Raw genomic sequence first — 113524 nt, 5'->3', positions numbered from 1 at the left:
TATGGCGGCATCAATGCTGTTAAAGGAATTGATCTGCATGTCAATCAATGCGAACTTGTTGCCTTGATTGGAGCGAATGGTGCAGGAAAAAGTTCAACCCTAAAAGCAATTTCTGGTTTACTAACTCCATCGGCTGGCGAGATTCATTTTGTGAACCAAGAAACTAAAAAGTTGCCTGCCTATGAATTGGTTCGCCTAGGTCTGGGTATGGTGCCGGAAGGGCGAGGTGTTTTTAAGCGCATGACGATTTTGGAGAATCTCCAGATGGGCGCCTATTTAAAGACAAACCCTAAAGATATCGAGCTCAAACTAGAAGAGGTGTACTCGTATTTTCCAAGACTCAAAGAGCGCTTATCTCAGTTGGCAGGCACGCTGTCTGGCGGTGAGCAGCAGATGGTAGCAATGGGCAGGGCAATGATGGCCGAGCCTCAGTTATTGCTGTTGGATGAGCCATCTATGGGCTTGTCACCCATCATGGTTGAGACGATTTTTGATGTTGTTCGTAGCCTATCTGCGAGCGGGATGACTATTTTGCTAGTAGAGCAAAATGCACGCTTAGCTCTTCAGATGGCAGACCGTGCTTATGTGATGGAGAGTGGTTTGATTACTCTCGATGGGTCTGGCAAGGAATTGCTAGAAGACTCAAGAGTAAAAACTGCCTACCTTGGTGAATAAATAGGCAGCTATATTACGGCTGGTTTTAAGCTACCTCTTTCAGTAACTCACGCAGCATATTGCACATCTGACGAATCTCATCATCAGGCACATTCAAAGCCGGCATAAAGCGTAATAAGTTAGGTCTTGGGGAGTTGATCAACAGACCTTCAGGGTTACGATCACGCGCAAGTTCAACTAGCTTTGGACCAATGTCTTTTCCAAGCATTAAGGCCCTTAATAATCCTTCACCACGCTCACCTTCCAGATTGAACTCGGTTACCAGCTTGAGCAATTCAGATTTAAGCAATTCACCTTTGGCTTTAACGCTATCCAAAAATCCTGGAGCTAAAAGTTGCTCAATGACACTAATCCCTACAGCGGTCATTAAGGGGTTGCCGTTATAGGTCCCGCCTTGATCGCCAGGTACAAAGCAAGCCACAGCATCGGTAGCCAATAAGGCTGCCAATGGAACGCCTCCACCAATACCTTTACCCAAAGTCATAATGTCTGGCTCGATACCATAGTGCTGGTAGGCAAAGAGGGTGCCAGTACGGCCACAGCCTGCTTGCACTTCATCAGCAATTAAAAGAATGTTGTTTTCTTTGGTAAACTTGCGCAGTTCGCGCATAAATTCTTTCGTAGCGGGAATGACGCCACCTTCACCCTGTACTGGCTCGAGCATGACTGCAACCGTTTTATCGGTTACCAGCTTTTTCACAGACTCCAAATCATTTAAATCTGCCTTTGGAAAGCCTGCGACCTGTGGCGCAAACATCGTATCCCAGTTTGGCTTACCGGAAGCGCTCATCGTCGCTAATGTGCGTCCGTGGAAACTATGATCAAAGGTGATGATTTCAAAGGCGCCAGCCTTATGAAGCTGACCCCACTTGCGAGCTAATTTAATAGCGCCTTCATTAGCCTCAGCTCCGCTATTAGCAAAGAATACTTTGTTAAAGCAACTATTTTCTGTAAGTAGGTTTGATAAACCAATCATGGGTTCGTTGTAGAACGCAGGACTTGGATTAATCAACTTCTTTGCTTGTGCATTCAGCGCCTCAATCATTCCTAGATTTCCATGGCCCAAGCAGTTCACCGCCCAACCTTGCAGGAAGTCCAAGTAGCGTTTGCCATTGTTGTCTGTTAGCCATGAGCCCTCACCTTCAACCATCACAACCTCTGGACGTGGGGTAATAAACATGACTGAGTGGGTATCAATAGTCTGAAGTGGCTTATTCATGCTGGTATTGGCGGAGAAGTTAATAAGGGTAAATAAGGTATCTATTATCCCGCTGATTTGACTTTGCGGTTCCTAAGCTGTTACTAAATCTGCTGCGCTAGTGAAGGAATCTGCGAAGAACTCTTCCTCAGGCAGTTGACACTTGGCTGAGAAGTCATTTCTGGCGGCATTGACCATGACTGGGGCGCCACAAGCATAGACTTGAAAGCCCTTCATATCGGGATGATCAGCCATCACAGCTTGATGTACAAAACCCGATCTACCTTGCCAGCCATCTTCTGCGAGTGCATCTGAAATTACCGGTATGTATTTAAAGTCGGTTGTCTCTTTTTCCCAGGATTGGCATAAGTCACTCAAATACAAATCACCAGGGCGACGTCCACCCCAGTAAAGATGAATTGGTCGATGAATCTTCTTGGCTCGCATTTGTTCGATGATGGATTTGATGGGCGCAAAGCCAGTGCCAGCAGCGACAAAGATGATGGGTTTCTTAGAGTCTTCTCTTAAAAAGAAACTTCCCAGGGGCCCTTCAAAGCGCAAGATATCTTTTTCTTTTAAAGCAGGCGTAGCGGCGCCAAATACAAAGTCAGTAAACAAACCGCCAGGTAAATGGCGAATATGCAACTCAAGCGGGCCCTCTTGTTCGGGTGCATTGGCAATAGAGTAAGCGCGACGCTGCCCATCTTTGAGAAGAAACTCAAGATACTGACCGGCTAGAAACTGAAAGCGTTCGGCGGCAGGTAACTGCAGCTTCAGAATGGCGACATCGTCGCTTGGTTTGCTAATGGTATTAACGCGACAAGGTACTTTACGAATAGCAATATCACCAGCCCCTTGAACTTCACGGGCTTCAATGAGGAGATCGGATTGAGGGTGGGAGCAGCAAAACAAAATCCCACCAGCGGTTTCGTCAGCCTTGCTAAGAGCACTTTCGCTATGCTGTCCGTGGGTCACTTGACCTTCTACGACTTTGCCTTTGCAGGAGCCACAGGCACCATTTTTACAGCCATAGGGTAAATTGATTCCTTGACGTAGAGCGGCCTCCAGGACATTCTCATCTGGATTGACGGTAAATTGTTTGCCGCTCGTTTTGAGCGTGACTTGATAAGACACTCTCATTCCTTTCAATAAATCGTTACGATGTCACTTATGCAATCTTTTGGTAAACCTTCAATCCTGATTATTGGCTGCGGAGATATTGGTCTTCGGGTAGCCAAGCAGCTCTCGCGAAGCCATCGTGTTTTTGCACTTACTTCTCAGCAGAGACGCTTTCAGGAGCTGAGGGAGGTGGGCGCGACTCCTATTTTGGGTAACCTGGATAAACCAGAGTCTTTATGGCGCCTGGCCGGTTTAGCGCAAACCGTGATTCATTTGGCACCACCTCAAAATAGTGGAAATCGCGATTGCCGAACCCGCAACCTAATTCGAATTTTAGCCCAAGGCTCTAATGCCGTCAGGCGCCTGATCTATATCAGTACTACCGGCGTCTATGGGGATCATCGGGGTGCTAAGGTGACTGAAATCACACCAGTAAACCCCCAAAGCGAGCGTGCCAAAAGAAGGGTGGATGCTGAGCAAGCAATTCGCTTGTGGGGACCTGCAAATGGTGTAGCGGTAACGATTTTGCGTGTCCCTGGTATTTATGCCGCTGATCGTTTGCCAATAGAGCGCTTGGAATCTCAAACTCCGGCGTTGCTCCCTGAGGAAGATGCTTACTCCAATCATATTCACAGTGATGATTTAGCCAGATTGGTTTGTGCGGCGGTGTATCACGGGAAACCTCAGCGCATCATTAATGCCTGCGATGGTGGCGAAACGAAGATGGGCGATTACTTTGATGAAGTCGCAGATGCATTTGGGCTAGAAAGACCGACTCGATTGCCTGGTAATGAATTGCAGAAAATTGTTAGTCCGATGCTGTGGTCATTTATGCGCGAATCTCGAAGGGTAACTAATGCTCGTTTGCCCGAGCTGAAAACTCCCCTACGCTATCCCAGCGTAAGAGATTTTTTGAAAACTATTTCCAAGAATCCTTAAGTCCAACTGTTCGGTTAAATACTGGTTTGCCGGGCAGAGAATCTTTTTGATCGGCAACAAAATATCCATGGCGCTCAAACTGAAAGCGATCTTCTGCTTTAGCATCCTTCATGCAGGGTTCTAAATAGGCGGCAATAGTTTGTTTGGAGTTTGAATTAATTGCATCCAAGAAATTCTTATCACCGCTGTCTGGATGAGGGTCGCTAAAGAGGTGGTCATATAGACGTACTTCTGCAGGTATAGCCTCGGCAGCGCTAATCCAATGGATATTGCCTTTGACCTTGTAATTATTGGAGCCTGGCGTCCCGCTCTTGCTGTCTGGGAAGTGGGTAACGTTTACTTGCGTCACATTACCTTGAGCATCAGTTTCAAAGCCTGTGCACTCAACTACAAAGCCATGGCGTAAGCGCACACGACTGCCAGGTTGATCGCCAATTGGTGGGTAGAGTCTGAAGAATCCCTTGATTGGTTCTTGCATAAAGTCATCTGCTTCAATCCACAACTCGCGTGTGAAATTAAACTCACGATTGCCCCATTCTGGATGATTGGGATGACGTGGTGCAGAGCATGCCTCTTTTGCTGAGGTATCAAAGTTTTCCACTACAAGCCTGAGTGGTTTCAGTACTGCAGTAGCGCGTGGCGCTCTGACTTCAAGATCATCGCGAAGCGCTTGATCAAGAGTGCTCATATCAATCCAGCTGTCTGCCTTAGAAACGCCAATGCGTTCACAGAACAAACGAATACTTTCTGGGGTGTAGCCGCGACGACGGATGCCTACGATGGTTGGCATACGCGGATCATCCCAGCCTTCAACATGCTTTTCTTCCACCAGTTGCAATAACTTGCGTTTGCTGGTGATGGTATAGGTCAGATTGAGGCGAGCGAATTCATACTGATGCGGTACTGGATCTTTAAATACGCCCAATTCTTTTAGGGAATTCACAATCCAGTCATACAGTGGGCGGTTGTTCTCGAACTCCAATGTGCATATGGAATGGGAGACATTTTCAAGTGCATCAGAGATGCAGTGAGTGAAGTCGTATAAAGGGTAGATGCACCATTTGTTGCCCGTACGATGGTGGTCGGTATGGCGAATGCGATAAACAACAGGATCGCGCATCACGATATTCGGATGCGTCATATCAATCTTTAGGCGCAGTACATGTTCACCGTCTTTAAATTTGCCATCGCGCATCTCGCGAAAGAGGACAAGATTTTCTTCTGGGCTACGATCGCGATAAGGGCTGTTTTTTCCTACTTGCCCAAAGTTGCCGCGATTGGTATGGATATCATCAGCGCTCTGGCTATCAACATACGCTTTGCCATTTTGAATCAAAATCTCAGCAAACTCATAGAGGCGATCAAAGTAATCGCTTGCATGATAAAGATGGGTTCCCCAATTAAAGCCTAACCACTTCACCGCATCCAAAATACTATCGGCGTACTCAACATCTTCTTTGACTGGATTGGTATCGTCCAGGCGCATATTGCAGCGCGCGCCACCAGCTTGATTGTTGTAATCAGCCGCTAAGCCAAAGTTCAAACAAATGCTTTTAGCGTGACCAATGTGTAAATAGCCATTCGGCTCAGGCGGAAAACGGGTAATGATCGATGGAATAGCTTCGCCCGCCAAATTAGTGCGCTGTGAAAAAGCTCCGCTTGCCAAATCATGATCAATGATCTGGCGTAAGAAATTAGACGGTTCGGCTATTACGCCGTTATTGGCTTTGGAGGGTTTGCTATCTTGGGACATAGCCACATTGTAGAGAAAACCCTTGGCCCATAAAGAAAAAGCCCGCAAATTGCTGCGGGCTTGTTTCTGGAGAGGTGGCGAGAATTAATCTTCCACGAATGCCTCTTCGCGAGTCTTCTTCACCGCTGGTAGAGCCACGATCACTACCAAAAGGGCAGCTGCAATCAGCAATCCCAAGGAAAGCGGGCGGGTTACGAAGGTTGTGAAGTCGCCGCGAGATAACAATAGGGCGCGACGGAAGTTCTCTTCCATCATTGGCCCGAGCACGAAGCCCAATAGCAATGGAGGAGGTTCGCAACCGAGCTTGAAGAACAAGTAACCAATCAAGCCAAAGCCCGCAGTTACATATACGTCAAACACAGTGTTATTCACGGTGTATACGCCGATACAGCAGAACACCAAAATCGCTGGGTAGAGGAAGCGATAAGGAATCTTCAAGAGCTTTACCCAGATACCAATCAAAGGTAAGTTCAAGAGAATCAACATCACGTTACCAATCCACATGGAGGCGATCAGACCCCAGAACAGCGCTGGGTTGCTGGTCATTACTTGTGGACCTGGTTGAATGTTATGAATGGTCATTGCGCCAACCATCAACGCCATCACAGCATTTGGTGGAATACCCAAAGTCAATAATGGAATGAATGAGGTTTGAGCAGCAGCATTGTTTGCTGCCTCAGGACCAGCAACACCCTCAATCGCGCCTTTGCCGAATTCATGGCTGTACTTGGATGATTTCTTCTCAACAGAGTAAGCGCCAAATGCTGCTAAAGCTGCGCCGCCGCCCGGCAGAATGCCCAAGATAGAACCAATAGTTGTACCGCGCAAGATAGAAGGAATCATGCGCTTCACATCATTCTTGGTGGGCACCATGCTGGTGAGTTTATTGAGGAAGCCTTCGTCGTCACCAGTCTTTTCAAGGTTACCCATGATCTCAGCAAAGCCGAATACACCCATCGCTACAGCTACGAAGCCGATACCATCGCTGAGCTCAGGAATGTCAAACGCATAACGTGATACACCTGAGTTCACGTCAGTGCCAATCAAGCCCATCAAGAGACCCAAGATGATCATGCCAATCGCTTTGATCAAAGAGCCGGATGCCAGTACCACCGCACCAATTAAGCCCAAGACCATTAACGAGAAGTATTCGGCGGGGCCAAACTTAAATGCGAGTTGAGATAGTGGTGCAGCAAAAGCAGCCAATACTAAAGTTGCTACGCAACCAGCGAAGAATGAACCCATGCCAGCGGTAAACAATGCAACACCAGCTCGGCCATTGCGGGCCATTTGGTAGCCATCGATCGCCGTCACCACCGACGACGTCTCCCCTGGAATGTTGAGTAAAATCGCTGTGGTGGAACCACCGTACTGTGAGCCGTAATAAATACCAGCCAACATAATCAAGGCAGCGATCGGAGGTAATGCATAGGTTGCTGGCAATAACATCGCAATTGTTGCGATTGGGCCAAGACCTGGCAATACTCCAATCAAGGTTCCCAAGATACAGCCGATTAGGCAGTACATTAGGTTTTGTAATGTGAACGCGGTATCGAAACCGAGAGCTAAGTTAGTGAATAAATCCATTTTTCAGAGTCCCGGTTCGTTATTGTTGTAGGAATACAGGCAGGAGTGGGAACTGAAGTTTCAGGCCCAACACAAACACTGAATAAGTAAATGTCACCAAGAAGGCTGCATTAATCGCAGTGCCCTTCCAGGTAAATTCTCTGCTGGCGCTAGCGGCAACAAAAACCAATACGACTATGGCAACCAAGAATCCCATGCGTGGAAGCAATAAGCCATAAAGCACTACTGCGCCAGTAATTTGCGCCATGATGCGCCAATTAAATTTAGGGATGGATTCAATCGCTGCTTTGGCACCAAAGGCCTTAACTGCCACTAAAAGGCCTAATAGGAACATTAAGATGCCTAAATAGAACGGGAAATAGCCTGGACCCATTTTGGCAGCAGTTCCCATTGGGTAGTTTGTGGCCATGATGGCGAAGAAGAGGCCAATGACCATATACATGATCCCGGCCCCAAAATCCCGTTGATTGCGAATTTTCAAGTTGCTCTCCTTGTTGTCGACTTAACTGCCGATTTTTATTGATGTTGTGGGATTGTAAGGCAGGTTTGGGGCTTCTTACCTAGCGTTTGCCCTAGGCTAGTGCCAATGCGATAATTATCGGCATGAAAGTCTCCCAAATTCGCCAGGCGTACCTGGATTTCTTCTCCCAAAAAGGCCACCAAATCGTCCCGTCCAGCCCGGTAGTGCCGGGGGATGACCCAACCCTGCTATTTACCAATGCGGGTATGAACCAGTTCAAGGACGTGTTTTTAGGGTTCGATAAGCGCCCTTATAACCGCGCTACGACTGCTCAAAAGTGCATCCGGGCAGGCGGTAAACATAATGACTTGGATAACGTGGGCTATACCGCCCGCCATCACACCTTTTTTGAAATGCTGGGAAATTTCTCATTTGGGGACTATTTCAAGAAGGAAGCCATTCAATTTGCCTGGGACTTATTGACCCAGACTTTTAAATTGCCCAAAGAAAAACTCTTGGTTACCGTCTACGCAGAAGACGATGAAGCTTTTGAGATTTGGAATAAGCAGATTGGCATTCCAGTCGATCGCATCATTCGCATTGGTGACAACAAGGGCGGGCGTTACGCATCAGATAATTTTTGGATGATGGGTGATACAGGCCCATGCGGACCATGCACTGAGATTTTTTACGATCACGGCGATCATATTGCTGGCGGCCCTCCTGGAAGCCCGGATGAAGATGGTGATCGTTATATCGAAATTTGGAATAACGTTTTCATGCAGTTCAACCGAGATGAAGCAGGCGTGATGCATCCGCTGCCTAAGCCAAGTGTTGATACGGGTATGGGTCTTGAGCGTATTGCTGCAGTGTTGCAGCATGTTCACTCCAATTATGAAATTGACCTCTTTGTCAATCTTCTCAAGGCTTCGAAGGAAGCGGTAGATGCTGCTGGCGGTGAAAATTGTGATGCAGACAGTCCTTCACTCAAAGTGATTGCTGACCATATTCGTGCGTGTAGCTTTATCGTGGTAGACGGTGTCATTCCTGGTAATGCAGGGCGCGGTTATGTCTTGCGTCGTATTGCGCGTCGGGCAATACGACATGGCTATAAGTTGGGCGCACGCAAACCATTCTTCTATCAATTAGTTCCTGCGCTTGTAAAAGAGATGGGTGATGCTTATCCAGAGTTGCGCGCTGCACAAGATAAAGTGAGTGAAGTTATCAAGCAAGAAGAAGAGCGCTTCTTCCAAACTATTGCTAACGGCATGGAAATTTTGGATGGTGCTCTAGCTGGCGGTGCAAAAGTGGTTGATGGTGAAACTGCATTCCGCTTGCATGATACTTTTGGTTTCCCATTGGACTTAACTGCTGACGTTTGTCGTGAGCGTGGTGTGACGGTGGATAGTGAGGGCTTTGAAGTAGCGATGCAAAAGCAGCGCGACCAAGCTAGAGCAGCCGGTAAGTTCAAGGTGGCTCAAGGCTTAGATTATAAAGGCACGCCAACCCAATTTCATGGTTACGACACCTTAAAACATGACGGCGCAAAAGTAACTGCCCTTTATGTGGATGGTTCAGCAGTGTCATCCGTTAAAGCGGGTGATGCAGCCGTGATTGTTTTAGATAACACTCCTTTTTACGCAGAATCTGGTGGTCAGGTTGGCGACAAAGGCGAACTCCGCAATGAAAGCATCCGTTTTGCCGTAGAAGATACTTTCAAGATTCAAGCGGATGTATTTGGTCATCAGGGCGAGGTACTGGAGGGCGAGCTCAAAGTGGGTGATGTACTCAATGCAATCGTGGATACCCAACACAGAACCGATACGATGCGCAATCACAGTGCGACACATATCTTGCATAAAGCATTACGTGAAGTATTGGGCGATCATGTTCAGCAAAAAGGTTCTTTGGTGGACGCCAATAAGACCCGTTTTGACTTTACGCACAACGCACCGATAACTGCAGAGCAAATCCGCCGCATTGAAGATATTGTTAACCAAGAGATTTTGGAAAATACAGCAACTTTAGGCAAGGTTATGTCTTTGGATGATGCGCAAAAGACAGGCGCCATGATGCTCTTTGGGGAGAAGTACGGTGATGAGGTGCGCGTGCTCGAGATCGGCTCTTCTAAAGAGCTCTGTGGTGGCACGCACGTATCACGTACCGGAGATATTGGTAGCTTAAAGATTGTTTCTGAAGGCGGTGTTGCTGCTGGCATTCGTCGCGTTGAGGCAGTGACTGGCAATAATGCATTGCAGTTCTTGCAAGGCTTGGAAGACAAAATTAATGAAGCTGCAGCGATTCTGAAAACCCATCCGGGTGATTTAGTGAATCGTGTGGCACAGCTCCAGGAAAGTCTGCGCCAAGCTGAGCGTGAGTTAGAAAAAGTGAACTCCAAACTAGCCGCAAGCCAGGGTGATGAGTTGGCTGGACAAGCAATTGACGTCAATGGCATCAAAGTGCTTGCTGCTCGTCTGGATGGCGCAGATGCGGGTGTGCTTCGTGAAACTATGGATGCTCTCAAAGCTAAGCTCAAGACCGCCGCCATTGTGTTGGCATCAGTTCAGGGCGATAAAGTGAGTTTGATTGCTGGTGTAACAGCTGATTCGATTGGCAAAGTGAAAGCAGGCGACCTCGTGAACTTTGTAGCTCAGCAAGTCGGTGGCAAGGGTGGCGGCAAGCCTGAGATGGCGATGGCCGGCGGTACTGATCCTAGTAAGTTAGGCGCTGCTTTGGCAGGCGTTAAAGATTGGGTAGCAAGTAAATGAGTGATGCTCTAAATATCGCCTTTAATGCAGAAGTAGATGCCATTGGTATGAACTGTCCATTGCCCATCCTGCGCACCAAGAAAGCTTTGGCAACCATGCAGTCTGGCGAAGTCTTAAAGATCAAGGCAACCGATGCTGGTGCTGCTCACGACTTTCCGGCTTTTGCTAAACAAACTGGAAACGAGCTAATTGCCAGTACTACTGAAGGTGATGTGTTGGTGTTTTTCATGAAGCGCAGGTAGTAGCTTTCAATCACAATAAAAAAGGCAGAGAGATCTCTGCCTTTTTTAATTCGGCCAAGAAAAATTTAAGTCAATGAACGGCTCTTAAGGTAAGCAGCAAAGTCAGCAGAGACTTCGGGGTGGCGCAGGGCAAACTCGACAGATGCTTTGAGGTAGCCCAGCTTGCTGCCGCAGTCATAGCGCACGCCATCGTATTCATAAGCAAATACTGGCTCTTCTTTGAGTAAAGAGGCAATCGCATCGGTCAGCTGAATCTCGCCACCTGCACCAGGCTTGAGATTGCGAATATGAGTAAAGATATCGGATGAGAGAACATAACGTCCTACTACTGCCAAATTAGAAGGCGCGTCCTTTGGTTGTGGCTTTTCCACAATGCCGTTCAGGCGATAGATGCCTTTGGCGACTTCGGCGCCAGAAACGATTCCATAAGAGCTGCTCTTGGCAGGATCAATCTTTTCAACCGCTACTACAGATCCATTTTGTTCTTCAAAAACTTTTAGCATTTGCTTGAGAACCGGAGGTTGACCATCTAACAAGTCGTCCGCCAAGATGATGGCAAATGGCTCATCACGCACCAACTTCTCTGCACACAAAACCGCATGACCCAATCCAAGCGCCTCAGGTTGGCGAACATATACGCAATCTACGTGGCTAGGCTTAACACTACGAACGATATCGAGAAGAGTCTGCTTATTTTTAGCCTCTAATTCAGCTTCGAGCTCATATGCTTTGTCAAAGTGATCTTCAATGGCACGTTTGCTGCGACCGGTCACGAAAATCATTTCAGTAATACCTGCAGCAATTGCCTCTTCCACGGCATATTGAATGAGGGGCTTATCCACCACATTCAACATTTCTTTCGGGCTAGCTTTCGTTGCTGGTAAAAAGCGGGTACCCAAGCCCGCAACAGGAAAGACTGCTTTGGTGACGGCTTTGGTGCTTAACGGCATATGGCTTCCAATCACTTTATTTAGCTGCTGATTATTTCAGACGCTCTAATTGTGCTACAAGTTTCTCGTGATTTTGCTCAAAACCAGCAAGACGTTGCTTTTCCTGAGCAACCACGTCAGCTGGTGCGCGAGCGACAAAGCTTTCGTTGGTTAGTTTGCCCTTGGCTTTGTTGATTTCATTCGCCAAGCGCTCGATCTCTTTACCAAGACGATTGCGTTCGGCAGCAATATCCACCTCAATCTTGAGAAGGAGCTTGATATCGCCCACTAGGGCAATAGGGGCGCCTGGAGCATCTTTTTCTAAAGCGGATTCATCGCTGTAGATCTTAACCTCAGTGAGCTTGGCAAGTGCCAAGAGGTAAGGCGTAGCCTTGGCTAAGAATGCTTCTGGACCATAAATCCAAAGTGGTACTTTTTGACCTGGCGGAACTTGCATTTCACCACGTAGATTTCTGCAGGCATCCACAATCGCTTTAATTTGTGCAACCCAAGCTTCGCTTTGCTCATCAATCTTCTCAGGCTGAGCAACAGGGTAGGGTTGGAGTGCAATGGTCTGCTTAGCTTGCTTGGCCAATTCTTTACCGGACTTCGGCCCAACGGTTTGCCAAAGTGTCTCGGTGATAAATGGGATCAATGGATGCGCCATGCGCAAGATCGTTTCCAGAACGCGCAACAGGGTGCGACGCGTAGCGCGCTGCTGAGCGGGCGTACCCGTTTGTAGCTGCACCTTGGCGAGTTCCAAATACCAATCGCAGTACTCATCCCATACGAATTGGTAAATGCTGCTCGCAATATTGTCAAAGCGATAGTTTTCAAAGCCCTTGGCTACATCAGCCTCAGTTCTTTGGAGTTGGGAAACAATCCATTTATCGGCGGCTGAAAAATCTAGATACCCCTCTGGGCCGCATTGGTTGTCACACGGCGCTAGACCATTGTCCTCATCATTGCCGGAGCAGTTCATGAGAACAAAGCGCGTGGCATTCCAAAGTTTGTTACAGAAATTGCGATAGCCTTCGCAACGCTTTTGATCGAAGTTGATATTTCGGCCCAGCGAGGCTAAAGAAGCAAATGTAAAGCGTAAGGCGTCTGTACCAAATGCCGGAATACCATCCGGAAATTCTTTCTTAGTCTTCTTGCTGATGCTCTCAGCTTGCTTAGGATTCATGAGTCCGGTAGTTCTCTTGCCTACCAACTCTTCAATCTGAATACCGTCAATCAAATCAATTGGATCCAAAGTATTGCCTTTGGACTTACTCATTTTCTGACCTTCAGCATCACGAACCAAGCCATGAACATAGACGGTATGGAACGGCACCTTTCCGGTGAAGTGGCAGGTCATCATGACCATGCGCGCCACCCAGAAGAAGATGATGTCAAAGCCGGTAACCAGGACAGATGAAGGTAGGAAGTGATTCAAAGCAGGTGTTTCATCGGGCCAGCCTAATGAGCTGAATGGCACAAGCGCAGAGCTAAACCAGGTATCCAGAACATCGGGATCGCGGCTCAGTTTGCCGGTGTAGCCCGCTGCTGCAGCCTTAGCCTTAGCTTCCTCCTCAGAACGTCCTACAAAAATCTGCCCGTCATCGCCATACCAAGCGGGGATTTGATGGCCCCACCAGAGTTGACGAGAGATACACCAGTCTTGAATATTAGCTAACCACTGGGTATAGGTATTAATCCAATTTTCTGGCACAAGTTTGATGTCGCCCTTAGTGACAGCATCTAAGGCTGCGCCAGCAATGGATGAGCCGGGTTGATATTTGTTGTCCGGACTTGGTTTGGACATTGCCACAAACCACTGGTCAGTCAACATTGGCTCAATGATGGTTTGGGTACGGTCACCACGTGGCACCATCAACTTATGCGGCTGCACTTTTTCTAATAAGCCAGCAGACTCCAAATCAGCAACTACTTGTTTGCGTGCTGCAAAACGTTCCATGCCTTGGTAAGCGGCAGGAGCATTCTCATTAATCTTCGCATCCAAAGTGAGGATGTTGATCATCGGCAATTGATGACGTTGACCTACTGCATAGTCATTAAAGTCGTGTGCAGGAGTCACCTTTACAACGCCAGTACCAAAGTTCAAATCAACGTAGTCATCTGCAATGATCGGAATTTCACGATCACACAATGGCAGGTTAACGGACTTGCCAATGAGGTGTTTATAACGCTCGTCTTCTGGGTTCACCATGACGGCAACGTCGCCCAGCAAGGTTTCAGGGCGAGTGGTAGCAACAGTGAGATGGCCTGAGCCGTCGGTCAATGGGTAGCGGATATGCCACATTGAGCCATCTTCTTCTTCGCTCACCACTTCCAGATCGGAAACTGCGGTGCCTAAAACTGGATCCCAGTTCACCAAACGTTTGCCGCGATAAATCAAGCCTTGTTCGTGTAGGCGGACAAATACCTCAACTACTGCCTTGGACATTTTGCTGTCCATTGTGAAATATTCTTTGCCCCAATCAATCGACGCCCCGAGACGACGAATTTGTCTAGTAATTGTATTGCCAGAAGTTTCTTTCCACTCCCATACTTTTTCTAAAAATTTCTCACGGCCTAAATCATGACGAGATACTTTTTGGGCATCGAGTTGGCGTTCAACAACAATTTGAGTGGCAATACCTGCATGATCAGTGCCTGGTACCCATAAAGTATTTTTGCCAGACATGCGTGCGTGGCGTACCAAGCCATCCATGATGGTTTGGTTAAAAGCGTGACCCATGTGCAGGGTGCCAGTGACGTTTGGCGGGGGTAGCTGAATCGAAAAATCACCCTTACCCTCATCCATCGTGGCATCGGCAATACCGCGACGCTCCCACTCTGGACCCCAGTAGGCCTCTATCGGGGCGGGTTCATAGGATTTAGCGAGCTCGTCCGCAGAGCTGGCCGCTGGTGAATTAGGGGTATTTGAGGCGTTTGGCATAAGAGGCAAATTATAATTGGGCTGATGTACTCAGACTTGCTCGCGAACCTCAATCCAGAACAGCGCGAGGCAGTGACCCTCCCGCCCGTAAATGAAAATGGCCAAGCCCAATCTGCCTTGATTTTGGCTGGGGCAGGGAGCGGTAAGACCCGCGTACTCACCACCCGTATAGCGTGGTTGATTCAGACCGGCCAGGTATCCCCTATTGGCGTCCTAGCGGTGACCTTTACCAATAAGGCTGCCAAAGAGATGATGTTGCGCTTAAGCGCCATGTTGCCGATTAATACCCGTGGCATGTGGATTGGCACCTTTCACGGCTTATGTAACCGATTATTGAGGGCTCATCACAAAGAAGCGGGTTTGCCATCCACTTTTCAGATTCTGGATACCCAGGATCAACTCTCTGCGATTAAGCGTCTTTTAAAGGGCTTAAAAGTCGATGATGAGAAGTATCCCGCTAAGCAGCTGCAATACTTTATTGCTCATGCCAAAGAGCGCGGTCAACGTGCAAAAGATTTATCAGTAGGCGATGACTTTCAAGCCAAGATGGCGCAACTCTATGCTGCTTACGATGAGCAATGCCAACGTGAAGGTGTAGTGGATTTTGCTGAACTCTTATTGCGTAGTTATGAATTGCTTAAACATAGTGAAGCTATTCGTACGCATTACCAAGAGCGCTTCCGTCATATTCTGATTGATGAGTTCCAAGATACCAATGCCTTGCAATATGCATGGCTTAAATTATTGTCAGGTCATGATACTAGCCGCATCAATGTGAGTGGTATGGGCAGCAGCTCCGTATTTGCTGTAGGTGATGATGATCAAAGTATTTATGCTTTCCGCGGCGCAGATGTAGAAAACATGCGCCTCTACGAAAAGCAATACCACCCGCTCATGGTGAAGCTAGAGCAGAACTATCGTTCACACGGCCATATTCTGGATACTGCAAATCATTTGATTGCTAACAACTCAGAGCGCCTTGGTAAAAACCTACGCACCGATGCTGGTCATGGCGAGCCGGTCCGAATTTATGAGGCTCCTAGTGATCATGCCGAGGCTGCTTGGTTGGTAGATGAGATCAAGGCTTTAGTAAATAGCGGCATTAAACGTACTGAAGTAGCTTTGCTCTATCGTAGTAACGCTCAGTCACGCATCATTGAGCACGCTTTATTTTCTGCGGGCATTCCGTATCGTGTGTATGGTGGTTTACGCTTCTTTGAGCGCGCTGAAATTAAACATGCGCTTGCCTATCTCCGTTTGCTTGAGAATCCAAATGACGATACCTCTTTCTCACGAGTGGTGAATTTCCCAACCCGTGGAATTGGTGCGCGCTCAATTGAGGCATTGCAAGATGCTGCCAGAGCGCAGCAATGCTCCTTGTACTTAGCAGCCTCCTCTCTAGAAGGTAAGGCGGGTGCAGCGCTTGGTGGTTTTGTACGCTTAGTGGATCACATGCGTGAAGCAACGCGTCACAATACCTTGCCAGAAACTGTTGAATTTGTGATTCAGCATAGCGGCTTGATTCAGCACTACCTCTCAGAGCGCGAAGGCCAAGACCGTGTAGAAAACTTACAGGAACTGATCAATGCAGCAACGGCATTTATTGCCGAAGAAGGCTATGGCCAAGATGCGGCTGCTGCAATGTTGCCAGGTGAGAATGCTCCTGGTGTTGTGGAGGTCTCTCCACTGGCTGCGTTCCTATCCCATGCCTCATTAGAGGCTGGGGATAACCAGGCTCAAGCAGGTCAGGATGCAGTCCAGCTGATGACAGTGCATTCGGCTAAAGGCTTAGAGTTCACCTCTGTCTTTATTACCGGCCTAGAAGAGGGTTTATTTCCCCACGAGAACAGCGTAAACGAACAAAATGGCTTAGAGGAAGAGCGTCGCTTGATGTATGTGGCGATTACCCGTGCCAAAGAGCGTCTGTACTTGTCACATACCCAATCACGTATGTTGCATGGGCAGGTTCGCTACAACATGCCTTCTCGCTTCCTTGAAGAGCTTCCTTCTGATTCATTGAAGTGGCTCACCCCTAAGGCAAGAGACGCTCGCTGGGGTGGAGGCAATTCCAGAACTGGATCTACTTGGCAAGATGGATATACCCGTCAACGCGAATACGAATCCAATGACTTCTTTGATTCTGGGTCTGAACGTCAGAGACCTGCTAAGCGTGTTGGCTCTGCTTCAATGGAAGTGAAAAGATTGGCCTCACCTCCGCGTGGAAATTACCCATTCACTATCGGACAAAATGTGTTCCACACTAAGTTTGGTGAGGGGCGTGTTACGGGCTTAGAAGGTGTTGATGCTGATGCAAGAGCGCAAGTGAATTTCAAGCGTCATGGCATTAAATGGCTACAGCTAAGTATTGCGAAGCTTGCTGCGATTGACTGAAAAGTCAGTTAGACAGGCATTACAACTTCATTGTCAGTGAAGCAAGCTTTCCAGGTCGCATAAAAAGAGCAGTGCATCACAGTGAGTCCCGCCATAGAGATGGGCGCAATGATGTACGAGGCTACTTGCCCCAAATTAATGGCATCAAATATCATGCCAATGGTTAGTGGAATAGCAATCAGAATTGCGCTCCAAATTGACAGGTACAAAAAGAATGCGGCTTTGTTAGACCAGCAGGCTAAGGCGCTTGAAAATAGAGCTTGAGGTACTGACATGTCTTCCCATGCAACCAATACTGGTGAAAACCACATTAGCATTGCCACTGGTACATATAGCATCGCGCCAAAGAAGAGTACTAAGTAAACCTGACGGAGTGCTTCTGGAGTAATGGGTTTATCAGTAGTCATCAGTGGAAGTAGCAGCTCAAAGTCAACTAGGAGACTTAAGATAAAGCTCAGTAAAACAATCATGGCCGCATACACTAAGCCTAGTTGCAAAATTCTTTTACGAATCATTTGCCCTGACTTTAAGGCGACTATGTAAACCGAAGGTTTAATGCGCTCTTTTTGAATGGCTTGGCGGCAAGCTGTCATGAATCCTACCGATAAGGTCGGCGTCAGCAGTAACACTGCAAACACACCAATGACTGGGATGATGACTGCCAGCTGAGCGGCGAATACATACATAAATACGAGCATTAAGAATCCCAAAGGGTTCTGTTTGAAAAGCCAAATACCCTGTCTAATCCAGGTATAGCCTTCTTTTGGAGCTACATAATTTAGTTTCATAGGGATCGACGACTTAAAAGAATGCGTTCAAAGTGCATGGGATCATGTGGTGTCAGCATTTGAGCGTCGCGAGGTAAATAGAAATCCCACAATCTAGAAACCCAGAAGCGTAATGCTGCTGCACGTAGCATGAGAGGCCAGCTCGTTTGCTCTTCCTTAGTCAGAGGGCGAACAGATTGGTAGGCCTTCATAAATGCATCTAAGCGTGCAGGATCCAAATCTTGTTTGTTGTCGGCAAGACACCAATCGTTGGCGGTGACGGCAATATCAAATAACCATTTATCAGTGCCAGCAAAGTAAAAATCAAAAAAGCCGCCCAATTGATCTTGAGATGCATTTGATCCCTTAGGATCAAAGAGAACATTGTCACGAAAGAGGTCGCAATGACTGGCGCCTTGTGGCAAACCATCATAGGCGCCTGAAGAAAAGAATTCTTCTTGAGTTTTGAGCTCATGAATAATCAATTCTTTTTGAGAAGTATTTAAATGGGGCAGTACTGAAGGGATGGTCTTTTGCCACCAAGCAAGACTACGAAGATTTTCTTGGCTCTTTGGAAAATCTTTTCCAGCGAGATGCATCTTTGCCAACATCTCACCTACTAGCGCGCAATGATTGGCTTCGGGGTGCAGTCTAGAAAGACCTGGAAGCTTGGTAACAATAGCTGCTGGCTTACCTTTTAAGGCAAAGAGGATGTTGCCCTGATTGTTTTCAATCGGCCTAGGAACCGGGACGTTTTTGTTTGCTAGGTGGCGCATGAGCTCCAAGTAAAAAGGAAGCTGCTCTGCTGACAATCTCTCAAAGATGGTTAAAACATATTCTTGCTTCTTACCATCTTTGGCGGTGTCTAGGAAAAAATTTGAGTTCTCAATACCGCCATGAATACCGCGTATTTCAGTGGCCTGGCCAATATCGAAATCTTGATCAATCCATTGAGAAATATCCTCAAGCGCGATTGGAGTAAATACGGCCATAAACTAGATTAATTAACTAAGCTAAATGATTTTTATTTAAGAGGGATGCTAATGCTTGGAACGCTAATCAGATCCGTTTCTTTTGGTGGGCCAGGCATTACTGAAGTAGGTGGGGCCATTTCATAGCTTGTAAATCGAGTTTTGACATCAACTTGGGTCGGGGCATTGACATCTTTATATTCGGTAACGGTGGTGCCGTTTGTATCCCTGTACTCAAAGTTGGGCTTGCGTTGCTCAGGAGAATTCAGAGCGCCAGCTGGGCTAACGGTTGGTGCAAGCGGTTGATTGTTGATGCGGTTTAATTCTGATGGGCTTAGTGCCTGGCTGTTATTCTGAGCTTGAGCTGAAGTGGTGCTAAAAATTCCAAAAACCACCAAAAAGCCTGCAGTTGCAATGGTTTGGCTCAAGGAGTGACTCACTAAGTTCGTTAAATAATGCATTTTTTCACCTTTTTAAGCCTACTCTCGGACGGTTCCCTAACCAGACCTGTAGGCATTTCACAACTAGATTGTACGATTGCGGTATGACTAAACATAGACTCTTGTTGGTAGACGGTTCTAGCTACCTCTATCGCGCCTTCCATGCTATGCCAGACCTTAGAAATGGGGCTGGAGAGCCTACTGGGGCTATATATGGCATGGTCAATATGATGCGCCGAGCCCGTTCTGAGCTCAAGGCTGACCATATAGCCTGTGTTTTTGATGCCAAGGGCAAAACTTTTCGCGATGAAATGTACTCCGAGTACAAGGCCCATCGCTCACCTATGCCGGAAGACTTGGTCAAGCAGATAGAGCCTATTCATGCCATGGTCAAAGCATTAGGTTGGCCCGTCCTCATGGTAAGCGGAGTCGAGGCGGATGACGTAATTGGTACGTTAGCTTGTCAAGCGACGCAAGCCGGCTGGGAAACTATTATTTCCACTGGAGATAAAGATTTAGCGCAATTGGTAAATCCTTCTGTCACTCTGATCAATACGATGACGAATGAAAAGTTGGATATTGATGGCGTTAAAGAAAAGTTTGGCGTTCCTCCTGAATTGATCGTTGATTATTTATCTATCATTGGCGATACCGTTGATAACGTACCAGGTGTGCCCAAAGCTGGTCCTAAAACAGCAAACAAATGGTTGTCAGAATTTGGTAATCTCGATAACTTGATGGCCAACGCTGATCAGGTGAAAGGCGTTGTTGGCGAAAATCTTCGCGCTTCACTCGATTGGTTGCCGCAAGCTCGTCAACTTATTACCGTAAAAACAGATTGTGATTTATCCCCTCACTTGCCTGGTCTAGATGATTTGCATGCGAAGTCTGAAGATGCGCCTTTGCTGCGGGAGTTATTTGAGCGCTATGCATTTAAGACTTGGTTGCGTGATGTAGAAAAGCAACTTACAAGCCCGGAAAATAAGGGCGATACAGTGACTTTTGATTTGGCAGGCAGCCCTATTTCTGCCCTAGAAAACGGAGCAGAGCAAGAAAAAAAGACACGCGTGATTGCGAGCGCACCAACCAAAGATTTGTCACAAGAAACTCGTGACTCGCAAGATGCAATCGAGCGCCATTATGAATGTATTGTCGATGAGGCGGGTTTAGAGAAGTGGTTAAAAAAGATTGAGTCTTCTGCATTGACTGCGGTGGACACAGAAACTACTAGTCTTGATGCGCTTGCAGCAGAGCTTGTGGGCATTTCTTTGTCAGTGAAGCCGGGGGAGGCTTGCTACATTCCGGTTGCACATCGCAATGGTGAGGTGCAACTCGATCGTGATTTGGTGTTAGCGCGCATGAAATCTTGGCTAGAAAGTGAGACTCATTTAAAGGTTGGGCAAAACCTCAAGTACGACGCTCATATCTTCGCTAATTACGGCATCACATTAAAAGGTGTTGCATTCGATACTTTGCTCGAATCATATGTACTCGAGTCCCATCTGCCACACAATATGGACAGCTTGGCTGAACGCCATCTGGGTATGAAGACTATTCGCTATGAAGAGGTTTGTGGCAAAGGCGTTCATCAGATTGGCTTTGATCAGGTAGATCTGAAGATTGCAACCGACTATGCGGCTGAAGATGCGGACATTACATTGCGTCTTCACCTGGAGCTCTGGCCTCAAATTCAGGAGAGCCAAGGCCTGCTCTACATTTATGAGAAGGTAGAGATGCCTGCCATGCGAGTGCTGGGCATCATGGAGCGCAATGGCATTCGGATTGACTCTGAGCTGCTTGCTAAGCAGGGCCAGCAGGTGGGTATACGTCTTTTGGAGCTTGAGGGAGAAATCCACAAGTTGGCAGGCCAACCTTTCAATATTCAGTCACCAAAACAAATTGCAGAAATTTTGTTTGGACAGCTTGAGCTGCCGGTGATTAAAAAGACTCCATCGGGCGCGCCATCAACCGACGAAGAAGTTCTGCAGAAGCTCGCAGAGGATTACCCTCTACCTGCACGCATCTTGGACTATCGTAGTTTGGCGAAGTTGATGTCGACCTATATTGAGAAGTTGCCTCGTATGGCAGATCCTAAGACGGGGCGCGTGCATACGAATTTTTCTCAAGCTACGGCCGTTACTGGCCGCTTGGCCTCAAGCGATCCAAACCTGCAAAACATTCCTGTTCGCACTGAAGAGGGTAGGCGTATTCGGGAAGCATTTATTCCTGCGGAAGGCTGCAAATTATTGTCAGCTGACTATTCTCAGATTGAGTTACGCATCATGGCGCACATTGCTGAAGATGAAAATCTTTTAGCCGCTTTTAGAGATGGTAAGGATGTGCACCAAGCTACTGCAGCAGAAATCTTTGGCGTTGCTTTGGGTGATGTGAATTCTGAGCAACGTCGCTATGCCAAGGTGATTAACTTTGGTCTGATTTATGGCATGAGTGCTTTTGGTTTGGCGGGTAATTTAGGTATTGAACGTTCTGCTGCGCAAAACTATATTGCCAAATACTTTGATCGCTATCCTGGAGTTGCTCAATACATGGAACGTACTCGTCTCGAGGCTAGAGAGAATGGATACGTTGAAACTGTCTTTGGGCGCCGTCTTTGGCTGCCTGAGATTAAGGGCTCCAATGGCCCCCGTCGCCAGGGTGCCGAACGCGCAGCTATTAATGCCCCAATGCAAGGTACTGCTGCAGACCTCATCAAGTTAGCCATGATTGCTGTAGAAGATTGGCTTGAAAAAGAGCAGTTAAAAACAAAAATGCTGCTTCAGGTACATGATGAATTGGTATTTGACGTACCTTTAGATGAGATTGACCTGCTGCAGGCCAAGTTACCCGATTTAATGTGTCATGTGGCTCAATTGAAGGTACCTTTGGTGGTTAGTATCGGGATTGGCGATAATTGGGAAGAAGCGCATTAAGAATCGTAATAAACATTCAAGCGAGGAGACAAAAAATGAGTAAAGAAATTCAAAATAGTCGACGCAATTTTATGAAGACATCAGCCATTGGAGCTACTGCAATCGGCGTAGGATTTGTGGCGGCATCTGAGCCAGTCATGGCAGCTGCCATTGAGACTGATTTCAAGGGGCTTAAAGTAGGCGAGCAGATGATTCCAGTGGGTAGCTTTCAAATGCCTGCCTATGTATCTCGTCCTGAAAATGCAAAGGGTGCTCTACCTATCGTGATCGTGGTGAGCGAGATTTTTGGTGTGCATGAGTATATTGCTGACGTCACAAGACGTTTTGCAAAAATGGGTTACCTTGCGATTGCCCCAGAATTTTTTACTCGCGCTGGTGATCCTAATACCTATGGAACAGTAGCGGAAATTCAGCAAAATATTGTTGCTAAAACTCCGGACTCACAGATTTTGAATGACTTGCAGGCCGCATTAGTTTGGGCGGGTAAAAATGGTGGTGATCTTAAGCGTGTTGGCGTGACTGGCTTCTGTTGGGGCGGCCGTATTACTTGGCTCTCAGCTACTTTGCCGCAGGTGCGTGCGGGTGTGGCCTGGTATGGTCGAGTGATTGGTGAGAAGACGGAAAATAGCCCACGTCATCCAGTAGACATTGCTGCCGACTTAAAGGCGCCAGTGCTTGGTTTATACGGCGGTGCTGATACTGGCATTTCCTTAGAGAGTGTTGAGCAAATGCGCGCCGCATTGGCACAAGCAGCACCAAAAAATCCCGCTGCCAAAGCATCAATGATTGAAGTGTATCCAGATGCTCCGCACGCTTTTCATGCAGACTATCGCGCTACCTATCGTGAAGGTCCAGCAAAAGATGGTTGGGAAAAGTGCCTTGCTTGGTTTAAGAAAAACGGAGTAGCTTAATTAGCATGTCAGTTTTACAAAGTATTCTCTTGGTTACTGCCTTAGCAGGAACAGCTAGCGTCTTGGTAGCCGCTAGCTGTTCTTTATCAATGTTGTCCAAGATGGTCAACAATATGGTGAGCTTGTCGGTAGGTATTTTATTGGCTACCGCTTTACTGCATTCATTACCAGAAGCTTTTAGTATGGAGGGCGTGAGCCCTCAGCTACTTTTCGCTACTTTGCTAGCGGGCTTATTAGGATTTTTCCTGCTCGAGAAAATTGCTTTATTGCGTCATGACCATCACCATGAAGGGGATGGTCACCACCACCACCATGGCCATGATGCCGAAAACGCTGGTCGTAGTGGCTGGATGATCTTAGTGGGCGATGGTATTCATAATTTTGTGGATGGCATCTTGATTGCTGCGGCTTTTATGGCGGATTATCAAGTCGGTATCTTTACTGCAATCGCCATCATTGCCCATGAGATTCCACAAGAGATTGGCGATTTCATCGTTTTGCTCAATGCCGGGTTCTCGCGAGCACGCGCTTTACTTTATAACTTTATTTGCGGCTTATCCGCAGTTGTTGGTGGTGTGTTGGCTTATTTCTTTTTGGAAAGAGCTCACGCGGCAATGCCATATTTATTGGTGATCGCTTCCAGTAGTTTTATTTATATTGCAGTCAGCGATCTCATTCCGCAAATGCACCGTCGTCCGCATTGGGCGGAATCTTTACGTCAGACGATTTTGATTGCCTGCGGCGTAGGTATTGTTGTCCTGCTCTCGCTGCTGCATTAACGAAAAATACGTTTAGAGCTCAACTGGCCTCTTGGGGTCAGCACACCATTCACTCCAACTGCCTGCGTAAAGGCGTGAACCTTTAAATCCTGCCAGTTCCATAGCTAGCAGATTATGGCAAGCAGTTACTCCAGATCCGCATTGGTGAATCACCTCAGAAGCTTTAATGGGGCCGAGACATTCTGAAAATTCTTTAAACAATTGTTCTGGGGTTTTAAATGCAGTCGCATTGAGATTGTTTTTAAAAAAACGATTCATTGCGCCAGGGATATGCCCACCAACTGGATCTAGTGTTTCGTTTTGACCGCGGAAACGATCCTCACCTCTGGCATCAATGATTTTGTTTTTCTTTGATTCCAGGTTGGCGATAACCTCATCGACTAAAACCAGCCCCGCATAGGGCATAGGCGCGATCGCTTGGGCGCAAGGAATGGGCTCTCTAGGAATCGATCCCATAGGGCCATTCCAGGCATCTAAGCCACCATCTAGTACGCGAACATTGGCGTGCCCTGTTGCTTTAAGCATCCACCATAAGCGGCTTGCATACACGGAGCCTTGTTTGTCATAGGCAACTACCAGTGTGTTTGGACTGATGCCCAGACGAGTTTTTGTTTGAGCCCAGGCTTCTGGACTAGGAAGGGGGTGGCGTCCATTACTACCAGTTTTATTCCCAGATAAATCTTTATCTAAATCGACATAGATTGCCCCTGGAATGTGACTTTCTTCGTACGATTTTTTGCCGATCAAAGGATCAACTAAATCAAAACGGCAATCACAGAGCAAGACATTCTCACCACTGTTAATGATTTCTTCTAACTGGTTAGCTGAGATCAGAGGAGTCATGATGCTTCCTATCTTTAGTGGCGAGAGTATTGGATGAAACTATAAAACCTGATTAGATTATGCGCCATCAAAATTCATGACGCGGCGATACCATTCATGAAAATGTTGCATGCCATCTTCCATTGGGCTTTGGTATGGACCCACTTCATTAATGCCGCGTGCATACAGTGCAGCGCGACCTTGATCCATGCGCTCACCAATTTCATCGTCTTCTACGCAGGTTTCCATATAGGCGGCACGTTCAGCTTCAACAAATTCGCGCTCAAACAGTGCAATTTCTTCTGGATAGTAGAACTCCACAATGTTGCGAGTTTTACCTGGCCCCATGGGGTGCAGTGTGGATACACATAGCACTCCTGGATACCACTCCACCATCACATTAGGATAGTAGGTAAGCCAGATAGCACCGTGGCGTGGGGCTTTGCCGTCAAATTGACGTAGTACTGCTTCGTGCCAATTGCGATAGGTTGGCGAGCCTGGCGTCTTAAGATCTTTGTGTATGCCAACAGTTTGTACGCTATGCCAATCGCCAAACTCCCAATGTAGATCTTCGCATGAAACAAACTTGCCTAAGCCTGGATGAAATGGCACAACGTGATAGTCCTCGAGATACACCTCGATGAAAGTTTTCCAGTTGTATTTGCAGTCATGCACTTCAATATGATCAAGCACATAGCCATCAAATTTGAGATCGTCAGCAACACCGAGTTTGGCAAGATCAGCTCGTACATCGCGTGGGCCCTCAAATAGTAAGCCTTGCCAATTTTGCAAAGGAGATTTGCCAAGATTTAAACAAGGCTTATCTTCAAAGTGTGGTGCGCCTAATAAGTTACCGTTTAAATCATAGGTCCAGCGATGCAAGGGGCAAACAATATTGTCTGCTTTGCCGCGACCATTAAGCATGAGTGCTTGACGATGACGGCAAACATTTGAAAGTAGTTCTACGCCAGCTTCATTGCGAACGAGGATGCGCCCCTCGTTTTCTGCGCTTAAAGTTTGATAGGAGCCAACTTCAGGCACCATGAGTTCGTGGCCAACATAGCCAGGACCCTGCTTGAAAAGCAGTTCAATTTCCCGCTGATACAAGTCAGCGTCAAAATATGCCGAAACCGGCAGTTGTAGATTGGACGGCGCAAGCTTCTGCGCGGTAGCCAGATTAGTCATTCTCCCCACCCCCGAAAACGTCAGCCGAAGCTAAGCGGAATAACCAATCCAACCATCGACGGATCGATATTGGAAAGGAAGGGGTGGATTATACCCATCTGAGGGGCTTCTCGCTTTAATATGTAGGGCTATCCGTGTGGGAAATACGAAGGAAACGAGCTTATGGCAACCAAGAAGTCTGAGAGTCAAAAACCCGGTCTAGAGGTCCAAGTTGACCCAGATCTGCGCTACGAGCAGGCAGTAAAAGAGCTCGAAAAGCTCATTTCTGACATGGAATCTGGAAAATTTTCTCTAGAAGAAACCTTGCTCGCTTATCAACGCGGCGCGGCTTTACTAAAACATTGTCAGACTATGTTGGCTCAAGTTGAGCAACAGGTGCGAGTGTTCGAGGCTTAATGAATACTGCTTTTCAATTTCAGGAGTGGGTCAGTTCGCACTCTAAGCGAGCTGAGTTAGCGTTAGATTGCTTACTTGATTCTGCTCAAACTACTCCTCATCGTTTGCATGAGGCAATGCGCTATGCGGCGCAAGGGGGCGGCAAACGTATTCGACCATTATTGGTTTATGCGGCGGGTCAACTGGGAAATCAGACGGATGACGCACACGCAGAGTCTTTGGATGCGGCTGCTGTTGCGATCGAATCTATTCATGCTTACTCATTAGTTCATGATGATTTACCTTGTATGGATGATGATGATTTGCGTCGTGGTCGTCCAACGGTTCACAAAGCTTTTGACGAAGCAACTGCATTATTAGTTGGGGATGCATTGCAAACCCGCGCTTTTGAAATCCTTGCTAATGCAAACTGCGATGCGCAGGTACGCCTAAAAATGATTGCCGCTTTAGCGGCTGCCAGTGGATCACGAGGTATGGCTGGTGGTCAGGCAATTGATTTGGAGAGCGTTGGTAGAAAGTTGGACCTCCCAGGTCTTAAGCAAATGCATGCCATGAAGACGGGCGCTTTGTTGTCATGCGCAGTGGAATTAGGGGGTATTTGTGCGTACCTCAGTCCCGAGCAAATGGCTCATCTAGCCAGTTATGCAAAAGCCCTGGGATTAGCATTTCAGATTGTGGATGATGTATTGGATGCCACTGCGGATAGTCAAACATTGGGCAAGACCGCTGGCAAAGACGCTGCGGCCAATAAGCCCACCTATGTGACCTTGATGGGTTTAGACTATGCGCAGACGCAGGCTAAAGAGCTACAAGAGGTAGCTATCGCCAGCTTAGATAGTTTTGGCGCATCAGCGCAGGCATTAAAAGATTTGGCTCTCTTGGTTGTCAATCGCGGCAAGTAAGAAAGAAACAATAGAAATACGAGAGAAATACATCGGTATAGATTATTTAGATTCAATGACTTTACATTCCATTAACTCACCTGACGATCTCAAAAAACTCTCACGCGAAGAGCTTCCCGCCTTGGCGGATGAGTTGCGTGAGTTTGTGTTGGATTCAGTATCAAAAACGGGGGGACATCTGTCCTCTAATTTGGGAACGGTAGAGCTATCAATTGCCTTGCATTACGTCTTTGATACACCAGAAGATCGCATTGTGTGGGATGTGGGTCATCAAAGCTATCCCCACAAAATCTTGACGGGCCGTCGTGAGCGTATGAACACCTTACGTCAGTACAAAGGTTTGTCGGGTTTCCCACATCGTGCTGAAAGTGAATTCGATGCTTTTGGTACCGGTCATTCATCTACTAGTATTTCTGCTGCGATGGGTATGGCACGCGCGTTTCAAACTAAAGGCGAAAGACATGTAGCTGTAGCCGTCATTGGTGATAGTGCGATGACAGGGGGCATGGCTTTCGAGGCGATGAACAATGCAGGTGTGTATGACGACCTACCCCTCGTCGTGATTTTGAATGACAACGATATGTCGATCTCTCCAGCTGTGGGTGCGCTTAACCGTCATCTAGCTAGAGTGCTCAGCGGAAATATTTATTCAGCGACTAAAAAAGGCATTGATAGTGTTTTATCTATTGCGCCACCTTTACGAGAGTTCGCTAAACGTCTTGAGGATCATGCTAAAGGCATGGTGTCTCCATCTACCATCTTTCAAGAGTTTGGTTTCAATTACTTTGGCCCAATTGATGGCCATGATTTGGATGCATTGATTCCAATGCTGCAGAACGTACGTCGTCTGGCGCTTGAAGGGCGCGGCCCTCAGTTCTTGCATGTAGTGACCAAAAAAGGTCAGGGCTATGAGTTGGCTGAGGCAGATCCAGTGTTGTATCACGGGCCAAGCAAATTCAATCCGGAAGAGGGTGTTAAAAAGCCTGCTGTCAGTAAGAAAACCTTTACCCAAGTATTTGGTGAATGGTTATGCGATATGGCGCATGCTGATCCATTATTGGTTGGTATTACTCCAGCGATGCGTGAAGGCTCTGGCTTAGTTGAATTTGAAAAGAATTTTCCGAAGCGCTACTACGACGTCGGCATTGCTGAACAGCATGCAGTAACTTTTGCAGCTGGCATGGCTTGTGAAGGCATGAAGCCAGTGGTGGCAATCTATTCGACATTCTTACAGCGCGCCTACGATCAGTTAATTCATGACGTCGCTTTACAGGATTTACCAGTGTTATTTGCACTGGATCGTGCGGGCTTAGTGGGTGCCGATGGCGCTACACATGCCGGTGCATACGACACTCCATTCTTGCGTTGCATCCCAAATATGTTGGTGATGACTCCAGCAGATGAGGCAGAGTGTCGTGATTTATTAACGACTGCTTTCCATCAGCCGCATCCAAGTGCAGTTCGTTACCCACGTGGATCAGGCATTGGCGCTATCCCATCTAAAGAGTTGCGCACCTTGCCGTTGGGTAAGGGTGAGATTCGTCGTAAATCTACTGCGCCATCCGGACAACGTTTAGCGATATTAGCTTTTGGCACATTGCTATACCCAGCCCTAGAGGTAGCAGAAGGTATTAATGCCACTGTTGCCAATATGCGTTTTGTAAAACCGCTAGATGTCGATTTGATTCAGTCCCTGGCGGCTGATCATGATTATTTCGTGACGATTGAAGATGGCGCGATTGCTGGCGGTGCTGGTAGTGCTTGTTTAGAAGCTTTATCAAATCTTGGTTTTCATAAGCCCCTCTTGCAATTAGGTCTTCCTGATGAGTTTATTGAGCATGGTGACTACAGTCTGCTAATGACCAAGTGTGGCCTAGATGTAGAGGGCATTGTTAACTCCATCAAACAGCGTTTTCCAGCGATATTGACCCAAAATTCTGCGCTTGTAGGCAAATAAGCCTGTTTTGCCTGAAAATAGAGCCATGAATGACATGAATCCTGCTTTTTTAAAGCCTAGCGCAATGCCTGACGTGCAATCCACTTTGGATGAGCGCGCTTTGCCAATTGAGCAGGTTGGTATTCGTGGTGTGCGTCATCCACTCAATATTCGCAGTAAGACTGGTAACTTTCCATCAGTGGGCACCTTTGAAATGGATGTCGCCTTACCTGCGCATGTGAAGGGCACCCATATGTCCCGTTTTATGGCCCTGTTACAAAAGCAAGAAATTGCTGTTGATAGCACTTCAGTCGTCGCAATGGTTCGTGAAATGTTGCCATTGCTTGATGCTAAAGAGGGGCATGTGCAATTTACTTACACTCACTTTGTAAAAAAAGCAGCGCCAGTATCCGGCGTTGAGAGTTTGATGGACTACGAAGTGACTTGGATGGCTACTGCCAAACAAAATTCCAAGGGCGGTACTGATGTGGAGTTGGGTTTGCGTGCTCAGGTCCCGGTGATGAGTTTGTGCCCTTGTTCAAAAGAGATTTCTGATTTCGGTGCACACAACCAACGTTCTCATGTAACGATGTCTGTAGTGCTCGATGCCGAAACAAAAATGACAGTAGAGGATTTGGTCACTGCTGCTGAGAGTGAGGCATCCAGCGAGTTATGGGGTCTGCTCAAGCGCCCTGACGAGAAGTGGGTCACTGAGCGTTCTTACAGTAATCCTAAATTTGTAGAAGACCTGGTGCGCGATGTGGCCGGTAATCTCAAGGCGGATCAGCGTATCCAGTCCTTTGTAGTAGAGGCTGAGAACTTTGAGTCTATTCACAATCACAGTGCTTTTGCCCGTATCAGCCATCAGAAATAAGTAGCAACTCAGCAGGCTAAATACTTAAGCCAAATTATTGCTTTGCAAATCCCAACGGGGTTTGATATCAAAGGCTCCAGATGTTGTGGAGCCATTATTTTTAGCTAACATTCGCAGTGCTCCAGCAAATGCAATCATCACGCCATTATCAGTACATAACTCTAGTGGCGGGTAGTGCACTTCAAAACCATTTCGCGCAGCTTTTTCATTTAACGCACTGCGCAGTTGCAAATTGGCGCCGACTCCACCAGCAAGCACTAGATGTTTGCAACCAGTTTGCTTTAGTGCTTTTTCAGATTTACTCACCAACACTGCAACAATCGCATCAACAAAAGATCTAGCGAGGTCCGCATGAAACTGCGCCACTTCAGATGTGTCGACAATCTTTTTATCCTCAAACTTTTTAACTTGATTGAGAACTGCAGTCTTTAATCCGGAAAAAGAAAAATCCAAATCACCTGAATGCAACATCGGCTTTGGTAAGTCAAAAATACCGGAGCGTCCTTGCTTGGCTAATTTAGAAATCGCAGCGCCACCTGGGTAGTCGAGTCCGAGTAATTTGGCGGTCTTATCAAAAGCTTCGCCTGCTGCATCATCTAAGGTTTCGCCCAGAAGCTCATATTGCCCAATGCCAGAGACTTTCATAAGTTGGGTATGGCCGCCGGAAACCAGAAGGGCAATAAAGGGAAATTGAGGGGCTGTTTGACCTAAAAGTGGTGAAAGCAGGTGTCCTTCCAGGTGATGAACCCCAATTGAAGGCAAATTGAGGCCTTGGGCCAGGGATTTGGCAAAAGCACTGCCCACGAGAAGGGCGCCTGCCAGCCCTGGACCTTGCGTAAAGGCAACGGCATCAATATCGGTCAGCTTGAGACCAGATTGGACTAAAGACTGGTCTAAAAGGGGTAAAACACGGCGAATATGGTCACGGGAGGCTAATTCTGGGACAACACCCCCATAGTCCCGGTGCATGGCGATCTGGGAGTGCAAACCCTGGCCCAGTATGCCTTGGAAGGCCGGTTTACCCTCCTCCCAAGGGGCGGTGTTGTATAAAGCCACCCCGGTCTCGTCACAAGAAGTTTCTATTCCTAAAACAATCATTTTTTCGCTTGGTCGTGCTAGAATCGCAATTCAGTTAATTTTTCGATATTTTTCGAGCATATACGAGTTAAACAAGTATGACTACAGTCCGCCTCCGCGAAAACGAACCATTTGAAGTGGCATTGCGCCGTTTCAAGCGCACCATTGAAAAGAATGGCCTTTTGACAGACTTGCGTGCACGCGAGTTCTACGAGAAGCCAACGGCTGAGCGTAAGCGTAAGAAGGCTGCAGCTGCTAAGCGCCATTACAAGCGTATTCGCAGCCAAATGTTGCCTAAGAAGCTTTACTAATAGAATTTAAAAGCTCTCTTCACCGAGAAGCTTTGAAACCCGCTGACGGTGAAACGCAGCGGGTTTTTGCTTTTTGAATTGCCAAAAGCTGTGCAGCAAAATATATTCAACACCCAGGAATAAAGCCATGACTCTAAAAGATCAAATTACCGAAGATATGAAAAATGCTATGCGCGCAAAAGAAGTTGAGCGCCTAGGAACCATTCGTCTTTTGTTGGCAGCCATTAAGCAACGTGAAGTAGACGAGCGTATCGTGGTTGATGATGCTGGCGTCATTGCTACCGTTGAAAAAATGATTAAGCAACGTAAAGACTCAATCTCGCAGTTTGAAAAAGCAGGGCGTGATGATTTGGTAGCGGTTGAGGCTGCTGAGATGGTGATCTTGCAGGCGTACTTGCCAGCGCAACTATCTGATGCTGAAGTAGAGGCTGCAGTAGTTGCTGCCGTTGCTTCTACTGGCGCTGCTGGCCCCCAGGATATGGGTAAGGTGATTGGCGTTCTCAAAGGCCAATTAGCGGGCAAAGCAGATATGGGTAAAGTTTCTGGCTTGGTAAAAGCCGCACTTGCCAAGTAAGTATCTAAATACGAGAAACAGTTTCATACTCGCCTTATGGCACTCATCCCACAATCCTTTATTGCCGATCTTTTAAATCGGGTAGACATCGTTGATGTGGTTGGGCAGCACGTAAAGCTAAAAAAAGCGGGTGCGAACTTTCAGGGTTTGTGCCCTTTTCATTCGGAAAAGTCTCCTTCATTTTCAGTATCATCAACCAAGCAGTTTTATCACTGCTTTGGCTGTGGCGCGCACGGATCTGCCATTAGCTTCTTAATGGAGTATTCCGGTCTTGGATATGTAGACGCTATTGAAGATCTAGCGCGTTCTGCTGGATTAGATGTTCCTCGAGAAGAGCGCACGGCAAATGACGTTGCTCGTCAGCAGCAAGCCATGGCGCTGAGTGAGGTGATGAGCGCTGCTGCAGATTGGTATCGCCAGCAACTTAAGGGCAACACTCGAGCCGTTGACTACCTCAAAGGTCGAGGTCTGACTGGTGAGATTGCTAAACGCTATGCCCTGGGATATGCACCTGATGGCTGGCAAGGTTTAGAGGCGGTCTTTGGAGCCTATTTCAATGATGAAGTGGCCAAAACTTTGTTGGAGGGCGGCCTACTGATTCAAGGCGAGCAATCTGAAGGCGGGAATGTAAAGCGCTATGACCGTTTCCGTGATCGCATCATGTTCCCTATTCGTAATCCAAAAGGCCAAACGATTGGCTTTGGTGGGCGCATCTTGGATCAGGGCGAGCCTAAATATTTAAATTCTCCTGAGACGCCGCTGTTTTCTAAAGGCAACACGCTTTATGGTTTGTTTGAGGCAAGACAAGCGATTCGTTCGCAAGAATATGTTCTTGTTTGTGAAGGCTATATGGATGTAGTGGCACTAGCGCAACTAGGGTTTCCAAATGCTGTTGCCACTTTAGGAACTGCCTGCACTGCTAATCACGTTCGTATGTTATTGCGTCAAACCGATAAGGTGGTGTTCTCATTCGATGGCGACTCTGCTGGTCAACGTGCAGCTCAGCGAGCACTCGAAGCTTGTTTGCCTTTAATGTCAGACGACAAAGAAATTCGTTTCTTATTTTTGCCGACAGAGCATGACCCAGATAGTTATGTGCGCGCTTATGGAGCACCAGCTTTTGAAAAGGTTATTAAAGAGGCTATGTCTATTTCTAGCTTCTTCTTTAAAGTGGTGAGCGAAGATCATGAGTTAACTACTCCGGAGGGTAGGGCCCATACTCATCATGCTGCCAAGCCCCTTTTATTGTCGATGCCGCCGATCGCATTGCGCACCCAAATTTTGCGTGAGCTAGCTATTCGCACCAACACCACTCCCGCTGAGCTTGAAGCATTTTGTGGTTTGACAGTAGCGCCTGCACCCGTGCGCCAAACTACTTACCAGCCGATGCAAGCAAGAACTCCAGGTGGTCAAGGCAATCAAAATAATCAGAATACTTTTTCAGGCAATGGCAATCGTCAAGGCGCACCTTGGCAAGCATCTAAGGGGTCTGCAAAACGTGTTGCCACTCAAAACATTGAGCCTCCAAAAGCACCAACGGATTTAGCGGAGCAAATGTTGCGTGTGATTATTCAGTTTCCACATTTGGGAAAAGCCTTAGATGCAAATAAACGCGCGCTTGCATTAAAGGCTGCTGAGCAGAGATCTGAAAAAGCCCATGCTTTGATGAAAGATCTTTTAGCGCAGTGTGACTTGGTTGAGTTGATTCCAGGTGAAGGTGGTAAACCAGCTACTGCAGGTGCGGGAGCATTTGCGATGTTCCAAGATCAACTTTCTCGAAGTGAGTTGGCCCCGCTGTATGAGGTACTCAGAAATCGTGTGATGGGCTCCGATCTAGAGCTCGATGGCGCTGCTGCAGATTTGGATGGAGCGTTCAAAAAACTGGAATTAACCCACCTCAAGCAAGAAATGACGGAAATTGCGCAAAAGATCGCCGGAAGTACCGCTACCGAGCAAGATCGGGCCCGATATCGGGAATTGGGCGAAAAGCTGAAATTCTCCTAAGAATTTCTGAAAACACCCCTAGAAATCCTCTGAAATTACCCCATATTTTTAGGTAAGAAGAGGGTCAAAAAGTCGCAATCGACTATAATCCTCTGTTCCCAAGAAAAAACCGATTTAATTCAGCCACTTGCGCTTTATTTTGATGAAATTTGGGGTAAGTGGGTAAGTGAGTAACGCGGGGCTGTGTTTCATCAGTCGATATCAACAACAGTAATGTGAGTAAGTGCTAATAAATGCCGAATACCAAGACCAAAAAACCAGCTCCAAAAGCGAAAACACCTGCTAAGCCAGTAAAGGTAGTTGCAAAACCTGCAGCTAAAGCAAAAGCTCCTGCTAAGCCAGTAAAGGCTGCTCCTAAACCTGCAGCTAAAGCAAAAGCTCCAGCTAAGCCAGTAAAGGCAGCTGCAAAGCCAGTTGCCAAAACAAAGACTCCAGCTAAGCCAGTTGCTAAAGTAAAAGCTCCAGCTAAGCCAGTAAAGGCAGCTGCAAAGCCAGTTGCCAAAACAAAGACTCCAGCTAAGCCAGTTGCTAAAGTAAAAGCTCCGACTAAGCCAGTAAAGGCAGCTGCAAAGCCAGCCGCTAAACCAGCAAAGGCCGCAGCAAAACCAGCTCCGGCTAAACCGGCTGTTAAAGCTCCTGCGAAATCCGCTAAAGCAGAAATCAAAGTTGAGCTGGCCAAAAAAGGTAAAGCAGTAGCAGCACCTAAGGCTGAGCCATTTAAAGAAACAAAAGCAGCAAAAGAAACTAAAGGCGCAAAAGAAGTCAAAGGCAAAAAAGCTAAGACTGCAGAACTAGAAGCACCTGTAGTTGTTGAAGAAGAAAAGAAGCGTGGCCGCAAAGCGAAAGCAGAAGCACCTGCGGATAATGCTGAGCCGGTATTAACGGATCGTCAAAAAGCGCGCGAGCGTAAGGCGAAAGAAAAGGCGCTCTTAAAAGAGTTTGCTGCTCAACAGTTAGGAACTGAAGAGCAACAAGAGTTACGTCGTGCTCGCTTGAAGACTTTGATCAAGATGGGTATGTCCAAGGGTTACTTAACCCATGGCGAGATGAATGACGTGATGTCTGATGAGTTATCTGATGCGGACGCATTGGAAACTTTGATTAGCTTGCTTAATGACATCGGTATTACTGTTTACGAACAAGCACCAGACGCAGAAACATTAATTCTTTCTGACAATACAGCTGCTGCAGCTTCTGAAGAAGAGGCTGAAGAAGAGGCTGAAGCCGCTTTATCTACTGTTGATTCCGAGTTCGGACGTACCACTGACCCAGTACGTATGTATATGCGTGAGATGGGTACGGTTGATTTGCTGACTCGCGAGGGCGAGATCGTCATTGCGAAGAAGATTGAAGCTGGTCTCAAAGACATGGTGATGGCTTTGGCTGCTTGTCCTGTAACCATTGCTGAGATTTTGACTAACGTTGACAAGATCGCTAGCGGTGAGATGGAGATTGACCAGTTTGTGGATGGTTTGGTCGATCCAAATGCGGAAGATATTAAGCTCGGACCTGAAGAGCCAGAGGTAGACCCAGATGCTGAAGAAGGCGAAGAGGGTGAAGAGGATGATGCTGGCGGCGGTGGCGGCGGTGCTGCAACGGCAAATGCTAAGCAATTAGAGGAGTTAAAGCAGATTTCTTTAGAGAAGTTTGCAATCGTTCGTACACAAGCTGACAAGATGCGTCGCGCGTTTGATAAAGACGGTTACAACTGTCCTGCATACGTGAAGGCGCAAGATGCCATTCGTGCTGAATTACTGGGTTTCCGTTTAACAGCGAAAAGTGTAGAGAAGTTATGCGACACCATGCGCTCACAAGTAGACCAAGTATGGAAGCTTGAGCGTGGCATCGTGAGCTTGTTGGTAGACAAAGTTGGCGTTAATCGTGGTGAAGTACTAAAAGATTTTCCTAAGATGTCTATGAACTTGACCTGGACTGACAAGTTGCTCAAAGAGAACAAGCCATACAGCGCACTCTTGCAGCGTAACGTTCCAGCAATTCAAGAATTGCAACAGAAGTTGATTGACATTCAGAAGAATGTTGTTATTCCACTTCCAGAATTAAAAGAAGTGAATAAGCAAATGATCGCCGGCGAGAAGCGTGCCCGCGAAGCGAAGCGTGAGATGACTGTAGCCAACTTACGTTTGGTAATCTCGATTGCTAAGAAATACACCAACCGTGGCTTGCAGTTCTTGGATCTGATTCAAGAAGGCAACATCGGTTTGATGAAGGCGGTGGATAAGTTTGAATACCGTCGTGGTTATAAGTTCTCTACTTATGCAACATGGTGGATTCGTCAGGCGATTACTCGTTCGATTGCTGACCAAGCACGTACGATCCGTATCCCAGTTCACATGATTGAGACGATCAACAAGATGAACCGTATCAGCCGTCAAATTTTGCAAGAGACTGGTCACGAGCCAGATGCTGCAACATTGGCACTGAAGATGGAGATTCCAGAAGACAAGATCCGTAAGATCATGAAGATTGCTAAAGAGCCTATCTCCATGGAGACACCAATTGGTGACGATGAAGATTCTCATTTAGGCGACTTCATTGAAGACGGCAATACCTTGGCTCCAGCAGAAGCAGCATTGCATGACTCTATGCGCGATGTTGTGAAAGACGTTCTCGATTCATTGACGCCACGCGAAGCAAAAGTATTGCGCATGCGCTTTGGTGTTGAGATGAGCACTGATCACACTCTTGAAGAGGTTGGCAAACAGTTTGACGTTACTCGTGAGCGTATTCGTCAGATTGAAGCTAAGGCTCTCCGCAAAATGCGTCATCCAAGCCGTAGCGACAAACTCAAGACCTTCCTCGAAGAAGATTGATACAAGACTAACGGGCCCATAGCTCAGTTGGTTAGAGCAGAGGACTCATAAGAGAGATAACCTCGTTGTATTTTGCTAAGAACCTAGTAAACATAAGGGTCTTAGCGTGGTAAGGGTAGATAAGTTTGCTTACACACCGCTTACACACCGAGGCAAGTTGTAAAGCAGTAGTTTTAGCCCAGTTTTATCGGGTTAAAAAGAGTAAGTTTAGGGCCCATAGCTCAGTTGGTTAGAGCAGAGGACTCATAGCGAAAGTTGTGCCTTATGCGTGGAAACTGCATAAGGGATGGTGTCAAATTCGGAGAAAGCTAAGTCTAGCAATAGATACGCTAACGCCGAGCCAAGCTTCAGTATGAAAGTGCTGTTGAAGGTGTAGAGACTAGACGGCACCCATCTAAGTAAGGATGTAAATCTTTATATGATGAAGGCATAGTCCAGGGAGTTAGGAAACTAACGCAAACCGGAATCCTTTGGTCCCAGGTTCAAGTCCTGGTGGGCCCACCAGAAAAGCAAACCCTCATCAGCAATGGTGGGGGTTTTGTCTTTTGAACGCTTCTTAAGGTGATACCGAGCAGTTCGATGTAAAAGTTTTTGCAAGCAAGGGTTTTCACTAGTTTGATTGGTGATACTTTGCTCATATTTACTAGTATCCTACTGAAATCCCAGTTGAACTTCATTAAGGAATGTATGAAAAAATTGCACGGAATTAAGGCTCTTGCGTTTGACGCTTATGGAACGGTGTTTGATGTTCATTCAGTTGTTACTTTGGCTGAAAAGATGTACCCAGGGAAAGGCAATCAATTAAGTCAGCTTTGGAGATCAAAACAAATTGAATACATGTTTTTGAGAACCATTATGGGTAGATACATACCCCATAACCAGAATACAGAAGCTGGTCTTAAATATGCATTGAAGTATTTAGGGTTGCCTGGAGGTACAAGCGAGAGAATGGCTTTGATGGATGCTTACGAAAAATTATCCCCTTTTGAGGATGCTAGGCAAACCCTTCCTAAATTGAATGGAGTTAAGAGGGCAATCCTATCTGTTGGAACCCCATCATTACTAACAAATTTAGTTGGTAACGCAGGAATTTCGGATCAATTTGACGCCTTATTAAGTGTGGATGAGGTCAAAGTTTATAAGCCGCATCCAAGAACTTATCAGTTGGCAACTGATAAGTTCGATCTCCAAAGACATGAAATTGGATTTGTCACATCAAATTATTTTGATGTAGCTGGTGCAAAAGCTTTTGGGTTTCAAGTTATTTGGATTAATCGTAATTCTGCTTTACCAGATGAATTGAGTCTATCGCCTGACATTGAGCTTAGCTCAATAGAGCAAATACCCGGGATTCTTGGTTAACTAAACTTGTGGAGTGTTCAAATGGCAACTACAAATGTAAGTGAAGTAAAAAATAATAAAAGATCAATTACCGAAGATGAGAGAAGAATTCTAATTGCATCATCTCTGGGTACTGTATTTGAGTGGTATGACTTCTTTTTATATGGATCTTTGGCGGCTGTAATAGCTAAGCAATTTTTTGCCAAGGCCGATCCAACAACAGGACTCATTTTCGCTTTATTGGCATTTGCGGCAGGCTTTATCGTTCGTCCATTTGGAGCCCTTGTGTTTGGTCGACTGGGGGACATGATCGGTCGCAAATATACCTTTTTAATGACCATCCTCATTATGGGCTTATCGACATTTGGTGTTGGTTTACTGCCTGCATATGAAAGTATAGGTATTGCAGCGCCGATTATTCTGATTTCGCTTAGGTTGTTGCAAGGTCTTGCACTTGGCGGAGAGTATGGTGGCGCAGCAGTTTATGTCGCAGAGCATGCACCTCATAATCAAAGAGGGCAATTTACGGCGTGGATACAGACAACCGCAACTTTAGGCCTGTTTCTATCTTTGTTGGTCATTTTATCAACAAGACTATTCTTGGGTGAGGCAGCTTTTGGTGATTGGGGTTGGCGCATTCCGTTTTTGGTATCCATCATTTTGCTAGGAATCTCTGTGTGGATTCGCATGTCTATGAGTGAGTCGCCAGTTTTTGCCAAAATGAAAGAGGAGGGAACCGAGTCTAAGGCTCCGCTCACTGAATCTTTTCTTCGTTGGAAAAATTTAAAAATTGTTCTAATTGCATTGTTTGGCATCACTGCTGGATTAGGATGCGTTTGGTATGCGGGTCAATTTTACGTACTGCTTTTCTTGACGCAAACACTTAAGGTAGATAGCTTTACTGCGAATTTAATTGTAGCTGGCGCGCTTTTACTCGCTACCCCATTCTTTTTGATATTTGGCACGCTATCAGATCGAATTGGAAGAAAGAAAATTATTCTTACTGGAATGGCGCTAGCTGTGCTTACCTATTTCCCAATATTTAAAGGTCTGACACATTATGCGAACCCTGCTCTAGAGATGGCATTAAAAAATTCCCCTGTAGTGGTGGTTGCAGATCCAGGGGATTGTCAATTTCAATTTAATCCTACTGGAACTAAGAAGTTTACTTCTTCATGCGATATAGCTAAGGCAAAACTAGTAGCTGCGTCAGTTAACTATCGTGTTGAAAATGCTATACCGGGTACAGTTGCTAGTGTGAAGGTTGGCGATAAGACTATTAATTCATTTGATTCCGTAGGTCTATCAAAAGAAGACGCTACCTTAAAAATGAATAATTTTGCAAAAGAATTAAGCGCAACTATTGCAGAGGCAGGCTATCCTCCTAAAGCTAATCCTGATGAGATTAATAAGCTAATGGTTTTCCTTTTGGTTTTTTTGCTAGTAATCTATGTAACCATGGCTTACGGACCTACTGCAGCGGCATTGGTTGAGCTTTTTCCAACTAAAATTCGTTATTCTTCGCTCTCCTTGCCATACCATATCGGTACAGGTTGGTTTGGCGGCCTAATGCCTACTACAGCTTTTGCTCTAGTGGCCTTAGAGGGTGATATTTACTATGGACTCTGGTACCCAGTAATTATTGCGGCAGTAACTGTAATTTTTGGGGCGATATTTCTGCCAGAGACAAAAAATGTAGATATAAAGCTATAAAAAGCCTAGTTTCAGCGAAAATAGTGAGGTTTAATACCCTCACTATTTTCAATACCTAAATCCTGCTGTGAAATTAAAAAATACTGAATTAAAAAATACTGGAAAGAATGGGCGATTAGCCCTACAAAAGACTGACAACATCAGCTTGGCGGATAAGGTATACGCTGAGCTTGAAGAAATGATCGTCACTCTTCAATTTAAGCCAGGGCAGATGCTTTCTGAGTCAGAGTTGGGTGAGATGCTTCAAGTCAGCAGAACGCCGATTGGAGAGGCTCTTCAACGATTATCTAGAGAGGGATTGGTTAACATCCTTCCGCGTCGGGGAATTGTTGTCTCCGAAATCAATATTGCTGATCAGCTAAAGCTTTTGGAATTTAGAAGTGTAGTATCTCGATTTGCCGCCGGATCTGCTGCCAGACGTTCGAGTGATGAAGAGCGTAAGCAAATGCAAGCAATTGCTGATCAGCTTTTGGGTGCAGTTAAAACAAAAGACGGTCATGCACTTTTGCAGGCCGATAAAGCTTTTCATGATCATTTTTCCATTTGTGTAAGAAATGAATTTGCATCGAGAGCATTGGATTCTTTGGATTCTTTATCAAGGAGATTTTGGTTTGTTTATCATCAAAGCCAGGATGATGCTGAATCTGGAAAACTGCACGCAAACCTAGCTTTGGCAATCGCTAAAGGGGACTCTAAAGCCGCTGAAACAGCTTCGGATGAGTTATTTGAGAGTCTGGAAAAGTTTGTCCATCAAACGCTAAGAAGATAGTTTGAAGGCATATTCTAGGGGGTAATGAAAATTACATAAACCGGAATCCATTGGTCCCAGATTCAATTCCCAGCGTGTCCACCAGGATTGAAAATACCAACCTTTGGGTTGGTATTTTTTAAGCGTTACTTAAAGCCTGTCTTAACTTTTGATTTATATTAGGCCTAATATCTATATCCTGAAAACTCCCAATGCCCAGTGTCCCAAAAAGCGGTCTTAAACAAATTAATAAGGATACCCTTTGGGATAAAGCATATTTTTCCCTGAAAAGTGCATTGTTGGCGGGCAAATTTGCACCAGGCGAGCGAATTATTTTGAGGAAGGTCGCTCAAGATCTGGGCATTAGCCTCACCCCCGTTCGTGATGCCATTAATCGTTTGGCAGCTGAAAATGTTCTTGAGAGAGGCGGGGTTGGGCAAGGTGGTGGAGCTTCGGTGCCACTATTGAATGCTCACGAATTTGATCAATTGATGTCTATACGAAGTAGTTTGGAACCGTTGGCAGCTGAGGCTGCGGCTAATAATGCAACCAAAACTGAAATATCTGAAATTTCAAAACTATTGGATCAGATGAGGGATTTGGCCAATACTGGAAATCTGGCTTCTTACCTGGACGCCCACTACAAATTTCATTTTGGGATTTACAAGCTGGCCGATCAGTCAATACTGCTTCAGGCAATTGAAGGTGCTTGGCTTCGCTGTGGGCCAACTTTAAATCTTGCTCTGCCAGCATATAAACCAGGCCAAAAAAGGCATAAATATCATTTGGCTGCGCTCAATGCCTTGAAAAAAGGGGATGGTATTGGCGTTGCTCGGGCTATACGTGCTGATATTGATAGTGCTCGATCAGATATCTGTAATTTGTTGGAATAAGACTCAATAGTAGTTTAGGAATAACAAACCCTTCACCAAATGAATGTTATTTGTTATAACATTGGTATACTTTGCTGCTATAGGAGGAGATATGAACATGTATAAAAAGACTATTTGTGCAATTACAACTTATATTTTGGCAATTCTCATGGCGCTAGATCCTGCGCTGGCTGCAGATTTTCCTACCAAGGAGATAAAGTTAATTGTGCCCTGGAATGTGGGTGGGTCAAATGATATTTCTGCCCGTTTGATTTCAAAAATACTTGCTGACGAAGGAATTACAGTTGTTGTGGATAACGTCGCTGGAGCAACCGGAACTATTGGCATGACTAAGGTTGCTAATGCAGAACCCGATGGTTACACGATTGGAATGGGCACTAGCTCTACCTTGGCGATGATTGCCCAGGGATTAACACCTCTAAAAAATGAACAATTTGCTCCCATAGCACGCGTTACTACAGATCAATTGTTGTTGCTTGTTCCAAAGGATGGTCCGGCCAAAGATTTGAATAGCTTTGAGGCAATGGTTAAAAAAAATCCAGGAAAAATATCTATTGGCACTCCTGGTAGTAATAATCTTAATCATATTTTTGCCGTGATGACCGGCAATGTGGTTGATTCATCGATCATTACGGTTCCTTATACCGGTGGATCAAAAGTGATTATTGATCTTGCAGGTAAGCAGATAGATGCCGCAGTATTGAAGCCATCTGAAAGTAAGGCCCAAATCGACTCCAATATGGTGATGCCTTTGGGTGTATTTGCAAATGAACGCATCAAATCAATGCCCAATATTCCTACATTTAAAGAGAAGGGGTACAACGTATTTCCATATGGCCCTTTAGTGCAAATGGCATATCTTGCCGCTCCTGCTAAAACTCCTCCAGAGATCCAAGAAAAACTGATTGCGATTTTTAATAAGGCTATTCAAGATCCACGCTTTAAAGCTGCGTCTGAAGATGGTGGCGCAAAAGTAGATAGCTTGACAGGAAAGGCCTTGGGCAACGAAATCGTAGCAGTGACAAACACCCTGGCTGTAGTTGGTAAAAAAGTATTTACTGAGAAAAAATAAACATCCGAAATTGAAAGAAGATTAATGAGTCAAATTAAAAAAGTAACGTGTCACGTAGTTTCTGCTCCTGTACAAAAGCCATTCACTTCATCCAGAGGTTGGATTTATAAAACCAGAGGTTCTTGTATTGTTGAAATTGAAACAAACGATGGAATAGTAGGTTGGGGCGAGTGTTATGGCCCATCGACTGTAGCAAAAGCATTTATTGATACTCAATTCGGCCCTCGGGTTATTGGTAGAGACCCATTTGATGTAGAGGTAATTTGGGAGGATCTATATAACCGCATTAAGGACTACGGCACTACAGGCATGGCAATCTCCGCCATTAGTGGAATTGATATCGCCTTATGGGACATTATCGGCAAATCTTGCGGCAAACCAATTCACAAATTAATCGGCGGATCTTATCGAGATGAGGTAACGCCTTATGCGACAGGCCTATATTTTATTGATATGGATCGCTTAATCGAGGAAGCGGTAGAGGAGGCGATTGAATTTAAGCAAAATGGCTTTACTGCCATCAAGATGAAGATTGGCCTAGGCGATTTAAAGTTGGATATTAAACGGGTGGAGGCAGTTAGAAAAGCGGTGGGGGGTGACATGCGACTGATGGTAGACGCTAATCATTGTTTTACCGTTCCCCAGGCAATAAAGATTGGACGAGAGCTCGAGAAGTTAGATATTGAGTGGTTTGAAGAGCCAATTTCTCCTGAGGATTTAGATGGCTATGTTGAGGTGACTCGGGCTTTAGATATGGCTGTAGCTGGTGGCGAGAACGAATTTACTCGCTGGGGCTTTAGAGATATTGTGGTACGCAAGGCGATGGACATTGTTCAGCCAGACGTTTGTGCGGCCGGGGGCATTAGCGAATGTCGCAAGATTGCAACCCTTGCTAGTGCTCATGGCGTAGAGTGTGTTCCGCATGCGTGGGGATCAGTTATAGGTGTTGCTGCCACTTTACATTTCTTGGCAGCGCTTCCAGACCAGCCGCCAAGCTTTAAAGGCAACCCTCCTTTATTCGAATTTGAGCAATGCGAGAATCCATTCCGCGATTTGTTATCAGTTGATCCTATTGTTCAGAGTAATGGCAAGATAAGCGTTCCAAAAGGGCCAGGTCTTGGTATTGAGATAAACCGCCATATTCTTGATCAATATCGAGTCGCGTAGACCCTACTAATGCGATATTTAACTTTTACAGAAAATGGCCAACCGCCTAAAGTAGGCGTGTTATTAAGTGACTCCTTGCATGTGCTCGATCTCTCTCATGAAAGCTTAAGTGACATTGTGGGAAATCAATGCCCAAGCTTGCTTGAGATGGTAAAAACAGGCTTACCCTCGCTGACCAAGTCAATTACAAGCAAGCTTGAGAGTGGTCAGTATGATCAGGGTGCGGTTGTGAGTATCCAGACCATTTCAATATGCTCTCCGATTCCTAATCCCGGAAAGGTTGTTGGTGCTGCATACAATTTTACAGATGCCTTGGATGAACGTTCAATGCCTTATCCAGCTGAGCCAGTTATTTTCATTCGATCTGGAAATACGGTTATAGGGCCTAATGATCCTATCCTTATTCCACCAGATGTGGGTAACGTGGGTTACGAAGCTGAGTTAGCTGTAATTATTGGCAAGCGGGCACTGTATATAGAGCCCAAAGATGCCATGGACTACATTGTGGGTTATACGGTGCATAACGATGTCAGTGGTAGCGGCATGATTAAGCAAGATAACGGTAATTTTGTCCGTGGAAAAAATATGCCAGCTTCTGCGCCTTTCGGACCTTTTCTGGTGACCGCTGATGAAGTGGTCAACCCATACAACATTGAAATTAAATTGGATGTAGACGGCAGGGTATTGCAGGATGGTACAACGGGCACAATGCTTTTTAAGATTGCAGAGTTAATTTCCTATATTTCCAAAAAAATGCCGCTTGAGCCTGGGGATATTATTGCAACAGGCACTCCGGCGGGATTGGCAATGATGCATCAGCCAACAGCATGGTTGGAGCCTGGACAAACGGTGCGCGTTGAGCTTGAAGGGTTGGGAATACTGAATAACCCAATTGAAAAGGGAGTGCCATTTCTTGAGTAAAAGATTTAAAGTGCTTTTAACAAATCCCATACATCCGGATTGCCATAAAGCATTAATAAAAGAGTGCGACGTAGTTGTTGCCCCAGATATAAAGCCTGAGACTTTAAAGGGGCTAATTTCAGACTGTGATGGGTTAATTGTTCGTTGTCAGTTGTCTCCAGATATTTTTGATCAGGTTCAACAACTAAAGGCGGTAGTGCGTCATGGCGTGGGATTGGATTTTATTCCAGTCGATGCTGCTACCAAAAAAGGAATCCCTGTAGCAAACCTACCTGGATCAAATACTAATGCTGTTGTTGAATATTGCTTAGCCGCTATTTTTTATTTCCGTCGCCGTTTAGATTTGATTGATTCACGACTAAGAAGCGAGGGCTGGGCAAAAGCGCGTCCGTTAGCAGACCCATCGGCAGAGATAGCTAACACGACTTTAGGAATTATTGGGTTTGGCGCAATTGGTAGTAAATTGGCGCAGGCTGCAGTAGGCTTGCAAATGAAAACTATTGCGCTGACTAGGCGACCAGAGGCTCTGGCGAGTGGAGTACGGGCGGTTACTAAGATAGAGCTCTTTTCTCAATCAGATGTGATTGTCATCTGCTGTCCTTTAAACGAGGAAACACGGGGTTTGGTGGATCAAGCGGCGATTTCTGCAATGAAGCCCAACGCCATTTTAATTAATATCGCTCGCGGACCTGTGGTGGATACGCAAGCAGTTATAAAAGCACTTAAGTCAGGTGCAATAGCTGGTGCAGCAATGGACGTGTATGATCAACAGCCACTGTCTGGCCAGGAGGCGGTTTTTGATTGCCCAAATTTATTGCTAACGCCCCATATCGCCTCTATCACAGCTAGCAGCATGAAAGGCATGAGCGAAGGATCTGTAGCAACAATACTCGCTATCCTAAATGGTAATCGTCCCAAAAATATTGTTAACCCAGAAGTGTTTCTTTAATTGAGTAAAACATGACCAGTAATCCAATGCGTATCGTGAAGTTAGAGGCGGTTCCTATTTCCTTTCCCGTTCCTGAGAACAAGTCGGTTCGTCTAGGGATTGGAAAGTGCGTAAAACGTGACTCGGTATTAGTTCGCATTGAAACGGAAGATGGTCATGTTGGCTGGGGTGAAGCACACCATGGGCGCGCTCCAGGTGCAATTGCAAAGTTAATTGATACAACCATGCGGGAGCTTGTACTCAATAGTGATGCAATGGATATCAACGGCATTTGGGCGCGCGTTTATAAGATGCAAATCTCTAGCCATGGTATGGGCGCAGCAGCAGTTTTGGCTTTAAGTGGAATTGATATTGCATTATGGGATATACGTGCTCAAATCATGCAACAACCTTTATATCGGATGCTAGGTGGTGCCTCTAAAAAGATTAAGGCTTACGCAGGTGGAATCGCTTTAGGGTGGCAAGAGCCAGCATCATTAGCTAAAGAAGCGCAAGAGCATGTAGCAACAGGATATCGAGCATTGAAGTTGCGCGTGGGAGATACTGCTGAGAAAGATATCGTCAGGGTGCATGCAGTTCGTAAGGCGGTAGGCGATGAAATTGATATATTGGTTGACGCCAACACTAACTACACCTTAGCAGATGTGCGTAAGGTAATGCCTGCATTTGATGAGGCTGGTGTGAGTTGGTTGGAGGAGCCATTCCCGCCCCAAGATCGAAAGGCATATCGTATGGCACGCAGTTTGGGTCGGGTTCCATTTGCAGCCGGTGAAAATCACTATACCCGCTATGATTTCTCAATGCTCTTAGATGATGGAGATGTGCAGTTTATTCAGCCGGATTTATCAAAGACTGGCGGTGTGACTGAGTCCATGAGAATTGCTGCTATGGCCGGCGCTAATAAATTAACAATTAATCCCCACACCTCTGCTACCGCAATTAATATGGGGACAACAATCCATTTCCTTTCTGCCATTGATAATCCGGGTTATTTTGAAGGGGACGTTACTTCTTTGAATCCCTTTAGGGATGAGATGATGGATAAATCTGCCTATGAACTCGATTCAGAGGGTTATGTGAAACCTTATGATGGCGTAGGAATTGGGATGAAAATTAATTTAGATTTTGTAAAGGATCACCCTCTAATTGATGGCCCATGTTATGTTTAGGGGAAATCCTTTGGTCCCAGCTTCAAGTCCTGGTGGGCCCACCAGAAATGAAATGACTTAGGAAGAAATTCCTAAGTCATTTTTATTTATAACTCTTAATCCTAAGGGTTTTCTTTGGCTGTCTGCTCTCATACACCGTAACCTAACCCTGTATCAACGCGAGCATTTGCCGTGTGGCAATGTCGCTATAAGGTGGATAACAAGTGGATACGAGCTACTGCTAAAGAGACTCAGTTTGACTAGGCGGTGGATAAGGCTTAAATGGGCCCCAGAGTGCTCATGAGCACTATTTATCTATAGTTTCTTGTCAATCATTGATCAAAAACTTTACAATAATTTATAAAAACTTTACAATAATCTTGTAAAACTTTACAAAAATAGACATGAAATTTGCCAATACAAAGCGCTCTCAAGAAATACGTCAATACTTGGTGGATGGGGTTAAGGCTAATAGGCCTGACTTAGCTCATGCTGCAATAGAAAAGTTTGGCCTGACAAGGCAGGCTATTCATGCGCATTTTGCTGCTTTAGTTAAAGATGGATTTTTGGCGTCAAGTGGTAGCACCAAGGCTCGCACCTATCAATTGGGTGCAAAGCGATTTCATGATGGCCTATTTAAGCTAAAGGGATTGGAGGAGTCTGAAGTTTACTCTCGTGACTTTAGTGAAATATTTAGTGGTTTGCCCAAGGAAATTGCCAACATTTGTCATTACGGCTTTACTGAAATACTGAACAATGCCATTGACCACTCGGAAGGTACTGAGGTTTATATACATGTGGAGAGGACGCCGGATTTTGTTTCAATTTCAATTATCGATAATGGTGAGGGTATTTTTAACCATATCGCCAGATTATTAAAGTTGCAGGATCCGCGTGAATCCATTTTAGAGTTGAGTAAAGGAAAGTTGACCACTGATCCAAGTAATCACAGTGGACAGGGGATCTTTTTCTCATCTCGTGCTTTTGATGAATTCTTTATTTTTTCTGGAGATTTAGTTTTCACACATGCCGATGGCTCGGATATGGACTTCTTACTTCATAACGAAAAGAGCCATAAAGGCACGCGGGTAGTCATGAAAATCGCACTCAACTCCCAAAGAATACTACGTGAAGTATTTGATAGTTTTAGCGGAACGGAAGAGGAGGATTACGCGTTTAATAAAACAATTGTTCCAGTTAAGCTAGCTCTGTACGAAGGCGGGCAGCTTATTTCGCGTTCGCAAGCGAAAAGAATTCTAAATCGCGTAGATCGTTTTAAGACAGTGTTATTGGACTTTAAGGGTGTTGAGTCAATTGGTCAGGCATTCGCAGATGAAGTATTTCGAGTTTTTGTAAAACAAAATCCTCAAATTACTATTCATTCTATTAATGAGGGTCTAGAGGTCAAAAAAATGATTAAGGCTGCTCAAAGTAATTTAGGATAAAAACTGGACGCCCCACCTAAGTCGAGCAATCGATATGGTGAAGGCATAGTCCAGGGAGTAGTGAAAGCTACACAAACCGGAATCCTTTGGTCCCAGGTTCAAGTCCTGGTGGGCCCACCAGAAATAAAAAGCCACTCTTCGGAGTGGCTTTTTATTTGAGCGTTACTTTAAGTAACGGTTGGGAAAATAGTGCTATTCGCTAAATTTGATTTTTCCAGATTTTGCAATTGATGTGTATCTGGCACGTTCTTCGCCCAAAAATTTATTCAAGTCTGCCCCTGTAAGTCCTACACCGTCTACGCCTGCTTCCTCAAGCTTTTTCTTAATATCAGGTTCAGACAAGACCTTGTTGGTATCTTGAGCAATCTTATTAACAATTGTATTTGGAGTGCCTGCTGGCGCTAGTAGCAACATCCAGTTTGAAAAGCGATAACCTTTCAAACCAGGTATTTCAGCAATTGAAGGAGCATCAGGGAATGCTGGACTACGCTTCATTGTTGTCACCGCCAATAATTTCATATTGCCAGCTTTAATATGTGCGACTGTAGGTGGCAGCCCAACAATAGCCATATTTACTTGATTCCCAAGTACATCATTTACTGCGGGTGCCGCGCCACGATAAGGAATGTGATTTAAAGGTGTATTTGTACCTTCTTGAATTGCTTCCCCTGCAAAGTGCATGCTGCTCCCATTGCCGGGAGTGCCGTAGCTTAACTCTTTCCCACTTTTCTTTGAATTTGCTAATGCCTCTCCTAAATTTGAGCCGGCGATAGATGGGTGGGCAACAACCCCAAGCGGCGTTTCCCCAACTAGCACAACTGGGATTAAATCTTTTTGTGGGTCGTAAGAAGTCTTTTGGCCGGCAATTGGTCCAACCAGTACTTCAGCGGGTGATGCAAGAACTAGAGTTAGCCCATCTGGTTTTGATTTTGCGACATAGTCTGCCCCAATAGACCCACTGGCTCCAGATTTGTTCTCAATGGTTACCGGTTGCCCCCAAATCTCACTAAGGCGCTGGCTAACAGTGCGGCCCACAAAATCAACCCCACCTCCTGCTGGGTATGGAACAATAATTTTGACCATATTGTTTGGGTATGCCTGAGCCTGCGCAAGACTTGGTGCAATCCATGGAAGGCCTAGGAGTATGGTGCTGATAATAAGTTTTTGTAACATGATTGTCTCCTCTAAATTAGCATTACTTAAAGTCAGCCGCTACTCCAGGTGCCGGCGTGAAGCCTAAATCACCTCTAGCTATAACCGCTTCTCTACCGCCATTAGCATCTAAAAGCTCTTTTTGTCTTGCGCGAGCGCGTTTATCTACTTCCATTGGATCTAATAAGTCATGCAAGCGTTTCTTGCACTCTTCTAGTACCGCAGACATCGAGGAATCATTTGCTAGATCATTGATTTCATCTGGGTCAGCTTCGAGGTCAAAGAGTTGGGGGGCATACTTGGAGTAGTGAATGTATTTGTATTTGCCCACGCGGATCATATAGGCTGCTGAGGTTGAGCCCATTCCGTGATATTCACTAATTACTGTTCTTTCTGGGGTGGCACCCTCAGAAAGATCGATGAGTGATACGCCAGGATGATCATCTTGTACTTCATCAAATGATTCGCCTACGATATCCATCACGGTAGGGCATACATCTACGTGGCTAACAGGAGTGTTAATCACTTTGCCTTTTGGAAAGCTAGGACCAGCACAAATCAAAGGTACACCAGCGATTTCGTCATACATAGTTGACTTACCCCATAGACCTCTTGAACCAAGATTATCGCCATGATCACTTGTGTAAATGATGTCTGTAGATCCTTCTAGGCCCATGTCTTGAAGGGTTTTCATGATCTTCCCAAGGTGTTCATCGAAGAAGCTAACAAGGCCAAAGTATCCAGACAATGCTTTATGCACATCCTGCTCTGACTCAAAGTAGTCGTCATAGCAAAAACTATTGCGATAGTCTTCAATGTAAGGATGGTTTGGACGATGCTCCCTTGCATATAACTTTGGCATCGGTAACTTTTGATTGAAGTAACGATAGTAGTGTTCGGGGGGTGCTGTTAAAGGGAAGTGCGGAGCTACAAAGGAAACAAATAACACCCAAGGTTTATCTTGGTGTTTATCAGCGTTTTCGCGTAACCATACTTGTGCGCGAGCGGCAATGTCACGGTCGTACAAAGTGTAGCTTGACTCACCAGGGCCAGCCATTCCAATCATTTTCTTTGCGCCACCACGTTTAGGTAGATCATCACGTACTAAGCCCATTAGGTCGCCCTTGCCATGAAGAATATGCATAGGAATGATCTCTTCTGTAAATCCATGATCTTCTTCGGCTGTATGAAAGTGCAATTTGCCGACAGAGACAACTTTGTGACCTCTATTGCGTATGTGGTGATGCCAAGTTGGAATAGAACCGTCATATGCGTCAGCGTTATCCCAAAAACCGATTTGATGAATATATTTGCCAATCGCGAACGCAGCGCGGGCAGGTACACAAACTGGGCTTGTTGTATATGCAGAAGTAAAGCGTGTTCCGCGAGCGGCTAATGCATCTAGGTTTGGGGTTGAGATCACTGGATGCCCAGCGCAACCCATTACCTTTGGATTGTGCTCGTCGGACATGATGACGATGAGGTTGTTAGGTTTTGGCATTTTTATCTCCGATTCTATTAAAACTATATAGTTATATAGTAACATAGCATAAAATAGCTTGGGATAATAAAAATTTGTATAGAAAGCTAGGGTAAAAGTGGGGTCAATGATTACAGAGCCAGTTTCAGCGAAAGAGATTGGGCGAATGCTTGATAAGTTTTCTCGACCTGGGTTGCCAAAATACACGGCACTACGAGATGCAGTGGTTCATGCTGTAGCTTCTGGAAAATTTGCTCCTGGGGATCGTTTGCCTAATGAGCAAGAATTGGCTGAAGCTCTTCCTATTAGCTTGGGTACTATTCAGCGAGGTTTAAGGCAATTGGTGGATGAAGGGGTGTTGCAACGACGCCATGGCCAAGGTTCATTTATTGCAGGCAGGACAACAAATGATGAAATGTCACATCCATTTCATTGTCGATTTATAGATGATTCTGGTGCAAATTACCTCAAGGTTTATCCCAAAACTACAGGGCGTAAACAGTTAAGCGATAAAGGTTTGTGGTCTGCTGCTTTAAGTGCTGCCAAAGGGGTGGAGATTACTCGCGTTATCTCTATTGGCAAAGAATTTAGTGTTTACAGCTCTTTTGTGGTTGATGCTTTACGTTTGCCAATATTCTCTGAATTATCTTTGCGGGAATTAGATGGTGAGAACTTTAAGGACCTTATATTTAGAGCGTCTGGGCAGTTAATAAAGCGAGTTGATTTATTTTTGCGACAAGCAGAAGCGCCAAAGGATGCGTTAAAAGCTTTAGGTCTATCAGAAGGAGCGCAATGCTTGTGTTTAAAGGCTATTGCTTACCTTACTGAGGGTGATGCTGTGTACTATCAGAATATTTATATACCACCCACCAACCGTGAGCTACATGTCATTGCAGATGCTCGAGCGTCTGGCTTTGAATGAATTCAGTGGTAAAGCTTGGGCGCCCTATCTAAGCTCCCGGAAACAGGTTCAAGCCCTAGTGGGTCCACCAGAAAAGCAATCCCTCATCAGAAATGGTGGGGGTTTGTCTTTTGGGCGTTACTTTAAGTAACGCTTAAAGTAAAAATCAATTGCTAATGTGCGATCCATTTTTGGATTAATTTTCATAATTTTTATCTCAAAAATGAGTGTATTTGTGTAGTCCAGATAAAACCCACCTAAATAGCACCTAACATGCCTCAATACATCTTAATACAGGCATGGGGGCGTTGGTGAATAGTCAGGACGAGTTTGACTACGTAATTGTTGGTGCTGGAACTGCAGGCTGCGTGTTAGCTAATCGACTAAGCGAATCGGGCAAATACAGTGTCTTATTGTTGGAGGCTGGTCCACGTGATTTATCACCATGGATCCATATCCCAATTGGCTATGGCAAGACCATGTTTAATCCAAAGTACAACTGGGGGTTCTACACAGAGCCAGAGAAAGAGCTAAACGGCAGAAGAATCTACCAGCCACGAGGTAAGGTTCTAGGCGGCTCTAGTTCTATCAATGGATTAATTTACATCCGTGGTCAGGCTGAAGATTATGATTTATGGGAGGGATTGGGTAATCAAGGGTGGGGTTGGAAAAATGTTTTACCGCTATTCCGAAAGATTGAAAACAATGAACGTGGATGTGACGAATATCACGGTGGCGGAGGACCTCTAGGTATTTCAAATATTCATGAGCGCCCAGAATTGATGGAAGCCATCATCAAGGCTGGAAATCAAGTTGGACTCCCATCTAACGATGACTTCAACGGCAAGACTCAGGAGGGCATTGGGTACTTCCAGTTATTAACTAAAAATGGTTTTAGGTCTTCGACGGCGGTTAGTTACTTAAACCCAGCCAAGAATAGACCAAACCTGTCTATCCTGACGGAAGCTCAAGTCCAAAAAATCTTATTCAAGAAAACTATGGCGATTGGTGTGCAGTTTAAACATCAGGGCGCCTTGAAAACTGTTCATGCCAATAAAGAAATTATTTTGGCTGCGGGCGCTATTCAATCTCCGCAATTATTGGAATTGTCTGGCATTGGTTCTTCTAAAGTTTTACAACCTCTGGGCATTGATGTCTTTCATGAATTGCCGGGTGTAGGTGAAAACCTGCAAGACCATTTGCAATTCCGTCTTATGTATCGTTGCAAAAAACCAATCACAACCAATGACACATTGCGTTCATGGACAGGCATGATGGGTATGGGTTTGAAGTATATGTTTAACAGAACAGGCCCAATGGCTGTTGGTATTAATCACGTCGGTGCTTTTGCAAAAGTTCTACCAGAATCAAAGACGCCTGATATTCAGTTCCATGTGGCAGCATTAACTGCAGATAAGGTGGCTGATAAGCCACATCCATGGCCCGGATTTACTTTAAGCGTGTGCCAATTGCGACCAGAATCCCGTGGATCTATACATATTCAATCCACAAAGGCTGCTGATGCACCGCTTATTAAGGCCAACTACTTAACTACGGACGGTGATTGGCGTTGCGCAATAGCAGCAGTTAAGTATGCGCAAGAGTTAGCGTATGCGCCAGCGATGAAAGATTACACAGAGTCTTCATACCGCCCAGCCTCTAAGGTGTCAACGGACGAAGAAATTCGTGAATTCTGTCGTGAATACAGCGCGACCATCTTCCATCCAGTAGGTACTTGCAAGATGGGATCGGACGAAATGTCCGTAGTTGACTCAAACCTACGAGTTCATGGCATTGAAAATCTTAGGGTCGCTGATGCATCAATCATGCCTTTGCTGGTATCTGGAAATACCAGTATCCCGTCGACCATGATTGGCGAAAAGGCTGCTCAATTAATTCTTGGAGAAAGTAGATGAACGTAGAGAAGCAAAGTGAAGTCACAGGTGAAAGTATTGCGGACTCTCTTGAGGGTGTGGGTGTTTCGCATATTGTGACTGTTCCAGATTGGGTTCAGCTTCCACTGCACCGTGCTTTTGAAGAGAGGAAGGATCGAGTTCGCACAATTAATTGCTGCACTGAGCACGAGGCATTTATGGTTGCAGGCGGTCTTTATTGCGGTGGCAAGAAATCTGCAATTGTTATCCAAAACCAAGGTCTTTACGCTGGATTGAATGCCTTACGTGGCATTGGCTTGGATGCGAAATTGCCCTTGGTGATGCTCATTGGGCAGTTTGGTCGTGAACAAGAAAACCGTGGGAGCGATACCAAGGGGTCCCGTCGCAGAATAGTTCGGATGTTGGACCCTCTATTGGATTTACTAGAAATCCCTTATTGGTACATCGACAGTAACGAGGACATTGGCAATATTAAAAAAGCGTATGAAACAGCAGAAGCAAAGATGACACCTGTCGCAATAGTATTCAATCGCAATATGCAGTGGAGCAAATAAATATGAAGAGCCAACAAGCCGTAGAGGCTATTGTTCAAAAGAGAAGTAGTGCAGTTATCGTCTCAACAATGACTGCAATTAAGTGGTTAGATACATACGACAAAGATGGACTCAACGTTGCTTGTGTGCCATTGATGGGTGGAGCATCAGCCCTTGGTGTAGGAATTGCTATTGCTCGCCCAGAGCGAAATGTTATTGCATTAGATGGGGACGGTAGCTTATTAATGCAGCTCCCATCACTTGTTATGGCGGCAGATGTGGCTCCACGCAACTTTATTCATGTTGTTTTCAATAACGGCGTTTGGTTTGAGAACTTAGCCAATCTACCAATTCCGGGCGCTACCAATGTGGATTTCCCAACTCTTGCTAAGGGCGCTGGGTATAAGCGTGTCTACAGCTTAGCTACTGTTGAACAGTTACAGAATTCTCTGGATGAAATCCTCAATGGATCAGGGCCTGTTTTCGTTGAATTGATTATCGAGCCGGAAAGTCAGGGTGTGTGGAAGAAGGGCAATGAGCAGCCAGATTTACCGGAGTTTCACTTCACTAGATTAGGTGATGAAGTGCGTCAAGTTAGGGCAAGGTTGTTAGGTAATTAAGTAAGAAGTTTAATTTGTAGTAAAAAAAGGGGGCAAAGTGAGTACAAATCAAAAGACGTTAAATCAAACCGTCATATCCAGTCTGATCGGAGCAACGATTGAATGGTATGACTTCTTTTTATTCGGTGTGATGGCCGGCGTGGTATTGAATAAGTTGTATTTTCCATCCGATGACCCAACAGTTTCGTTGATGTTGTCATACGCTACTTTTGCTGTAGGCTTCGTTACCAGACCGCTTGGGGGCATTGTATTTGGCCACCTAGGTGATAAGGTTGGGCGCAAAAGTGTTTTGGTTGCTACATTGATGATTATGGGTGTCTCAACATTCTTGGTAGGTTGTATACCGACATATCAGGAAATCGGGCTTTGGGCTCCAGCCTTGCTGTTATTAATTCGAGTGCTGCAAGGTATTGGTCTAGGCGGTGAATGGGGTGGTGCTGTATTAATGGCATACGAAACTGCACCAGAAGCAAAGCGTGGTTTTTACACCAGCATTCCGCAAATGGGACTGTCAATTGGCATCCTATTGGCTTCCGGTTCTTTGGCATTACTTTCAGCAAGCATGTCAAATGAGAGCTTTATGGCATGGGGCTGGCGTGTATGCTTCTTGGCATCTTTTGTATTAGTGTTGTTTGGTATGTTTATTCGTACCAGATTGCATGAGACACCTGAGTTTGCCCAAGTTAAAGAAACTCATAAAGAAGCTAAGTTGCCGATTGTTGAAATGTTCAAAGGTAATACCTCAAACGTATTGTTGGGGTTAGGTGCTCGTCACGTTGATGGCGTTTTCTTCAACATTTTCTCGGTTTTCTCAATTAGCTATTTGGTATCGACAATTGGTATATCAAGAGGAGACGCCTTATCTGCAGTGATGGTTGGTGCAGCAGTATTAACAATCTGTATTCCAATTGCTGGACACCTGTCTGACAAAATTTCCCGTGCAAAGCTATATGCATTCGGGACGTTTATTACAACAGCAAGCGTGTTCCCAGCGTTTTATGCACTCAAGCACTCTGCTGGCAACCCAACATTGATGTGGATTGCAATCATTGTTCCTTATGGAATTTTGTATTCACTTGTGTATGGCAACGTGGCAGCCCTTCAATGCGATTTGTTCACGGCAAAAGTGCGTTACACAGGCATTTCATTCGTGTATCAGATGACAAGCGTTGTTGCAGGCATGACTGCTTTGATTGCTACAGCATTAGTGAAGATGAATGATGGTGACCCATGGCTTGTATGCTGGTATGTTGTTGGATCAGGAACTTTATCCGCCCTGTGTGCTTGGGGTATTGCGAAGCGTAATGCAAATAAATATGCGCTAGCATAAAAATGTGCAAGCCGTAGTTGTGGCAAGGGTGGATACTATCTACTCTTGCCATTTTTTTTGAGATAAGTATGAACAGCCCAGATAATTCTGTAAGAAATAAGACAACAAACCCCAAAGAACCTAAGTGGCGACTTGAGGGAGAGGACCCTGATTATCGATTTTCGCTGGCCAATGAACGAACATTTTTGGCTTGGATGAGAACTGCATTGGCTATATTGGCGGCGGGCGTTTTGCTTGACCAGTTCTCTGTAAAACTGGGCTCACAAGTATTTGTGGTTCTAGTATCAGCGGGTCTATGTTTGGTGGCCGCAATACTTTCGGTGCTCTCATATATCAAATGGAGAGACTATGAAGTAGCCATGCGACATAAACGAGCGCTGCCCATGTCAAAGGCGATCATCTTTTTAGTGGGTGTAGTTTTGCTGCTAGGAATTTTATTAACTGCACTCATCCTTATTCCGCATTAATTTATGAGTCGAGCCTATGATCCGGGTTTGCAGCCTGAAAGGACTGCGCTTGCTTGGACTCGCACAGCGGTAGTTCTATTGTTAGATTCGCTATTGATGTTGCGGATTGGCCTCCATGATGGGTCAGTTGCTGTTATAGCAATTTCGCTTTCGCTATTCGCCGCCTGTCTCTTTACCTTTGGGTTTGCCAAATTCAGGGAGTCAAAGTTGACTAGAGGAATTCATTCGCTGGTACCCCCCGCTTTTGTTATGCGTTTTGTGGCATTTGTAACGGTGCTGGCATCGCTAACGGCGTTTTTTGCGCTTCTAACCCCGTATTTTTCGTAATTTTAGCGATTTCTAATACAACTTAGTTGTTTATAATACAATCTAATACAAGATGAAATCCAAAGTAAAAACACCTCCATTGGGAAAGACTGGGTTAGATGGCGCTAGCCCGGACCCCTTGTATCAGCAATTAGCCGACAGACTGGTACAGGCTATTACTAATGGCACGTTGGTGGCCGGCCAACAAGTTCCCTCCGAGTCTGAGTTAACTGAGACTTACGGCATTAGTCGGGTAACGGTACGTCAAGCACTTCAGCTGCTGGTGAAGTCTGGGCAGTTGGTTGCAAAAAGAGGTAAGGGTACGTTCGTTGCAAGAACAACATTGCAACAAGATCTTTCGAGTTTGCAGGGGTTCCATGAAGCACTTAAATCTCAAGGCGTGGAGCCCCAAACTGAGTTATTGAATTTTGATGCAACAGGTGGATTGAGCTCTAAGCAGTTGCCAGAGGGTGCAGACCTTCCGCTTCTGTTAAGGCGTAAGTATTCCGTTGATGGAGAAGCGTTTGCAGTTGTTGAGGCCTTTCTACCTAGTAAGGCGGCTGAAATAGGTAAGAAGCTGGCAGAGAAAATGGTGGTGTATGACATCCTTCAAAAATATTTAGGCGTGAGGATTGGTAAGGCCGATGTGGCGATCGAGTGCTCACATCCAACCCCGCAAATTGCAAAAGAACTCAAGTTATCAAAAAACGGTCACGTACTGTTAATGCGTCGTACCTCTTATTCCACTAGTGGTGAGATTTGCGAACACATGAGAATTTCTATTGTTCCCGACCGATACACATTCAATATGAGTGTTTCGGGTCCTATGCAGTTAGCAAGAGCAGTTGTTCCTAGCTTAAGTACGTAGCTTAATGAAAGGTTCGGTGTATTGAAGATGAATAGACGATTTACTTTGAAATTCCTATCTAGCCTCGTAGCTGGTGGGATTGTTTCGCCCATGCATGTATTTGGGCAGAGCGCTTACCCAAATAAAGCAATCAAAATGATTGTGCCTTTTCCTGCTGGTGGACCCACAGATATTGTGGCAAGGCCATTGGCTAAATTAATGGGCGACCAACTTGGGCAACAAGTCTTTATAGATAACAAAGGCGGCGCTGGAGGATCGGTTGGTGTCGTGGCAGTAGCTTCTAGTCCTCCAGACGGGTACACCTTACTGATGGGAACGGTTGGTACAAGCGCAATCAATCCACATCTGTATAAATCATTGGCCTACGATCCAATCAATAGCTTGACTCCGATTGCAACAGTGGCTAGTGCGCCAGTAGCCGTAGTGGTTAACCCATCATCAGGCATTACATCATTAGCAGACTTAATAGCCAAAGCTAAAGCCAACCCTGACCAATATACGTATGGCACAGCGGGCAACGGAGCACCGGGACATTTAACGGGAGCCATGTTTTGCGCAGCTACCGATATTAAGCTAAGACATATTGCCTATAAAGGCAGCGCACCTGCTGTTACTGATTTGTTAGGCGGTCAGATAGATATTATGTTCGACCCATTACAGTCGGTTTTACCTCATATTAAGTCAGGCAAGTTAAGAGTATTGGGTGTGACAAGTGCAAGCAGGACAAAAGTTTTGCCGGATGTACCAACAGTTAGCGAGCTTGTTCCAAACTTTACGATGACTGCGTGGTGGGCTGTTTATGGTCCGGCGGGGATGCCTAAGGACGTGGTTGCTAAATTGAAAGCCGCGATTAGCAAATCAATTGCATCACCAGAGTTTGATGCCAATTTGTCAGCCTTAGGGGTTCAGCCCTTAGAAACGCCATTGGCTGATTTACAGAAAAAAGAACTCGCTAAGTGGGGCGCAGCAGTGCGCTCTGCTGGCATAACCATGGAGTAATGATGAGACTAAATGACGAAGAAAAGGCAATGCTTGCTGGTGAGGCTGGATTTGTAGCTAAAACAGCAATTGAACATCAAATTAAAGTAGGTAAGTTTTTTGGTGCTGAAGATTTTGTACCTGTAACACAAGCCCACATCATGGCTGATACCGAGAGCTTAGGTCAGGCAGGTGTAATGTGGCTTGAAAAATTGGCTGATGCTAACGAAGGCGGTGTTCGTATTCCAACGATTACTGACCCACGTGGCACCGACTTTAAGCATTCAACTTTATTGGGTCAGGCAGACTGGATGGTTGAGCTTGAGCATAGAGCCATAGACGCGTTTGTTCGTTTAGGCGTCAGCATGACCGATACCTGTATTAATTACCAAACAGTTGTAGCGGCCACTAGAGGTGAGCACGTTGCATTTGGGGATACAGGTGTTGTGATTTACTCCAACTCGATTGGTGGTGCTCGTTCAAACTTTGAAGGCGGACCTTCTGCTTTATCAGCGGGCATCACTGGCCGCACTCCAAGATATGGATATCACCTTGACCGCCATAGACAAGCAACCAAAAGAATTCTTGTGAACTGGACCCCGAAGACCTTGGATGATTGGGGTTCGTTGGGTGGCGTGGTTGGTAAATTGTGCGGCAATTACTGGGAAGTTCCTGTTTTAGAGGGGCTGGAGGGCGCACCAACTTCTGATGAGTTAAAGCACTTTGGCGCAGCTATGGCTAGCTTTGGTTCAACAGCTTTATTCCATTTAGTAGGCATTACTCCAGAGGCTTATAGCCTTGCTGCAGTTGGTGGCGACAAACTGGAAGTGGCACACAAGATCACTAATGAAGAGATTGCAGCATTGAAGCGTGGATATGCTGTTGATACGAGCGTGGATGTGGTGGTTTTCTCTGCGCCACAACTTAGTATTTTTGAGTTAAGGGATATTGCAGCACTGTGTGAAGGTAAATCTCTTAAGAAGCCACTTTTAGCTGTGACTAGCCCTCAAGTGAAGCCAGATTGTGATCGTTTTGGGTATACCGAAAAGATTGAGAAAGCAGGTGGAACTGTGTTGTCTGGCATGTGCTTCTATCAATCCTATGCACGTGAAATGAGTGTGGCAAAGGGTTGGAAGAGGCTGGCAACTAATAGCGCCAAGTTAGTGAATATTTTAGGTGGTTATGGTTATGTGCCAATGATTGCCTCAATGGAAGCATGCGTAAAAGCAGCGGAAACTGGAGAATTGAAATGAGCACAGCATATAAATCACGCCATGCAATGGGTAATAAGGTAATCGGTCAGGCATTAGTGGCGCACGATGGCTTTTCTGCTAGGTACGACTTAGAGCGTCTTAAGGGCGTCTTCTCTAGACCATCTCACAAACTTGTTGGACAGTCTTACGTTGACAAGATTTTGGTGTTAGATACCGCTAAGGGTGGTGTGGCTACAGCATGGATGCTGCATGAAATGCGCTCAAGGAATATGTGCCCATCTGCAATAGTATTCAATACCGTGAATACTATTTTGGCCCAAGGTGCAGCATTAGGTGATGTAACGATGTTGGCGGGATTTGATACTGACATCACCTCGAAAATTCCTCATGGCGCTATGGTTGAGGTTGACCCAGAAGCGCATACGATTCGAGTATTGGAGCCTGGTGAATATGCTGAATCAGCATCTTTAGCTGGCGACTTGAAAAAGGTGCATGGACCTAGTTGATTGGTTGGTGGCGATATGGATTCACAAAACGATATAAATGAGAGTGCTCGCTTGTTAAGAACAATGCGAGTGATTGAGTGCGTTAGTGAATCCATCCTTCCCGTTTCTGTTGCGCAGTTATCTCAGCGAACTGATATACCCAAGGCAACGCTAGCCAGAATTATTGGCCCATTAATCAGCTCGGGTTACTTGGCGCTACTGCCTGGTGGGAAGAGTTTAGTGCCGGGCCCTAAGTCTGCACAAATGGCTCTGAGAATTTTAGGCAATGGCCAATTCAGAAGAGAGTGTCAAAATGTTCTTCGGGAGGCGGTTCACCATCTTGGAGAAACTTGTAATCTGACTGCGCGAGATGGCGATTGCGTAATGTATATTGAGCGCATTGAAACCATCGAGCCATTGCGCATGCATTTGGAGCCGGGCACACGAGCTCCTTTACACTGCACTGCTGGTGGAAAAATGTTCCTTTCTCAAATGGGGCGTGATGAGCTGGAAAGATTTATGTCAACTCTTACGCTAAAGAAATGTACAAATGCCACGATTATTAGTCCAAAAGAGTTGTCCTTGGAACTTGCTAGACTCAATAAGTTGGGTATTGGTTTGGACAATGAGGAGTTCATAGCTGGAATGGTTGGGGTAGCCGTTCCAATTCGTATAAAGCGAAGCGAACAGCCAGTTGCAGCTTTGGTTTGTCACGCAGCCTCGGCAAGACTTCCTTTGATTGAGTTGCAAAAGAAAATTCCAGTATTAGAGGCTTATGCAAAGAAGATTGAGGGCTTGCTGGGATCTAGGCCTACTACATAAATTAGTTAACAATCACGGAATCCTTTGGTCCCAGGTTCAAGTCCTGGTGGGCCCACCAGAAATGAAAATGCCAACCTTCGGGTTGGTATTTTTTTGTTCAGCTAAAGTATCAATATATGCCAAACCATAAAACCGATGTGATCACTGAAACCACCTTCTTAGTTCCGGCTATGGATTGTCCATCTGAAGAACAGATGATTCGCATGGCCTTGAGTTCATTAATAACTCATTCAATGAGTTTTGATATTCCCAATCGGAAAGTGGTGATTTGTCACTCTGAGGATCCCAGTGAAGTGCTGGCTAAATTAATCCCATTAAATTTTGGGGCGGTTATACAGAGCAATAAAGCTATAGACCAATCGATACTAGTCTCGGCCGTTTCCGATCCCGCCGAGCAAAGCAAAGAACGCCAAGTCTTAATTTGGCTATTAGTGCTCAACGGTGCCATGTTCTTTCTCGAGATCATTATGGGTTGGCTGGCTCAATCAGCTGGATTAATGGCTGATGCCCTAGATATGTTTGCCGATGCGGCTGTATATGGCGTTGCTTTATATGCTGTTGGCAAAGTGGCATCTCATAAACTGAAGGTCGCAAAGCTGGCTGGTGTTGTTGAATTATTTTTAGCGGCTGGTGCTCTTTGGCGAGCTAGCTATCAAATCTATGTTGGAGCACAGCCTGAAGCCAATACGATGATTTGGATTTCAGTATTAGCTTTAGCGGTCAATGTGACCTGCTTATTTTTAATATCTAAACGCAAGAATGATGGGGTTCATATGCGAGCAAGCTACATCTTTTCTGCCAATGATGTCTTGGCTAATTTAGGTGTGATTATTGCTGGTGTATTAGTCGCTTGGTTCAGTAGCCCAATTCCAGATTGGATTATTGGACTTCTCATTGGCTTCTTGGTACTTAGTGGGGCTATCCGAATATTAAGGTTGAGGTAAAGGCACCTAGTGTTGAATATTTCTGAAGGGATGTTGATATGAAAATCATGCCAATAGTTTGGTATCGACTTGTAAAAGCAGGCGAGACTTGTGTTCGTTGCGGGGAAACCCATCAAGAGCTTGAAAAGGCGGTAGTCAAATTGAAATCTTCACTCCTGCCATTGGGTGTTGAGGTCACATTTGAGACTAAAGAGTTAACCGAAGAAGAATTCAAAATCAATCCATCAAAATCAAACGAAGTATGGATTGCCGACAAGCCAGTAGAAGAGTGGCTGGGTGCCCAAGTTGGTATGACCCCTTGCTCTTCGGTTTGCACGGGGTCTAGTTGCCGCACGCTTGAAGTTGACGGAAATACCCATGAAACTATCCCTGAAGAATTATTCGTAAAGGCGGGCTTGAAGGCGGCAAGCGAATTGCTAACTTCTGAGTCTAGCTTTGCCTCTAAATCTTGCTGTGGCGGTTCTTGTAATTAATTTAAGCGGTCCATTGGAAGTATTGGGTTTTAAGTTTTCAACCGTTACTTAAAGTAACGCTCACACCTTCCATTCATCCCCACAAACTCCCCATTAATCCCCACTCTTAGTCACAAGTTCTTTTGGCTAAATTGCCCCCAGTAATTCATCCAATTAGGTTGCCCTAGCTTAGCTCTGCAAGCCATTAACAAACTCGATTTGAATTGATTGTTTATCCGAAAAGTAGGTCAAAACGCCTATCGTACGTATATGGGTTATCGATATTGATAGCTCCATATATACGGGAGGAGCAAATGGATCAAAGCAATCTTGCAGTTAATCAAACCATCTCTTTTGACACTTTAAAAACGTCAGCATATGCCAGTGCCAAGATTAATCTTGGTGATGAATTGGATATGGACGACTTGGGGGCGTTATTTGCAGTAAATGACTATTTTCAGCAAAGACTAGGGCATTCAGTGTTTTCTAGCATTGAAGTGGCTGCTATTGGCGATGCACTGGAAAAGCACGGAATTATGTATGCGGAGGTTCAGTGAGTATTTGCATAGATCAAGCGTTACTTCAAGTAACGCTGCGATTGCCAAGAGATCTCCATGAGATTCCAAGAGTTGCCATTAATCAGCCAGTTTGCTTTGGATGTATTGACCAGGCAATTTGCCCAATACCGGTTGTCCTAAGCCACCATCAGAAACTAAAGTTACTATATGCCGCAAATCGTTGAAACTACCCATGAACTGCTACCTAGAGAGCTGGTGATCTATCGCCGCGAGCGTAGTGGTATCTGGCAATGTCGCTATAAGGTTGCTGGAGTCTGGCAAAGAGCTTCTACGAAGCAGCGCAAATTAGAGTTGGCTAAAGAGCGTGCAAAAGAGATCTTTTTTGAAGCAGAAATTCGTAATCGCTCTAATCTGCCAGTTGTTACTCGTCGATTTAAGGATATCGCCAAGCTAGCAGTTGAGCGTATGGAGCAAGAATTGTCTGCTGGTAAAGGCAAAGTGATTTATAGAGACTACATTCGGGTGATTAAGGATTACATCATTCCATCGCTGGGCAATCGCATGATTACCAATATTGACTACGAAGCCTTAGAACAGTTTGATAGAGATCGTATTGAGCTGATGGGTAAGGAGCCTACTTCGAGTACTTTGCATACGCAAAACGCGGCAATGAACCGGGTATTTGATGAAGCAGTCATTCGAGGCTTTTTAACTGAAGCTAATCGTCCAAAGCTCGTAGCTAGCAATGGTAAGAAGAGTGATCGTAGACCTGCTTTTGAATTACATGAGCTAAAAGCGTTATTGGCTAATTTAGAGCCTTGGATTGATGCTGCTCGTAATCTTGCTAGTCGTGAGCGTAGATTAATCATGCGCGACTATATTGAGATGTTGGTAGATACTGGCGCAAGACCAGGTATAGAGCTGCTGGATATTAAGTGGAAGCAAATCCGCTTCATGATGAGCCCTGCATCAACTTTGACAGATCAAGTCGATGAACGGGGTGAGCGCATAGAGGTGCATAACTTAAACCGCAGTTGTGAACTTACTGTTACTGGCAAGACCGGTACTAGGCAGATTATTGGTAGGCAACCTACAGTAAAGGTGCTAGAGCGCATTGCCAAAAGAAACTATGGGGTAGATAGCTCTTTAACTGACCCACTAAAAGATTTAATCAATCCTAATAATGAGGATTACGTTTTTAGGACTAAAGATAAAAAAGAGGATGTCAGCGAATCCTTTCAAAAGATGTTTATGTGCTTTTTAGAGGATCACAACTTACTTAAGGATCCCAAGACTGAGCAAAAGCGGGTGTTTTATAGCTTGCGCCACACTTACGCTACTTTGGCATTAACTCACGATCGAGTGCCTATTCATACGCTAGCTAAACAAATGGGCACAAGTGTTGTCATGATTGAACGTCACTATAGCCATTTAAAAGTTATTCAGGCGGCGGAGCAATTGCGCGGTGCTGAAACAAGGCGACTAATTGAGGCTGATGCAAAAGTGAGTGCAAGCTATCAAAGCAAGAGACGGGGAAAACAGGCTGGGCAAGAACTATTGGCTGCTTAGATTGGTTACAGCGTTACTTAAAGTAACGCTAGAATATCCAAATGACCTCAAATAATCTTGAATACGTCGGAAAGATGAATCCGCTGCGATTAACTTCGCTGGAAGAGGATCGCAAGAAAGAGCAAGCGGAGATTCTTGCTGATCAAGCGCATTGGAAAAAGTACGGAACCAATAGACGTAGTGGCGCTAGCAAGCGCGAAATCATGGAGGAATTGAGTCGTGAAAGATTCCCCTGGGAAGAATAAGCCCACGTTAGAGTCACTGCTTAATGACAATCAAGTCATTACAGGCAAGCACTTAATCAAACAACAAAAAGAAGCTGCGCTTGAGGCAGAGCGTCAAAAGGTAATATTGGATGAAGCTATCGAGTTTGAGCGCAGAAATCGTAAGCAAAGCAATGTTAATAAACTTTGTTGCTCTAAATGACATATTCCATGGGTTGTTATTGGTTATGCGTCTAAAAGTGGGTGGCGGTAATTTATTGGTGTAGTATTTTGTAATACAAAAAACAAGGCCATTAAATGACATTAGCTCTTCCTCCTAAACCTCAGAGCCTGCGCGAGTATGTTGAGAGTTACCTCAAGCAGGCAATCGTAGGCGGCAGGTATAAGCCTGGCGACAGACTTATTGAGCGAGAAATCTGCGAGTTGTTAGGCGTTAGTCGTCCTCCTGTGAGAGAGGCGTTGCGTCAGCTTGAGGCTGATAAGTTAATTACTCACGAGCTACATCGCGGTCCAGTAGTGGCTTCCGTTTCTTGCGAAGAGGCAAGTGATTAGACGCTGACTACCCAACAGCCATTATCTTAAAAGAAATGATCGTTTGAATAAAGTAACGTGCAAAGGTATTCTGGATGGAGGTCACTTTAAAATGGGGCTCTGGGTGGGATTGGGCGACCCCTAGATAATTCATAAGGGTACCCCACCACTTATACCAAAATAAAAGTCTAATTGGACTCTTTTAGCGAATGAATATTGTCTTAGTAACTTTAAGAAGACAACTTGAAAACCCTTGAGGATATTGTCACTTTTAGCGGAATGCCCCCGCTAGCGGGCTTTTAATCTGTTGGTCGTAAGATCGAATCCCATCCACCCCACCAGTAATAGATAGGGCCACAGAAATACGACTCCGTTTCATTTGGGTGGATAGGATGTTCTGGCTTTTGTTGGTGATAATAGTCGATCGCTTGAACCTTTACAGACGGAGTTGGAAGGCACTGGGCGAGACTGATCAACTCATAAACTAGTTAAATAGGTATGGCCAAATTTAGGGGTCGCAAAAGTAATTTACGCTCTACTACCACAACCTGATGGACCATTTGGAAGGAATTTGAATTAGCTAAATACTAGATAAATTATTTACCCAACATCTCCCAAGTAGCCACTACGCTATCTGGATTTAATGAGATGGAAGTAATACCCTTCTCAACCAACCAGCGCGCAAAGTCAGGGTGATCTGAAGGACCCTGACCGCAAATGCCAACGTACTTGTTTTGCTTACGGCAAGCATCAATAGAGCGGGCAATCATGAACTCCACTGCTGGATCACGTTCATCAAAGTCTATTGCAAGCAACTCCATGCCGGAGTCACGATCCAGACCCAAAGTTAATTGAGTCATATCGTTTGATCCGATAGAGAAGCCATCAAAGTATTCGAGGAACTGATCAGCCAAAATAGCATTGGAAGGAATCTCACACATCATGATGAGGCGCAAACCATTAACACCACGCTTGAGGCCGAACTTCTCCATCATATCGATCACGCGCTTAGCCTGATTAATGGTGCGCACAAACGGAACCATGATCTCAACGTTATCTAGACCCATATCTTCACGAACACGCTTCATTGCTGCGCACTCGAGAGCAAAAGCCTCACCGAAATCCTCTGATACATAACGTGATGCACCGCGGAAGCCTAACATTGGATTTTCTTCATCCGGCTCGTAACGTGATCCACCAATCAACTTCTTGTACTCGTTAGATTTGAAGTCTGACAAACGTACGATTACCGGCTTTGGATAGAAGGCAGCAGCAATAGTTGCCACACCTTCAACCAACTTGTCTTCGTAGAACTGACGTGGGCTAGCGTAACCGCGGGCCACACTCTCAACTGCACGCTTGAGATCTGGGTCAATGTTTGGGTATTCCAGAACTGCACGTGGATGAACACCAATGTAGTTGTTAATGATGAACTCGAGGCGAGCTAAGCCAACACCAGCATTCGGAATTTGACAGAAATCAAATGCCAATTGGGGGTTACCAATATTCATCGTGATCTTCACTGGAATCTCAGGCAATACACCACGAGAAACTTCAGTAACTTCGGTTTCGATCAAGCCATCATAGATATGGCCTTCATCACCTTCAGCACAAGAAACTGTCACCATCATGCCGTCTTGCAAATGCTCGGTCGCATCACCGCAACCAACTACCGCAGGTACACCTAATTCACGAGCAATAATCGCAGCGTGACAGGTGCGACCACCGCGGTTAGTCACAATCGCTGAAGCACGCTTCATGACTGGCTCCCAGTTTGGATCAGTCATGTCGGCAACCAATACGTCACCAGGCTGGACACGATCCATCTCGCTTGGGTCACGAATAATGCGGACTGGACCAGCACCAATCTTTTGACCGATCGCACGGCCTTTTGCTAATACCTTTGAGCTACCTTTTAACTTGTAGCGCATCTCTACTTGGCCTGCTGCCTGACTCTTCACTGTCTCAGGACGAGCTTGCAAAATATAAATGCGGCCATCTTGACCATCTTTACCCCACTCGATGTCCATCGGACGACCGTAGTGCTTCTCAATGATCACCGCATACTTGGCCAACTCAGTGATGTCCGCATCTTCCAGTGAGAAACGATTCCGCTTCTCAGGAGCTACATCCACTGTCTGCACTTTTTCTGCAGAGCTCTTTGGCGCAAATTGCATTTGAATCAACTTAGAGCCTAAAGAACGACGAATAATTGCTTTCTTGTCTTTGGCTAAAGTAGTTTTGAATACATAAAACTCATCAGGATTAACTGCGCCCTGAACCACTGTTTCCCCTAAGCCATAGCTTGAGGTAATGAAAACCACATCTTCAAATCCAGATTCAGTATCCAATGTGAACATCACACCAGCAGCGCCTAGGTCAGAACGCACCATGCGCTGAATACCGGCAGATAAGGCTACTTCAGCATGGGCAAAGCCCTTATGAACACGATAAGAGATAGCGCGATCGTTATAAAGCGAGGCAAATACTTCACGAATCTTCTTGAGAACATCATCAATACCCTCGACGTTCAAGAAAGTTTCTTGCTGACCTGCAAAAGAAGCATCAGGCAAGTCTTCAGCAGTAGCTGACGAACGCACTGCGAATGAGCCCTTGCCAGAGTCATCCAACACAGCAAATGCCTTACGAATCTCTTCGTCTAATTTTGGTTGAAATGGCGCTGTTTCGATCCAGTTACGAATCTCTGCACCAGCTTGTGCCAATGCGCGCACATCATCAATATTCAAACCTTCTAAGCGCTGTTGAATACGCTCAGTTAGATTGTTATGTTTTAGAAAATCACGGAACGCCAAAGCAGTTGTAGCAAAACCTGTTGGAACACGAACCCCAGTAGAAGCTAACTGAGAAATCATCTCTCCTAGTGAGGCATTCTTACCGCCGACGGATTCAACATCCGTCATGCGAAGTTGCTCAAAAGGCAAAACATAGGCATCAGCCATACTGCTATTTTGTTGCTGTTGGTTGGACATAAAATACTCTTTAAAGATAAGGAAATTGGTGTAGCGGATATAAACAACCAACCATTAATGACCGCCTGCGCCACCCAAGTAAGCAGCTTTCACAGCAGGATCATCTTTAAGCTTCGCAGCTGGTCCGTGAGTAGCAATCTTGCCATTCTCAAGAACATAGCCATAGTCAGCAACGTTCAAAGCCGCCGCAGCAAACTGCTCAACCAGCAACATAGTAACGCCTTGTGATTTCAAGTTGGAGATGATCTTAAATACTTCTTCAACCAAGATTGGTGCAAGACCCATAGATGGCTCATCCAAGAGAATGATCTCTGGGTTCAACATCACAGCACGGGCCATCGCTAACATTTGTTGCTCGCCGCCAGACAAAGTACCGGCCAATTGATTGCGACGCTCTTTAAGACGCGGGAACATTTCGAGAGACTTCTCGAGGTCATTCTTAATATCGCCTTTGGGACGGCTGCCTGTAAAGCGTGGAAATGCGCCCAACAATAAATTGTCGGTAACTGACATAGTCGTAAATACGCGACGACCTTCAGGGCTATGAGCCAAACCTAAGCGAGCGATTTTATGAGAGTCGTAACCATCAATTTTTTCACCGCCTAGAGTGACTTCACCAGCCGTTGGCTTGATCATGCCAGTAATAGCGCGCATGGTTGTTGTTTTGCCGGCGCCGTTTGAGCCAATCAAAGTAATCACTTGTCCTTTTGGAACATCAATATTGATGCCGTGGAGGACTTTGACTTTGCCGTAGCCTGCTTCAAGATTCTTAATAGATAACATGGTATTTACCGATTCAATATGTTCTAGTGATTAAGTACCCAAGTAGGCATGAATCACCTTCTCGTCTGCCTGAACTTCAGCTGGTTTACCTTCTGCAATCTTCTGACCGAAGTCCAATACAGAAACGGTATCGCAAACTGACATCACCACATCCATGTGATGCTCAATCAGGATGAAGGTAATACCGCTATCGCGGATCTTACGAATAATGCGCAAGAGTTCTTTAATGTCAGGAGCTGTCAAGCCTGCTGCTGGCTCATCCAACAAGAGCAACTCAGGATCCAATGCCAAGGCGCGGGCAATCTCGAGTAAGCGCTGCTTACCGTATGGCAAGTTACGCGCCTCTTCATTAGCCAAGTCATCCAAACCAACGAACTTGAGGAGCGCCATTGCACGAGCATGAGCTTCAGCCTCTTCACGCTTGTAGCGTGGCAGATTCAAAGCAATTTCCACCATGTTTGACTTGAAGGTGTGATGCAAACCAACCAAAATATTTTGGATGGCAGTCATTTCACCGAAAAGCTGAACGTTTTGGAAGGTACGTGCAATACCAGATAAGGCGATGTCGGAAGATGTCTTACCAACAACGCTTTCACCAGCGTACAAGACGTTACCAGCTGTAGGCACATAAATACCCGTCAACACGTTCATCATCGTGCTCTTACCGGAACCGTTAGGACCGATCAAGCCATGAATAGTGCCGCGCTTGATGCTCAAATCCACATTGTTTAATGCCTTGAGGCCGCCGAACTGCATCAATACAGAGTCAACCTTCAGGAGCTCAGCACCAGCATTTGCGCTGGATACATTGCTAATGAAGCTGATAGAGTCATCCACCGCTTCAGCATCACCACCACGGGTAGTTTTAGCTTTGCCAACGATTGACTGATAGAAGCTCTTCACAAAGCCAACGATACCGTTTTGCAAGTAGTACACCACCAACAAAATCATGAAGCCGAAAATACTCAAGCGCCAGTCGGAAATCGTATTGAGCCAGAATGAGAATGCTGCTAAGCCCACTACGCCAGCGATAGGTACAGCAACGCGACGCGGTGTAGTTGTCTTCTTGGATAAGGCCATACCAGCACCAACCAGCACTACAACTGCAATGATCGAAGCAACGATACGGAACAAGTTGATGTCGTCCAAGAGCTTAGGCAACAACACGATGATGGCTGCACCAATCAAGGCGCCGAGGCGAGACTTACGTCCACCCATGATGATACCGAGCAAGAACAAAACAGCGAGTTCGTTGTTGTAAGTATTTGGTGAAATGTATTGCTCTGAGTACGCATACAAACAACCAGCTAAACCAGCAAAGCCAGCGCTGATTACGAATGCGATCACCTTAAAACGATATACGGAAACGCCCATACAGTCACAGGCAATTGGGCTATCACGCAGGGCCTCAAAGGCGCGACCAATTTGTGACTTCACAAAACGGTCTACAACGATCATGGAAATGATCAAGATGACGCCAACCAACCAGAAGTATTCTGCCTTGGTCATTGGTACGCCCATTAAATCAGGCTTTGGAATCTTGATACCCAATGGGCCTTCAGTCAACCAAGTCATCTCGTTAATGAGAATCTGCGCAATGGTTCCGAAAGCCAAGGTCACCATCGCCAAATACGGCCCAATTACTTTCAGGGCTGGCAATGCCAAGATGCCGCCGAAGATGGAGGTCACGATGATAGATGCAGGTAGAGTTCCCCAAATCGTCCAACCGAAATGAAAGTACAAAACACCAGCGGTGTATGAACCGATACCAAACAGAGCTGCGTGACCTAAGGAAACCTGACCAACATAACCCACCACGATATCTAAACCATATAACAAGATGGTGTAGATGAGGATGGTTTCAACTAAGTGAATGTAATAAGGGTTATGGACAAACAACGGCAAACAAAAGAGTGCCGCAATCGCAATTAATAGCGGTATTAGAGACTTCTTCATCATTAAACTTTCTTAATTGCAGATTTGCCGAATAGACCGGATGGTTTGTATGCCAATACAAGCAATAACAAAATCAAGCCTGGAACATCTTTGTAACCAGTAGAGACATAAAAGCCGGTAGCTGTTTCGACAATACCCAAAATCAGACCACCCACGATAATGCCCATGCCGCTAGACAAGCCGCCAATAATTGCCACAGCAAATGCCTTCAATCCCAGCGCGCCACCCATAGTTGCGCCAGTCAGCGTCAATGGTGCAATCAACACACCAGCAAACGCTGCAGTCAAAGAAGAAAGTGCATAAGAGAAGGTAATCACCATACTGGTGTTGATGCCCATTAGGCCAGCTGCATCGCGATCGTTTGCAGTTGCAACAACTGCTTTTCCGTAAATCGTTTTGCGATTGAAGAACTCCACCAACAACATCATGAGTAAAGCGCCAACTACCACCAAAATTTCCATTGGCAAAATACTTGCGCCCAAAAAATTCATTGGCTCCATTGGCAATGGTGCTGGGAATGGCAATGCATCGCGACCCCAAATATTTTCAGCAACGTTCTTGAAAATAATACCGAGTGCAATCGTAGACATAATCCAACCAAACTCAGATTTAATTTTGATTGCAGGGCGTACGCCGATGAGTTCGACGAAACTACCCTGAATCATGCCGAATAAGCAAACTATAGGAATCATGACCCAGTAGTTCATACCAAACGTATCTACGCAGGTTAAACCTACCAGAGCGCCTAGCATCAAGGCTTCACCTTGACCGAAGTTTAATGTGCCAGATGTGGCAAAAGTTAGCTGAAATCCAAATGCGATAACAGCATAGATCATCCCCACCGCGATACCGCTCGAAAGGATTTGTGCAAACATGTCCATGTTATTGGCCTAAATATTCTTAATACTGTTTTATTGACGGTTTAAATATCACAATAAACGCCGCTTTTTGGGCGACGCTCTGTTTTATCAATTGCTGCAGTGCAAAATATTGAATTATTAAGCACTGCGACCTCGAGGTAATTACTTCTTCTTAGGCTTAGCATCCTCAGCGTTCAAGAACTCAACGCGTCCGTTCTCAACTACGCCCATCACTACGTCCTTGGCTTTGATGGCTTCGTGATCTGTTGCTGTAAATGGCTTGTTGTAAGTAATCACAACACCATCAACTGGAGTCTTCAGATCTTGCAATGCTGCAACAATCTTTGGTCCCTCTGTACTGTTAGCTTGCTTGATAGCGGCTGCCAAGAGGTAAACAGAGTCATATCCTTGTGCTGCAGAAACTGGAGATGCGATGTTGTTGTTCTTTGGCTTGAACTCTTTTAAGTAAGCCTCTTGGAAGGCTTTACGCTTAGCTGTTGTAGATGGAGATTGAATATAAGTTTGTGGCATTGTTGCGCCGTTACCATTCTTACCGGCTGTATCAATAAAGCTGGCCATAGACAATGTCCATGAACCGATCATTGGCTTTTTCCAACCCAACTTCGCCATACCGTTAGCGATTTGCGCCAACTCAGGTCCGATTGCGTAAGTCAAAATCACTTCAGCGCCAGCATTTTTTGCTTTGAGCAATTGTGAAGTCATATCAACGTCACCAATGTTGAATTTCTCAACTGCTACTGGTGTTAAGCCATAGCCCTTCAATGCCTTCTCTAAGTCTTCACGACCCAACTGACCGTAGTTTGTAGAGTCAGCCAAAATCGCGATTTTCTTCAAGCCACGCTTTTCAACCGCTTCCTTAGCGATCAATGGTGCTTGAATATTGTCAGGGGCAGCATTACGGAAAACATAGTTTTCTGGTGCGTTAGGGAATTGCTTAGTCAAGATAGAACCAGTAGCAACGTTGTTCATTACTGGAATCTTGGCATCTTGATAGAAACGCTGGGAAGCCAATGCAACACCAGTGTTGATATAACCCAAAGTAGCAACTACTTTTTCGTTATTGATCAACTCTTGTGCAATTTGTACGCCACGCTCATTTTTTGCTTCGTCATCGCGCTCAACCAAAACGATTTTGTTGCCGTTGATACCACCAGCAGCATTAATCTCTTTTGCAGCAAGACGCACACCATCACGCATACTCACACCCATAGAAGCGGAGCCGCCGGTGAAAGGTCCTGAAACACCAAGTTTGATATCGGCAGCGTAAGCACCGGTTGAAAGCATTGCAGTAGCAGCTACTGCAAAAATGTGACGACGAATATTCATAAAGTCTCCATAACAAAATAAAAAAATAAAAAAATAAAGTTAGCGCCTTGCAACTTACTCGACGCAAACAGACAATCCAAGGATGAACAAGGAATAAATTAGTATTCAAGGCTAAAAAGCTCCTGGATACAAAATATCTTTAGTCACATTCTGAATATCGCGATGACCTGTAAATGCCATGGTGATGTCCAGTTCATTGTGAATGATCTCTAGGCACTTGGTAACGCCAGCCTCGCCCATCGCGCCCAAGCCATACAAGAATGGGCGACCGATCATTGTCCCGCGTGCACCCAAGGCCCAAGCTTTCAGAACATCTTGACCAGAGCGTATGCCGCCGTCCATCCATACTTCAATATCTTTGCCAACTGCATCCACAATTCCAGGCAATGCCTTAATGCTAGAAATTGCGCCATCGAGTTGACGGCCGCCATGGTTAGAAACAATTAATGCATCCGCCCCGGAGTTTGCAGCTAAGCGTGCATCATCTTCATCAAGGATGCCTTTGATGATGAGCTTTCCGCCCCAGAGTTTTTTAATCCACTCAACATCGCCCCAATTAAGGCCTGGATCAAACTGCTCTGCAGTCCAGGAAGAGAGTGAAGACATGTTGCCAACGCCGGTGGCATGACCAACAATGTTTCGGAATGTTCTACGCGGCGTCATTGCCATTCCCATGCACCAGCGTGGCTTAGTCGCCATATTGATCATATTGGCAATGGTGAGTTTAGGTGGAGCTGAGAGACCATTCTTTAAGTCTTTATGGCGTTGACCTAAGATTTGTAAATCTAGAGTGAGGACAAGTGCTGAACATTTTGCCGCTTTAGCGCGCTCAATGAGGCGCTCAATAAAGCCGCGGTCCTTCATAACATAGAGCTGAAACCAGAATGGCTTAGTAGTGCGCTCAGCCACATCCTCAATTGAACAGATACTCATTGTTGAAAGGCAAAATGGCACGCCAAATTTCTCGGCAGCCTTGGCTGCCAAAATTTCACCATCGGCATGCTGCATTCCAGTGAGGCCAGTAGGTGCCAGCGCAACCGGCATAGCAACTTCTTGACCAACCATGGTTGTCTTGGTCGTGCGGTTGGTCATATTGACCGCTACACGTTGGCGCAACTTAATTTTTTGGAAATCAGACTCATTGGCGCGATATGTGGACTCGGTCCATGATCCAGAGTCCGCATAGTCATAGAACATCTTAGGGGTGCGTTTTTTGTGGAGGACCCGCAAGTCTTCTATATTGGTAATAACTGGCACAATGGATCCTCATTAATAATTGGTAAACTGGTAATACCAAAACAGGATGCATTGTGAATACAATGTGACAGATTATTTCTAGGTATATTCCCTAATATAGGGGTTTAAATACTAAATTATAGATAACATTTCAAAATATGAAATAAAAACGTAAAGTGGTCATACCAGATGAATCAATTAATTCGCAATAAAGAGCGCATTTCAGACAAAGTGGTAAAGGTCATTGAGGTGCAAATATTGGAGGGTTCGCTAAAACCAGGTGATCAGCTTCCTTCTGAAAGGGATCTTGCTGTAGATATGGGTGTTTCAAGACCTACTATTAGAGAGGCAATTAAAACTTTAGTTACCAAAGGTTTATTGCATACACGTCATGGTGGGGGAACGATTGTTACTGACCAACTTGACTCGTCTTTTGCTGATTCTTGGCAAGAGATGTTATTTAAGCATCCCAATATCCAAGATGATATTTTGGATTTTCGCGACATGCTTGAGGGTCAGGCGGCCTACCTTGCTGCAACGCGAGCTACTGATGCTGATTTGCATAATTTAGAGCAGGCTTATATCGCGGTGAATAAGGCTTATGCTAATGGGGAGCTCATAGAAATGGTGGGAGCGGATGTGAAATTTCATCAGGCTGTAGCCGAGGCCTCTCACAATGTCCTGATCGGCCATTTAAGTGCAATTTTATTAAAGCTAATTAATAATCATGTGACCCGAAATCTAAAATATCTTAATGCCAGACCTAAAGATAGGATGCACTTAGAGGCGCAGCATTTGGATATATGGTCCGCTATTAAAAACAGATCTCCTGAAAAGGCATTGGAAGTTTCTAGGGAGCATATTAAGTATGTGAAAAAGAGCATGAAGGCTAGCGCTGAAGAACATGAGCGTTTCCAAAGCGCTATTCGTAGAAGGGGTGGGGTGAAGTGAGAGTTCTCAAGAGATCTGCTTCAGAATTAAAGAATACGGAAGTCCCATTAACTGATGACATCCGCCTACTAGGAAAAATCTTGGGTGATATTGTCCGAGAGCATGAAGGCGATGCTGTCTATAACCTGGTTGAGCAAGTTCGAAAGCTCTCAGTGGTCTTTCACCGTGATGCCAATCAAAAAGCCAATCAAGAATTAACAAAATTACTGAAAGGTTTAAGCAGTGAGGCTGCGATGAAAGTGCTCAGGGCCTTTACCTATTTCAGCCACCTGGCTAACTTGGCTGAAGATAGGCATTACATCCGCCGTAGAGTTGCTTATGAGCGAATGGGCAGTCATCAGGACGGTAGTATTCCGGTAGCTATGAAAAAGCTTCATGCCGCAGGCATTACCAGTAAAGCGATCTCTCAAATGCTTGAGGGTAGTCTGATCTCTCCGGTACTCACAGCCCATCCAACCGAAGTACAAAGAACCAGCATCTTGGAATCCGAGCGTGATATTGCCCAGTTGTTAGTAGCAAGAGATCAAATTAAGGAGTCTTCTAAAGCAAGTACTCCCAATAAGGATGCTTTGCTTAATGAAGAACTTAAGCAAAACGAAGAACAAATTAAAGCTAGGGTATTGCAGCTTTGGCACACACGTTTATTACGCTTTACTAAGCTTACTGTTGCCGATGAGATTGAGAATGCGCTCACTTACTATGAGATGACGTTCCTCTCGGAAATCCCCAAAATCTATGCTCAGTTAGAAGACTCTTTGGGTGCGGAAGCGGTGGCGAGTTTTCTCAAGATGGGGCAGTGGATTGGTGGGGATCGCGATGGCAATCCCAATGTCAGTGCAGATACTTTGCAATATGCAATCACCCGTCAAGCCGAATTGGCACTACGCCACTACCTCACTGAAGTGCATTATTTAGGTAAAGAGTTATCAGTCTCGGCATTGCTATTGAAGTTCACTAAAAAAATGCAGGACTTGGCCAATGCCTCACCCGATACCAATGAGCATCGTCAGGATGAACCTTATCGCAGAGCTTTAACGGGAATGTATGCTCGCCTGGCTGCAGCACTCAAGAGCCTTACGGGGCAGGATGCCGCCCGGCATGCGATTGCACCTCAAAATCCCTATAAATCTTCACAAGAATTTCTAACGGATTTGCAAACAATTGAGGCTTCATTGGTTTCACAAGGCGCGAAGGCATTGGTTAATCGCAGGCTCCGTGGCTTAATTCGCGCGGTAGAAGTATTCGGATTTCATTTGGCTACCGTGGATTTACGTCAAAGCTCTGATAAGCACGAAGAAGTTCTATCGGAGTTGCTGAATTTTGCCGCGATTGAATGTAATTATTCTGCTTTGTCAGAGGGCGAAAAGCGTAAGTTATTACTCTCTTTATTAAAAGATCCTAGACCGCTACGAGTAGTTGGGCATAAGTATTCAGAATTTTCCATTTCTGAAATCGCCATATTTGAAATGGCAAAGAGAATGCGTGAGTTATTTGGTGCTGAGGCTATACGCCATTACATCATTAGCCATACCGAAACTGTTAGTGATTTGCTGGAAGTCTTATTACTTCAAAAAGAAGTAGGCTTATTACATGAGACTCTGGGTAAAAAAGCGACTGCCGATCTCATCGTTGTGCCTTTGTTTGAAACAATTGATGATTTACGCAATGCAGCGCACATCATGCAAGAGTTTTATGACTTGCCTGGCATATTAGATTTAGTCAAACGCTCTGGTGGCGAGCAAGACATTATGTTGGGGTACTCAGACTCCAATAAGGACGGAGGCATTGTTACCAGCAATTGGGAGTTGTATTGCGCCGAGCTCGCTTTAGTTAAGGTATTTGAGTCTCTGGAAGGTAAGCATGGAGTGAAATTACGACTATTCCATGGCAGGGGCGGTACAGTAGGTCGTGGAGGTGGTCCAAGCTATGAGGCGATCCTGGCGCAACCTCCGGGAACGGTGCGTGGGCAAATTCGTTTAACGGAGCAGGGTGAGGTGATTGGATCTAAGTATGCCAATCCTGAGATTGGCAGGCGCAATCTTGAGACCTTGGTTGCCGCAACTTTAGAGGCCACTTTATTAAAGCCCACTAAACAAGCTAGCAAGGCTTTCTTAGATGCAGCTGCTCAAATCTCGCAAGCAAGCATGGACGCATATCGTGGTCTTGTGTATGAGACCCCAGGATTTGCAGAGTATTTCTTTGATGCCACACCTATCCGGGAGATTGCTAAGCTCAATATTGGTTCACGTCCAGCTAGTCGCAAAGCCAGTCAAAAGATTGAAGATCTGCGAGCTATTCCATGGGGCTTTAGTTGGGGTCAGTGTCGCTTAACGCTTCCAGGTTGGTATGGGTTTGGCTCTGCAGTGCAGGCGTTTTTGAATCAACCCAAGGCCGCTGATAAAAAGGCTGCTTTGAGCCTACTGCAAAAGATGTACAAAGAGTGGCCTTTCTTTAGAACTTTATTGTCCAACATGGATATGGCGTTGGCCAAGAGTGATCTAGCATTGGCCTCTAGATATAGTGAGCTAGTTCCTGATGTGAAGTTGCGCAAGAAAATCTTTGGCGCTATCGAGACTGAGTGGAACAAAACAGTTGATGCCTTGAATTTAGTAACTGGCGAGAAGGTTCGTTTGGCTAAGAATCCAGCCCTAGCAAGATCCATTAGAAATCGCTTCCCTTATATTGATCCACTTCACCACTTGCAAGTTGAACTCGTTCGGCGCTATCGTGCAGGTAAGCATGATGAGCGGGTGCAAAGGGGTATTCATATTGCGATTAATGGCATTGCAGCAGGATTAAGAAATACGGGTTAATTGCTCCTGCCCACTTTTAATCTTTTGTCTAGCCCGTTCAGCCTTAACTGCCTCTTGGTCGCGCTTGACGCGATCCTTCATTGATTTAAGTCTTGCTTGCTCTGGGCTTAAGGGCTTAATTGGGGCTATTTCATTAAATCGCATGGTTAACCAATCTGTAGCGGTTGATGCGGCACGTTGCTAGAACCAAAAATTGCCTTAAATAGTGCATATGCCTGAGCTTGATTTTGAGCATAGAGAATCGTTTCTATCCACATTCCCGCTGCATTGACGGTTGCCTTATATCTTTTCATATAGATATTTAGCTTTTCTTATCTAGCTTTTGCAAATCAAGCGTTACTTTAAGTAACGCTTGTATAGCTATCTACTTGTATTTATTGAAATTCATTTTTAGTGCGCCACTAGCTACCTCAATTGCTACATCAAGGCTACCAGCTTCAGTCTCTGACTTGAGTAAGTCTAGTACAGCTATTAAGTCAGTCATATTTGCCACACAGATGGATGTTTTTCCGGGAACAATTTCAATACGTTTACTGCCGTAAAACACCGATAGGCATAAGGTGCCATCAGCTCCCATAAACCACCAGGGCTTGATACGTTTAGGGCGCTCAATGCTTTTATAGTTTCCTTCTACGTCTTTAACGGTAACCCTCCGTTTCACAACAAAGTGGGTATGTTCAATCTGGCTCCTAGCCAATTGAATCTGCTCCCAAAGTTTATTGCTTAGCTTATTACGTCTTTGCTGTACTGCCGGAATAGATCTTGGTCGTACAGCATCGACAAATTGCAGATTACTTAAGGTATTTGGTGTGCCCATGGTGCTCTCCTTACAAAAGTGGGGTACACAAGCAATGTATGGCTGATCACGGGTTTAGGGCGACCTCTATTTAATGATCTACGGAATTCAGAGCATTTTGGATAGAAAAAATGCGGTCTTTCTTATCAAGGGATAAATATTTTTGTGAGTTGCTCGGTTGCGACAGAGTGGGTTACAGGGGTATGGGAAAAGCGTTACTAGCTGAGTAAGTAGTGGCTAATGGAGTTAAGTGAGTCACTTAGTGGCAAATGAATAACTCTGACTAGCAACACAAAAGCACTTCTCTCTATTGAGAGAAGCAACTAATCACTAAGTAACGATCTTTTGAGATCTCTTCTTCTAGTAACTAACTAAGAAACTAATCAACCAAGCGACTTGCAACATCACTCATCTAAAAGGAGATAAAAATGAGAGAAATTGCAGTCAGAATGTTTATTAATGAAAAATTTGCAGGAAGCTATGGAAATATGGTGTTTAATCGCGCCGCATATAACGGCTCAATTGAACTACATAACCCAATGCAAAAGTATTTAGTTGATTTTTATAGCTACATCCATTGGGAAAACCGTGCTCAGACACAAGAGCAAATAGATATCGTCAATGAGCTGATTAATACAGACTTACCTAAAGCGCCCAATATTCTGATGTCATGGATATTGCATTGGGATAGGGATGCAAAAATTAAGCAAACTGTGCCAGGATTTTGTGCATACTTGCCAGATAGCGGGGAAATGCATTTGCGTATTGGCGATGAGCAGCGGGGCACAAAAGGGAGCTGGGACTTGCCAGTGCGCCACTGCAAAAACGCAGGACCCAAGCTGCCCGTGTTTATTGCTACTAATGTGGATTTAACAGTGTGGCAGTAATAGCTAACACATAAGAATGCTAATAAACCCCTCAAAAAAGCCCGTTAAATGCGGGCTTTTTGCATTCTTAGCCCCAAGTAGCTGAGATTGCGTAAACGTAATACAGCGTAGATTTGAGGTGTTTCTAGCAGTGTGTCAAAAACCCACAGAAATTGCTTATTCAGTAGTTAAATTATTAGTCAATTTGTTGTCTAGATCTCACACAAAACAGCTAAATATTAAGCGTAGTGTTCACATAAGAAAAAATACATAATCTTTTGGAATTTTTGCAAGTCGTTGATTCTTGGAAGATCTTGGAAACCCATAGTTTTACTGGAAAACCTAGTGCAAACATGACAAATCATAAGAATTCAAAAGTACCTCATGGCAAATAGAGGTCGACCTTTCCCACAAAAGAAAACACACTACATACATGCTTTTTATTAACTGCAAAGGAAAAACAAATGGCACAAGCAAAGACATTGACTCCGGAAGAGCTAGATAAGGTATTGGCATATGTAGCAACTAAGAAGTATCCAGAGCGCGATAGGGCGTTGATATTGACAAGTTGCTACTCAGGGCTTCGGGTTGCTGAGATAGCTAGTTTAAAGATGCGGGATGTAGTAAATGAAGACGGCAGTATTCGTAACGAAGTGCGCTTAAGTGCGGCGCAGACAAAAGGCGGTCAACCAAGAACCGTATTTTTACCAAAGAAATTACAAGATGAGCTAGCGATTTATTTGGCTACTCGCTATGCAAAGTTCCCGGATGTGCCATTCTTTCATACTTCAAAGCGCTTGGGCTTCTCGGCAAACTCCTTATGTCAGTGGTTCTTTTGGGCTTATCGCAATGCCGGTATCGCTGGAGCTTCCAGTCACAGTGGACGTAGAACCTTCATTACTACGCTGGCAAACAAAGGGATCTCCGTAAGGGTATTGGCTGGATTGGCGGGACATAAATCCATTGCCGTTACTCAGAAGTATATTGACGTAAATCCGGATTTGATGCGTAATGCTGTTGAATTAATATAAAAAATATTTTGAAAAAACTTTAATAAGGTCGGGGCATGAAAATTTCTGGTGGAACAAGCGCGGCTTTAGACTTAATTAAGAGATTGAAGGAAAGTGGCCATTTGATTGATGTTTATTCAAAAGAGTGGATGAGTAAGGCTAACAACGCTGCCTTTAATGAAAAAGTATTTGATAAGTTGGTAAAACTACATGGCGATAGGTTCACGCATCACCTTTTAGTTGTATCGCTCTCAGACTACAACAAAGAAATCGAACAAGGATTTCTAGATGTTTACCCACGCCTGAGTAAGGTGCTATCTGATGGCGTACATCTCCCCAATTTTTTATTCATTAATTTATATACACAACAACTGCTTGTAGTGGGATTGGGTCGTAAGAATAGTTTTTTTGCGATACCTGTTGACGTAGATCTATCACTAGATATGTCAAATCTCTCTCAAAATAGCTACATTAAAGAATTTACGGCATTAGATTGCTCAGGCGTAATTGATGAAATATGCAGATCAGTTGAAGCGCTAGGCATATGTTTCTGTGAGTACGAAGATCTATACGCTAGTCAAGATGATGATTTATCTGAAGATGAGCAAGCGGAGCTTGAAGATCAAATGTCTGAGGTGTTTGAGAGACAAGCCAAAATGAGGGATGTAATTGCAAATTACTTCCCTGATTTTGACGAAACTGAGATTAATTCGGGCGACTTTTAAATTTCCTAGCCCATCATTCAATCGATGGGAATTTCAGTCTCGCTGCGTTGAAAACGAGTTTCTGTGCTTGTTCTTTGTATCTACTAGCGGCCATTTGACGTCTTTGTTTTTCCTCATCGGCACTAAGGGCTTCGCTAACTGCTCTTCCTAAGTGATGCTCTGCTAACTTAGCTCTTTGAGCCAATTGGTAAAGCTGGATATCAGGATTGCGATAGAGTATTTCAGCTACATCTACCAAGGTTGGAATGGTTTTGTGTTGCAATTTGGTAGTTTCTAGTTGAACTAACGCAGTACTTTGTGCTCTCACATCTAATTTCTTGCCATCATGAAACTCATCGAGCAGCTTGTTGATCTGCTCAAGTATGGTTACGCGGCGTAAAGTTAAAGGAATATCAAGAATTAAGAAATTCTTTGATTCAACTTCTAACTTGCTCAAAGCTTCATCTTGGTCAATTGCTCGAACTTTGGGATATTGGCGCCTCTCGCTAAAAATGCGTTTACCTATATTTCCCCACCATTGCGCCCACGAGACGTTTACATCCCCGAATAGTGAATAGGTATCGGCTAAAGAGTGATTTTTGCCGCCTTTTGCGCAACATTCCAAGTATTCATTGCTTGCATTGAGACAGCGCCACCATTCGTAGTACAGCGTATCTTTAGCTTTGCGCCAATCATCGGCTGTTGGGCGACCCTTGCGAAGTCCGCCAGGAATCTCTTTGTAGAGACCCAATTTTTCATCTGACATATAAGCCTATGTTTAAAGACATGCTATTAGTAGGTATGAAAAGTATAAGCACAATTCTTATCTGGATTGATTAGCGTTTACCCCTTAAAAGCCTATTAACAAAACTGACATAAATCACTTATTCATCCGAATAAGACCTCTATTTTTATAGACTCATAGAGCGAATTAACTCGCATTAACTATGGAGAAATAAAATGAAAAAGAATGAAAAGTTGTTAGTAGGGCAGGTGTTGTGTGAAGGGGATGTACTTGCACAAAATCAAGCAGATTTTTATGAAAACTATATCGTTAAGGCTAATGATGTCTTATACAGACTTCTCTCGGATTTGATGCGATATAGCGATCAAATATTGGGATCTGACTACAAGTTAGAAATACTATCCAAAATGCGCAACACCTTATCCACGAAGCACAATATCAAGGTTCAGAAAAATACCCCTGATTTGACGATTATCGTGAAATATGTAGTGCGGACTAATCGCAAAAATGCTCACGTATACGCCAGGGTATTAGATATGGCTTACAGGCAGGATGTAATGGCCGATGAGCTGGAGGATTTCATACGCCAAAACGGGGGCATTGATCGGATTCGTGAAAGCAATACTAATTTAGAAGCTGTAAACAAGAAAAAAGCTAGGGGCGAGCATGAGCTTAAGTTTATAAAGGCATTATTAGATGAAAAAGTAGCAACTCCAATCACTGAATTCAGTATTCCGCAGGAGTTGTCTAGCCAGGTGCACGATTCTATGGGGGTTGGCGCGTTCTTTTACCCAATTTGCAAGCGAGTTCTTGGTGGATATAAAGTTGTTGGCGTTATCCCAATGGATATAGATTTTGAAAAACAAATCCTTAGTCGTGTATGTGTAGATTTAGGATCTAAAAGCTCATATTCAGAAATCGATAAGCAGCAGATAGCTCGGGCTCAAGAAGTTATCTCGCCAGAATATCAGCGCAAGATGCGGGATAAGAGGGATCGGGAGGACGCAGAGTATCGCGCTAAAAAGCTGGCAGCTCAGCAACCTACAGTGCCGCAATTGGCGCTAGCCGCTTAATTAAGTGTTACTTGAAGTAACGGTGCCACCTTCGAGTGGCATTTGCATTTAAGGCTTGCGATTAACAAACTCGATTTGAATTGATTGTTTATCCGAAAAGTAGGTCAAAAAAGCTATCTTATGCATATGGGTTGTGCCACTCTTGGCCGCCCTATTTAAAAAAGGAATTAAAAATGAGTAATGAAAATACAAATGCATTTTTTGCAAATCAAACGCACTTTATGACTGTTGAATTATTGAATGCGCTGGATTCTATGCTTTGGGATCCCAATGGTCCGGAATGGTTAAAAGTCATCATTTCCAGCTGTGAAGTTGATGACACGTTTACCGTTACGGCTGAACAGGCGCAGTGGATTATTGAGCAGGCTGGTATTGCTTTTAATGACCCTGAATGCGCTGACAATAACTGGGAGGATGACTATGCCTTAATAGTCAATACCTTCGACGACTATGCTTGTTTTTTAAGAATGGTTGAATCGGATGGGGATGCTGTAAGAGTCTCCATTAGTTAAGTCTTCCATTTAGAGTGCTAAATGCCACCTTCGGGTGGCATTTTTAAATTGAAGCTAGCAATTAACAAACTTGATTTGAATTGATTGTTGATCCGAAAAGAAGGCCAAAACGCATATCTTACGTATATGGTTTTACGTTGAGTTGCGGTAGAAATAAGTGATTAACAAACTCGATTTTAAATGCTTATTTTGACTGTAAAAAATCACAAAAATCTAATATAGAGCCTATGAATTATCGCGTTGATAGTTCGAATATATAAGGGGAAGTAAATGCTAATGAAAGTTAAGTCCAGTAATTTGTCTAGCTACGAAAATGCAGACTATAGCGAACTCGAAAAGCGCTATGCGAACGTAGAAACTTATATCAAGCAGATTGCTAATGGAAAAATTCACAATTTAATCGTAAATGGCCCTCCAGGGGTGGGAAAGACCCATTCTGTAGAAAATTATCTAAACAAGTATGCCAATGGGAATTACAAGGTTGTTAAAGGACATATGACTCCACTGAGTCTCTATGGAAATTTGTATTTTCATAGAGAAGCAAATGGCGTATTAGTGCTTGATGATATTGATTCAGTTTTCAAGAAAATTGAAGGCGTTAATTTGCTTAAGGCAGCAATTGATACTTCTGCTATTCGTAAGATTAGCTGGGAAAGTACTACCCCTCTAAAAGGAGTCGGAATTCCAAGTTCATTTGAATTCAAAGGTAGTGTAATTTTGATTTCAAATATTGGCTTTGATGGGCACACAAGAGGAAATTTATCTGCACACCTAGATGCATTAAAAGATCGCAGTTACAAAATCATCGTTGCTGACAGCTCTAAAGAAAGCTGCTTTAAGCAACTGTGCTTCATGGTGGCTAAGAAAGATTTGCTACGTAATTTCAATTTAAGTAAGCAACAGCAATTTTTATTGTTAGAGTACATCGAAAGTAACTTGGAGAAATTTAATAAAGTGAGCTTACGCACAGCAGTTAAGTTAGCCCAATTGATGGTAATTAATGCGCAAGATTGGCGGAGCATGGCTGATAGCGGCTTGTTAAACGATGTTGATGAATAAGGTGACAATAATGAATACAAATAATCACATGGTTGAATTAAAAAATGGAAAAAAAGTATCGTGGGATGAATTTTCTACATGGAGCACTAAGAAGCAAAATTTCAATACGAATCATTATGGAAGGCTGTCTGAAGAGTCAATCGCAAAAAGAACTGCCACTAAAGTCGCCACAAATAATAAGAACAGTAGTTTGCTCGGAAGCACTATAGAGAATCGCTTATCCCGGCGCGTAATGACTCCAAAAGGGGAGTGTGACAGCATCAATGATGCGGCTCTATTGTATGGTGTAGTTTGTCAGACTATTTCGAATTGGATTCGGAAAGGGAGGGAGGGGTTTGCATTCATAACTCCAGCTCGCCCCCGCAAAAAAACTATCAAGGCTGAGTCGGTTACTAAGGCAGTTGCTAAGCAAAATGGAAGGGCTCCAATGGCGGTACTAACTCCCAAAGGAAGGTTTCCAAATGTGTATGCTGCTGCTGAGCATTATGGGGTGCACCCAACTAGAATATATAGTTGGATCAAGTACTTTAAGCCCGATGAGTTTAAATTTGAGCCTAAGCTAGATAAAGTTATCGTAACTCCCCGCGGCACTTTTGTTGGGGTGCGAGCAGCAGCAGAGGAGTTTGGAATAACAACCCATGCTATGCGGAGCAGAATTAGTTCTCCAACTTGGGTTGAGTTTCGATACGCTAATTAAATGTATTTTTCAGCAAAGAAGTGAAATTTGCTTACACACTTACTTACACACCGAGCCTCACCAACGCTAGACCCTTATATTTACTACGGTCAATTTGGTCCTCTGCTCTCATAATCCTTTGGTCCCAGGTTCAAGTCCTGGTGGGCCCACCAGAAATACAAAACCACCTTCGGGTGGTTTTCTTTTTTGCGCGTGAGAAAAATTCTAAAAACTTGGGCTTGGATGGATTTGTTGAGATAAGAACTTACCATTCTTATCTACTTTGGCTAGAACCATATCTCCAACGTTAACCACTTTGCCGGTGAAGGCTTGAATATTCACATGATGCGTGACTAAGATGAGTGGTGTTTTGGGATTTTCATTCAATTGGACTTGAATGAGTTTTTCTAGATTTCGGGTTTGCTCTTTTTCTAGGCTCATATCATCAAAGAATGATCCGAGCGCAGGGGCAATAGTGACTTGACCCTTGTTTAGTAGTTTTGCAGTATCAATACAGCGACACCAGGGGCTACTCATCACTTTGGCAGAGGTAATTCCCTGGTTAGTTAACCATTGACCTATCAGCATTGCTTGCTTCTTGCCTCTTTCACCCAGATTTCTTTGGGTGGAGCACTTGTCTAGTTGATAGCCTGAAGGATCTCCGTAGCCTGGTGCATCTGCATGACGCATGAGTAAAACATGCTGCCCATCGCTAAGGCTGCTGGCAAGGTTTGCGCTTACTGGCATGGCAACAATAGCAAGTAATGCACTTATACAAAAGGAGAAGACAATTTTCATGATGTTTACTTTAAAGAGAATCGCTTAAGATGATAGGTATGAAATTGGTACGCAAAATTCGAGAGCTTTATGATGAAATTCTCAGTTTCATACGATCCAATCTACGATAGTCACTTTTTATCCCTCATGTTATTGAGAGTATCGCCATCTATCTGGAGCCGGACACCCAAAGATCCTGATCCTGCGCTAGCAGGAAGTTTTCTGAGGCCAATTTCAAGAGACTCAATTTCAGAGTAATTTGCGCAAGCTTGAACGATCCTAGTCATCAACCTTTCTTGGGTTTCGTAATGACCATCGCCAGCTAATTGGTCAATCTCAATGACTAAGGGGTCATAGTCAAATACATTTTCCATGACATCTTCTGCGATAAGGACCAATTTTGGGTCTATCCAAAGAGTTAAGTCGAGAAGATGCTGTTTTGGAACAATAGCGCCCGGGCCATAGGTTCCAATTTGCGTTTGCAGTTTAAGATCTTTTAATTCAATACAAGCATTAGTTGTCATAATGTTCCCAAGATATTTTTTTTATTGGCGTAAATCGGAAAGAAGGTTTGAATCATGAAAGCCCCAGATAAGCGTTGCTGTGGATCCGGCGTTTGTATCATTAATGATGCTGGAGAGTGTTGGTGTGGCCAGGTTTGGGACGGTGAAAAAATGAGTGCGCCGAGTTTGAACCTGCAGGCAAAGGATAAGAGCCAAGAAAATACCTCTGATAAGCCTAAATCTGAGTAGTAACCCAAGACTAAAATACTTTTTTGTAAAAAGTTAGCCATACACTCTACGCAGGGAGTGGGCGGCCACCCCATCCTTCAGTGCTTCACGCACAGGGTAGGCGATGAGGTCGATACTCTTCTGAACTGCAAGGCGCTCTAAATAAGTGGGCGTTGGTTTTTTGATAATCGGGTACACCCAGTCAGGAAGATTCAGAAATCCTGCACGACTAATAAGCTTGATAAAGGGCTTGGCAGTCAGATTGCTTGGGAAATGATCGAGTAAATCAATAATGCTCTTAGCCCGGTCGCCAAAATAAAGCTCTGGTATGAAGGCTCTAATGGCGCTCTCAGTTTCTGCATAAGTATTTGGAATGTCGGTGGCACCCATTCTTTCGCCAAGCGATTTCATTTCTAAAAAATACTGATCTTTCTCTTTTGGCTTTAATTTTTCTTTTCGGTAAACTTCAAAAGAGCTCATGAAGCTGCGCGTTTCTGTGAGATGTACCCAAGCTAGTAAATGTGGATCGGTCGCTGAGTATGGTTTTCCAAATTCATCGAAGCCAGTAATTTTGGTATGAATCTGATTAACCTTCTGAATAATGTTATCTGCCATATCGGTAGGACCGTATGTAGTAGCCGCAATAAAAAATGCTGTTCTACCGAGTCGACCCTTCAAATCTTCCCTAAATGAAGAATGATCCCAAACTCCAGCTAAGGCTTGTGGATGTAGTGCCTGAAGAATTAATGAGCTAATGCCACCAATCATCATGGAAATAAAGTCTGCATGCACCTTCCAGGCTATTGATTCGGGGCCAAATAAACCACGGTCACCCTTTGGCACTAAGAACGCTACTGGTGGGCCACTTCCGCCCACCATTTCTCGAATCGTTTTCCGAATCAGCTCATCCAGCATGGGTTTAGTGCATCTTCAGATTTCTTAAATCATCATCCTCAATGATTTCAGTAATGAGATCGAGTCTAATTCGCGGATTGGTTTGGGCTAGGAGGTGATTCTTCTGTGCAAGAGAGATTGGCAAGAGTTCTGCTAGACGATTGGAGACCCAGCCGCAATCATCGGTCTTAAAGGGCTTCTTGAAAGGGGCGTCGCCCAATAGATCCTCACTTTGAATGACAGAAATAATCTCGTCTAGTAACTTAGCTACACCTTGATGTTCTTGAGGAATAGGTATGAGTGGATCTTTATCCAGCAGCTCCACTTCACCAACCCATAGACCGTTGTTTTGTTGGGTGCTATTTAGTAACTTAAAGCGCTGCGTTCCGCATGATTTAGTCATGTATAAGGCAGGCTGCACAGGATCAAAGTCTTCGATCAATGCTAGGGTCCCAATGCTGGCAAAAGTAGGAGGTTCGCTATCGTTATCGTTACTGGTATTTTTGATAATGCTAACCACGCCGAATTCAGTTTTCTCTCGCAAGCATTGCTTAATCATGTCAAGGTACCGGGCTTCAAAAATTTTGAGTGCGATCACACCGTCTGGGAAAAGCACTGTTCCAAGAGGGAATAACGGGATTTTTCGTGGGGTGGAGTTAGATTCAGTCATGTAATCAATGTAATGGATTTGGATGCTTTTTGCTGATGACCACTCACCACTGAAATCCCCCGTGTTTTTCTCTACGGCCTGCAGTAAATCTAATTTCCGTTTACATTAGATGTTCAATTCTTGGAGACCCAAAATGGTACAAAAACTACGCATCAAGCTAGCCCGCTGGATCTTGGGTAAGCATTGCCCGTGCTACCAGATGGGTTACCACAGCATGGTCGACTTTCAGCAAAGAAGCGCTGACCAGTTAGCAAAAGCCCATGAGCGAAAAAATAAGTAATTAATCCTCTGTAAGTGGACTTGGTATGAAGATTTGGCAAATGCGAAGAAACTGTGCGCTGACTCCGAAGCAGCTCCTGCAGTTTTATATTGCTTTGGTATGCCTCTCCTTTGTAGTAGCAATTGGTTTTCTTTTGGCGGGGGTCTGGGTTATTCCAATTTTTACGATTGTTGAGATTGGTGCGGTAACGATCGGATTTCTAATCTATTGCCGACATGCTCTTGATAGTGAGACCATTGAGATTGACGGTAAGCGCCTGATTGTTAAAAAGTTTATTGGCTATAAAGAAAAGATTTATGAATTTAATACTCAGTGGGCAAAAATAGAAACCCCTCTTGAGGATGCAAAAACATTTTTTATTAGCCAATCAAACTTACGCGTGGAGATTGGCCAATTTATCAGGCAAGAGCAGCAGTTGCCGCTGATTGCCTCGGTGAGACGCTACCTAGGCTGAGCGGGGCTTACTAAGGCGCCACGCCATTAGCCCGCAGCAAACTATCTGAGTTACGACCAAGATGAAGGTCAATCCATTCAAAATCTCAAAGTAATTGGCAAATGGCGAGAGTGCTACAGGCATGCCATCTAGCAATGCTGTCTCTCGTAAGTAATCCATGCGCGGTATTAACAGGAAGCTGCTTGCTGATGTAGCTAGTATTAACATGAGAGCGGGGATGCGAATTGTCTTGAGGTCATGTCGACCTCTTTTGATAAGCACATTAGCAAGGCTCAAGACAATAAAAGTGCAGCCTAATATGTAATAAGACAAATGTTGTATCACTATGTGCGCTACCATGCCTGCCGCCTGTGTATCACCAATAAAGAGGTAAGCGCTTAAGCAGCTAAACAATTGTGCAATGACTCCACCCAACAGTAAGTAGGAGATGAATCGCAAAAATCGATATGCAAATTGGTATTGGTCTTGAGTACTTTCAACCATAGGGTAAATAGGGTTAAGAATTGCGCCGCAGCATAAAGTTGGAATCAGTTTGATACTAGAGCTAATCTAACATTTCCGCTAAGTTCAAAATGGACCTCACTAAAGCAGCAAAAGCCGCCCTGAATACCCTAGTAGATATTGCCAGTCATTCGGTTAATGGCCAACCCGTGCCCGTTCCTGAGCTGGCTAAAAGGCAAAATTTATCTATCAGTCGGATTGAGCTTCTATTACGACCATTAAGGGAGTCGGGTTTTGTTAGGGGAACCAAAGGTCGCAGAGGGGGTTACGTGCTATCTCAAGACCCTCGCTTAATTACGATTAAAGACATTGTGCTGGCAATGAATCTCATTAAAAAGCGCAAAGTTGAGTTATCCGATATTGCCAAAGAGCTTTACCAGTCCTTGGAAGCATACATGCTTGGTTGTATGGCCAACGTCACCTTGGCATCTACTATCAAAGATTATGTGCCCAGCTTTAGTGATATAAAAAAAGCACCCGAGAGAACTGTTTATGCTCCTCTTGACTCTAAGAAAGAAAAAAGACAAAAGGGTGAGGTTCAAAAAGTGGTGAAGGCGCAATTTAAAAAAGTGGAAGATGTCCCGCGTGGACCTAATTCTGTATTTGACTTTGCAAACTTTCTGGATCGCAGTCCAAGTTAAAGCTTAGGTTGAGGGGGCTAGTAACCCCCATTGCCTGATTCTCTAATGTTATGAATAAGCAATCGTTCGACTATCCAGCACTTGCTTTTGTTGATATCGAGACAACTGGTTCGAATTTTGACAGAGATCGCATTACAGAAATAGGCATTAAAACGCTTTCTAATAACGGAGTTGCTATCTGGGAGAGCTTAATCAACCCCCATGTCTATATTCCACAAAATATTCAAAGACTCACTGGGATCTCCCCGCAAATGGTGTCTGATAAACCTGGCTTTGAAGAAATTGCCGGAGACCTAAAGGCAGAGCTCGAAGGTAAGATATTTGTAGCCCACAACGCGCGATTTGATTATGGATTTATTAAGGCCTCTTTTAAAAGAATAGGCTTGGATTTCAAGCCCAAGGTCTTGTGTACCGTCAAACTCTCAAGACTTCTATTTCCTAACCAAGCTCGTCACAATCTAGACACTATCATTCGTGAGCATAGTTTGACTGTCAGCGCTAGACATAGGGCGCTTGGCGATGCAGACTTGCTTTTTCAGTTTTGGCAAATCTGCGAAAGGGCGGTTGGTAAGGAGCGCTTGTTGGAAGCTCTTAATCAGTTAATTGGAAATGCAAGTCTGCCACCGAACATCGATCAGGAATTGATTGATTCGATACCTGATGCGCCTGGGTGCTATATCTTTTACGGAGAAAATAGAACCCCCTTATATATTGGGAAGAGTATTTCCCTGCGCAGTAGGGTGATGGGGCACTTTCAAGGCTCGTTAACCCAGCGCAAGGAAATGAAATTATCTTTACAGGTGAGAGATATTGACTGGATTGAAACTAGTGGAGAACTAGGAGCTTTGATATTGGAGTCTAGGCTGATTAAAGAGCGTATGCCTAGTATGAATATCAAGCTTCGTCGCTCAAGGGATCTTTGTGCTTGGAGTCTTGATAAAGATACCAGTGGTGTACTAAAGCCAACGCTTGTGAATCACGCAGATCTCATGCCAGGCCTTCAAGATAATCTTTTTGGTTTGTTTTATAACAAACGAGAGGCAAATTCATATCTCAAGGCAGTTGCCAAAAAATATCGCTTATGCGAAGTATTGCTTGGACTTGAGAAAGCGGTTGATGGAAAAGCCTGCTTTGGATATCAAGTGAAGCAATGTGGTGGTGCGTGCATTGGCATCATGCCAACTGAAATGCATAATCTGCAGTTAAGAACGGCAATGGAGTTATATAGAGTGCAGGTTTGGCCTTATAAGGGCCCAATAGCCATCAAAGAAAATGGAGAAATGATTGTTTTGGATAAATGGTGCTATTTGGGTACCGCCATAAATGAGGATGAGTTGATTGAGCTCAAAAGTACTGGCGATGCTGAATTCGATCTTGATATTTATAAGATCGTTAAAAAAGCACTAGCCGGACAGTATAAAAACCAAGTGATTCATCTTAGTTAAGAAGCGGTATGTCTACCATCGTCTATTGGTTTAGAAATGATCTTCGGTTGGGAGATAACCCCGGATTTAAGGAGGCATGCGCATCCGCTAATTATCTTTTACCAATCTATATTCATCCGAATAGCAATGATGATCTGACTAGTTGGGGATTTCCTCGATTTGCCAGACACTCAAGGGAATTTTTACAGCAATCTTTACATGAACTGCGCCATCAATTAATTACTCAGGGGTCAACCTTGCTGGAGTTCAACGGCAAGCCTGCAGAGGTTTTTCAATTGCTTGGGAAGCAAGCACCATTCGACACTATATATTGCGAGCAAATCCAGGCCCCAGAAGAGCTTGCAGAGGTAAATGTAATCAAGAATCTGGGTTTCAATATTAGGCAATTTTGGCAATCAAGCATGCTTGATCCCAAGGACTTGCCATTTGATTTGCGGGAAATGCCAGATGTATTTACTAAATTCCGCCAGGAGGTTGAGCGTAGAAATCTTTTCTATGTAGAGCCGATTTCCACTCCAGATCACATTCCTCCATTGCCGCTGATGAGTATTGCGACTAAGCTAAAGGAAGGTTTATTTGCCAAGCAAGTCGAATCTCTTTTTAATGGTGGAGAACTGAGTGCTTTAGCCCATATAGACCAGTACTTTGAGAGTCGCTTGCCAGATACCTACAAGCAAACTCGTAATCAATTAATCGGTATGGATTATTCCAGTAAGTTTTCTCCATGGTTAGCTTTTGGCTGTTGCTCGTCAAGAACAATCGCGCAGAAGTTAAAAAATTATGAGTCAACATACGGCGCCAATGATGGAACTTATTGGCTGTGGTTTGAATTATTGTGGAGAGACTATTTCCGTTTTCTCCATTTTAAGTATGGGATTAAACGCTATCGACCTCAAGGTTTGGTTGATAAAGTGCTCAATAGCTTTGATGAAAAGAAATTTCAACAATGGACTTCTGGATGCACGGGGGAGGACTTTATTGATGCTGGGATGCGCGAGCTCCAAGAAACTGGATTTTTATCCAATCGTATGCGTCAAGTGGTGGCAAGTTTTTGGATTTATGACATGAAAGGCGATTGGCGCGCTGGCGCTGCTTGGTTTGAATCTCAGTTGGTTGACTATGATGTGTATAGCAACCAGGGTAATTGGCTATACATAGCAGGGCGAGGCACAGATCCGCGCGGAGGGCGCCCATTTAATGTGAAGAAGCAAGCTCAGGATCATGATCCTGATGGCGCTTATCGATCAAAGTGGTTAAATGCGCCCTAAAGTTTAAAAAAAGCGTTTATTCCGTTACCAAGGCAGCTTTTCACCTGAATAAGTCAGAAAGCTTCCTGTATCTTCTTTTTGAAGATGCTCAATCACATTAAACATCTCAGCTGCGGCTTGATTGGCGGGCCTGCCAATCTGCTCACCACGAAATGGCTTTGAGAGTCTGGAGTTCACCGTACCAGGGTGCATGGCAATTAAGGCGGTATTAGGCTTTGTGCGTCCCCATTCGATCGATGTTGTCTTCACCAACATATTGAGTGCAGCCTTAGAGGCGCGATAGCTATACCAACCACCAAGACGGTTATCTTCAATGCTGCCTACTTTTGCTGATAGTGTAACCATAATGCTATTTTTGGGATCAAGTAGTTTAGAGAAGTGGCGAATAGTGAGTGCGGGACCAATCGCATTGACCGTCATGAGCTCCATGAGCTGCTCGGCATTGAGGTCATCTAGCCTTTTTTCAGGCATCCACTGATTTGTGTGTAAAACCCCGATGGTATTAATGATGAGTTGAAAAGGCGCTACTTGAGAGAGCGCAGCTGCACAGGATTCAATAGATTCTAGATTTTGATAATCAATTGGGAATTCAGAGTGGCGATGAATGCCGACAACCTCTGAGCATGCGGGGTTGGCTTTCAAGAGATCCATGAAGGCAGAGCCTATGGTGCCGGAAGAGCCAATAACTAGTGCGCGAAAGGGGTTGGGAAGTAAGCTCATATTGCCCTGTTAAATCATTTAATGAATGGGAGTAGATTGAGGAGACTTTAGCGCAGATCACGTATGAGCGTACGCGGCAAAATTTTCTTTCAAGCAAACCATTCATTTGCTTGCTATGCTTACTCTTGTTTATAGACGAGAAATGCAATAAGTGAATATCCACTCCGATTACAGCAAGAGAGTTGTCATTAGCCACCATGACCTACCTTGGGTTCCTAGCCCAGAGCCGGGGGTCGAGAGGCGCATGCTTGATCGCATGGGTGATGAGGTAGCAAAGGCAACCTCAATTGTTCGCTATCAACCAGGATCTCAATTTCAAGCGCATACCCATGAATTGGGTGAAGAGATATTCGTTTTGGATGGCGTATTTAGTGATGAGACTGGCGACTATCCAGCAGGCACTTATATGATGAATCCGCCTGGATCTTCTCATGCATCATTTAGCCAGTCTGGCTGTACGCTTTTTGTGAAGTTGCGTCATCTTGGCCCGTATCAAGTCAAGCGAGAGATAGTGAATACGAAAACTGCCCCTTGGTTTCAGGGAATGGTTCCTGGCCTCAATGTGATGCCGCTGATGACGCAGGGTAGTGGATCGACTTTAGTGCGATGGGCACCTCAAACCTATTTCAATCCCCATAAACATTATGGTGGCGAAGAAATTTTTGTGGTGGATGGTGTATTTGAAGATGAGCATGGGCGCTACCCGGCTGGCTCCTGGATTAGAAGTCCTCATATGAGCCTACATCAGCCCTTTAGTAAAGAAGGCTGCACGATTTTTGTGAAGACCGGCCACTTATTAGACTGATTTCAGTAACCTGAAGTAGTGCCAGCGCCTTAAGGCCATTGCGATGGATAATGGTGCTCACATCATTATTTGCACTATTTTGGAATCATTCCCATGGAAATTAAGGTCAATTTTCTCGACAAGTTGCGTCTTGAAGCTAAGTTCGATGACTTTACGGTAATTGCCGATCAACCCATTCGATACAAGGGTGATGGTTCTGCGCCAGGGCCGTTTGATTATTTCTTGGCTTCATCGGCGTTATGCGCCGCTTACTTTGTGAAGTTGTACTGTGAGACTCGTAATTTATCTACTGAGAATATTCGCCTCTCGCAAAATAATATTATTGATCCAGAGAATCGCTATAAACAGATCTTTAAGATTCAAGTTGAATTGCCAGCAGATATTTCTGCTGCGGACCGTCAAGGTATTTTGCGCTCTATCGAGCGTTGTACAGTCAAGAAGGTAGTGCAGGAAGGACCTGAGTTTGTTATTGAAGAAGTCGCAAATCTAGACGCCGATGCACAGAGCCTGCTGACTCTAAAACCCAATGCTGGAACTAGCACCCATATTGTTGGTAAAGATCTTCCTTTGGAAGAAACGATTGCCAATATGTCGGCATTGCTCGCAAATCTCGGCATCAAGATTGAGATCGCCTCATGGCGCAACCTCATCCCCAATGTCTGGTCCCTGCATATTCGCGATGCACACTCACCAATGTGTTTTACCAATGGCAAAGGCTCTACCAAGGAGAGTGCGCTGGCATCTGCTTTGGGCGAATACATTGAACGTCTTAGCAATAACCATTTTTATGCCGGCGCTTACTGGGGTGAGGATATTGCTAATGCAGCATTCGTGCATTACCCCAACGAACAATGGTTTAAGCCCGGGAAGAAGGATGCGTTGCCGACAGAAATTCTGGATGAGTACTGTCTAAAAATCTATAACCCAGACGGTGAGTTGCGCGCATCACATTTATTGGATACCAATTCTGGTAATGCGCAGCGCGGCATCTGTTCATTGCCTTATGTTCGTCAATCCGATGGCAAGATAGTCTACTTCCCCTCGAACTTGATTGAAAATCTCTTCGTTAGTAATGGTATGAGTGCAGGTAATACGCTTGCTGAAGCCCAAGTTCAATGTCTTTCAGAAATCTTTGAGAGAGCAGTTAAACGAGAAATACTCGAAAGTGAAATAGCACTCCCAGATGTGCCTCAGGAAGTATTGGCGAGATATCCCGGTATTTTGGCTGGCATTCAAAGTCTAGAAGAGCAAGGCTTTCCGGTGCTAGTAAAGGATGCATCACTAGGTGGGGTCTATCCAGTAATGTGCGTCACCTTGATGAATCCTCGCACGGGCGGCGTATTTGCCTCTTTTGGTGCGCACCCTAGCTTAGAAGTTGCTCTAGAGCGAAGTCTGACGGAGTTATTGCAAGGTCGTAGCTTGGAGGGTCTGAACGATTTGCCACCACCTACATTTGCAAGTGAAGCGGTAACTGAGCCTAATAACTTTGTAGAACACTTTATTGACTCCAGCGGCATTGTGTCTTGGCGTTTCTTTAGCGCAAAGTCAGATTGTGAATTTGTAGATTGGGATTTTTCGAGCAAGGGCGAAGATTCTAATGCTAAAGAAGCCGAAACTTTATTTGGCATCCTCAAAGAGCTCGGTAAAGAAGTTTATGTAGCGGTATATGACGAGTTAGGGGCAACTGCCTGCCGAATTTTGGTGCCAGGATATTCTGAGGTCTACCCAATTGAAGATCTTGTGTGGGATAACACTAATAAGGCACTGTTATTCCGTGATGACATACTGAATTTATCCTCTTTAGAGGATGCACGCTTAGCATCCCTGCTCGAGCGCTTAGAAAATAATGAGCTTGATGATTACGGTGACATCGCTACGCTTATCGGAATCGAGTTTGACGAAAATACCGTTTGGGGTCAGTTAACAGTGCTTGAATTAAAGCTGCTGATTCAACTCGCTTTGAAACAGTATGAAGAGGCGCATGACTTAGTGGGTGCCTTTTTGCAGTACAACGACAATACGGTCGAGCGCAAATTGTTTTACCAGGCAATGGATGCAGCCCTGGAAGTCTTGCTAGACAATAAGCTTGAAATGGCTGATTACGAAGTGAACTTCCGCCGGATGTATGGCGATGCGCGTATGGATGCCGTGCTTGGCTCTATCGATGGCAGCGTTCGTTTCTTTGGGTTAACGCCAACCAGTATGGGGCTGGAGGGTCTTGATAGACATCATCGTCTGATTGACAGCTATAGAAAGTTGCATCAGGCGCGGGCTAAGAAGAGTCTTTAAGTAATCAATATATTCAACTTTCAAAGGTCGGTGATGAAAGCATTAACTCCAGCTGAGGCAATTACATCGCGCATGTCAGTGCGAGCATTCACAAAAGAGAATGTTTCAAAAGAGGTCATTCTCAAATTACTCAACATCTCTGCGCGCGCACCTTCTGGCACCAATACTCAGCCCTGGAAAGTCTATGTCCTAGAAGGCAATGCTCTCAAAGACTTGTGCGAAAAAGTGTGTGCGGCATATGACGGTATTGCCGTCAATCCCGAGTTAGCAAAAGAATATCAACCTGCTTATGAGTATTACCCTGCCAAATGGTTTAGTCCCTACATCGATAGGCGTCGTGAAAATGGCTGGGGCTTATATGGGCTTCTAGGAATTACTAAGGGCGATAAAGATAAGATGCATGCTCAACATCGCAAAAACTTTGAAGCATTTGGTGCTCCCGTATGCTTATTTTTTACAATCGACAAGGAGCTTGGCAGAGGCTCAATGCTTGACTACGGAATGTTCTTGCAAAACATCATGGTCGCTGCAAGAGGCGAGGGCTTAGATACTTGCCCACAAGCCGCATGGAATGATTATGCAAAGATCATCTTGCCCGCTATTGGCGCTAAGGAGAATGAGATGCTTGTGTGCGGTATGGCACTCGGGTATGCCGATAAAAATGCCTTGGTGAATACCTTTTGCACTCCCAGAGTCGCTGCCGAGGAATTTACTACCTGGGTTAAATAGAGGTATTTAGCGCAGAAGATTTCGCCAATGTTGGCGATTTCTGCCTAATTATTGGGCATTTAAATCTATAGAGCATATATCTAAGTTATTGATATACCTCATTTAAAGCCTTTAAATGCGGGTCGGTGAAAAATATGTTGCTTTGCAACAAATATATCTTGCTTTTGGAAAATGGGGCTCTTAAAATGGTGCATCGCAATAAAAAACCACAATTACTTAAAGTTAGGATAAATCATGTTTCAAACTCAATTAAACGATCAATTTGCTAATGCACAAGCTAAAGCAATCGAAAACGCTAAGCATTTGGCACAAGTTGCTGTTGAAAGCGCTCAAGAATTAGCTGAAATCAACCAAGCTGCTGCTAAAGACGCTTTGGTTGCTGCTCAAGATACAAGTTCACAATTGTTAGCAATCAAAGATCCACAACAATTGGCTAAATTGGCTCAGCCAGAAGCTGCTCAAGAAGCTGCTAAATATGCTGCTGCTTACCAAGCTAAAGTAAACAAAGTAGTACGTAACGGTAACAAAGAAGTTGCTCAAGTAGTTGACGCTTCTATTGATGACGCACGTGCTGATTTGGTTAAGTTTGTTAAAGAAGCTACTAAGACAGCTCCTGCTGGTTCTGAGGCATTTGTTTCTGCATTCAAAACTGCATTTGAGTCTTCACTCCAACAGTTCGATCAAGTTCGCGCATCTGCAACTGACGCATTTGCTAACTTTGAGAAGAGTGTAGATGCTGCTATGGCAAACATTCAAGGTCAATACGCTGTTGCTAAGCCAGCTGCTAAGAGCCGTAAAGCTTCTGCTTAATTAGCTGATTAGTTTTAGTGTTAAAAAAAGCCACCTTCGGGTGGCTTTTGTTTTCCCGGGAATGAGATTGCTTATTCAATCCAAGTAATAAAACTTTCCTTGGGCTTTCTGACTTTTTTCAGGCTCACCAACCAATCCTCATCGGCTTTTCTGTAGCCTAATGGCAGCATGACCACGCTGCGCAGACCCTTTTCTTTGAGGTTGAGAATTTCATCTAGAGCTGCAGCATCAAATCCCTCCATTGGCGTGGAGTCTACTTGCTCGTAAGCAGCTGCAATGAGTGCGGTGCCAAGTCCGATATAAGCTTGTTTTGCAGCATGCGTGTAATTGGTTTCAGTATCTCGTGCTGTATAGCCGCTAAGTAGCTTTTGACGATAGATATCACCAGCTTCACTTTTAAAGTTGCGAATCTTCTCGGTCATATCAAACGATTGATTAATGCGATCTGCTGTGTAGGTATCCCAGGCTGCAAAAACAAGTAAATGAGAAGAGTCGACAATTTGAGTTTGATCCCAAGCAATCGCCTTAATCTTTTCGCGAATAGCTTTATTGGTAATGACCAGTACCTCGTATGGCTGTAATCCACTGGAGCTCGCAGTGAGGCGAATCGCTTCCAGAATTTGCTCTACCTTTTCATGGGGTACAGATTTGGTAGAGTCCATTTTTTTGGTTGCATAACGCCACTGTAGTTTCTCAATTAAGCTCATTCTGATTCCTTTGGTATTGGTGAATATAAAAAGATAATTCAGTGTAATTTATATCCCCATTACCTGAATAGCTGGTTATTCATGTTCATGTAAAAAGGGGTCCGTAGACCCCTTAGTTTTGCTATCGATTCTTTAGGTCAAATTAAGCAGCAAGCGCTTCTTCTGGTTCAGTAACTGATGAGCGAATGAGGTAATCAAATGCTCCGAGAGAAGCCTTGGCACCTTCGCCCATGGCGATGATGATTTGCTTATAGGGAACCGTCGTGCAATCACCTGCTGCAAATACACCAGGTAAAGAAGTTTCACCTTTTGTATCCACAATGACTTCACCATGTTTTGACAACTCAAGGGTGCCTTTGAGCCAATCTGTATTTGGCAGTAAGCCAATTTGCACAAAGATACCTTCAAGCTCAAGCGTATGCTCAGAATTATTGGTGCGATCTTGGTAGCGCAAGCCATTGACCTTGCCACCTGCACCCAATACTTCTTTGGTAAGGGCGCTCATGATGACGGTTACATTTGGCAGACTAGCCATTTTCTTCTGAAGCACTGCATCAGCGCGTAATTTGCTATCAAACTCAATTAAGGTGACGTGGCTCACAATGCCAGCTAAATCAATTGCAGCTTCAACGCCAGAGTTACCACCACCAATGACAGCAACACGCTTGCCTTTGAATAAAGGGCCGTCGCAGTGAGGGCAGTAGGCAACACCTTTGCCACGGTACTCTTGTTCGCCAGGAACATTCATTTCTCTCCAGCGAGCACCAGTACTCAAAATAACTGACTTACTTTTAAGTACTGCACCATTAACCAGTTCAACCTCAAGTCCATTGGCAGTTTTACGCAATGCATTAGCGCGTTGCAAATTCATAATGTCGACTTCATAGCTCTTGACATGTTGCTCAAGCGCTTGAACCAGCTTAGGTCCCTCAGTCTCTTTTACGGAGATGAAGTTTTCAATACCCATGGTATCCATGACTTGGCCGCCAAAGCGCTCTGCCACAATTCCGGTGCGGATGCCTTTGCGGGCTGCATAGATCGCTGCAGCTGAACCAGCGGGTCCACCGCCAATGACTAAAACGTCATATGGATCTTTGGTAGAGAGTTTTGCGGCTTCTTCTTTAGGGCTTGCAGTATCGAGCTTAGCCACAATCTCTTCAACACTCATACGGCCTTGACCAAATACTTCGCCATTTAAGATCACGGTTGGTACAGCCATGATTTGGAATTGGTCAACCAATCCTTGATAGAGTGCACCATCAACCATTTCATGGGTAACGTTTGGATTGAGGGCTGCCATGAGATTGAGTGCTTGAACAACATCAGGGCAGTTATGGCATGACAAAGAGATAAATGTTTGGAAGCTGAGTTTGCTATCTAGCTTAGTGATGCGATCAATAATCTCTTGCTCAACTTTTGCTGGGTAGCCACTTGCTTGCAAAATTGCCAAGATGAAAGAGGTCATTTCATGACCCATTGGCAGGCCCGCAAAAGTAATGCGCGCTTCTTGATCAAGCTTGCTGACGGTAAAGCTAGGTGTGTGCGTAGCTTTTCCATCCGTTTTAACGGTTATCTTGTCAGATTGCTCAGCCACTTCATTTAAGAGTTCAAGCATCTGCTTTGAGCTGTCACCGTCATCTAGGCTAGCAACGAGAACGATAGGGCTAACAATCTTTTCAAAATACACTTTTAGCTGTGATTTGATATTGGTATCGAGCATGATGATTTCCTTGGTAATTTTTTAGGTGAGTCTATTGGGCAGGATCTTGTCCTCTCCAATAGACTCTCCGAAGAGAGTCTATTGATTAGAGCTATTTCTTAGATCTTGCCTACGAGATCCAAAGAAGGAGTCAATGTTGCTGCGCCTTCTTTCCACTTAGCTGGGCAAACTTCGCCTGGATGTGCAGCTGTGTACTGTGCAGCTTTCAGCTTGCGCAATGTTTCAGAAACGTCACGTGCGATTTCGTTAGAGTGAATTTCTGCAGTCTTAATCACGCCCTCTGGATTGATAATGAAAGTGCCACGCAATGCCAAGCCTGCTTCAGGAATGTGAACACCAAAAGCATTTGTCAATGTATGTGTTGGATCGCCAACAAGTGGGAACTTTGCTTTACCAACAGCAGGAGATGTCTCGTGCCAAACTTTGTGTGAGAAATGGGTATCAGTTGTGACGATATACACTTCAGCACCCATTTTTTGGAATTCAGGATAGTTCTCAGCCGCATCTTCAATTTCTGTTGGGCAGTTGAAAGTAAATGCTGCTGGCATAAAAATCAGAACAGACCAGTGACCCTTGAGGCTTTCGTCAGTAATGGTTACAAACTTGCCATTGTGGAAAGCTTCGGTTTTGAAGGGTTGAACTGCGGTATTAATAATGGACATACTGTGCTCCTTGTTTTGGTTAATCAATTCTTTGGTAACTAATACAACTGGATGAATTTTGAACCTCAGTTCTTTATTTGTCTAATGAATAAATTTGATATTTATGATCGAATTTATAGATAATTGGATTCAAAGGGCTTTTTCCCGCTCGGGGCGGCCTAAATCACACTTTTTAGTAGGTATTGGTCTTTTAGGGTTTTAAAAGATTCGGCAGTGTAGTGCCTAATTGAAAATATGAGGGCACTCGCATTGGTAGGCGCTCTCCATTCCTTATTAAGACTAAGTAAAAGCAACCACTCCTGCAATCAGATTAATGGCTAATGCAAGTAAGGAAGCATTAAATACAAAAGCAGTCATTCCTTGAATCATGACTAAAAACCGGATTCTAGAGCTAGCAATATTGACGTCAGCAGTCTGGCAAGTCATGCCGATCACGATGGAGAAATACAGAAAATCTACATAAGTAGGTTTTTGCTTGCCGACAAATAGTAATGGCACTTCCTTGGTTTTTTTAAACTCCTGGTAGTAAGCGTGAGCATAGTGCAAGGCAAAAGCCGTGTGAACGAATAACCAAGAGATTGCATATGTTCCCAGTACTAGGCAAACGTGACGAATGGCCAAATGAATAGGGAGTGTTTTAATGTCTGAGAGAATAATCACAATAGTGATCAGGCTTGCAGCCGCTGCCAAAATAATAATAAGCAAAATGATGGCGGCACCATCGTCCTCTTTCTTGGAGAGAGCCAATATATTTTCTTGGGTCGAAAAAAACATCATGATGTAGCTGAGGGCTAAATAAAGACCTCCTGCTGATGCCCAAGAGAGAGCTAGGCTGACGGTAGAAGATAAGCTAGAAGAAAGTAGGAAAAATGTCCCACAACCAATGATTGCAACAGTAATCAGTCTTGAGGTAGCGCTGATGTGGTGCCAGTGTTGCGTCCAGTAAGTTGCTTTCATAGTGACTCTAGTATGCGCTTAAAATAGTTTCTAGCATCTACGGGATTGCACTTTGTGATGATTGTATTGTGATGGAAAATGTAAATAAGCCGAATCAAGTAAAGGATTGTAGAGTGCGATCAAATATCAGAAGTTGGAGTCTAGTGGCGGGCGTACTTATTATTTTGGCCGCTTGTATTTTTGCCTATCTGTCGACAAGGCCCGCTGAGGCTGATATCGCAAGCTACATTTACTTGCATAGCATCTCTGTTCCTCGGGCTTCATAAGGTAAGGTGGCGTTTTTTAAATTACGCTGAATTACGCTCGCCGAGTTAGTAATATCCAGGGCCGATTCTTGGGTGGATGCAACCATCTACTGGTATTTCTCTATAGAAACCCGCCTTAAGGAGAGTAGATTCGTACATAACAATACCCATCTGAAAGGCTGATATGAGCAAGAAATCATTGAATATGAATACTATGCCAGGGCAACAAAGCGCCGTTGATGCTACAAGAGCAGCAGGGCGCGTGGCGGTCGAGAGTGCGCAGGCGATTGCAAAAATTAATCAACAGGCTACACAAGAGCTGGCCGCCATGATGCAGAAGCGGGTATCTGAGTTGATGACAACCCAAGATCCTAAATCCGCCTTTGAGTACGTGCATGCTGAAGTATTGCAGGATGCAGCCAAGGAGATTACTCAATATCACAATCAGTTATTGCAAGTACTTAAGAGTGGAAATCAAGAGCTAGCATATATTGCTGAAACGATGATTCAAGAATCCAAGGCGGATCTTATTCACTTTGTGAATGAGGCTACTGATAATGCACCGATTGGCAGCGAGGCCTATGTTTCAGTATTTAAAACATCCTTTAACAATGCTTTGCAGAATTTTGAGTTGATACGTGCTGCAATGGCGGATTCATTCACTAATTTTGAGAAGAGTGTTGAGAATGTGAGTAATCTTGCTACCCCAAAAAGCTCTTCTAAGAAGAGCTGAGTAGTTCAGGTTAGAGGTTTAATACTGTTTTTGAAATTGTAGGGCGGTTTTGATAGTCTGAAAATGAATATCCACGGTAGATTCGATTTCCTTGCCGTAGCCGCCCGCCATTGAGAATGCAATAGGTAGTTGACGAGCTAGCGCAAACTCAAACACCATTTCATCCCGCTGGCGCATGCCGTCCTTAGTAATCTCCAGTCTTCCAAGTCGATCACCTTCATGTGGATCTGCGCCGGCTAGAAAGATGAGAAAGTCTGCTTTAAAGCATGCATCTAATTGGTCAAGGGATTCACGCAGCGAATGTAAATAAACATGATCGTTACAACCATCAGCGAGACCAACATCAAGATCGCTCTGCTCCTTCTTAAATGGAAAGTTATTTTCTCCATGAAGGGATAGGGTAAAAATAGAATCATCATTTTGCAGAATCGCTGCAGTACCGTTTCCTTGATGAACATCTAAATCAATTACGGCAATTTTGAGTGATCCGCTAATTTCTTTTTGAAGGGTGCGTGCCGCAATAGCAGAGTCATTAAAAACACAAAATCCACTTCCGGTATCTCGATAGGCATGATGTGTACCCCCAGCTAGATTGGCAGAGATACCTTCTTGCAAGGCTGCTTTAGCTGCAGCAACAGTAGCACCCGCTGAGCGTCGTGAACGTTCGACCATTTGAGTGCTCCAGGGAAAACCAATCTCTCTTTGCTCTTGTGCTGAAAGCGCTCCGTCAATTACTTTAATGAGATAGCCCGGATCATGCGCATACAGAATTTGGGTATCTGTTGCTGGTGGCGCTTCAACAAGTTCTATACCTGCTTGAACGCTAACTAAATCTCTCAATCGAGAGTACTTCTCTATAGGGAAGCGATGCCCTGCTGGCAGGGGTAATACAAAATGGTCGGTATAAAAAGCCTTCAAACTTCTCTCGCATATTCCTTGAGAATATTCAATGGCACCGTTTCCAGAGCTTTGATGTGAGTACTTTCCAGCTTGATTAATGGAGCACAATTTGCGTTTAAGGCCTCTACCCAGCGATTGATGCATAAACACCATTGGTCTCCCGCAAGCAGTCCAGGAAATCGATACTCTGGCCGAGGGGTAATGAGATCATTTCCCTTTTGAAGGCTAAATTGCAAAAAAGCATCTGTAACAATCGCGCAAACTAAATGACTGCCGACATCTTCTTCATTGGTCTTACAGCACCCATCCCTAAAAAAACCAGTCAGGGGATCGAAAGAGCAGGGTATTAACGGCTCCCCATATACATTTAGTGCAATCTCGTTTTGCATAACAACCTTAAAAATATTAGTGTCAACCAGTTTATTGAATAAGCCGTAAACTTGCTGAACGATGACTCAACTAGAGAAACTCACCTTGTTTTACGATGGCGCCTGTCCTTTATGTCAGGCGGAGATTCTTTTTTTGTCCGGACGTAATCACGCTAACTTATTGAATTTTGTTGATATTAATTCTGATCGGTTTGACCCTCAAAAGGTAGGCGTCTCTTGTGAGGCTGCATTAGAGGCTATGTATGGTCAATTTGCTAGTGGTAGATTAATTCAGGGCGTTTCTGTTTTTCCTGAAGCCTATCGCCGAGCAGATCTGCCGCGCATGGCCTGGCTCTTCTCAAGAAAGTCTTTGCAACCATTCTTTAAATTGGGGTATCTATTTTTTGCTAAGAATAGACATGCAATTTCCAGCCTTTTTGGACCGGCAGCACTCCGTCTAGTCAAGTCCAAATCAGGATCGGCATCACAATGAAAATAATTCAATTTTTTATCGCGTTTACTTTATTGAGCGCAGTTTTATCAACTGGCTTTGCTCGCGAGCCGATTGAATTGCCTGCAAATATCAGTTCTGCAAAACTTCAAGGTAGTGGACGACTCACTTGGTTTGGCCTGCATGTTTATGACGCCTCCTTTTATCGAGTAGGCTCTCTATCCTCTCCCGACTTTGCATTAAATCTGCGCTACCAAAAATCATTCTCTGGATCCTCTATTGCCAATCGAAGTGTCGAGGAGATGAAGCGTATTGGTGTGCCAGAGGCTCAGGCATCGCTTTGGGGTAAGGAGTTAACTGCCATCTTGCCGAATGTGGAGTCAGGACAAACTTTGACAGCGATGTATTCCCCTAAGCAAGGAACCATTTTTTATCACGATGGTAAGCAGATTGCACAGATACCAGGCCCTGAATTTTCAAAGGCATTTTTTGGGATTTGGCTTGATCCAAAAACAAGTGCACCTAAGCTGCGGACGGAGTTACTAGGACAATCTTGTCCGCCACCGATTTTTAATGAGGCCTGCTAATTCATGAAAACCATTTTTTATCGTTTCACGATGTTGATATTTTGCGGACTATTTGTCGTTTCTTGTTCTGCGCCTCAAGTTTTGCAATATGCTGCTGAAAAGCCTGTGTTAGATCTGAGTGAGTATTTTTCGGGAACGATTGATGCCTATGGCATTTTTACCGATCGCAGTGGCGAGGTAAAAAAACGTTTTACGGTGTTGATCAAATCCAATTGGATAACTGTTGATGGAAAAAAAGTAGGCACTCTTGATGAGAGCTTTGACTACTCGGATGGTACTAAGCAAAAGCGTATTTGGACTTTAACGGAGCAATCTCCTGGCTATTACATTGGTAGAGCGGATGACGTAGTAGGGGATGCCCAAGGCCAACTAGCTGGAAATGCTCTGAATTGGAACTATACCCTTGCCTTGCCAGTGGATGGCACCATTTATCACGTGCAATTCAATGATTGGATGTACTTGATGACCCCTAAAGTGATGCTCAATAAGGCAAAAATGAGTAAGTTTGGAATTGAGCTGGGCGAGGTTACTTTGAGCTTCCATAAGCGCTGAGCAAAAGCCCGGGATTTGTGTCACACTTTCCTTGAGGGCTCGGCCTAGAGCCTCAATAAAGGAGATCTTGATGAATGCAAAATTAAAGAAAATTTCGATTGCACTATCTGTTGCCGGAATTTTTTCCTTGGTAGCTTGTCAATCGATGGAACAGGGTACTGGTCAAAAAGCTAGCGCTACTTTGGATTCAAGATCGGGATCTCAAGCTAAAGGTGAAGTAACATTTGTTTGGCAGGGAACTGATGTGCTAGTAAACGGTAAGTTTTCAGGATTAAAGCCCAATTCGGAACAAGGGTTTCATGTTCATGAAAAAGGGGATTGTTCTGCGCCTGATGCTACGAGTGCGGGCGGCCACTTTAATCCTGACGCAAAAGCTCACGGTATGCCCAATAGCGGTATGAACCATGCTGGAGATATGCCGAACATCAAATCTGATGCAAATGGCAATGCAACCTATACAGCAAAACTTCATGGCTTTGCTGTAAACACAGGGCCAACTGGAGTAGTAGGGCGATCAGTGGTTGTGCATAGGGACCCAGATGATTACAAGTCTCAGCCTGCAGGTAACTCTGGCCCACGCATCGCATGTGGTTTGATTAAGTAATTAAATCCATTCTTTTAATTAGTAGATACAGGGCATTTCATGAGAATCGAAGATACCGATCCAGCGCGTCATGCAGGGATTGAATATCCAATGGAGGTGGGCGCCCCTGTATTTGCTCCTATCAAGGTTACAGAAGAAAAAGACAAGGCTGTCAACGTAGCGCGTCAGAATGCTAAGTTGGAATACGACCGCATTATGGAGCAAGCTGAGGTTTTGATGAAGCAGGCGAAAGCTTTGCAAGCAAGACTCGATGCTACTGAGATGGTGCACAGCGCTAAATTTAGCTTTAATCCAATTCATGGAAAAATTTATCACTTGTACTATGACGGCAGGAATGGCGTTAATGTCTTAATCCAGAATGGTCCAAAAGAATGGAGTTGCGGTATTCCTGAGAGTTGGACCTATTCAATGGCAGTGAAGAAGTTGGGTGATAGTACTTGGGCGGTAATTGAGGAAAATGCCCTTACTGTATGATTATTTTCTCTCTATAAAAATAATAAGGTGACACGTGACAAAAGCTCGAGTTGTTAGTCTGACTGAATTAGGCGGTGCAGACGTAATTAAGGTAATCGACAAAGAATTGCCTCCACCTGCAAAAGGTGAAGTGCAGATTCGTCAAACTGCGATTGGATTTAATTTCATTGACGTTTATCAGCGCTCTGGTGTGTACCCGCTCGAGATGCCTACTGGCCTCGGTCATGAGGCTGCTGGTGTTGTTGAGGCTGTGGGCGAAGGCGTTACTGACTTTAAAGTTGGCGATCACGTGGTTTACATGAATGCTGGAATTGGTGCATATGCTAGCGCTCGTAATGTTGCTGCTGATAAATTGGTTTTGATACCAGCTGGCATCTCTGATGAAGTAGCTGCAGCGGTTTTCTTTAAGGCAATGACTGCGCAATACCTAGTTCAGAAAACATACAAAGTAAAAGCAGGAGATGTTGTACTTGTTCATGCTGCTGCAGGTGGTGTTGGTCAAATTTTAGCTGGCTGGGCAAAAGCCTTGGGTGCTTTTGTTGTTGGTACAGTGGGTTCACCAGCAAAGTTCGCTGCCGCTAAGGAGGCAGGCTGTGACACCGTAGTTGATTACTCTCAACCAAATTGGGTTGAAGAGGTCATTAAGGCAACTGGTGGCAAAAAAGCTAACGTGGTTTACGACTCTGTTGCAAAGACTACTTTCTTGGGATCCTTGGATTGTGCCGCTCCGTTTGGCACGGTGGCCTTGTTCGGCGCCGCATCAGGACCAGCCCCAGAGATTCAGCCAGAAATCTTAAACAAGAAGGGCTGTCTATTTTTAACAAGACCTTCTGTATTTCCGCACAATGCAACTGCAGCCTTGTTAAAAGAAAATGCCAAAGCAGTCTTTGATGCAATTGCCAAAGGTCAGGTCAAAGTACAAATTGGCGCGAAGTTTTCCTTGGAGCAAGCGGCAGACGCACACCGTGCTGCTGAGGGTAGAAAAGTTTCTGGCGCAATTGTGATGACGCCATAGACTCTTAAGTGTTCTAGCGTACAAAGCCCCGTCTTGCGGGGCTTTTTTTATAGAGCAATCAGGCGTAGGATAGAAGGATGAAAACACTTCTAAAAATAATTTTTTCCACGCATTTGATTTTGATGAGCGCTTTGTCTTTGGCTCAAATTCCAGAAACACAGTATTCACAAGGCATTTCTTACATCACTGGCGGTGTTGGTGAGGGTGAGACAGTAGCCATTCTTGCCGAGGCAAAGCAATGGCCTTTATTGCTGGAAATGTCGCAGATTGAGAATGGTAGAGGTGTTTGGATATTTGGAGCAACTATCAAAATCATGAGCTCAAATAAAAAGCAGATGATCTTTGACGCCCAAGCAGATGGCCCTTACATGCTGATTAATCTTACGCCCGGAGATTATGTGATTGAAGCGGTATATGAAGGGGTTGTTCAAAGGCGAATACTTTCTATTAAGCCTGAAACGCCGCAAAAAATTTCTTTATTCTGGAAATAAAATAGTTAAGAACGGATTGCATTCTTAAAAGGAGATTGATATGACAAAAAAAATTGCAGTGGTATTTCATAGTGGCTATGGGCACACGGTAAAACAGGCGGAAGCGGTTGCAAAAGGAGCTGGCGCTACATTGGTAGCAATTGATGCTGAGGGCAATTTGACGGATGCACAGTGGGCAACTTTGAATGAAGCGGATGCAATCGTTTTTGGTTCGCCAACTTATATGGGAACCGTCAGCTGGCAATTTAAAAAGTTTGCTGATGCGAGCTCCAAGCAATGGTTCTCTCAGCAATGGAAAGATAAAGTGTTTGGCGGTTTTACTAATTCAGCCACGATGAATGGCGATAAGCATTCAACTTTGCATTATTTCTTTACCTTGGCCATGCAGCACAATGGTTTATGGGTGGGAACTGGGTTGATGCCTTCCAACTCAAAAGCCGCTAAACGTGATGACATTAACTATGTTGGTTCTTCTGCAGGAGCTATGATGCAGACTCCCTCGGATGCGAGTGTGGATGAGGTGAATGCCGGTGACTTAGAGACTGCTAGACTCTATGGGCAGCGTATTGCTGAAATTACCAAGCGTCTGAATTAAGCTAAGTAATTGATTTAATTGAAAAAACCACCTTTTGGTGGTTTTTTTGTTCTTGGTGGACTCGGTTTATAATTTCATAAGTAATTGAATTGAAAGGGATTATTCCCTTAATTCCACTTTTTCTGGTTTGTTAGTCCCAATGGGGTCTGGACAATGCCTGGGGTGGTTTAAATCAAGCCATTGCCCTACATGACAGTCGATAACTCTTCCACCTCCAGCAACTCTACCTTGTCGCTTGAAGCGCGAGCTCTTGCTTGTGTACGCGGTGAAAGAAGATTGTTTGAAGATCTTCACTTAAAGGTTTCTGGTGGAGAGTGCCTTCATGTGCGCGGAGAAAATGGCGTTGGAAAAACTAGCTTACTCAGACTCCTGACGGGTTTATCAAAGCCAGAGGCTGGCGAGATTTTTTGGAATGGAATATCTATTGCTAAAGATACTTCTGCCTATCATCGCGAACTCTTGTTTATGGGACATCGCGACGCCTTAAAGGAAGATCTCACTGCGCTAGAAAATTTACAGATCTATGCTGCATTAGATGATATTCAATTGCTAGGCGAGAAGGCTTTATCAGCCCTCTGGCGCTTTGGATTACGTGGGCGTGAACACTTGCCAGTCAATTGTTTGTCGGCTGGGCAAAAGCGTCGCGTCTTGATGGCGCGCATGCTGACGCGGCAAGCAAAGCTATGGATTCTCGACGAACCATTTAATGCGCTGGATATTCATGCTGTGCAAGCTTTGCAAGATCTTATTGCTGAGCATCTGAAGTTTGGGGGTTTGGTGGTGTTGACTAGCCATCAAGAGGTCAATCTTCCTCATGTGAGGACGCTTGATCTATGAAGGCTTTATTAACGATCATTCATCGCGATCTGTTGCTGGTTATGCGCCGTAAGAGCGAAGTGCTAACGGCCTTGTTCTTTTTTGTTGTAGTTACCAGTTTATTTCCTCTGGGGATTGGTGCGGATGCTGCGTTATTGCGAAAAATCGCACCAGGTGTTCTTTGGGTTGCGGCCTTGCTTTCTACATTATTAGGTTTGCATCGAATGTTTGCGGCCGATTATCAAGACGGTTCTTTAGAGCAGCTGGTTTTGTCGCCTCAACCTTTGGCGCTACTAGTGACCGGAAAAATTATTGCCCACTGGATTGTGTGTGGCTTACCGCTAGTACTTTTAGCTCCTATTATTGGTATTCAGTTTGATTTAGATGCCAGCTCTTTATATGTACTGATGGGCACTCTTTTATTAGGCACTCCAGTGCTATCCTTGTTGGGCTCAATAGGGGCTGCATTGACCTTGGGGGTAAGGGGTGGCAGCGTCTTATTAAGCTTATTGATACTGCCTTTATTTATTCCAGTCCTCATTTTTGGTGCTGGCGCTGTATACGCTAATAGTGTGGGCCTAGATGCATCGGGCCATTTTTCATTGCTGGGCGCATTATTGATTTTGGCTTTAGCATTTGTTCCTTGGGTAAGTACTGCTGCTGTAAAGATTGCGATTGAATGAGTCAAACAAATCACTTTTCTAATAACCGCCTGATTAACTGGTTTAAGTTATCTAGCCCCAGCACCTTTTATCCGGTGGCGGGAAAGCTCATCCCATTCTTTTGGGTTTTGACATTGCTATTTGGCGCTATTGGTTTATGGGTAAGTTTTTTTGTTGCTCCAGTGGACGCCGTTCAAGGGCAGGGCTATCGAATTATCTTTATCCATGTGCCAGCCTCATGGATGTCGATGTTTATCTATTTAGTGATGGCTGCATGGGCGGGGCTCGGGCTTGTTTTTAATACCCGCTTGTCTGCCATGATGGCGCAGGCACTTGCGCCAATTGGCGCCTGGATGGCGTTTCTGTCTTTATGGACTGGTGCGTTTTGGGGCAAGCCAATGTGGGGTACATGGTGGGTTTGGGATGCGCGACTCACATCAGAGCTGATTCTATTGTTTCTCTATTTGGGCTTTATTGCTCTGCGAGCATCTATCGATGATCCTCGTCGCGCTGATAAGGCTAGCGCTATCTTAGCTTTGGTGGGTGTAGTAAACGTACCGATTATTTATTTTTCAGTGAAATGGTGGAATACCTTGCATCAAGGGGCCTCCGTTTCTTTGACTAAATCACCAGCAATGGCTCAAACCATGCTCTGGGGAATGCTATTGATGGCCTTGTGCTTCTGGATGTACACCATTGCAGTCACCTTAATGCGAGTGAGGGCAATCATTTTGGAGCGTGAAGCCCATGCGGATTGGGTGAGACAATCAATTGAGGTGAAAAGCTAATGTGGAATAGTCCTTCCGAGTTTTTTGCTATGGGCGGTTACGCACTCTATGTGTGGAGCAGTTTTGGCATTTGTGCCTTGGTTTTGATATTGGAGCCTCTATTTGTGCGCGCTCGTTTTAGGGCGATTGTGCGCAGGTTGAAGCAACAGCAGCTAGCAGAACAGTTTGATAAAGAGATTGGTAAGTGAAACCTAGACATAAACGTGCATTGATTATTATTGGCGCACTCCTGGCGATTGGAGTTGCTGCCATGTTGATCTTGAATGCGCTTAATAGCAATATCGCTTTGTATGTCACTCCTAGTGAGGTTGCTGCAGGTAAAGCGCCTCAAGGTCAAACTTTTAGAATTGGTGGCATGGTGAAGGATGGCTCGGTAAAACGTGATGGCCTCACTGTGCACTTTGAGATTACTGATCTCGTGAAAGATATTCCAGTTGCCTATACCGGCATTCTTCCCGATTTATTTAAAGAGGGTAAAGGTGCGGTGATTCAAGGTCGCATGAATGCGAATGGTGAATTTATTGCCAGTGAGGTGCTCGCGAAACATGATGAGAATTACATGCCACCTGAAGCCAAACATGCTTTAGATCAGGCGCAGAAAAACGGAAGCGCTAAATGATTCCAGAGTTTGGGCATTACGCATTAGTTCTAGCGCTTTGTATTTCTCTTGTGCAAGGGGTTCTGCCATTGGTGGGCGCCCACTTTGGCCGCCGAGACTGGCTCGTTCTCGCAAGACCTACCGCCCAAACCGTTTTCTTGCTACTGGCGATCGCGTTTGGAATATTGGCTTGGAGTTTTTACAGCAATGATTTTTCTGTGCTCTATGTTGCTGAGCACTCTAATTCACAAATGCCGGTGATTTATCGATTGGGTGCGGTATGGGGTGGCCATGAAGGGTCGCTCTTATTGTGGATCTTCTTGCTGGCTACGTGGACTATCTTGGTGGCGCAACTTTCAAAAGCCTTGGATGATTTCATGGTGGCGCGCGTAATCGGCGTACTGGGATTGGTTACCAGCGGTTTACTGTTATTTGTTTTAACTACCTCCAATCCATTTGAACGTTTATTGCCAGCTGCTCAAGATGGGCGATCGCTCAATCCACTGCTTCAGGATCCAGGTTTGGTATTTCATCCGCCAATGTTGTACATGGGCTATGTTGGTTTTTCAGTAGCCTTTGCTTTTGCGATAGCCTCTTTGTTGTCAGGCAGATTAGATGCTGCATGGGCACGTTGGTCACGTCCATGGACTACAGCTGCCTGGGTTTTCTTGACTCTGGGTATTGCCCTGGGTTCTTGGTGGGCTTATTACGAATTAGGTTGGGGCGGTTGGTGGTTCTGGGACCCAGTTGAGAACGCCTCATTTATTCCTTGGCTGGTAGGCACTGCCTTATTGCACTCATTGGCTG

General features: G+C 44.8%; 116 protein-coding genes (2 of these 116 cut by a window edge). 79 read left to right on the top strand and 37 right to left on the bottom strand.

What is annotated here, in order from left to right:
* Positions 1–675: the 3' portion of an ABC transporter ATP-binding protein gene (locus PKF022_RS07970; RefSeq protein WP_281776512.1), read on the top strand. Its footprint begins 42 nt before the window's first position; 675 of the gene's 717 nt are visible here — the last part of the coding sequence; its start codon lies beyond the left edge, outside the window; the stop codon is at positions 673–675.
* Positions 676–700: 25 nt separating this feature from the next.
* Here the strand turns inward: PKF022_RS07970 and PKF022_RS07965 are convergent, their stop codons facing one another.
* Both PKF022_RS07965 and PKF022_RS07960 read right to left on the bottom strand, forming a co-directional pair.
* Entirely contained in the window at positions 701–1894 is a 1194-nt protein-coding gene (locus PKF022_RS07965) for an acetylornithine transaminase (protein ID WP_281776511.1), read from the bottom strand.
* Between the two features lie 72 nt (positions 1895–1966).
* Positions 1967–3007 carry a CDP-6-deoxy-delta-3,4-glucoseen reductase gene (locus PKF022_RS07960; protein WP_281777488.1) on the bottom strand — a complete coding sequence of 347 codons (1041 nt, stop codon included), beginning with the start codon at positions 3005–3007 and terminating at the stop codon, positions 1967–1969.
* Between the two features lie 27 nt (positions 3008–3034).
* Here PKF022_RS07960 and PKF022_RS07955 point away from each other — a divergent pair, with 27 nt between their 5' ends.
* Positions 3035–3931 (top strand): SDR family oxidoreductase, encoded by an 897-nt coding sequence (locus PKF022_RS07955; RefSeq protein WP_281776510.1) that lies wholly within the window; start codon positions 3035–3037, stop codon positions 3929–3931.
* On the opposite strand, the gene PKF022_RS07950 is transcribed toward PKF022_RS07955, so the two are convergent.
* From PKF022_RS07950 to PKF022_RS07940, 3 genes are all read right to left on the bottom strand, one after another.
* Positions 3912–5684 (bottom strand): glutamine--tRNA ligase/YqeY domain fusion protein, encoded by a 1773-nt coding sequence (locus PKF022_RS07950; RefSeq protein WP_281776509.1) that lies wholly within the window; start codon positions 5682–5684, stop codon positions 3912–3914. The two genes, PKF022_RS07955 and PKF022_RS07950, sit on opposite strands and share 20 nt — an antisense overlap.
* Positions 5685–5768: 84 nt before the next feature.
* A complete protein-coding gene (locus tag PKF022_RS07945; RefSeq protein WP_281776508.1) occupies positions 5769–7271 on the bottom strand; it encodes a tripartite tricarboxylate transporter permease in 1503 nt (500 codons plus the stop codon).
* 19 nt (positions 7272–7290) lie between these two features.
* Positions 7291–7752 carry a tripartite tricarboxylate transporter TctB family protein gene (locus tag PKF022_RS07940; protein ID WP_216212359.1) on the bottom strand — a complete coding sequence of 154 codons (462 nt, stop codon included), beginning with the start codon at positions 7750–7752 and terminating at the stop codon, positions 7291–7293.
* Between the two features lie 122 nt (positions 7753–7874).
* Between PKF022_RS07940 and alaS the strand changes: the two genes are divergently transcribed.
* Both alaS and PKF022_RS07930 read left to right on the top strand, forming a co-directional pair.
* On the top strand, positions 7875–10499 hold the full coding sequence (alaS, locus tag PKF022_RS07935) for an alanine--tRNA ligase (protein ID WP_281776507.1): 2625 nt from the start codon (positions 7875–7877) through the stop codon (positions 10497–10499).
* A 14-nt stretch (positions 10500–10513) separates the two neighbouring features.
* Positions 10514–10741 carry a sulfurtransferase TusA family protein gene (locus tag PKF022_RS07930; protein ID WP_216231882.1) on the top strand — a complete coding sequence of 76 codons (228 nt, stop codon included), beginning with the start codon at positions 10514–10516 and terminating at the stop codon, positions 10739–10741.
* Positions 10742–10806: 65 nt separating this feature from the next.
* Here the strand turns inward: PKF022_RS07930 and galU are convergent, their stop codons facing one another.
* A complete protein-coding gene (galU, locus tag PKF022_RS07925) occupies positions 10807–11691 on the bottom strand; it encodes a UTP--glucose-1-phosphate uridylyltransferase GalU (RefSeq protein ID WP_281776506.1) in 885 nt (294 codons plus the stop codon).
* Positions 11692–11722: 31 nt separating this feature from the next.
* Positions 11723–14614, bottom strand: coding sequence for a valine--tRNA ligase (locus PKF022_RS07920; RefSeq protein WP_281776505.1), 2892 nt, complete (start codon positions 14612–14614; stop codon positions 11723–11725).
* Positions 14615–14638: 24 nt separating this feature from the next.
* Between PKF022_RS07920 and PKF022_RS07915 the strand changes: the two genes are divergently transcribed.
* Complete coding sequence (locus PKF022_RS07915) at positions 14639–17005, top strand: UvrD-helicase domain-containing protein (protein WP_281776504.1); 2367 nt, start codon at positions 14639–14641, stop codon at positions 17003–17005.
* A gap of 8 nt (positions 17006–17013) precedes the next feature.
* On the opposite strand, the gene PKF022_RS07910 is transcribed toward PKF022_RS07915, so the two are convergent.
* Genes PKF022_RS07910 through PKF022_RS07900 form a run of 3 tightly spaced genes read right to left on the bottom strand, consistent with a single transcriptional unit; the run spans position 17014 to position 19171 of the window.
* Positions 17014–17793 (bottom strand): BPSS1780 family membrane protein, encoded by a 780-nt coding sequence (locus PKF022_RS07910; protein WP_281776503.1) that lies wholly within the window; start codon positions 17791–17793, stop codon positions 17014–17016.
* The gene (locus PKF022_RS07905; protein WP_281776502.1) at positions 17790–18764 is read right to left on the bottom strand and encodes a homoserine kinase; all 975 of its coding nucleotides are present in this window, start codon (positions 18762–18764) and stop codon (positions 17790–17792) included. Before PKF022_RS07905 ends, PKF022_RS07910 begins: the two co-directional genes overlap by 4 nt.
* 32 nt (positions 18765–18796) lie before the next feature.
* On the bottom strand, positions 18797–19171 hold the full coding sequence (locus tag PKF022_RS07900; protein WP_281776501.1) for a hypothetical protein: 375 nt from the start codon (positions 19169–19171) through the stop codon (positions 18797–18799).
* 116 nt (positions 19172–19287) lie between these two features.
* On the opposite strand from PKF022_RS07900, the gene polA reads away from it, so the two are divergent.
* From polA to PKF022_RS07885, 3 genes are read left to right on the top strand one after another with little or no spacing between them, the layout of a single operon-like run.
* The gene (polA, locus tag PKF022_RS07895; protein WP_281776500.1) at positions 19288–22113 is read left to right on the top strand and encodes a DNA polymerase I; all 2826 of its coding nucleotides are present in this window, start codon (positions 19288–19290) and stop codon (positions 22111–22113) included.
* 35 nt (positions 22114–22148) lie between these two features.
* Positions 22149–23024, top strand: a complete 876-nt coding sequence (locus PKF022_RS07890) for a dienelactone hydrolase family protein (protein ID WP_281776499.1) — start codon at positions 22149–22151, stop codon at positions 23022–23024.
* Positions 23025–23029: 5 nt separating this feature from the next.
* The gene (locus tag PKF022_RS07885; RefSeq protein WP_281776498.1) at positions 23030–23803 is read left to right on the top strand and encodes a ZIP family metal transporter; all 774 of its coding nucleotides are present in this window, start codon (positions 23030–23032) and stop codon (positions 23801–23803) included.
* Between the two features lie 12 nt (positions 23804–23815).
* Here PKF022_RS07885 and PKF022_RS07880 read toward each other — a convergent pair whose 3' ends face one another.
* Positions 23816–24646, bottom strand: a complete 831-nt coding sequence (locus PKF022_RS07880; protein WP_281776497.1) for a sulfurtransferase — start codon at positions 24644–24646, stop codon at positions 23816–23818.
* Positions 24647–24703: 57 nt separating this feature from the next.
* Positions 24704–25810, bottom strand: a complete 1107-nt coding sequence (locus tag PKF022_RS07875; protein WP_281776496.1) for an aromatic ring-hydroxylating dioxygenase subunit alpha — start codon at positions 25808–25810, stop codon at positions 24704–24706.
* A gap of 162 nt (positions 25811–25972) precedes the next feature.
* Between PKF022_RS07875 and xseB the strand changes: the two genes are divergently transcribed.
* From xseB to folE2, 4 genes are read left to right on the top strand one after another with little or no spacing between them, the layout of a single operon-like run.
* Complete coding sequence (gene xseB / locus PKF022_RS07870) at positions 25973–26206, top strand: exodeoxyribonuclease VII small subunit (protein WP_216230770.1); 234 nt, start codon at positions 25973–25975, stop codon at positions 26204–26206.
* Entirely contained in the window at positions 26206–27108 is a 903-nt protein-coding gene (locus tag PKF022_RS07865) for a polyprenyl synthetase family protein (RefSeq protein WP_281776495.1), read from the top strand. The genes xseB and PKF022_RS07865 overlap by 1 nt, the downstream gene beginning before the upstream one ends.
* Positions 27109–27163: 55 nt before the next feature.
* Positions 27164–29065 (top strand): 1-deoxy-D-xylulose-5-phosphate synthase, encoded by a 1902-nt coding sequence (gene dxs, locus PKF022_RS07860; RefSeq protein ID WP_281776494.1) that lies wholly within the window; start codon positions 27164–27166, stop codon positions 29063–29065.
* A gap of 25 nt (positions 29066–29090) precedes the next feature.
* A complete protein-coding gene (folE2, locus tag PKF022_RS07855) occupies positions 29091–29918 on the top strand; it encodes a GTP cyclohydrolase FolE2 (RefSeq protein ID WP_281776493.1) in 828 nt (275 codons plus the stop codon).
* Positions 29919–29942: 24 nt separating this feature from the next.
* Here folE2 and tsaD read toward each other — a convergent pair whose 3' ends face one another.
* Positions 29943–31016: a tRNA (adenosine(37)-N6)-threonylcarbamoyltransferase complex transferase subunit TsaD gene (gene tsaD / locus PKF022_RS07850; protein WP_281776492.1), complete on the bottom strand. Its 1074-nt coding sequence runs from the start codon at positions 31014–31016 to the stop codon at positions 29943–29945.
* Positions 31017–31093: 77 nt separating this feature from the next.
* Between tsaD and rpsU the strand changes: the two genes are divergently transcribed.
* From rpsU to PKF022_RS07780, 14 genes are all read left to right on the top strand, one after another.
* Positions 31094–31306 (top strand): 30S ribosomal protein S21, encoded by a 213-nt coding sequence (rpsU, locus tag PKF022_RS07845; RefSeq protein WP_011903537.1) that lies wholly within the window; start codon positions 31094–31096, stop codon positions 31304–31306.
* 127 nt (positions 31307–31433) lie between these two features.
* Positions 31434–31880, top strand: coding sequence for a GatB/YqeY domain-containing protein (locus tag PKF022_RS07840; protein ID WP_281776491.1), 447 nt, complete (start codon positions 31434–31436; stop codon positions 31878–31880).
* A 36-nt stretch (positions 31881–31916) separates the two neighbouring features.
* Positions 31917–33884, top strand: a complete 1968-nt coding sequence (gene dnaG, locus PKF022_RS07835) for a DNA primase (protein ID WP_281776490.1) — start codon at positions 31917–31919, stop codon at positions 33882–33884.
* Positions 33885–34117: 233 nt separating this feature from the next.
* Positions 34118–36715, top strand: a complete 2598-nt coding sequence (rpoD, locus tag PKF022_RS07830) for an RNA polymerase sigma factor RpoD (RefSeq protein WP_281776489.1) — start codon at positions 34118–34120, stop codon at positions 36713–36715.
* Positions 36716–37402: 687 nt separating this feature from the next.
* Positions 37403–38077 (top strand): haloacid dehalogenase type II, encoded by a 675-nt coding sequence (locus PKF022_RS07825; RefSeq protein ID WP_281776488.1) that lies wholly within the window; start codon positions 37403–37405, stop codon positions 38075–38077.
* A 21-nt stretch (positions 38078–38098) separates the two neighbouring features.
* Entirely contained in the window at positions 38099–39769 is a 1671-nt protein-coding gene (locus PKF022_RS07820; RefSeq protein ID WP_281776487.1) for an MFS transporter, read from the top strand.
* Positions 39770–39836: 67 nt separating this feature from the next.
* Entirely contained in the window at positions 39837–40538 is a 702-nt protein-coding gene (locus tag PKF022_RS07815; RefSeq protein ID WP_281776486.1) for a GntR family transcriptional regulator, read from the top strand.
* Positions 40539–40729: 191 nt separating this feature from the next.
* A complete protein-coding gene (locus PKF022_RS07810; protein WP_281776485.1) occupies positions 40730–41410 on the top strand; it encodes a GntR family transcriptional regulator in 681 nt (226 codons plus the stop codon).
* A 91-nt stretch (positions 41411–41501) separates the two neighbouring features.
* On the top strand, positions 41502–42482 hold the full coding sequence (locus PKF022_RS07805) for a tripartite tricarboxylate transporter substrate binding protein (protein WP_281776484.1): 981 nt from the start codon (positions 41502–41504) through the stop codon (positions 42480–42482).
* Positions 42483–42506: 24 nt separating this feature from the next.
* Positions 42507–43649, top strand: coding sequence for a mandelate racemase/muconate lactonizing enzyme family protein (locus tag PKF022_RS07800; protein WP_281776483.1), 1143 nt, complete (start codon positions 42507–42509; stop codon positions 43647–43649).
* 9 nt (positions 43650–43658) lie between these two features.
* Positions 43659–44570 (top strand): fumarylacetoacetate hydrolase family protein, encoded by a 912-nt coding sequence (locus PKF022_RS07795; protein ID WP_281776482.1) that lies wholly within the window; start codon positions 43659–43661, stop codon positions 44568–44570.
* On the top strand, positions 44563–45519 hold the full coding sequence (locus PKF022_RS07790; protein ID WP_281776481.1) for an NAD(P)-dependent oxidoreductase: 957 nt from the start codon (positions 44563–44565) through the stop codon (positions 45517–45519). The genes PKF022_RS07795 and PKF022_RS07790 overlap by 8 nt, the downstream gene beginning before the upstream one ends.
* Positions 45520–45530: 11 nt before the next feature.
* The gene (locus PKF022_RS07785) at positions 45531–46688 is read left to right on the top strand and encodes a mandelate racemase/muconate lactonizing enzyme family protein (RefSeq protein ID WP_281776480.1); all 1158 of its coding nucleotides are present in this window, start codon (positions 45531–45533) and stop codon (positions 46686–46688) included.
* A 383-nt stretch (positions 46689–47071) separates the two neighbouring features.
* The gene (locus PKF022_RS07780; RefSeq protein WP_281776479.1) at positions 47072–48112 is read left to right on the top strand and encodes a DUF4325 domain-containing protein; all 1041 of its coding nucleotides are present in this window, start codon (positions 47072–47074) and stop codon (positions 48110–48112) included.
* Between the two features lie 192 nt (positions 48113–48304).
* On the opposite strand, the gene PKF022_RS07775 is transcribed toward PKF022_RS07780, so the two are convergent.
* Complete coding sequence (locus tag PKF022_RS07775) at positions 48305–49285, bottom strand: tripartite tricarboxylate transporter substrate-binding protein (protein ID WP_216275633.1); 981 nt, start codon at positions 49283–49285, stop codon at positions 48305–48307.
* 22 nt (positions 49286–49307) lie between these two features.
* Positions 49308–50765, bottom strand: coding sequence for a sulfatase-like hydrolase/transferase (locus tag PKF022_RS07770; protein ID WP_216275630.1), 1458 nt, complete (start codon positions 50763–50765; stop codon positions 49308–49310).
* A gap of 106 nt (positions 50766–50871) precedes the next feature.
* Between PKF022_RS07770 and PKF022_RS07765 the strand changes: the two genes are divergently transcribed.
* The 19 genes from PKF022_RS07765 (at position 50872) to PKF022_RS07675 (ending at position 65422) form a co-directional block, all read left to right on the top strand.
* On the top strand, positions 50872–51666 hold the full coding sequence (locus PKF022_RS07765; protein ID WP_216275628.1) for a GntR family transcriptional regulator: 795 nt from the start codon (positions 50872–50874) through the stop codon (positions 51664–51666).
* 290 nt (positions 51667–51956) lie between these two features.
* The gene (locus tag PKF022_RS07760) at positions 51957–53561 is read left to right on the top strand and encodes a choline dehydrogenase (RefSeq protein WP_281776478.1); all 1605 of its coding nucleotides are present in this window, start codon (positions 51957–51959) and stop codon (positions 53559–53561) included.
* Positions 53558–54094, top strand: a complete 537-nt coding sequence (locus PKF022_RS07755; RefSeq protein ID WP_216275624.1) for a thiamine pyrophosphate-binding protein — start codon at positions 53558–53560, stop codon at positions 54092–54094. Before PKF022_RS07760 ends, PKF022_RS07755 begins: the two co-directional genes overlap by 4 nt.
* Before the next feature lie 2 nt (positions 54095–54096).
* Positions 54097–54693 (top strand): thiamine pyrophosphate-dependent enzyme, encoded by a 597-nt coding sequence (locus PKF022_RS07750; RefSeq protein WP_216275622.1) that lies wholly within the window; start codon positions 54097–54099, stop codon positions 54691–54693.
* Positions 54694–54730: 37 nt separating this feature from the next.
* Complete coding sequence (locus PKF022_RS07745; RefSeq protein ID WP_216275620.1) at positions 54731–56023, top strand: MFS transporter; 1293 nt, start codon at positions 54731–54733, stop codon at positions 56021–56023.
* Between the two features lie 68 nt (positions 56024–56091).
* Positions 56092–56490, top strand: a complete 399-nt coding sequence (locus tag PKF022_RS07740; RefSeq protein ID WP_216275618.1) for a DUF202 domain-containing protein — start codon at positions 56092–56094, stop codon at positions 56488–56490.
* Between the two features lie 3 nt (positions 56491–56493).
* Positions 56494–56817 carry a DUF202 domain-containing protein gene (locus PKF022_RS07735; protein WP_216275616.1) on the top strand — a complete coding sequence of 108 codons (324 nt, stop codon included), beginning with the start codon at positions 56494–56496 and terminating at the stop codon, positions 56815–56817.
* Positions 56818–56869: 52 nt separating this feature from the next.
* Positions 56870–57664 carry a GntR family transcriptional regulator gene (locus PKF022_RS07730; RefSeq protein WP_216275613.1) on the top strand — a complete coding sequence of 265 codons (795 nt, stop codon included), beginning with the start codon at positions 56870–56872 and terminating at the stop codon, positions 57662–57664.
* Between the two features lie 27 nt (positions 57665–57691).
* Complete coding sequence (locus PKF022_RS07725) at positions 57692–58663, top strand: tripartite tricarboxylate transporter substrate binding protein (protein ID WP_216275611.1); 972 nt, start codon at positions 57692–57694, stop codon at positions 58661–58663.
* Between the two features lie 2 nt (positions 58664–58665).
* Positions 58666–59895, top strand: coding sequence for an aconitase X catalytic domain-containing protein (locus tag PKF022_RS07720; protein WP_216275609.1), 1230 nt, complete (start codon positions 58666–58668; stop codon positions 59893–59895).
* Positions 59892–60362, top strand: a complete 471-nt coding sequence (locus tag PKF022_RS07715) for a DUF126 domain-containing protein (protein WP_216275607.1) — start codon at positions 59892–59894, stop codon at positions 60360–60362. Before PKF022_RS07720 ends, PKF022_RS07715 begins: the two co-directional genes overlap by 4 nt.
* 15 nt (positions 60363–60377) lie before the next feature.
* Positions 60378–61163 (top strand): IclR family transcriptional regulator, encoded by a 786-nt coding sequence (locus PKF022_RS07710; protein WP_281776477.1) that lies wholly within the window; start codon positions 60378–60380, stop codon positions 61161–61163.
* Positions 61164–61279: 116 nt separating this feature from the next.
* Positions 61280–62107 carry a cation transporter gene (locus PKF022_RS07705; protein WP_281776476.1) on the top strand — a complete coding sequence of 276 codons (828 nt, stop codon included), beginning with the start codon at positions 61280–61282 and terminating at the stop codon, positions 62105–62107.
* A 38-nt stretch (positions 62108–62145) separates the two neighbouring features.
* On the top strand, positions 62146–62580 hold the full coding sequence (locus PKF022_RS07700; protein ID WP_216275601.1) for a DUF2703 domain-containing protein: 435 nt from the start codon (positions 62146–62148) through the stop codon (positions 62578–62580).
* A 293-nt stretch (positions 62581–62873) separates the two neighbouring features.
* Positions 62874–63116: a hypothetical protein gene (locus PKF022_RS07695; protein WP_281776475.1), complete on the top strand. Its 243-nt coding sequence runs from the start codon at positions 62874–62876 to the stop codon at positions 63114–63116.
* A 168-nt stretch (positions 63117–63284) separates the two neighbouring features.
* Positions 63285–64646 (top strand): hypothetical protein, encoded by a 1362-nt coding sequence (locus PKF022_RS07690; protein WP_281776474.1) that lies wholly within the window; start codon positions 63285–63287, stop codon positions 64644–64646.
* 41 nt (positions 64647–64687) lie between these two features.
* Positions 64688–64891, top strand: a complete 204-nt coding sequence (locus PKF022_RS07685) for a hypothetical protein (RefSeq protein ID WP_281776473.1) — start codon at positions 64688–64690, stop codon at positions 64889–64891.
* On the top strand, positions 64866–65072 hold the full coding sequence (locus PKF022_RS07680) for a hypothetical protein (RefSeq protein WP_281776472.1): 207 nt from the start codon (positions 64866–64868) through the stop codon (positions 65070–65072). The genes PKF022_RS07685 and PKF022_RS07680 overlap by 26 nt, the downstream gene beginning before the upstream one ends.
* A gap of 95 nt (positions 65073–65167) precedes the next feature.
* Entirely contained in the window at positions 65168–65422 is a 255-nt protein-coding gene (locus tag PKF022_RS07675; protein ID WP_281776471.1) for a GntR family transcriptional regulator, read from the top strand.
* Between the two features lie 575 nt (positions 65423–65997).
* On the opposite strand, the gene ppsA is transcribed toward PKF022_RS07675, so the two are convergent.
* From ppsA to PKF022_RS07645, 6 genes are all read right to left on the bottom strand, one after another.
* The gene (gene ppsA / locus PKF022_RS07670; protein WP_281776470.1) at positions 65998–68391 is read right to left on the bottom strand and encodes a phosphoenolpyruvate synthase; all 2394 of its coding nucleotides are present in this window, start codon (positions 68389–68391) and stop codon (positions 65998–66000) included.
* Between the two features lie 54 nt (positions 68392–68445).
* Positions 68446–69174, bottom strand: a complete 729-nt coding sequence (locus tag PKF022_RS07665; protein WP_215348454.1) for an ABC transporter ATP-binding protein — start codon at positions 69172–69174, stop codon at positions 68446–68448.
* A gap of 30 nt (positions 69175–69204) precedes the next feature.
* Entirely contained in the window at positions 69205–71133 is a 1929-nt protein-coding gene (locus PKF022_RS07660) for a branched-chain amino acid ABC transporter ATP-binding protein/permease (protein ID WP_281776469.1), read from the bottom strand.
* The gene (locus tag PKF022_RS07655; protein WP_281776468.1) at positions 71133–72011 is read right to left on the bottom strand and encodes a branched-chain amino acid ABC transporter permease; all 879 of its coding nucleotides are present in this window, start codon (positions 72009–72011) and stop codon (positions 71133–71135) included. The genes PKF022_RS07660 and PKF022_RS07655 overlap by 1 nt, the downstream gene beginning before the upstream one ends.
* Before the next feature lie 141 nt (positions 72012–72152).
* Positions 72153–73337, bottom strand: a complete 1185-nt coding sequence (locus PKF022_RS07650; protein WP_281776467.1) for an ABC transporter substrate-binding protein — start codon at positions 73335–73337, stop codon at positions 72153–72155.
* 111 nt (positions 73338–73448) lie between these two features.
* The gene (locus tag PKF022_RS07645) at positions 73449–74594 is read right to left on the bottom strand and encodes an alpha-hydroxy acid oxidase (protein WP_281776466.1); all 1146 of its coding nucleotides are present in this window, start codon (positions 74592–74594) and stop codon (positions 73449–73451) included.
* A 168-nt stretch (positions 74595–74762) separates the two neighbouring features.
* Between PKF022_RS07645 and PKF022_RS07640 the strand changes: the two genes are divergently transcribed.
* Positions 74763–75524 carry an FCD domain-containing protein gene (locus PKF022_RS07640; RefSeq protein WP_281776465.1) on the top strand — a complete coding sequence of 254 codons (762 nt, stop codon included), beginning with the start codon at positions 74763–74765 and terminating at the stop codon, positions 75522–75524.
* Entirely contained in the window at positions 75521–78337 is a 2817-nt protein-coding gene (gene ppc, locus PKF022_RS07635; protein WP_281776464.1) for a phosphoenolpyruvate carboxylase, read from the top strand. The genes PKF022_RS07640 and ppc overlap by 4 nt, the downstream gene beginning before the upstream one ends.
* Here ppc and PKF022_RS07630 read toward each other — a convergent pair.
* From PKF022_RS07630 to PKF022_RS07620, 3 genes are all read right to left on the bottom strand, one after another.
* A complete protein-coding gene (locus PKF022_RS07630; RefSeq protein ID WP_281776463.1) occupies positions 78320–78481 on the bottom strand; it encodes a hypothetical protein in 162 nt (53 codons plus the stop codon). The two genes, ppc and PKF022_RS07630, sit on opposite strands and share 18 nt — an antisense overlap.
* Before the next feature lie 2 nt (positions 78482–78483).
* Positions 78484–78630, bottom strand: a complete 147-nt coding sequence (locus tag PKF022_RS07625; RefSeq protein ID WP_281776462.1) for a hypothetical protein — start codon at positions 78628–78630, stop codon at positions 78484–78486.
* A gap of 71 nt (positions 78631–78701) precedes the next feature.
* Positions 78702–79154 (bottom strand): DUF6641 family protein, encoded by a 453-nt coding sequence (locus tag PKF022_RS07620; protein WP_281776461.1) that lies wholly within the window; start codon positions 79152–79154, stop codon positions 78702–78704.
* 407 nt (positions 79155–79561) lie between these two features.
* Between PKF022_RS07620 and PKF022_RS07615 the strand changes: the two genes are divergently transcribed.
* The 3 genes from PKF022_RS07615 (at position 79562) to PKF022_RS07605 (ending at position 81734) form a co-directional block, all read left to right on the top strand.
* Complete coding sequence (locus PKF022_RS07615; RefSeq protein WP_068949247.1) at positions 79562–80020, top strand: hypothetical protein; 459 nt, start codon at positions 79562–79564, stop codon at positions 80018–80020.
* 443 nt (positions 80021–80463) lie between these two features.
* Positions 80464–81030: a site-specific integrase gene (locus PKF022_RS07610; protein WP_281776460.1), complete on the top strand. Its 567-nt coding sequence runs from the start codon at positions 80464–80466 to the stop codon at positions 81028–81030.
* A 35-nt stretch (positions 81031–81065) separates the two neighbouring features.
* A complete protein-coding gene (locus PKF022_RS07605) occupies positions 81066–81734 on the top strand; it encodes a hypothetical protein (RefSeq protein ID WP_281776459.1) in 669 nt (222 codons plus the stop codon).
* Between the two features lie 13 nt (positions 81735–81747).
* On the opposite strand, the gene PKF022_RS07600 is transcribed toward PKF022_RS07605, so the two are convergent.
* The gene (locus PKF022_RS07600) at positions 81748–82479 is read right to left on the bottom strand and encodes a hypothetical protein (protein WP_281776458.1); all 732 of its coding nucleotides are present in this window, start codon (positions 82477–82479) and stop codon (positions 81748–81750) included.
* 194 nt (positions 82480–82673) lie between these two features.
* On the opposite strand from PKF022_RS07600, the gene PKF022_RS07595 reads away from it, so the two are divergent.
* From PKF022_RS07595 to PKF022_RS07580, 4 genes are all read left to right on the top strand, one after another.
* Positions 82674–83531, top strand: a complete 858-nt coding sequence (locus PKF022_RS07595) for a hypothetical protein (RefSeq protein ID WP_281776457.1) — start codon at positions 82674–82676, stop codon at positions 83529–83531.
* 173 nt (positions 83532–83704) lie between these two features.
* Positions 83705–84043, top strand: coding sequence for a hypothetical protein (locus tag PKF022_RS07590; protein ID WP_281776456.1), 339 nt, complete (start codon positions 83705–83707; stop codon positions 84041–84043).
* A gap of 270 nt (positions 84044–84313) precedes the next feature.
* A complete protein-coding gene (locus PKF022_RS07585) occupies positions 84314–85102 on the top strand; it encodes a hypothetical protein (protein WP_281776455.1) in 789 nt (262 codons plus the stop codon).
* On the top strand, positions 85089–85799 hold the full coding sequence (locus PKF022_RS07580) for a hypothetical protein (protein ID WP_281776454.1): 711 nt from the start codon (positions 85089–85091) through the stop codon (positions 85797–85799). Before PKF022_RS07585 ends, PKF022_RS07580 begins: the two co-directional genes overlap by 14 nt.
* Before the next feature lie 204 nt (positions 85800–86003).
* Here the strand turns inward: PKF022_RS07580 and PKF022_RS07575 are convergent, their stop codons facing one another.
* A complete protein-coding gene (locus tag PKF022_RS07575) occupies positions 86004–86576 on the bottom strand; it encodes a histidine phosphatase family protein (protein ID WP_281776453.1) in 573 nt (190 codons plus the stop codon).
* A gap of 110 nt (positions 86577–86686) precedes the next feature.
* Positions 86687–87079 (bottom strand): dihydroneopterin aldolase, encoded by a 393-nt coding sequence (locus PKF022_RS07570; protein ID WP_281776452.1) that lies wholly within the window; start codon positions 87077–87079, stop codon positions 86687–86689.
* Between the two features lie 54 nt (positions 87080–87133).
* On the opposite strand from PKF022_RS07570, the gene PKF022_RS07565 reads away from it, so the two are divergent.
* Positions 87134–87307, top strand: coding sequence for a hypothetical protein (locus PKF022_RS07565; protein WP_281776451.1), 174 nt, complete (start codon positions 87134–87136; stop codon positions 87305–87307).
* Positions 87308–87340: 33 nt separating this feature from the next.
* Here PKF022_RS07565 and PKF022_RS07560 read toward each other — a convergent pair whose 3' ends face one another.
* Together PKF022_RS07560 and PKF022_RS07555 are read right to left on the bottom strand one after the other, a co-directional pair.
* Positions 87341–88201, bottom strand: a complete 861-nt coding sequence (locus tag PKF022_RS07560; protein WP_281776450.1) for an oxygenase MpaB family protein — start codon at positions 88199–88201, stop codon at positions 87341–87343.
* 4 nt (positions 88202–88205) lie between these two features.
* Positions 88206–88850: an LON peptidase substrate-binding domain-containing protein gene (locus PKF022_RS07555; RefSeq protein ID WP_281776449.1), complete on the bottom strand. Its 645-nt coding sequence runs from the start codon at positions 88848–88850 to the stop codon at positions 88206–88208.
* A gap of 133 nt (positions 88851–88983) precedes the next feature.
* On the opposite strand from PKF022_RS07555, the gene PKF022_RS07550 reads away from it, so the two are divergent.
* Both PKF022_RS07550 and PKF022_RS07545 read left to right on the top strand, forming a co-directional pair.
* A complete protein-coding gene (locus PKF022_RS07550; protein ID WP_281776448.1) occupies positions 88984–89130 on the top strand; it encodes a hypothetical protein in 147 nt (48 codons plus the stop codon).
* Positions 89131–89155: 25 nt separating this feature from the next.
* Positions 89156–89584 (top strand): DUF2244 domain-containing protein, encoded by a 429-nt coding sequence (locus tag PKF022_RS07545; protein WP_281776447.1) that lies wholly within the window; start codon positions 89156–89158, stop codon positions 89582–89584.
* Here the strand turns inward: PKF022_RS07545 and PKF022_RS07540 are convergent.
* Positions 89576–90022, bottom strand: a complete 447-nt coding sequence (locus PKF022_RS07540; RefSeq protein WP_281776446.1) for a hypothetical protein — start codon at positions 90020–90022, stop codon at positions 89576–89578. The genes PKF022_RS07545 and PKF022_RS07540 overlap by 9 nt on opposite strands.
* Before the next feature lie 134 nt (positions 90023–90156).
* Here PKF022_RS07540 and PKF022_RS07535 point away from each other — a divergent pair, with 134 nt between their 5' ends.
* The 3 genes from PKF022_RS07535 to PKF022_RS07525 are packed head-to-tail and all read left to right on the top strand — an operon-like array spanning position 90157 to position 93439.
* Positions 90157–90726, top strand: coding sequence for an Rrf2 family transcriptional regulator (locus tag PKF022_RS07535; RefSeq protein ID WP_281776445.1), 570 nt, complete (start codon positions 90157–90159; stop codon positions 90724–90726).
* 50 nt (positions 90727–90776) lie between these two features.
* Positions 90777–92171, top strand: coding sequence for an exonuclease domain-containing protein (locus PKF022_RS07530; protein ID WP_281776444.1), 1395 nt, complete (start codon positions 90777–90779; stop codon positions 92169–92171).
* A gap of 8 nt (positions 92172–92179) precedes the next feature.
* Positions 92180–93439 carry a DASH family cryptochrome gene (locus PKF022_RS07525; RefSeq protein ID WP_281776443.1) on the top strand — a complete coding sequence of 420 codons (1260 nt, stop codon included), beginning with the start codon at positions 92180–92182 and terminating at the stop codon, positions 93437–93439.
* A gap of 24 nt (positions 93440–93463) precedes the next feature.
* On the opposite strand, the gene PKF022_RS07520 is transcribed toward PKF022_RS07525, so the two are convergent.
* Complete coding sequence (locus PKF022_RS07520; protein ID WP_281776442.1) at positions 93464–94159, bottom strand: SDR family NAD(P)-dependent oxidoreductase; 696 nt, start codon at positions 94157–94159, stop codon at positions 93464–93466.
* Between the two features lie 151 nt (positions 94160–94310).
* On the opposite strand from PKF022_RS07520, the gene PKF022_RS07515 reads away from it, so the two are divergent.
* The 4 genes from PKF022_RS07515 to PKF022_RS07500 all read left to right on the top strand — a co-directional run bounded on the left by PKF022_RS07515 (position 94311) and on the right by PKF022_RS07500 (position 98792).
* Positions 94311–94964, top strand: coding sequence for a cupin domain-containing protein (locus PKF022_RS07515; protein ID WP_281776441.1), 654 nt, complete (start codon positions 94311–94313; stop codon positions 94962–94964).
* Positions 94965–95057: 93 nt separating this feature from the next.
* Positions 95058–97253, top strand: coding sequence for an OsmC domain/YcaO domain-containing protein (locus PKF022_RS07510; protein ID WP_281776440.1), 2196 nt, complete (start codon positions 95058–95060; stop codon positions 97251–97253).
* A 33-nt stretch (positions 97254–97286) separates the two neighbouring features.
* Positions 97287–97982, top strand: a complete 696-nt coding sequence (locus tag PKF022_RS07505) for a nitroreductase (protein WP_281776439.1) — start codon at positions 97287–97289, stop codon at positions 97980–97982.
* A gap of 234 nt (positions 97983–98216) precedes the next feature.
* Positions 98217–98792: a phasin family protein gene (locus PKF022_RS07500; RefSeq protein WP_281776438.1), complete on the top strand. Its 576-nt coding sequence runs from the start codon at positions 98217–98219 to the stop codon at positions 98790–98792.
* 71 nt (positions 98793–98863) lie between these two features.
* Here the strand turns inward: PKF022_RS07500 and PKF022_RS07495 are convergent, their stop codons facing one another.
* The 4 genes from PKF022_RS07495 to PKF022_RS07480 all read right to left on the bottom strand — a co-directional run bounded on the left by PKF022_RS07495 (position 98864) and on the right by PKF022_RS07480 (position 102838).
* Positions 98864–99499 (bottom strand): NAD(P)H-dependent oxidoreductase, encoded by a 636-nt coding sequence (locus PKF022_RS07495; RefSeq protein ID WP_281776437.1) that lies wholly within the window; start codon positions 99497–99499, stop codon positions 98864–98866.
* A gap of 142 nt (positions 99500–99641) precedes the next feature.
* Complete coding sequence (ahpF, locus tag PKF022_RS07490) at positions 99642–101219, bottom strand: alkyl hydroperoxide reductase subunit F (protein WP_281776436.1); 1578 nt, start codon at positions 101217–101219, stop codon at positions 99642–99644.
* Positions 101220–101317: 98 nt separating this feature from the next.
* Complete coding sequence (ahpC, locus tag PKF022_RS07485) at positions 101318–101881, bottom strand: alkyl hydroperoxide reductase subunit C (RefSeq protein ID WP_215347302.1); 564 nt, start codon at positions 101879–101881, stop codon at positions 101318–101320.
* Between the two features lie 279 nt (positions 101882–102160).
* Positions 102161–102838 carry a DUF1345 domain-containing protein gene (locus tag PKF022_RS07480; protein ID WP_281776435.1) on the bottom strand — a complete coding sequence of 226 codons (678 nt, stop codon included), beginning with the start codon at positions 102836–102838 and terminating at the stop codon, positions 102161–102163.
* Positions 102839–103267: 429 nt separating this feature from the next.
* Between PKF022_RS07480 and PKF022_RS07475 the strand changes: the two genes are divergently transcribed.
* Entirely contained in the window at positions 103268–103816 is a 549-nt protein-coding gene (locus PKF022_RS07475) for a phasin family protein (protein WP_281776434.1), read from the top strand.
* An 18-nt stretch (positions 103817–103834) separates the two neighbouring features.
* Here PKF022_RS07475 and PKF022_RS07470 read toward each other — a convergent pair whose 3' ends face one another.
* Together PKF022_RS07470 and PKF022_RS07465 are read right to left on the bottom strand one after the other, a co-directional pair.
* Complete coding sequence (locus tag PKF022_RS07470) at positions 103835–104734, bottom strand: histone deacetylase (RefSeq protein WP_281776433.1); 900 nt, start codon at positions 104732–104734, stop codon at positions 103835–103837.
* Entirely contained in the window at positions 104731–105105 is a 375-nt protein-coding gene (locus tag PKF022_RS07465; protein WP_216230743.1) for a DUF2237 domain-containing protein, read from the bottom strand. Before PKF022_RS07465 ends, PKF022_RS07470 begins: the two co-directional genes overlap by 4 nt.
* Before the next feature lie 61 nt (positions 105106–105166).
* Here PKF022_RS07465 and PKF022_RS07460 point away from each other — a divergent pair, with 61 nt between their 5' ends.
* From PKF022_RS07460 to PKF022_RS07395, 14 genes are all read left to right on the top strand, one after another.
* Positions 105167–105577, top strand: a complete 411-nt coding sequence (locus PKF022_RS07460; RefSeq protein ID WP_281776432.1) for a DUF393 domain-containing protein — start codon at positions 105167–105169, stop codon at positions 105575–105577.
* Complete coding sequence (locus tag PKF022_RS07455; RefSeq protein WP_281776431.1) at positions 105574–106122, top strand: chalcone isomerase family protein; 549 nt, start codon at positions 105574–105576, stop codon at positions 106120–106122. Before PKF022_RS07460 ends, PKF022_RS07455 begins: the two co-directional genes overlap by 4 nt.
* 3 nt (positions 106123–106125) lie before the next feature.
* Positions 106126–106674, top strand: coding sequence for a DUF3833 domain-containing protein (locus tag PKF022_RS07450; protein WP_281776430.1), 549 nt, complete (start codon positions 106126–106128; stop codon positions 106672–106674).
* Between the two features lie 70 nt (positions 106675–106744).
* Positions 106745–107278, top strand: coding sequence for a superoxide dismutase family protein (locus tag PKF022_RS07445; RefSeq protein ID WP_281776429.1), 534 nt, complete (start codon positions 106745–106747; stop codon positions 107276–107278).
* Positions 107279–107317: 39 nt separating this feature from the next.
* Positions 107318–107752, top strand: a complete 435-nt coding sequence (locus PKF022_RS07440) for a DUF2452 domain-containing protein (protein ID WP_281776428.1) — start codon at positions 107318–107320, stop codon at positions 107750–107752.
* A gap of 34 nt (positions 107753–107786) precedes the next feature.
* On the top strand, positions 107787–108767 hold the full coding sequence (locus tag PKF022_RS07435) for a quinone oxidoreductase (RefSeq protein ID WP_281776427.1): 981 nt from the start codon (positions 107787–107789) through the stop codon (positions 108765–108767).
* 77 nt (positions 108768–108844) lie between these two features.
* The gene (locus PKF022_RS07430; RefSeq protein WP_281776426.1) at positions 108845–109258 is read left to right on the top strand and encodes a carboxypeptidase regulatory-like domain-containing protein; all 414 of its coding nucleotides are present in this window, start codon (positions 108845–108847) and stop codon (positions 109256–109258) included.
* 40 nt (positions 109259–109298) lie between these two features.
* The gene (locus PKF022_RS07425; RefSeq protein WP_281776425.1) at positions 109299–109853 is read left to right on the top strand and encodes a flavodoxin family protein; all 555 of its coding nucleotides are present in this window, start codon (positions 109299–109301) and stop codon (positions 109851–109853) included.
* A 189-nt stretch (positions 109854–110042) separates the two neighbouring features.
* A complete protein-coding gene (ccmA, locus tag PKF022_RS07420) occupies positions 110043–110690 on the top strand; it encodes a cytochrome c biogenesis heme-transporting ATPase CcmA (RefSeq protein WP_281776424.1) in 648 nt (215 codons plus the stop codon).
* The gene (gene ccmB, locus PKF022_RS07415; protein ID WP_281776423.1) at positions 110687–111352 is read left to right on the top strand and encodes a heme exporter protein CcmB; all 666 of its coding nucleotides are present in this window, start codon (positions 110687–110689) and stop codon (positions 111350–111352) included. Before ccmA ends, ccmB begins: the two co-directional genes overlap by 4 nt.
* On the top strand, positions 111349–112119 hold the full coding sequence (locus PKF022_RS07410; protein WP_281776422.1) for a heme ABC transporter permease: 771 nt from the start codon (positions 111349–111351) through the stop codon (positions 112117–112119). The genes ccmB and PKF022_RS07410 overlap by 4 nt, the downstream gene beginning before the upstream one ends.
* The gene (ccmD, locus tag PKF022_RS07405; RefSeq protein ID WP_216230732.1) at positions 112119–112307 is read left to right on the top strand and encodes a heme exporter protein CcmD; all 189 of its coding nucleotides are present in this window, start codon (positions 112119–112121) and stop codon (positions 112305–112307) included. The genes PKF022_RS07410 and ccmD overlap by 1 nt, the downstream gene beginning before the upstream one ends.
* Entirely contained in the window at positions 112304–112738 is a 435-nt protein-coding gene (ccmE, locus tag PKF022_RS07400) for a cytochrome c maturation protein CcmE (RefSeq protein ID WP_216230731.1), read from the top strand. The genes ccmD and ccmE overlap by 4 nt, the downstream gene beginning before the upstream one ends.
* A protein-coding gene (locus tag PKF022_RS07395) for a heme lyase CcmF/NrfE family subunit (protein ID WP_281776421.1) crosses the window boundary here: on the top strand, positions 112735–113524 show its 5' end (the start). 1130 nt of this gene lie beyond the right edge of the window; the window shows 790 of its 1920 coding nt (coding positions 1–790); its start codon is at positions 112735–112737; its stop codon lies off the right edge, out of view. The genes ccmE and PKF022_RS07395 overlap by 4 nt, the downstream gene beginning before the upstream one ends.

Source organism: Polynucleobacter sp. KF022, from assembly GCF_027924105.1.
In the GTDB taxonomy this organism is placed as follows: domain Bacteria; phylum Pseudomonadota; class Gammaproteobacteria; order Burkholderiales; family Burkholderiaceae; genus Polynucleobacter.
This window is presented reverse-complemented; position numbering and strand designations above follow the sequence as displayed.

Excerpts from the sequence above, each read along its gene's own strand:
- PKF022_RS07965 (WP_281776511.1), bottom strand. The coding sequence starts at position 1,894 with ATGAATAAGCCACTTCAGACTATTGATACCCACTCAGTCATGTTTATT.
- PKF022_RS07955 (WP_281776510.1), top strand. The coding sequence starts at position 3,035 with ATGTCACTTATGCAATCTTTTGGTAAACCTTCAATCCTGATTATTGGC.
- PKF022_RS07950 (WP_281776509.1), bottom strand. The coding sequence starts at position 5,684 with ATGTCCCAAGATAGCAAACCCTCCAAAGCCAATAACGGCGTAATAGCC.
- PKF022_RS07945 (WP_281776508.1), bottom strand. The coding sequence starts at position 7,271 with ATGGATTTATTCACTAACTTAGCTCTCGGTTTCGATACCGCGTTCACA.
- alaS (WP_281776507.1), top strand. The coding sequence starts at position 7,875 with ATGAAAGTCTCCCAAATTCGCCAGGCGTACCTGGATTTCTTCTCCCAA.
- galU (WP_281776506.1), bottom strand. The coding sequence starts at position 11,691 with ATGCCGTTAAGCACCAAAGCCGTCACCAAAGCAGTCTTTCCTGTTGCG.
- PKF022_RS07920 (WP_281776505.1), bottom strand. The coding sequence starts at position 14,614 with ATGCCAAACGCCTCAAATACCCCTAATTCACCAGCGGCCAGCTCTGCG.
- PKF022_RS07915 (WP_281776504.1), top strand. The coding sequence starts at position 14,639 with ATGTACTCAGACTTGCTCGCGAACCTCAATCCAGAACAGCGCGAGGCA.
- PKF022_RS07910 (WP_281776503.1), bottom strand. The coding sequence starts at position 17,793 with ATGAAACTAAATTATGTAGCTCCAAAAGAAGGCTATACCTGGATTAGA.
- PKF022_RS07905 (WP_281776502.1), bottom strand. The coding sequence starts at position 18,764 with ATGGCCGTATTTACTCCAATCGCGCTTGAGGATATTTCTCAATGGATT.
- polA (WP_281776500.1), top strand. The coding sequence starts at position 19,288 with ATGACTAAACATAGACTCTTGTTGGTAGACGGTTCTAGCTACCTCTAT.
- PKF022_RS07890 (WP_281776499.1), top strand. The coding sequence starts at position 22,149 with ATGAGTAAAGAAATTCAAAATAGTCGACGCAATTTTATGAAGACATCA.
- PKF022_RS07885 (WP_281776498.1), top strand. The coding sequence starts at position 23,030 with ATGTCAGTTTTACAAAGTATTCTCTTGGTTACTGCCTTAGCAGGAACA.
- PKF022_RS07880 (WP_281776497.1), bottom strand. The coding sequence starts at position 24,646 with ATGACTCCTCTGATCTCAGCTAACCAGTTAGAAGAAATCATTAACAGT.
- PKF022_RS07875 (WP_281776496.1), bottom strand. The coding sequence starts at position 25,810 with ATGACTAATCTGGCTACCGCGCAGAAGCTTGCGCCGTCCAATCTACAA.
- xseB (WP_216230770.1), top strand. The coding sequence starts at position 25,973 with ATGGCAACCAAGAAGTCTGAGAGTCAAAAACCCGGTCTAGAGGTCCAA.
- PKF022_RS07865 (WP_281776495.1), top strand. The coding sequence starts at position 26,206 with ATGAATACTGCTTTTCAATTTCAGGAGTGGGTCAGTTCGCACTCTAAG.
- dxs (WP_281776494.1), top strand. The coding sequence starts at position 27,164 with ATGACTTTACATTCCATTAACTCACCTGACGATCTCAAAAAACTCTCA.
- folE2 (WP_281776493.1), top strand. The coding sequence starts at position 29,091 with ATGAATGACATGAATCCTGCTTTTTTAAAGCCTAGCGCAATGCCTGAC.
- tsaD (WP_281776492.1), bottom strand. The coding sequence starts at position 31,016 with ATGATTGTTTTAGGAATAGAAACTTCTTGTGACGAGACCGGGGTGGCT.
- rpsU (WP_011903537.1), top strand. The coding sequence starts at position 31,094 with ATGACTACAGTCCGCCTCCGCGAAAACGAACCATTTGAAGTGGCATTG.
- PKF022_RS07840 (WP_281776491.1), top strand. The coding sequence starts at position 31,434 with ATGACTCTAAAAGATCAAATTACCGAAGATATGAAAAATGCTATGCGC.
- dnaG (WP_281776490.1), top strand. The coding sequence starts at position 31,917 with ATGGCACTCATCCCACAATCCTTTATTGCCGATCTTTTAAATCGGGTA.
- rpoD (WP_281776489.1), top strand. The coding sequence starts at position 34,118 with ATGCCGAATACCAAGACCAAAAAACCAGCTCCAAAAGCGAAAACACCT.
- PKF022_RS07825 (WP_281776488.1), top strand. The coding sequence starts at position 37,403 with ATGAAAAAATTGCACGGAATTAAGGCTCTTGCGTTTGACGCTTATGGA.
- PKF022_RS07820 (WP_281776487.1), top strand. The coding sequence starts at position 38,099 with ATGGCAACTACAAATGTAAGTGAAGTAAAAAATAATAAAAGATCAATT.
- PKF022_RS07810 (WP_281776485.1), top strand. The coding sequence starts at position 40,730 with ATGCCCAGTGTCCCAAAAAGCGGTCTTAAACAAATTAATAAGGATACC.
- PKF022_RS07805 (WP_281776484.1), top strand. The coding sequence starts at position 41,502 with ATGAACATGTATAAAAAGACTATTTGTGCAATTACAACTTATATTTTG.
- PKF022_RS07800 (WP_281776483.1), top strand. The coding sequence starts at position 42,507 with ATGAGTCAAATTAAAAAAGTAACGTGTCACGTAGTTTCTGCTCCTGTA.
- PKF022_RS07795 (WP_281776482.1), top strand. The coding sequence starts at position 43,659 with ATGCGATATTTAACTTTTACAGAAAATGGCCAACCGCCTAAAGTAGGC.
- PKF022_RS07785 (WP_281776480.1), top strand. The coding sequence starts at position 45,531 with ATGACCAGTAATCCAATGCGTATCGTGAAGTTAGAGGCGGTTCCTATT.
- PKF022_RS07780 (WP_281776479.1), top strand. The coding sequence starts at position 47,072 with ATGAAATTTGCCAATACAAAGCGCTCTCAAGAAATACGTCAATACTTG.
- PKF022_RS07775 (WP_216275633.1), bottom strand. The coding sequence starts at position 49,285 with ATGTTACAAAAACTTATTATCAGCACCATACTCCTAGGCCTTCCATGG.
- PKF022_RS07770 (WP_216275630.1), bottom strand. The coding sequence starts at position 50,765 with ATGCCAAAACCTAACAACCTCATCGTCATCATGTCCGACGAGCACAAT.
- PKF022_RS07765 (WP_216275628.1), top strand. The coding sequence starts at position 50,872 with ATGATTACAGAGCCAGTTTCAGCGAAAGAGATTGGGCGAATGCTTGAT.
- PKF022_RS07755 (WP_216275624.1), top strand. The coding sequence starts at position 53,558 with ATGAACGTAGAGAAGCAAAGTGAAGTCACAGGTGAAAGTATTGCGGAC.
- PKF022_RS07750 (WP_216275622.1), top strand. The coding sequence starts at position 54,097 with ATGAAGAGCCAACAAGCCGTAGAGGCTATTGTTCAAAAGAGAAGTAGT.
- PKF022_RS07740 (WP_216275618.1), top strand. The coding sequence starts at position 56,092 with ATGAACAGCCCAGATAATTCTGTAAGAAATAAGACAACAAACCCCAAA.
- PKF022_RS07735 (WP_216275616.1), top strand. The coding sequence starts at position 56,494 with ATGAGTCGAGCCTATGATCCGGGTTTGCAGCCTGAAAGGACTGCGCTT.
- PKF022_RS07730 (WP_216275613.1), top strand. The coding sequence starts at position 56,870 with ATGAAATCCAAAGTAAAAACACCTCCATTGGGAAAGACTGGGTTAGAT.
- PKF022_RS07725 (WP_216275611.1), top strand. The coding sequence starts at position 57,692 with ATGAATAGACGATTTACTTTGAAATTCCTATCTAGCCTCGTAGCTGGT.
- PKF022_RS07720 (WP_216275609.1), top strand. The coding sequence starts at position 58,666 with ATGAGACTAAATGACGAAGAAAAGGCAATGCTTGCTGGTGAGGCTGGA.
- PKF022_RS07715 (WP_216275607.1), top strand. The coding sequence starts at position 59,892 with ATGAGCACAGCATATAAATCACGCCATGCAATGGGTAATAAGGTAATC.
- PKF022_RS07710 (WP_281776477.1), top strand. The coding sequence starts at position 60,378 with ATGGATTCACAAAACGATATAAATGAGAGTGCTCGCTTGTTAAGAACA.
- PKF022_RS07705 (WP_281776476.1), top strand. The coding sequence starts at position 61,280 with ATGCCAAACCATAAAACCGATGTGATCACTGAAACCACCTTCTTAGTT.
- PKF022_RS07700 (WP_216275601.1), top strand. The coding sequence starts at position 62,146 with ATGAAAATCATGCCAATAGTTTGGTATCGACTTGTAAAAGCAGGCGAG.
- PKF022_RS07695 (WP_281776475.1), top strand. The coding sequence starts at position 62,874 with ATGGATCAAAGCAATCTTGCAGTTAATCAAACCATCTCTTTTGACACT.
- PKF022_RS07690 (WP_281776474.1), top strand. The coding sequence starts at position 63,285 with ATGCCGCAAATCGTTGAAACTACCCATGAACTGCTACCTAGAGAGCTG.
- PKF022_RS07685 (WP_281776473.1), top strand. The coding sequence starts at position 64,688 with ATGACCTCAAATAATCTTGAATACGTCGGAAAGATGAATCCGCTGCGA.
- PKF022_RS07675 (WP_281776471.1), top strand. The coding sequence starts at position 65,168 with ATGACATTAGCTCTTCCTCCTAAACCTCAGAGCCTGCGCGAGTATGTT.
- ppsA (WP_281776470.1), bottom strand. The coding sequence starts at position 68,391 with ATGTCCAACCAACAGCAACAAAATAGCAGTATGGCTGATGCCTATGTT.
- PKF022_RS07665 (WP_215348454.1), bottom strand. The coding sequence starts at position 69,174 with ATGTTATCTATTAAGAATCTTGAAGCAGGCTACGGCAAAGTCAAAGTC.
- PKF022_RS07660 (WP_281776469.1), bottom strand. The coding sequence starts at position 71,133 with ATGATGAAGAAGTCTCTAATACCGCTATTAATTGCGATTGCGGCACTC.
- PKF022_RS07655 (WP_281776468.1), bottom strand. The coding sequence starts at position 72,011 with ATGGACATGTTTGCACAAATCCTTTCGAGCGGTATCGCGGTGGGGATG.
- PKF022_RS07650 (WP_281776467.1), bottom strand. The coding sequence starts at position 73,337 with ATGAATATTCGTCGTCACATTTTTGCAGTAGCTGCTACTGCAATGCTT.
- PKF022_RS07640 (WP_281776465.1), top strand. The coding sequence starts at position 74,763 with ATGAATCAATTAATTCGCAATAAAGAGCGCATTTCAGACAAAGTGGTA.
- PKF022_RS07630 (WP_281776463.1), bottom strand. The coding sequence starts at position 78,481 with ATGCGATTTAATGAAATAGCCCCAATTAAGCCCTTAAGCCCAGAGCAA.
- PKF022_RS07625 (WP_281776462.1), bottom strand. The coding sequence starts at position 78,630 with ATGAAAAGATATAAGGCAACCGTCAATGCAGCGGGAATGTGGATAGAA.
- PKF022_RS07620 (WP_281776461.1), bottom strand. The coding sequence starts at position 79,154 with ATGGGCACACCAAATACCTTAAGTAATCTGCAATTTGTCGATGCTGTA.
- PKF022_RS07615 (WP_068949247.1), top strand. The coding sequence starts at position 79,562 with ATGAGAGAAATTGCAGTCAGAATGTTTATTAATGAAAAATTTGCAGGA.
- PKF022_RS07610 (WP_281776460.1), top strand. The coding sequence starts at position 80,464 with ATGGCACAAGCAAAGACATTGACTCCGGAAGAGCTAGATAAGGTATTG.
- PKF022_RS07605 (WP_281776459.1), top strand. The coding sequence starts at position 81,066 with ATGAAAATTTCTGGTGGAACAAGCGCGGCTTTAGACTTAATTAAGAGA.
- PKF022_RS07600 (WP_281776458.1), bottom strand. The coding sequence starts at position 82,479 with ATGTCAGATGAAAAATTGGGTCTCTACAAAGAGATTCCTGGCGGACTT.
- PKF022_RS07595 (WP_281776457.1), top strand. The coding sequence starts at position 82,674 with ATGAAAAAGAATGAAAAGTTGTTAGTAGGGCAGGTGTTGTGTGAAGGG.
- PKF022_RS07590 (WP_281776456.1), top strand. The coding sequence starts at position 83,705 with ATGAGTAATGAAAATACAAATGCATTTTTTGCAAATCAAACGCACTTT.
- PKF022_RS07585 (WP_281776455.1), top strand. The coding sequence starts at position 84,314 with ATGCTAATGAAAGTTAAGTCCAGTAATTTGTCTAGCTACGAAAATGCA.
- PKF022_RS07580 (WP_281776454.1), top strand. The coding sequence starts at position 85,089 with ATGTTGATGAATAAGGTGACAATAATGAATACAAATAATCACATGGTT.
- PKF022_RS07575 (WP_281776453.1), bottom strand. The coding sequence starts at position 86,576 with ATGAAAATTGTCTTCTCCTTTTGTATAAGTGCATTACTTGCTATTGTT.
- PKF022_RS07570 (WP_281776452.1), bottom strand. The coding sequence starts at position 87,079 with ATGACAACTAATGCTTGTATTGAATTAAAAGATCTTAAACTGCAAACG.
- PKF022_RS07565 (WP_281776451.1), top strand. The coding sequence starts at position 87,134 with ATGAAAGCCCCAGATAAGCGTTGCTGTGGATCCGGCGTTTGTATCATT.
- PKF022_RS07560 (WP_281776450.1), bottom strand. The coding sequence starts at position 88,201 with ATGCTGGATGAGCTGATTCGGAAAACGATTCGAGAAATGGTGGGCGGA.
- PKF022_RS07555 (WP_281776449.1), bottom strand. The coding sequence starts at position 88,850 with ATGACTGAATCTAACTCCACCCCACGAAAAATCCCGTTATTCCCTCTT.
- PKF022_RS07550 (WP_281776448.1), top strand. The coding sequence starts at position 88,984 with ATGGTACAAAAACTACGCATCAAGCTAGCCCGCTGGATCTTGGGTAAG.
- PKF022_RS07545 (WP_281776447.1), top strand. The coding sequence starts at position 89,156 with ATGAAGATTTGGCAAATGCGAAGAAACTGTGCGCTGACTCCGAAGCAG.
- PKF022_RS07535 (WP_281776445.1), top strand. The coding sequence starts at position 90,157 with ATGGACCTCACTAAAGCAGCAAAAGCCGCCCTGAATACCCTAGTAGAT.
- PKF022_RS07530 (WP_281776444.1), top strand. The coding sequence starts at position 90,777 with ATGAATAAGCAATCGTTCGACTATCCAGCACTTGCTTTTGTTGATATC.
- PKF022_RS07525 (WP_281776443.1), top strand. The coding sequence starts at position 92,180 with ATGTCTACCATCGTCTATTGGTTTAGAAATGATCTTCGGTTGGGAGAT.
- PKF022_RS07520 (WP_281776442.1), bottom strand. The coding sequence starts at position 94,159 with ATGAGCTTACTTCCCAACCCCTTTCGCGCACTAGTTATTGGCTCTTCC.
- PKF022_RS07510 (WP_281776440.1), top strand. The coding sequence starts at position 95,058 with ATGGAAATTAAGGTCAATTTTCTCGACAAGTTGCGTCTTGAAGCTAAG.
- PKF022_RS07505 (WP_281776439.1), top strand. The coding sequence starts at position 97,287 with ATGAAAGCATTAACTCCAGCTGAGGCAATTACATCGCGCATGTCAGTG.
- PKF022_RS07500 (WP_281776438.1), top strand. The coding sequence starts at position 98,217 with ATGTTTCAAACTCAATTAAACGATCAATTTGCTAATGCACAAGCTAAA.
- PKF022_RS07495 (WP_281776437.1), bottom strand. The coding sequence starts at position 99,499 with ATGAGCTTAATTGAGAAACTACAGTGGCGTTATGCAACCAAAAAAATG.
- ahpF (WP_281776436.1), bottom strand. The coding sequence starts at position 101,219 with ATGCTCGATACCAATATCAAATCACAGCTAAAAGTGTATTTTGAAAAG.
- ahpC (WP_215347302.1), bottom strand. The coding sequence starts at position 101,881 with ATGTCCATTATTAATACCGCAGTTCAACCCTTCAAAACCGAAGCTTTC.
- PKF022_RS07480 (WP_281776435.1), bottom strand. The coding sequence starts at position 102,838 with ATGAAAGCAACTTACTGGACGCAACACTGGCACCACATCAGCGCTACC.
- PKF022_RS07475 (WP_281776434.1), top strand. The coding sequence starts at position 103,268 with ATGAGCAAGAAATCATTGAATATGAATACTATGCCAGGGCAACAAAGC.
- PKF022_RS07465 (WP_216230743.1), bottom strand. The coding sequence starts at position 105,105 with ATGCAAAACGAGATTGCACTAAATGTATATGGGGAGCCGTTAATACCC.
- PKF022_RS07460 (WP_281776432.1), top strand. The coding sequence starts at position 105,167 with ATGACTCAACTAGAGAAACTCACCTTGTTTTACGATGGCGCCTGTCCT.
- PKF022_RS07455 (WP_281776431.1), top strand. The coding sequence starts at position 105,574 with ATGAAAATAATTCAATTTTTTATCGCGTTTACTTTATTGAGCGCAGTT.
- PKF022_RS07450 (WP_281776430.1), top strand. The coding sequence starts at position 106,126 with ATGAAAACCATTTTTTATCGTTTCACGATGTTGATATTTTGCGGACTA.
- PKF022_RS07445 (WP_281776429.1), top strand. The coding sequence starts at position 106,745 with ATGAATGCAAAATTAAAGAAAATTTCGATTGCACTATCTGTTGCCGGA.
- PKF022_RS07440 (WP_281776428.1), top strand. The coding sequence starts at position 107,318 with ATGAGAATCGAAGATACCGATCCAGCGCGTCATGCAGGGATTGAATAT.
- PKF022_RS07430 (WP_281776426.1), top strand. The coding sequence starts at position 108,845 with ATGAAAACACTTCTAAAAATAATTTTTTCCACGCATTTGATTTTGATG.
- PKF022_RS07425 (WP_281776425.1), top strand. The coding sequence starts at position 109,299 with ATGACAAAAAAAATTGCAGTGGTATTTCATAGTGGCTATGGGCACACG.
- ccmA (WP_281776424.1), top strand. The coding sequence starts at position 110,043 with ATGACAGTCGATAACTCTTCCACCTCCAGCAACTCTACCTTGTCGCTT.
- ccmB (WP_281776423.1), top strand. The coding sequence starts at position 110,687 with ATGAAGGCTTTATTAACGATCATTCATCGCGATCTGTTGCTGGTTATG.
- PKF022_RS07410 (WP_281776422.1), top strand. The coding sequence starts at position 111,349 with ATGAGTCAAACAAATCACTTTTCTAATAACCGCCTGATTAACTGGTTT.
- ccmD (WP_216230732.1), top strand. The coding sequence starts at position 112,119 with ATGTGGAATAGTCCTTCCGAGTTTTTTGCTATGGGCGGTTACGCACTC.